Raw genomic sequence first — 113,926 nt, forward strand, 5'->3', positions numbered from 1 at the left:
TCAGTTGCACTCGCGTCACACAACAGGATCTACCGGACGAGGCGCGACCACGAGAGTGAAACCCGCAAATTGATCACAACCGAATACGTGCCCTAGCCGCGCGGGCGAGGTCCGGCCGGGAACAGCGGCCGGGGATGTCGGTGGCGGGCCATAGACTCGAAGGGCCATGACTAGTCTCTTCGATGACCTCCCGCTCCCCGGCTTCGAGCGTCCTGCCGTCGGGTCGAGCCGCCGCCCCGAGGCGGCGCAGCCGCTGCCCGCGCCGCAGTGGTCCGAGGAGGCCCCGCCGGCGGACGAGCCCTACGACGACGGGCCGTACGACGCGGCGGGGTACGACCCCGGGTACGGCGCGGAGGAGGAGATCCCGGACGGCCTGTTCGCCACCGACCACGCTGCCGAGAGCGCGCGCGACGCCTGGTACCGCAACGGTGCGGCCCGCCCCGCGATCGACCCGGCGCAGCTGCTGGAGGGCATGAACGACCCGCAGCGCGAGGCCGTGCTGCACGCCGGGTCGCCGCTGCTGCTGGTGGCCGGCGCGGGCTCCGGCAAGACCCGGGTGCTGACCCACCGGATCGCGTACCTGCTGGGCGCGCGCGGCGTGCAGCCGGGCGAGATCCTGGCGATCACCTTCACCAACAAGGCCGCCGGCGAGATGCGCGAGCGGGTCGAGGCGCTGGTCGGCCCGCGGGCCCGGGCGATGTGGGTGTCGACCTTCCACAGCGCCTGCGTGCGCATCCTGCGCCGGGAGGCCAAGCAGCTCGGGATGAGCTCCAGCTTCTCGATCTACGACTCGGCGGACTCGCAGCGCCTGATGGCCCTGGTCTGCCGCGACCTCGACCTGGACCCGAAGCAGTTCCCGCCGAAGTCGTTCACCTCGAAGGTCAGCAACCTCAAGAACGAGCTGATCGACGAGGAGACCTACGCCGACCAGGCCGCCAACCCGATGGAGAAGAAGCTCGCCGAGGCGTACTTCCTCTACCAGCGGCGGCTGCGCGAGGCCAACGCCCTCGACTTCGACGACATCATCATGACCACCGTCCACCTGCTGCAGGCCTTCCCGGACGTGGCGGAGCACTACCGGCGCCGGTTCCGGCACATCCTGGTCGACGAGTACCAGGACACCAACCACGCCCAGTACACGCTGGTGCGCGAGCTGTCCGGCGGCTCGGCCGGGCACGCGCCGCGGATGACCGCCGACGGCGACTACGTCAACCCGGCGGACGCCCGGCTGGCCGGGATCGAGCCCGCCGAGCTGTGCGTGGTCGGCGACGCCGACCAGTCGATCTACGCCTTCCGCGGTGCCACGATCCGCAACATCCTCCAGTTCGAGGAGGACTACCCGAACGCGACCACGATCCTGCTGGAGCAGAACTACCGCTCCACCCAGACCATCCTGTCGGCCGCCAACGCGGTGATCGAGCGCAACACCAACCGCCGCAAGAAGAACCTGTGGACGGCCGGCGACCAGGGCGAGCAGGTGGTCGGCTACGTCGCTGACGACGAGCACGCCGAGGCGCAGTTCGTCGCCGAGGAGATCGACCGGCTCACCGACGCCGGCCACGCCCGCCCCGGCGACGTGGCGATCTTCTACCGCACCAACGCGCAGTCCCGGGTGTTCGAGGAGGTGTTCATCCGGGTCGGCCTGCCGTACAAGGTGGTCGGCGGCGTGCGCTTCTACGAGCGCAAGGAGGTCAAGGACGTCCTGGCCTACCTGCGGGTGCTCTCCAACCCCGAGGACACCGTCCCGCTGCGCCGCATCCTCAACGTGCCCAAGCGCGGCATCGGCGAGCGCGCCGAGGCGATGATCGACGCGCTGGCCGCCCGCGAGCGGATCTCCTTCGCCGCCGCGCTGCGCCGGGTCGACGAGGCGTACGGGATGGCGGCGCGCTCCACCAACGCGGTGAAGAAGTTCAACGAGCTGCTGGCCGGGCTGCGCCAGGTCGTCGAGTCCGGGGCCGGCCCCGCCGCGGTGCTGGAGGCGGTGCTGGAGGAGACCGGATACCTCGCCGAGCTGCAGTCCTCCACCGACCCGCAGGACGAGACCCGGGTGGAGAACCTCCAGGAGCTGGCCTCGGTGGCGCTGGAGTACGAGAAGGACCCGGGGGAGCGCCCGGAGGGCGACGAGGGCCCGCCGGTCGGCTCGCTCGCCGACTTCCTGGAGCGGGTCGCGCTGGTCGCCGACTCGGATCAGATCCCGGACGGGGAGGAGGACGGGCAGGGCGTCATCACGATGATGACCCTGCACACCGCGAAGGGCCTGGAGTTCCCGGTGGTGTTCCTGACCGGCATGGAGGACGGGATCTTCCCGCACATGCGGGCCCTCAACCAGGTCAAGGAGCTGGAGGAGGAGCGCCGCCTCGCCTACGTCGGCCTGACCCGGGCCCGGCAGCGGCTCTACCTGACCAGGTCGGTGCTGCGCAGCGCCTGGGGCCAGCCCTCGTACAACCCGGCCTCGCGCTTCCTGGAGGAGATCCCGGAGAAGCTGATCGACTGGAAGCGCACCGGCGCGGCCGCCGTGCCGCCCTCGCGCTACGGGTCCTCCTCGGGCTCGGGCGCGTCGCGCGGCTCCGGGGCGGCCGCGGCGGCCTCGCCGAAGGCGGGCTGGGGCCGGTCGGCGCGCACCGTGACGGACCGGGAGGTGGTCGCGCTGGCGGTCGGCGACCGGGTCAGCCACGACAGCTTCGGCCTCGGCACGGTGGTCGCCACCCAGGGCGTCGGCGACAAGGCGCGGGCCACCGTCGACTTCGGGTCGGCGGGCCGCAAGGAGCTGCTGCTGCGCTACGCGCCGGTGGAGAAGCTGTAGGAGTCCGCCACCGGACGGGGGAGGGGAGCTGTGATATTCCCCTCCTCCCGGCCGGTGGAAACGGACGGCGGCGCGGACTGGCGCTACCCTCCCCTCAGATCTGTTAGAAGTGGTTAACACCTCGCCCGTGCGAACAAGTCGGCCGGGTGGTGGACGACGTGGTCCAGGAGGCAGTGATGGTGGTGTCGGGGCCGATCCGAGTGGTGGTCGCCAAGCCCGGGCTGGACGGGCACGACCGGGGGGCGAAGGTCATCGCGCGGGCGCTGCGCGACGCCGGCATGGAGGTCATCTACACCGGCCTGCACCAGACCCCCGAGCAGATCGTCGACACGGCGATCCAGGAGGACGCCGACGGCATCGGCCTGTCCATCCTGTCCGGCGCGCACATGACGCTGTGCGCCAAGGTGATCGAGCTGCTCAAGGAGCGCGACGCCGCCGACATCAAGGTGTTCTGCGGCGGGATCATCCCGGAGGCCGACATCACCGAGCTGAAGGCGCTCGGCGTCGCCGACATCTTCACCCCCGGCACCCCCACCCAGGACGTGGTGTCCTGGGTGACCGCGAACCTGCGCCCCGCGAGCTGAACCCGTGCCAGGCCGGCTGAACCCGGCACCTCAGGGCGCCAGTTCGGCCAGCATCGCCTGCCGGAACCGCAGCGTCCCGGCGAGCCGGGCGAAGGTGTCGGCCCAGGCGGTGTCCGGCGAGGTGTCGGCCACCAGCGCCTCCACCGCCGGGGCGGTCTCCGGGGCGAGGGCGCGCTCGGTCATGCCGAGGACGCCGCTGTGGCTCCACGGGTAGGAGCCCAGCTCCGCGGCCCGCTTCAGGGCCGCGACCACCGCCGTCGACAGCGGCGGCGTCCACGGCGTCGCGCAGGCGCCGAGCAGTTGGAAGGCGTCGCCGAGGCCGTGGGTCTGCACGAACGCGGCCGTCCAGGCGGCCCGTTCGGCCGGCGGCAGGACGGCCAGCAGCTTCGCCGGGGCGCCCGGGGCGCGGGCGTCGCGGCCCGGCCGGGGCGGGGCGCCGAGCAGCGCGCGGGCCCAGCGGGCGTCCTGCTGGCGGACGGCCGCCCGGGCCCACGCCTCGCGCAGGTCCTCGGCCCACTCGGCGCCGCCGCCGTCCGCGCCGTCCACCGTGGGCAGCGCGAGCAACTGCTCCGGCGTCAGCCCGGTGTCGGCCGTCCACAGCGCCAGCGGGGCCGCGGCCAGCACCTCGCCCAGCCACCAGGCCCGTTCGCCGCGCCCGGTCGGGGACTTCACCGGGATGCCGTCGCGCTGCATGGCGGCGTCGCAGGCCGTCGGCGGGACGACGTACAGCCGATCCCCCTCCGGGCGGACCGCCGCCCGGGCCCGCTCCGCCATCCGGCCGGCCAGCGCCGAGCCGGGCAGCGTGGAGAGCAGTTCGGCGGCGGTGGCGCGGACGTTCTTGGAGCGGTCGCCGAGCGCGGCCTCCAGGAACTCCTCGTCGTCGGCCGACAGACCGTCCTGGAGCGAGTCCAGGTACAGCACCCGGTCCTCGGCCCGCTCGGTCGTCCAGGTCGAGGCGAGCAGCGCCAGCGCGGCCGCCGGATCGGTCCGCCGGAGCCTGGTCAGGTGCGTCACCCGTTCCGCGAACAGCCCTTCCTGCCACAGGAGTTCGCTCGGCTGGCCGGCGGTGTCCTGATCGGCGGCGGTCCGGGTCAGGAACTTCCAGTCCGGGTTGTGCGGGGCCAGCCAGCGCCCCAGCGGGCCGGCCAGCGCCACCGCGTCGGCCCGCAGTTCGGACCGGGCCCGGGCGGTGTCCAGCAGCGCCGGGACCAGCGCGGGCGGCAGCCGGTAGCCGTGCGCGCGGGCCGCGGCCAGCCACTGCGGCAGCAGCTCGGCCAGGTTGGCGGTGCTGCCGGCCCCGCCGCGGGTGCCGAGCAGCACCGCCAACCGGCGGGTGGCCGGTTCGGGCAGGGCGGGCCGCGGGTCGTCCCCGGCGGGCTCCGGCGGCTGCACGGGCGGCTCGGGCAGCGCGCCCGCCCGACGGCGGACCGCCGCGACCGCCGCCAGGTCGAGCAGCGCGGCCGCCGGGTCGGTGCGGTCCACCGCCCCCGACAGCGGGCCGTCCGGCTCCGGGAGCGGGCGGCGGTCGGTGCCGAGCAGGGCCGCGCCCTGCAGGTCGGCCCAGTGGTCGGCGGGCGCGGTCATGCCCGGTCTCCGTTCGGACGGGGGGCGGCGCTCCGGTGGCGGCGGCCCCAGCCGCTCGCGGTCGCGGCGCGGCGGGCGGCGTGGTGCAGGGCGATGCGCCGGACGGCGGCGCGGTGCCGGGTGCGGGCGAGGATCATGGCTACCTCCGTGGGACGGGTCGGCACGGACGCCGGGGAGCGCCGGGGCCCGGTCGGGCTGTGCGGGCTGTGCGCCCGAGCACTGGTGACGGAACGTCACGAGAGGGCGCGGGCGGTCGAAGGGCGAGGGCCGTGCGGGCAGGGGACGGCAAGGCTGATGACGGATCGTCACAGCCGGACACGGACAGTATTGGTGACGGTACGTCACCGGGCAAGGGGTCAGCCGAGGGTGACCGGGCGGTGCTCGGCGTCCCAGGCGGTGACGGGCGTGAAACCGGTGTGGCCGCACTCGCCGAACAGCGTCACCGGGTGCCCGGCGGAGACCGCGGCCAGCCGCCACAGCGCCTGGTCGGGCAGCGCGCCCCGGCGCACCGCGAGGGTGCCGCGGCCGTCGGTGAGCCGCCAGCCGTCCGGCGTGCGGACCGGCACCACCTCGGACAGCACCACCGGCCGGCCCTCCAGCCACGGGTCCGCGGCCAGCGCGGCCCCGTACTCGGCCAGCGCCTCGGCCGGGGACACCCCCGCCGGCGGCCCCGCCGGGCCCGGCTCCGGGTCGCCGTGCCGGGCCCCGAGGACGGCCCGCAGCGGGTGCGCGCCCGGGTGGAAGGCGAGTTCGGCCTCCAGCACCCGGCCGGTCGGCAGTGCCAGGTCCGGCGCCTGGCCGGGCCGCCCGAAGGCGAGCAGCAGCGCCGTCCGGCCGGTCTTCGCGCCGCGCAGCCAGACCCGGCGGGTGGTCAGCCGGTCGTCGGCGGTGTCCCGGCTGCCGAGCACCTGCCAGCGGTCCCGGACGGTCGGCCCGGCCAGCAGCTCCGCGGTGTCGGTGGTGAACCCGACCCGGGCCCGGACCGTCGCCGCGAGCGCCTCCGGCAGCTCCGCCACCCGACCGTAGGCACCGGCCAGCAGGTGCAGCATCGCGTACTCCTCCAGCAGTTCGTCCTGCGGGGCCAGGGCCAGCGTCCGGACCTTCGCCGCCAGGCCCGGGGCCTGGGCATCCACCATCCGGGCCGCGACCTCCTCCCAGGCGCCGGCCGGCAGCGGGTCCGCGAGGCCGCGGCGGACCCCGTCGGCGAGCCGCAGCCGCAGGTCCAGCGCGCCGGCCGCGACCCGGGCGGCGCGCTTCTCGGCCCGCTTCCGGGCCGCCTCCGGGTCCGCGTCGGCGGCCTTGGCACGCTGCTTGGCGGCCCGCTCGGCCGCCGCCTCGCCGCGGCCGTCCACCCACTCCGCGACCCAGTCCGGCCGCGCGGCGCCGTCCGGCACCGCGGCCGGGCCCGCGGCCCACAGCAGGAGCAGCCCCAGCGCGTGCTTGCACGGGAACTTCCGGCTCGGGCAACTGCACTTGTACGCCGGGGTGCCGAGCTCCACGGCCGTCCGGTACGGGGTGCTGCCGCTGCCCTTGCAGAGCCCCCACAGCGCCCCCTGCCCGGTGCCGGTCGACGACCACGGGCCGGGCCCCGAGAGCTTGCCCGCGGCCTTCAGCGAGGCCGGGTCGGGCGCCAGCGAAAGGACGTGTTCGGTGCTCCAGCGTTCCTCCATGCCCACGAAGTTAGGAGGGCCCACTGACAGCCGGGGACCGGTCGGCGCTCCGCCCCGGGCACGGAGGGCCGGTGGGCCCGGGCCCTACTCGGCCAGTGCGTCGAACACCATGGTCCACCAGCTGTCCGGGGCCGCGAAGGCGTACGGGTCGCGGGCGGCGAGGTACTCGCGCAGCTTCGCGGTGTACTCGGCGGCCTGCTGCTCGGTGGCGTTGGCGACGTGCTTGAGCCGGAGCGCGTACCGGTAGAGGAACTCGACGAAGGCCTCCAGGTCCCGGTTCACGATCTCGGCGGTGGGTTCCTCGCCCAGGCCGAGCAGGATGACGTACCCGTTGTCGAGGTCCAGGCAGTAGCGCAGCTGCTCGGCGTCGGTGGGGCCGCCCAGGGCGAGCACGGTGACGCCGTCGTCCTCGGCCGCGATCGGCACCAGGGTGTACGCGAGCGGGTCGCCCTTCACCTCGACGGTGAACAGCACGTCGACGAAGACCGGGACGCCGACCTCCGTGAGCAGCCGCGCCTCCTGCTCGGGGATGCCGCTGGCGAGGGCCGTCTCCTTCGGCATCCGCACGATGCCGGCGGGGCTGAACAGTTCGGCGAGTTCGGCGTAAGTGGCCACGTCAGGTCTCCAGTGTCGTCACGATGTGGATGGCCGGTCGTCCTCAGGCCGGGACCCGGCCGGCGGCCTGCAGCAGGCGCCACCAGTCGTCCCACGCGAGGACGTCCTCGTCCCCGTCCCCGGCCGGGAGCCGGACCAGCTCCGGGAAGCGCGGTCCCGCCACCCACTCGGAGACGAACCCGTCGAGGGAGTCGGCGGTCCGCTCCAGGGTGCACCCCTGGTACCAGAGGCCGGAGTCGGCGCGGGCCACCCAGATGCTGCCGTCCCTCCGGTCGTACAGCAGCGGGGCCTCGTTGACGGAGCCGATGTTCAGGTAGTCCCCGGCGTTCGGGATCCCGGCGGCGTCGGCCAGCGCGTCGAGGTCCTGGAAGTACCCGATCTCGTCGGCGGGGTGGAGGGAGGCCCGCACGCCGAAGCAGGGCCCGTCCGTCAGCGCCAGCAGCCGGCGCAGGTCCGCGGGCAGGTCGTCCGGGAGCTGCTCGGCCGGGACGCCCGGGCGGAGCATGACCGCGGCGAGGTCGGCGTTCTCCCGCCGGACCCGGACCAGGGTCGGGACGAGCTGTTCCATGGTCTCCCCGCTCGGCACGGTTACCACCATTTCCATTTCATCTTGATCTTGATCGGGGTTCCGACCGGGACCTTGTGCGTCGCCAGGTCGTGGTTGATCTGCTGCGAGCCGATGTCCCAGTTGGTCCACTTGTGCAGCATCCGCAGATTCTTCCACGAGTCCTCTCCGCCGAGTTGGAGCTCGTGGAGGTGGTCCGCCTCCATGCCCTGGACCCGCTGCATGATCCGGTCGTAGTCCGGCGAGTCCTTGTGCTGCTCGTGCAGGATCTTGATCAGGGCGCTCTTGTACTGCCTGGTCAGCTCGCCCTCGCGGTTCACCTTCGGCGCGTTGAAGAGCTTGCCCTGCTTGCCGAGCCGCCGCAGGGCCATCGCCTTCTGCAGGAACTCCAGCCGGGGCATGCCGTGCTTCCACTCCAGGGTGATGGTGTGCGGCTTCAGCGCGGTGTTGGGCCCGTGGTGCTCCGGCCCCTGGGCCTTGCGGACGCCGGCGGCCTTCGAATCCAGCTGGACGATCTTCTTGAGGGCCTCCGCCAAGCTCTTCTCGTGTTCCTGGTGGTTCTTGGAGTTCTGCTCCAGGCCCTTGGACATGTTCTTCAGGTGGTCGTGCAACTCGCCCTCCGCCTTGCGGATGACGTCCAGGATCCTGGTCGAGCCGTTGGCGACCGCCGAGGCGAGCGGGTCCTTCCCGTGGTGCTGGAGCAGCCGCTTGTGGGCCTGCCCGCTGTGCGGGCCAGCCGCGCCGTGCAGGTGCTCGGCGTGCTCCATCAGGCGCTTGGCCATCCGGTCGGTCTCGGCGAAGTCGTGGCGGATGTCGGTCACTTCGAGGTCCCCCCACCGGTCAGCGCGGATCCGATCTGCGACTGCTCCGCGCCGTCCGCGCCGGAGCGGCCCACCTCGCCCCAGTCGACGCCCTGCTTCATGCCGAGGGCGTTCTCGCCGAGTTGGAGCACCAGGTCGCCGGCCATGTTGGACAGTGCGTTGACGACCGGCTCCTCGGCGATCGAGAGCAGCTGCTGGACGATCTGCTGCTCGGCCTCCTTCAACAGCCGCCGGACGATCATCCGGGTCGCCTGGGTCGCGCCCAGGGCCCCGGCCTCCGAGAGGCCGAAGGTGAACGGTGCGGCGGCCTGGGCCGCGATCACCTCGACCGCCAGGGCGACGAGTTGGGCGACCGCGGCGATCTTGGCGCCCTCGATCACCAGGGCGGCGCCGTCCAGCGCGGTGGCGAGCAGCCGGCCGGCCTCGCCGAGGCCGTGCAGGTGCCGGCCGGCGACGGAGCTCCAGTGCTTGTTGAAGGCGTCGGTGGCCGGGCCGACGTTCTCCGAGATCATGCGCTGGACGGCGGCGATGGTGTCGGTCCGCCCGTTGTCCACCTCCTCGGCGAACGCGCGCATGCTGTCGGCGATCTCGCGGAACTCGTCCTCGTCCACGTTCGGCCAGTTGACGCCGATGAGATCGAGGACCCAGGCGACCTCGTCCGGCAGAACGACTCCCATGTCACGCACCCCCGAGCACACGTCAGATCAGCTGACGATATGGCCGCTGTTCTCCCGGGACAAGGCAATGGCCCCGGACTGTCGGTGGCGGGGTGCAGAGTGGAACCCGCACGGCCCGGACGGGAGCGGGTTCCCGCAGGTCGAGGCCGTGCCGTTCCCGCTTGTGCGCGCTTTCCGCGCAGTGCTTTGACGACCCGTCACGAACGGAGCAGCCGATGACCACCGAGACGCCCAGCGAGGTCCTGCGGCAGCACGCCGAGGACGCCTTCGCCGAGGAGCTGGCCGCCCTCGCCGCGCACGACGACCGCACCCGGCCGGAGCGGTGGCGGCTCTCGCCGTGGGCCGTCGCCACCTACCTGCTCGGCGGCGAACTCCCCGACGGCACGGTGATCACGCCGAAGTACATCGGCCCGCGCCGGGTGATCGAGGTCGCCGTCACCACGCTCGCCACCGACCGGGCGCTGCTGCTGCTCGGCGTGCCCGGCACCGCCAAGACCTGGGTCTCCGAACACCTCGCGGCGGCGATCTCCGGCGACTCCACCCTGCTCGTCCAGGGCACCGCCGGCACCCCCGAGGAGGCCGTCCGCTACGGCTGGAACTACGCCCAACTCCTCGCCCACGGGCCGAGCGAGGACGCGCTGGTGCCCTCCCCGCTGATGCGCGCCATGCGGGACGGGCGGATCGCCCGGGTCGAGGAGCTGACCCGCATCCCGGCCGACGTGCAGGACAGCCTGATCACCATCCTGTCCGAGAAGACGCTCCCCGTACCGGAGTTGGGCTCCGAGGTGCAGGCGGTGCGCGGCTTCAACATGATCGCCACCGCCAACGACCGCGACCGCGGCGTCAACGAGCTGTCCTCCGCGCTGCGCCGCCGCTTCAACACCGTGGTGCTGCCGCTGCCCGCCACCCTGGAGGAGGAGGTCGAGATCGTCACCCGCCGGGTCGGCCAGCTCGGCCGCTCCCTCGACCTGCCGGAACTCCCGGGCGGCGCCGAGGAGATCCGCCGGGTGGTCACCGTCTTCCGCGAGCTGCGGGCCGGCCTGACGGCCGACGGCCGGACGAAGGTGAAGACCCCCAGCGGCACGCTCTCCACCGCCGAGGCGATCTCGGTGGTCACCAACGGCCTCGCGCTGGCCGCCCACTTCGGCGACGGCGTGCTGCGCGCGGGCGACGTCGCGGACGGCATCGTCGGCGCCGTGGTCCGCGACCCGGTCGCCGACCGCCAGGTGTGGCGCGAGTACGTGGAGGGCGTGGTCCGGGACCGCGACGGCTGGAAGGACTTCTACCGGGCCGCCCGGGAGGTCTCGGCGTGACGGACCAGCTGACGCTGCTCGGGGTCCGCCACCACGGCCCCGGCTCGGCCCGCTCGGTGGGGGCCGCGCTGGCCGCGCTCCGGCCGGACGCGGTGCTGATCGAAGGCCCGCCCGAGGCCGACGAGTTGGCGGCACTGGCCGCCGAGAAGGACATGGTCCCGCCGGTCGCGCTGCTGGCGCACGTGGTGGACGACCCGGCCCGGGCCGCGTTCTGGCCGCTCGCCGAGTTCTCCCCCGAGTGGGTCGCGCTGCGGTACGCGCTGGACGCCGGCGTGCCGGTCCGGTTCATCGACCTGCCGGCCGGGCAGAGCCTCGCGCTCGGGCCGCGCGGCGAACTGCCCGACGGCGCGGTGGACGAGGACGCGGGGGAGGGGGAGGACGCGGCGGAGCCGGGAGCGCCGGGGGGCGTTTCCGTCGACCCGATCGCCGAACTCGCCACCGCCGCGGGGCACGCCGACCCGGAGGCCTGGTGGGAGGACGTGGTCGAGCACCGCGGCCCCGACACCGACCCGCTCGCCCCGTTCGCGGCCCTCGCCGAGGCGATGGCGGCACTGCGCGAGCACCACCCGGCCGAGCGGCGCGACGAGGTCCGGGAGGCCGCGATGCGCCAGCAGATCCGGGCCGCCCGGCGGGCCGGGCACCGGCGGATCGCCGTGGTCTGCGGTGCCTGGCACGTCCCCGCGCTGGCCGCGATGCCCACCGTCGCGCACGACCGGGCGCTGCTCGCCGACCTGCCCAGGAAGCTCCGGACCGAACTGACCTGGGTGCCCTGGACGCACCGCCGGCTCTCCCAGCACACCGGCTACGGCGCGGGCATCGACTCGCCCGGCTGGTACCACCACCTGTTCACCGCCGACGGGCAGCCCGTGGTCCGCTGGATGACCAGGGTCGCCGAACTGCTCCGCGCCGAGGACCACCCGGTCTCCTCCGCGCACGTCATCGAGGCGGTCCGGCTCGCCGAGAGCCTCGCCGCGGTGCGCGGCCGCCCGCTGCCCGGCCTCACCGAGACGCTGGACGCGGTCCGGGCCGTGATGTGCGACGGCTCCGAGGTCGCGCTCGCCCTGGTCCGCGAGCGCCTGGTGGTCGGCGACGCGCTCGGCGAAGTCCCCGACGGCGCGCCCGCGGTGCCGCTGCGGCGCGACCTGACGCGCCTCCAGCGCACCCTGCGGCTCAAGCCGGAGGCCGAGCCCCGCGACCTCGTCCTCGACCTGCGCAAGGACCTCGACGCCGAACGCTCCCGGCTGCTGCACCGGCTCCGCCTGCTCGGCCTGCACTGGGGCCGCCCCGCCCGGGACGGCGTGAACTCCACCGGCACCTTCCGGGAGACCTGGCAGCTGGTCTGGGAGCCCGAGTTCGCCGTCCGGCTGGTCGAGGCCGGGCAGTGGGGCACCACCGTGCTCGGCGCCGCCACCGGCAAGGCCGTCGGCGACGCCGAGCGGGCCGAGCTCACCGCACTCACCGAGCTCGCCGAACACTGCCTGCTCGCCGGGCTGCCCGACGCGCTGCCCGAGGTGATGCGGCGGCTCGCCGACCGCGCCGCGCTCGACACCGACGCCGGGCACCTCGCCACCGCGCTGCCCGCGCTGGTCCGCACGCTGCGCTACGGCGACGTCCGGGCCACCGACACCGGCGCGCTCACCGCCGTCGCGCACGGCCTCGCCGAACGCCTCTGCGTCGCGCTGCCCGCCGCCAGCACCGGCCTGGACGCGGAGGGCGCGAGCGCCCGCCGCGACCAGCTCGACGCCGTCCACCAGGCGGTGGCCCTGCTCACCGACCCCGGCATCACCGAACGCTGGGCCGGCACGCTCGGCGCGCTCGCCGCGCGCGAACCGCACGGCGGCCCCGCGACGGGCGTCCCCGGGCTGCTCCGGGGCCGGGCGGTGCGCCTGCTGCTCGACGACGGGCGGCTCGACGCGGCGGAGGCCGGGCGGCGGCTCGGGCTGGTGCTCTCCACCGCCTCCGAACCCGCCGACGCGGGCGGCTGGGTCGAGGGCTTCCTCTCCGGCGGCGGGGCGCTCCTGCTGCACGACCCGGCCCTGCTGGCCCTGCTCGACTCCTGGCTGACGGGCGTCCCCGCAGACGTCTTCACCGACCTGCTGCCGGTCCTGCGCCGCACCTTCTCCTCCCTGGAGACGGGCGTCCGCCACACCATCGGCTCCCGGGTCGCCGCCGGCACCCTCGGCACTCCCGTGCCGGTGGCCCCCGACACCCCGTTGGACGAGGCCCGCGCCGACGCGACCACCTCGGTGCTGGCCCTCCTGCTCGGCCTCGCCCCGGCGACCTGACCGGCCCGCAGGATTCGCCTGCGGCGCTGCCCCGATCTTTCCCTTCCACCCCTTCCGCTTCGCGCAGTTCCCCGCGCCCCTGACGGGGCACGGGGGTGAGGAGACCAAGATGACTGTCCGTCAGGACGATGAGCGGATGCGGCGCTGGCGGCTGGTGCTCGGCGCGGACGGGGACGGGACGGGGGTGCGGCTCTCGGGGCGGGACGCGGCGATGGACGGGGCACTGGGGGCGCTGTACCGGGAGGACGGGAAGCGGTCGGCGGGGCTCGGGGGGTCGGCGCCGAAGGTGGCGCGCTGGCTGGGGGACATCCGGGAGTACTTCCCGACCAGCGTGGTGCAGCTGATGCAGCAGGACGCGATCTCCCGGCTGGGCCTGGACCGGCTGCTGCTGGAGCCGGAGATGCTGGAGGCGGTCGAGCCGGACGTGCACCTGGTGGGGACGCTGCTGTCGTTGAAGCACGCGCTGCCGGAGACCACCCGGGAGAGCGCCCGCGCGGTGGTCGGCAAGGTGGTGGCGGAGCTGGAGCGCCGGCTCGCGGACAGGACCAGGTCGACGGTCGGCGGGGCGCTGGACCGCAGCGCGCGGGTGAACCGGCCCCGGCACCGGGACATCGACTGGGACCGCACCATCCGGGCCAACCTGTCGAGGTACCTGCCGGAGTACCGGACCGTCGTGCCGGAGCGGCTGGTCGGCTACGCCCGGGCGCAGCGGGCGGTGAAGAAGGACGTGATCCTCTGCATCGACCAGTCCGGGTCGATGGCGGCGTCGGTGGTGCACTCGGCGGTGTTCGGCGCGGTGCTGGCCTCGATGCCGAGCCTGGACACCCGGCTGGTGGTGTTCGACACCTCGGTGGTCGACCTGACGGAGCAGCTGACCGACCCGGTGGACGTGCTGTTCGCCACCCAGCTCGGCGGCGGCACCGACATCAACCGGGCCCTGGCGTACTGCCAGTCGAAGATCAGCCGGCCGTCCGAGACGATCGTGGTGCTGATCAGCGACCTGTACGAGGGCGGCATCCGGGACGAGATGCTGAAGCGGGTCGCGGCGATGAAGGCCGCGGGGGTGCAGTTCATCGCGCTGCTGGCGCTCTCCGACGAGGGCGCGCCCTCCTACGACCACGCGCACGCGCAGGCGCTGGCCGCACTGGACGCCCCGGCGTTCGCCTGCACTCCGGACGCGTTCCCGGAGATCATGGCGGCGGCGATCGAGAAGCGCCCGTTGCCCGTCCCCGACCCGCGCTGAGCCGACCCCACCACCCACCCTTCCGGGTGAATCCGTGGTGCGCCCCGCGGAGTGCGCCCGGGGGCTCGGGCGGCTCTGCGGCACGCCGTTACTGGTTCGTTGTGACGGTTCTCACCAAGGCGGACCGGGCCCCGGGCGAAACGTGCCCGTCGTACGGGGATAACCTGCCATGCGGACGTGACGCGCGTGTTGATCGACGATGCGCCCGGCTCGCTGCGTGGGCCGCAAGGCTTGTACATCTGCGTACCCGCTCAGCACCGACGACCCGCAGCGAAGATCCTGCCGTGGCACGCTCGTAGAGACACATTCCGCGACCACGAACAAGGACAAACACGTGGACCTGTTCGAGTACCAGGCGAGGGACCTCTTCGCCAAGCACGGCGTACCCGTGCTTGACGGCGATGTCATCGAGACCGCCGCAGACGCTGCCGCCATCGCGGAGCGCTTCGGCGGCCGTGCCGTCGTCAAGGCTCAGGTGAAGGTGGGCGGCCGAGGCAAGGCCGGTGGCGTGAAGCTCGCGTCCGACCCGCAGGACGCCGTGGCCAAGGCCGAGGCGATCCTCGGCATGGACATCAAGGGCCACACCGTCCACAAGGTCATGCTGGCGCAGACCGCGGACATCCAGGAGGAGTACTACGTCTCCTTCCTGCTGGACCGCACCAACCGCACCTTCCTGGCGATGGCCAGCGTCGAGGGCGGCGTGGAGATCGAGGTCGTCGCCGAGGAGAACCCCGACGCGCTCGCCAAGATCCCGGTGGACGCGAACGAGGGCGTGACCGCGGAGAAGGCCGCCGAGATCGTCGCCGCCGCGAAGTTCCCGGCCGAGATCGCCGACCAGGTCGCCGACGTCCTGCAGAAGCTCTGGGTCGTCTTCGTCAAGGAGGACGCCCTCCTGGTCGAGGTCAACCCGCTGATCAAGTCCGGCGACGGCAAGATCATCGCGCTCGACGGCAAGGTCTCCCTGGACGAGAACGCCGAGTTCCGCCAGCCGGAGCACGAGGCGCTCGAGGACAAGGCCGCCGCCAACCCGCTCGAGGCGGCGGCGAAGGCCAAGGGCCTGAACTACGTCAAGCTCGACGGCCAGGTCGGCATCATCGGCAACGGCGCGGGCCTCGTCATGAGCACCCTGGACGTCGTCGCGTACGCCGGTGAGAACCACGGCGGCGTGAAGCCGGCCAACTTCCTCGACATCGGCGGCGGCGCGTCCGCCGAGGTGATGGCGAACGGCCTGGAGATCATCCTGGGCGACGCCGACGTCAAGTCGGTCTTCGTCAACGTCTTCGGCGGCATCACCGCCTGCGACGCGGTCGCCAACGGCATCGTGCAGGCCCTCGCGCTCCTGGAGAGCAAGGGCGAGGCCGTCACCAAGCCGCTGGTCGTCCGCCTGGACGGCAACAACGCGGAGCTCGGTCGCCAGATCCTGACCGACGCCAACCACCCGCTGGTCGAGCAGGTGGACACCATGGACGGCGCCGCTGACCGCGCCGCCGAGCTGGCCAACAAGTAAGGAAGGGACTCAACACCATGGCTATCTTCCTTACCAAGGACAGCAAGGTCATCGTTCAGGGCATGACCGGCTCCGAGGGCATGAAGCACACCCGCCGCATGCTCGCCTCCGGCACGCAGATCGTCGGCGGCGTGAACCCGCGCAAGGCCGGCACCACCGTCGACGTGGACGGCACCGAGGTCCCGGTGTTCGGCACCGTGGTCGAGGCGATCGAGAAGACCGGTGCCGACGTCACCGTCATCTTCGTGCCGCCGGCGTTCACCAAGTCCGCCGTGATCGAGGCCATCGACGCCGAGATCGGCCTCGCCGTGGTCATCACCGAGGGCGTGCCGGTGCACGACACCGCCGCGTTCTGGGCCCACGCCGGCGCCAAGGGCAACAAGACCCGCATCATCGGCCCGAACTGCCCCGGCCTGATCAGCCCCGGACAGTCCAACGCGGGCATCATCCCGGCCAACATCACCGGCTCGGGCAAGATCGGTCTGGTGTCGAAGTCCGGCACCCTGACCTACCAGCTCATGTACGAGCTGCGCGACCTCGGCTTCTCCTCCGCCGTGGGCATCGGTGGCGACCCCGTCATCGGCACCACCCACATCGACGCCCTCAAGGCGTTCCAGGAGGACCCGGAGACCGAGCTGATCGTGATGATCGGCGAGATCGGCGGCGACGCCGAGGAGCGGGCCGCGGCCTACATCGCCGAGCACGTCACCAAGCCGGTCGTCGGCTACGTCGCGGGCTTCACCGCGCCCGAGGGCAAGACCATGGGCCACGCCGGCGCCATCGTCTCCGGCTCCTCCGGCACCGCCCAGGCGAAGAAGGAGGCCCTGGAGGCCGCCGGCGTCAAGGTCGGCAAGACGCCGTCCGAGACCGCCCGCCTGGCCCGCGAGCTGTTCGCCGCCGCCAAGTAAGCGCCGGCGAGCGGCCGCACGGCCACCGCGCCACGCACGGAGCGCCGCCCACCGGTTCCCACCGGTGGGCGGCGCTCCGTCGTTCCCGGGCCTGGCCGCGCTGCCGGGCCGTCCGGGCCGGCCGGTTCAGGTGCCGGGCCGGAGGAACGGCTCCGCGGGCTCGGCCGGTTCGGCCAGCGGCGGCAGCGGGCGGTGGTCCGGCGGCGGGACGGCGGCCGGCCCGAAGGCCGACGGGACGGACGGGCGGTGCGCCGCGAACGGGCTGCCCGCCGTCAGCGCGTCCGAACTGCCCGCCGGGGCGGCCGGGGACGGCGACAGCTCGGCCGGGACCTGCCCCGGCGGGCCGATCAGCCGGGCCGGGACCCCCGGCACCGGGCCGCACCACGGCGTCCGCAGCCCCGGCGCGGCCCGGGGCGCCGCCGGGCCCGCGCTGCCCGTCCCCGGCCCCGTGCAGGCCGAGGCCACCGGCAGCTCCGGGCGCACCAGCTCGGCCGGGCCGACCCCGAGCAGGGTGGTCACCATCGCCGCCCCCACCAGCCCCGTCAGCGCCGCCGCCGCGCCCGTCACCAGGCCGGTGTGCAGTCGGCTGTCCGCGACCAGCAGCGCCGGGGCGGGCAGCCGCGGGCCCGGGCAGCCGTGCACCGCCGCGGTGTGCAGCAGCCCCGCCAGCCGCTCCGCGAACCCCGGCTCCGCCGGGTCGTCCCCGACCAGCGCCGGCACCTCCCGGGCCAGCGCCGCCCGGGCCGACCGGACCCGGCCCTCGGCCGCCGCCGTGCTCGACTCCACCTCCACCGCGACCCGCTCCACCGGCAGCCCCAGCGCGTCGTGCAGCACCAGCGCCCGCCGCTGCGGCCGGGACAGCCGCAGCAGGGCCTTCAGCAGCGCCCGGTCGCGGTGCGTCAGCCGCTGCGGCGGCTCGGGCGGCTCCGGGACGGCCGCGCCGACCGCGATCCGCCGCCGCGGCCACCGCACCGGGTGCGCCCGGCGCGGCCCGCCCCGGTGCCACGGCGACAGCGCCCGCTCGAACGCCGCCGCCCGCACCCACCCCTCCGGGTCGCCGCCCGCCGAGACCGCCGCCCAGCGGCGGCCCGCCGCGCCCAGCGCCAGGTGCGCGCAGTGCACGGCGCGGTGGCGGTGCCCGGTCAGCAGGAAGGTCTGCTGGACCAGGCGGGTGTGGACGAGGGCGGTGAACGCCGCGAACTCCGCGGGCGCGGTCTCGGGTTCGGTGTCGGGTTCGGTGTCGGGTTCGGTGTCGGGGGCGGATTCGGGGGCGGATTCGGTGGTGGGGGCGGGGGTTGACGGTGCGTCGGTTTCTTCGGTCTCTTCGGTCTCGGCGGGCGCAGCGCTCTCGGCGGTCTCGGCCGGCGTCGCGGTCGCGGCGAGGGCGGTGGCCTCCTCGGGGGTGCGGACGCCCAGCTTGCGGACCGCCCGGTTGAGGTCGGCGCGGGCGGTGCCGGGGGTGAGGCCGAGCCGGCGGGCGGCGGTGCGGAGGTCGTCCCCGGCGGCGAGGCGGGCCAACACCCGGGCCTCGCGGGGGGTCAGGACGCGCAGCAGGCGGGCGGCGTCCTCGCGGGCCCGGAGGGACGGGCCGGTGGTGGGTTCGGGCTCCGCGGTCGAGGGTGAGGTCAACGGACTCCTCCGTCGCAGGTCGGTCGCGGAAATAGGCACATGTACTGATAATCCGGGACACGGCGAAGGTGCGCCCGTTGACACCGCAGAACGGGTGGCCTTGGCAGCATGAGGGACATGACGCAGCTGATGGGCCGTCCGATCCTGGGCCTGCCGGGCGAATTGGACAGCCGCTCCACCCTCGCCGACCTGCTCACCGGGGTCCGCACCGCGCTGCTCACCCTGTCCGTGGTCGCCGTCCCGGTGTTCGGCCTCTGGGTGCTGGCCCCGTACGGCGACGACACCGCGCAGGGCGCCGCCCGGACGGTCTTCGGGATCTGGCTGCTCGGCCACGGCGCCCCGCTCGCCCGACCCCCCGCCGGCGCGCCCGTCACCGTCACCCCGCTGCTGCTCACCGTCGTCACCGTCGCCCTGCTGGACCGGGCCGGCCGCCGGGCCGCCCGGCGCGCCCGGGGGCGCGGGGCGGCCCGCTGGCGCTCCCCGCTGGCCCTGTACGCCGGCTACCTGCTGGTCGCCGCCGCGGCCGTCGCCCAGTGCGCCGACCCGGAGGCCGCGCTGCGGGCCCGCCCCGCCGCCGACCTCACCGCCGTCGCGCTGCTCGCCGCCGCCGCGCTCGGCCACGGCCTGTGGACCGGACTCGGCCGGCCCGTCCACCTCCCCGGCCCCGGCCTGCCGTCCGCGCTCCGGCCGGAGGGCGCCGCGCAGGCCCTCGGACGGGCCCTCGGCGGCTGGCTGCTCGCCCTCACCGCGGGCGGCGGCGCCGTCTGCGCCGTCGCCGTCCTGCTCGGCACCGCCGGACAGGGCGCGCAGCACCTCGGCGGCGGCACCGCGGACTGGCTCGGCCTGCTGCTCGCCTGCCTGTTCCTCGTCCCCAACGCCGTGCTCTGGTCCGCCGGGTACGCGCTCGGCCCCGGGTTCGCCGTCGGCACCGGCACCCACGCCGGGCCGCTCGGCACCCGGCTCGGCGCCGTCCCGGACTTCCCGCTGCTCGGCCTGCTCCCCGCCGACCGCGGCCCCGACTGGCACCTGCTCGCCTGCGCGGGGCCCGCCGCGGCGGCCGTTCTCGCGGGGGTGCTGCTCGGCCGCGCCGCCACCCGCTGGGCGCTCGGCCCCACCGCGGCCGTCGCCACCGCCCTCGCCCTCGCCGCCGCCCCGCTCGGGCTGCTGGCGGGCTGGGCCTGCGGCGGCGCGCTCGGCCCCGGCCGGATGTCCCGACTCGGCCCCGTCCCCTGGCAGTTCGGCCTCGCCCAGACCGCCTGGCTGCTCGCCCTCGCCCTCCCCGCCGCCCTCCTGCACCGCTGGTGGCTCCGCCGCCACCGCGCCACCACCGGGCCGGGTGCCCCGGTCCGCCTCCGCCTCGCCGCCTACGCCCTGGTCCGCCGTCTCGCTCCCTGACGGAGCGTCGATCCGCCGCGCGGGCGGGAGCGGTGGCGCCGCCGCCTACGCAGCCCCGGCGCGGGAGTGGGCGGAGCGGGCCTGACGGACCGTCACTGGTCGGCGCCCTCGGTCATGGTGACCAGCCAGGCCGGGGCCCGCTCGTCCACGGCGCAGCTCTGCGCGCCCTCCTTGGTGAGCGAGCCGGCCACGCAGTCCAGGTAGTCGTGGTACGCGAACTGCAGCGCGAAGACCGAGAGCGACATCACCAGGGCCAGGCCGCCGGTGATCAGCGCGCTGAGCGCGGCCGGGACCTGCGGGCGGACCGGGCGCGGGGCGAACGGGTCGGCGACCGGCTCGGCGGGGGTGCGCAGCACCGTGACGGCGTACCAGACGGCGAGCAGGCCGAGCGGGAAGCCGATCCACGGGAAGGTCGCCAGCACGGCCAGCAGCGAGGCGAAACCGCACAGCAGGGCGTTGCGGGCGGTGCGGTGCAGCGGGTCGGACGGGTCCAGCTTCGGCCCGGCGGGCTGCTCGGGCTGCGGCCGACCCCAGGGCGTGCGCTCGCCCTCGGGGCGCTCGCCGTCCGGCCCGTCGGTGGGCGGCTGCGGGACGCGGGGACGCCAGGGCTGGTCGGGCGCGCCGGGCGGAGGGGGCGCGAAGGGGTTGCGCTCGCCGCTGTCCTCGCCGCTGCTCATGGTGTCGACCGTTTCTGTTGTCGGGTGCCCGCCCGCGGTGGGGGACCGGGCGGTCGCTCAATGATCCCCCAGCCGGTTCCCGGCTGTCCGGCACCCCACCAGGTTGGTGCTCCGGGCGCCGGGAGATCCCCGTCTCAGCTACGCGCGTAGCGTTGCCGGGCGGTGACAGGCGCCCTCCCACCAGCCGTTATCGTGGTGACGGTCGGCGGCTTCCGGACCGGGCCGGGGCGACCGCAGCGCCGCGACCGCCCGGTGGTCCACCACCGCTCCCGACCTGCCGCCGCCCGTAGTGGCCCCACCGACGGTGGACGTACCAGCGGGCGGCACCCGACGTACGGAGAATCGCGCCGTGGCCGCCGCTGACGCCCAAGTCTTCCCGCCCCGCACCCCCGGCCCGGCCCGGCTGGTGGTCCTGGTCTCCGGGTCCGGCACCAACCTGCAGGCGCTGATCGACGCCGCCGCCGACCCCGCCTGGGGCGCCGAGATCGTCGCCGTCGGCGCCGACCGCGAGGGCATCGCGGGCATCGACCGCGCCGAGCGGGCCGGCCTCCCGGTCTTCGTCGAGAAGGTCAAGGACCACCCCGACCGGGCCGCCTGGGACGCCGCGCTGACCGCCGCCGTGGCCGCGCACGAACCCGACCTGGTGGTCACCGCCGGGTTCATGAAGATCCTCGGCCCGGCCTTCGTCGCCGCCTTCGCCGGACGCACCGTCAACACCCACCCCGCGCTGCTGCCCGCCTTCCCCGGGGCGCACGGCGTCCCCGACGCGCTGGCGTACGGGGTCAAGGTCACCGGCTGCACCGTGCACCTGGTGGACGCCGGGGTCGACACCGGGCCGATCATCGCCCAGGGCGTGGTGGCCGTCGAGGACGCCGACCACGCGGACGGCGGCGAGGCGCTGCACGAGCGCATCAAGACTGTCGAGCGCAAGCTGCTCGTCGAGGTCGTGGGCCGGCTGGCCCGCGAAGGACACCGCATCGAGGACCGAAAGGTATGGATTCCGGCATGAGCGCCGCTTCCTCCGCCAGCAAGCCCGTCTCCGAGAACGTGCGCCCGATCCGGCGCGCGCTGATCAGCGTCTACGACAAGACCGGGCTGGAGGAGCTGGCCCAGGGGCTGCACGCCGCCGGGGTCGCCATCGTCTCCACCGGCTCCACCGCCGGCCGGATCGCCGCCGCCGGCGTCCCGGTCACCGAGGTCTCCGAACTGACCGGCTTCCCCGAGTGCCTGGACGGCCGGGTCAAGACCCTGCACCCGCGCGTGCACGCCGGCGTCCTCGCCGACCTGCGCCTGGAGTCGCACCGCGCGCAGCTCGCCGAACTCGGCGTCGAGCCCTTCGACCTGGTCGTGGTGAACCTCTACCCGTTCACCGCCACCGTCGCCTCCGGCGCCACCCCCGACGAGTGCGTCGAGCAGATCGACATCGGCGGCCCGTCCATGGTCCGCGCCGCCGCGAAGAACCACCCCTCGGTGGCCGTCGTGGTCGACCCGGCCCGCTACGCGGACGTCCTGACGGCCGTGCAGGGCGGCGGCTTCGACCTGCTGACCCGCAAGCGCCTCGCCGCCGCCGCGTTCGCGCACACCGCCGCGTACGACGTCGCGGTCGCGAGCTGGTTCGAGGAGTCGGGCTACACCGAGTCCGAGGCCGCGTTCCCGACCTTCCTCGGCGCCACCTGGGAGCTGGGCGACGTGCTGCGCTACGGCGAGAACCCGCACCAGCAGGCCGCCCTCTACACGGACGGCACTGGCGGCCTGGCGGGCGCGCGGCAGCTCCAGGGCAAGGAGATGTCCTACAACAACTACGTGGACACCGACGCGGCCCGCCGCGCCGCCTACGACCACGCCGAGCCCGCCGTCGCCATCATCAAGCACGCCAACCCGTGCGGCATCGGCACCGGCGCGGACGTCGCCGAGGCGCACCGCAAGGCGCACGCCTGCGACCCGGTCTCCGCGTACGGCGGCGTGATCGCGGTCAACCGCCCGGTGACCGTCGAGCTGGCCGAGCAGATCGCCCCGATCTTCACCGAGGTCGTCGTCGCCCCCGGCTACGAGGACGGCGCCGTCGAGGTGCTGGCGAAGAAGAAGAACCTCCGGGTGCTGGTCGCCCCCGACGCCCCCGCCGACAAGCTGGAGTCCCGCCGGATCTCCGGCGGCCTGCTGCTCCAGCAGGTCGACCGGGTCGACGCGGCCGGCGACGACCCGTCGACCTGGACGCTGGCCACCGGCGCGGCGCTGTCCGCCGAGGAGCTGGCCGAACTCGCCTTCGCCTGGCGGGCCTGCCGGGCCGTCAAGTCCAACGCGATCCTGCTCGCCAAGGACGGCGCCTCGGTCGGCGTCGGCATGGGCCAGGTCAACCGGGTCGACTCCTGCAAGCTCGCCGTCGAGCGGGCCGGCGAGCGCGCGGTCGGCTCCTACGCCGCCTCCGACGCGTTCTTCCCGTTCGCCGACGGCCTGGAGATCCTGCTCGCCGCGGGCGTCAAGGCCGTGGTGCAGCCCGGCGGTTCGATCCGCGACGAGGAGGTCGTGGCCGCCGCCGAGAAGGCCGGCGTGACCATGTACCTCACCGGCGCCCGGCACTTCTTCCACTGATCCCGCACGCCGAGGGCCCCGCACTCCACGGAGTGCGGGGCCCTCGGGCGTCGGGTGCGCGAGTGCTACTTCTTGATCACCACGGTGCCGGCGGCACGGTCGTGCCAGCCCTGCAGCTTGCCCGAGTTGTCGAAGAACGGCGACAGGTAGACCAGCAGCATGCCGATGCCGCAGAGGAAGTAGCCCACCTGCGGGATGATGAAGCGGATGAAACCGCCACCCACGCCGGGGACCTGGCCGTCGGACTCCTTGACGACCCGCAGGCCGAGCGCCATCTTGCCGAAGGTCGCGCCCTTCACACCCACCATCAGCCATTCGTACAGCAGGTTGAAGGCGGCCAGGACCGCGATCAGCGTGAAGAAGCCCGCGACGATGCCGCCGGCCGCCTGCGACTGCTGGTTCACGCAGTCCGTGTAGGCGGAGCTGGGGTAGGTGTAGCTGTTGCAGTCGTCGATGTTCTTCGACAGGCCGACCGCGCCGGCCAGGCCCGCGAACATCGCGATGCCGATGATCACGCCGACGATCAGGCCGTCCAGCAGGCGCGCCAGGAAGCGCTGGCCCATCGTGGCGACCTGGACGGTGCCCAGGTAGCCGATGTTGATGTAGCCGTTGTTGGCCTGGATGGTGCCCGCGGCCTGCGGGTAGCCGTAGCCCTGCGGCGGTACCTGCTGCTGCGGGTAGCCGTAGTCCGGCTGCTGCGGGGCCTGCTGCGGGTAGCCGTACCCGGGCTGCTGCGGCGGCTGCTGCGGGTAGCCGTAACCCGGCTGCTGCTGCTGGCCGTACGGGTTGTTCGGGTCGGGCGGGTAGCTCATCGGTGCCTCCGGGCAGGAAGGAGCGTGGACGGGACAGGAATCTCCTGGGAGCGGACGGGCAGTGAATTCGCCGACCGCGTGGGAGAGTAGCGGACAGGTCCGACGTGGAGGGGATCAAGAAACCGGGCCCGGACCGCGGCGCGGCCCGGACGAGGGGCTCAGGACGAGTAGTTGCTGACGGCGAGCACGATGATCGCGATGCTGATCAGGACCGCCAGGGTGTTCAGCACGATCCCGCCGATCGCGGTGTTCCGGCCGACCCCGGTCGTCGCCGAGCGGTTCAGGCCCGCGATGCCGAAGCCCAGGCCGACCAGGCCGAGCAGCCCCAGGTAGAAGCAGGAGACCAGCACCGTGATGAAGCCGATCACCACCGAGGTCGTCGCCGCGTTGTTGCTCGGCGGCGCGGCAGGGTACATCGGCGGCATCGGCGGCTGCGGGTAGCCGTACCCGGGCTGCGGCGGCTGCTGCTGCGGGTAGCCGTAGCCCGGCTGCTGCGGCGGATAGGGCTGCTGGCCGTAACCGCCGTGCGGGTCCGGCTGGTACGGATTGCTCACTGTCGTCTTCCCCCGGTGTCGTCCTCCGCGGCCCTGCGGCCTGTCACCAGGCCGGGACGGCAGGAATTGCTCGGATCATCGTGGTCCGAACCACCGCGCGCTGTCCAGCCACCTGCGGCGCGGCAGCCCGACCGTGGCGCAACCGCAACGCTCCGGGCACCGGGCGGGCACACGGCGCGACCGGGACCGGAGGCACGGCCGCCGTCCCGCATCCGGGAGAATGGGGGGCATGACTGCCCAGATTCTCGACGGCAAGGCCACCGCTGCCGCGATCAAGTCCGAACTCGCCGTCCGCGTGGCGGCCCTCAAGGAGCGGGGCGTCCTGCCCGGCCTCGGCACCGTCCTGGTCGGCGACGACCCGGGCAGCCGCTGGTACGTCAACGGCAAGCACCGCGACTGCGCGGAGATCGGCATCGCCTCGCTCCAGCGCGAACTGCCCGCGACCGCCACCCAGGAGGACGTCGAGAACGTCGTCCGGGACCTCAACGCCGACCCGGCCTGCACCGGCTACATCGTCCAACTCCCGCTCCCCAAGGGCCTCGACACCAACCGGGTGCTCGAACTCATGGACCCGGACAAGGACGCCGACGGCCTGCACCCGACCTCGCTCGGCCGCCTCGTCCTCGGCATCGACGGACCGCTGCCCTGCACCCCGCTCGGCATCGTCGAACTGCTCCGCCGCCACGACGTGGCCATCGACGGCGCCGAGGTCGTCGTGGTCGGCCGCGGCATCACCGTCGGCCGCTCGATCGGCCTGCTGCTCACCCGCCGCAGCGAGAACGCCACCGTGACGCTCTGCCACACCGGCACCCGCGACCTGGCCGCGCACCTGCGCAAGGCCGACATCGTGGTCGCCGCGGCCGGCGTCCCGCACCTGGTCAAGCCCGAGGACGTCAAGCCCGGCGCGGCCGTCCTCGACGTCGGCGTCTCCCGCAGCGAGGGCAGGATCGTCGGCGACGTGCACCCCGGCGTCGCCGAGGTGGCCGGCTGGATCTCCCCGAACCCCGGCGGCGTCGGCCCGATGACCCGCGCGATGCTGCTCAACAACATCGTCGAGGCGGCCGAGCGCCGCGCCGGCCGCTGAGACCGGTGCCCGGCATCCAGCGGCGCGGCCCGCGCCGACCCCCCGCCACCACCGAGGGCACCCTGCCCCCGGAGGGCTCCGCGGCCGCGCTCGGCCGCGGCCACGCCCTGCCGCTGCGGCAGTGGCCGATAACGCTGGTGCTCGCCGTCGCGCTCACCGGGCTGCTGATCACCTGGGCGGGCGACTTCCGGCTCGGCCTGCTCACCGTCGGCGCCGCGCCGCTGCTCGGCGCGCTGCTCCGGCTCGGCCTGCCGGACGTCGGCATGCTCGCCGTCCGCAGCCGGTTCACCGACGTCACGCTGATGCTCCTGTTCGGCGGCGTGATCGTGGTGTTCACCCTGGTCGCCCAGCCCGATCCGTGGCTGCGGGTTCCGCTGCTGGAGAACATCGGGCGCCTGATCGGGCACCCGGTGCACTGACCGCCCCGCGGGCGGGTGGGCGCGGCGCCCACCTGCTCGCGCGGGGCGTGCGCGCCTTGCGATAGCCTGACCCGGGTCTCTCGATATCGAGAGATCATCCTCGGCTCCAGCGCGCCGGTGTGCCTGGGGCACCTGGCGATCTGCAGGAGAAGGCTGAAATGACTCGCACCCCCGTCAACGTCACCGTCACCGGAGCCGCCGGCCAGATCGGCTACGCGCTGCTCTTCCGCATCGCCTCCGGTCACCTGCTGGGTGCCGACGTCCCGGTCAACCTGCGGCTGCTGGAGATCCCGCAGGGCCTCAAGGCCGCCGAGGGCGTCGCCATGGAGCTCGACGACTGCGCGTTCCCGCTGCTGCGCGACATCACCATCACCGACCAGGCGAACGTGGCCTTCGACGGCGCCAACGTGGCCCTGCTGGTCGGCGCCCGTCCGCGCACCGCGGGCATGGAGCGCGGCGACCTGCTCTCCGCCAACGGCGGCATCTTCGGCCCGCAGGGCAAGGCCATCAACGACAACGCCGCGGACGACATCAAGGTCCTGGTGGTCGGCAACCCCGCCAACACCAACGCCCTGATCGCCCAGCGCAACGCCCCCGACGTGCCGGCCGAGCGCTTCACCGCGATGACCCGCCTCGACCACAACCGCGCCGTCGCCCAGCTGGCGAAGAAGGCCGGCGTCACCGTCGAGGACGTCAAGAAGGTCACCATCTGGGGCAACCACTCCGCCACCCAGTACCCGGACCTGTTCCACGCCGAGATCTCCGGCAAGGCCGCCTTCGACGCCGTCGGCGCCGACCAGGAGTGGGTGGAGAACTTCTTCATCCCGAAGGTCGCCAAGCGCGGCGCCGAGATCATCGAGGTCCGCGGCGCCTCCTCGGCCGCCTCGGCCGCGAACGCCGCCATCGACCACGTGTACACCTGGGTCAACGGCACCCCGGCCGGCGACTGGACCTCGATGGGCATCGTCTCGGACGGCTCCTACGGCGTCCCGGCCGGCCTGATCTCCTCCTTCCCGGTCACCACCTCGAACGGCACCTTCGAGATCGTCCAGGGCCTGGAGCTCTCCGAGTTCGACCGCAAGCGGATCGACGCCTCGGTCGGCGAGCTCGCCGAGGAGCGCGACGCCGTCCAGGAGCTCGGCCTCATCTGAGCGCCGCGGCAGTGACGTGCTGAACGGCCAGGTGCCCGCGGGGCGCCCGGCCGTTCCGCGCCCGCCGGGCGCCCTACACTCGGGCCGTGAGCGAAACCCTGCAGGACGCGGCGCTCGTCCTGGTGTTCATCATGCTGGGCGGCCTGTTCAACGTCGCCGAGATCGCGCTGATCTCGCTGCGCGAGGGCCAGATCCGCGCCCTGGAGGCCGCCGGCACCCGGCGGGCCTCGCGGGCCGCGCACCTGGCCGCCGACCCGAACCGGTTCCTGGCCGCCGTCCAGGTCGGGGTGACCTGCATGGGCTTCCTGTCGGCCGCGTTCGGCGCCGACACGCTGGCCGGCAAGCTGGCGCCGGTCTTCGTCCGGGCCGGCCTCTCCGAGGGCGTCGCGGACGCCGTCGCGCTGGTCTCGTTGACCCTGGTGATCTCCTACGCCTCCCTGGTGCTGGGCGAGTTGACGCCCAAGCGGATCGGCCTGCAGCGGGCCGAGTCGATCGCGCTGCTGGCCGCCCCCGTGGTGGACGTGATGTCGGTGGCGCTGCGGCCGGTGATCTGGCTGCTCGGCCACTCCACGAACCTGATGGTCCGGCTGCTCGGCGGCGACCCGTCCGCCGGGCGCGGCGTGATGAGCTCCGAGGAACTCCGCGGCCTGGTCGCCGCCAACACCGAACTCGGCTCCGACGAACGCGAGTTGATCAACGAGGTGTTCGCGGCCGGGGAGCGCCAGCTGCGCGAGGTGATGGTGCCGCGCACCGAGGTGACCTTCCTGGACGGCGACCGGCTGGTCGGCGAGGTCCGGGCCGAGACCGACTCCGCGCCGCACTCCCGCTACCCGGTGGTCGAGGGCTCCTACGACGCCGTCACCGGCTTCGTGCACGTCCGCGACCTGTACGGGGCGCGGGCCGAGCAGTCACCCCGGGTCCGCGACCTGGCCCGCCCGGTGAAGCTGCTGCCCGCCACCAAGCGGGTGCTGGAGGCGATGAGCGAGATGCGCCGCGAGGGCCACCACCTGGCGATCGTGGTCGACGAGTACGGCGGCACCGCCGGCATCGTCACCCTGGAGGACCTGGTCGAGGAGGTGATCGGCGAGATCCGCGACGAGTACGACGCCCAGGACACCACCGCCACCCGCCGGCTGGCCGGCGGCGGCATCGAGCTCGACGGCCTGCTCAACCTCGGCGACTTCGCCGAGGAGACCGGCTTCGCGCTGCCCGAGGGCCCCTACGAGACGGTGGCCGGCTACGTGGTGCGGGAGCTCGGCCGGCTGCCCCGGCAGGGCGACCAGGTGGTCACCGGCACCGGCGCGAAGCTCACCGTGGCCCGGCTCGACGGGCGGCGGATCGAGCGGGTCCGGGTGAGCGCCGTCACACTCGACGACCCGGTCGGCCCGGAGGTTTCCTGAGCGGCCCGGGAAGCTGGAAGAATGGCCCGCATGGTCAACGCAGCGGTCACCGGTCCGGTGAAGGACCGTCCCCGGGTGCTCTCCGGCATCCAGCCCACCTCAGGCTCCTTCCACCTGGGCAACTACCTCGGCGCGGTGCGTCAGTGGGTCGACCTGCAGGAGGCCAACGACGCCTTCTACATGGTGGTCGACCTGCACGCGATCACCGTCGAGCAGGACCCGGAGACCCTGCGGAACAACACCCGGATCTCCGCCGCCCAGCTCCTCGGCGCCGGCCTCGACCCGGAGCGCTGCACCCTGTTCGTGCAGTCCCAGGTGCCCGAGCACGCCCAGCTCGCCTGGGTGATGAACTGCCTCACCGGCTTCGGCGAGGCCGCCCGGATGACCCAGTTCAAGGACAAGTCCGCCAAGCAGGGCACCGACCGCACCACCGTCGGCCTGTTCACCTACCCGGTGCTGATGGTCGCCGACGTGCTGCTCTACCAGGCCGACGCCGTCCCGGTCGGCGAGGACCAGCGCCAGCACCTGGAGCTCACCCGCGACCTCGCGGACCGCTTCAACACCCGCTACGGGCAGACCTTCACGGTGCCCAAGCCGTACATCCTCAAGGAGACGGCGAAGATCCAGGACCTGCAGGACCCGGCCGCCAAGATGAGCAAGTCCGCGGCCAGCGACAAGGGCCTGGTCAACCTGCTCGACCCGGCCAAGGTCAGCGCCAAGAAGTTCAAGAGCGCCGTCACCGACACCGACACCGTGGTGACCTACGACGAGGCGAACAAGCCCGGCGTCTCCAACCTGCTGCGCATCCACTCCGCGCTCAGCGGGATGACGGTCGACCAGCTGGTCGCGCACTTCGAGGGCAAGATGTACGGCGCCCTGAAGACCGAGCTGGCCGACCTGTACACCGAGTGGGTCACCCCGTTCCAGGCCCGCACCCAGCAGTACCTGGACGACCCGGCCGAACTCGACCGGGTGCTCGCGCTGGGCGCCGAGAAGGCCCGCTCGGTGGCCTCCGAGACGCTCGCCCAGGTCTACGACCGCATCGGCTTCCTGGCGCCCAAGCGCTGATGCCGACGGCTGCCGCCCGTGCCGGTGACGGTCCCGACGGGACCGTCACCATCGGCGTGTCCATACACGTCCCCGAACCGTACGGCAGCCGGGTGCAGGACGCCCGGGCCGGGCACGGCGACCCGCAGGCCCGCTCGATACCCACCCACGTCACCCTGCTGCCGCCGACCGAGGCCGACCCCGCGCTGCTGCCCGCCGTCCGGCAGCACCTGCGCGCCGTGGCCGCGGTGCAGCGCCCGTTCCGGATGCTGCTCCAGGGCAGCGGCACCTTCCGCCCGGTCTCCCCGGTGGTCTACATCCGGGTCGAGGAGGGCGCCCAGGAGTGCCGGGTGCTGGAGGCCGAGGTCCGCTCCGGCCCGCTCGCCCGCGAACTCGCCTTCCCCTACCACCCGCACGTCACCGTCGCGCACGGCCTCTCCGACCGGGCCCTGGACGCGGCCTACGAGAAGACCCGCGGCTTCCGCGCGGTCTTCGACGTCGCCGAGTTCGTGCTCTCCCGGTTCGGCGCCGACGGGGTGTGGCGGCCCTGGGAGTCCTTCCGCTTCGGCTCGGGCTGACCGGGTTCTCACAGCTCGCCTGCCAGTTTCCTGGGAATTGTTCGCCTCCACTTCTTTCCGTGCGCCCCCATTGTTAAGGTCACCGTAAAATCGGCGTGGTGGGAGTGTAATGATGGTCAGGCGGGCGGTCCCCAAGCCGGTACGAGGGCTCGCCGGGCGCGCGCTGCGGGCCTGCGGCCTGCTGCCCGCCCCGCCGGCACCCACCCCCGCACCGGTCGACCCGCGCCGCCGCCGTGAGGACGAACTCGCCGCCGCCGACCCGTCGCTGACCCGCCACGACGGCCGGCTGGCCACGGTCCGCGACGACCTGCTGGACGCGCAGGCCCGGCTCGCCAACCTGGCCGAGACCGCCGCCGCGCTGGACGCCACCGCCGTCCCCTACCTGCTGGTGCCCGACCGCGGCGTCCGCCACCGGCTCGGCGTGCCGCCCGGCCGGCGGGCGGCTGCGCTGGCCGCCATCGCCACCGCCTTCCGCGGCGCCCCCGTCTACGCGGCGCTGCTCGGCCACGACCGGGTGCACGCCACCGTGCTCGCCGAGGAGGCGCCCGCCGCCACCGCCGCCCACGAGGCGCCCCCGCCGCCCCCGGCCGGGGAGCCGGAGGACGCCGAACCGGCCGAACTCCCCGAGCGGGTCAAGGGCGTCCGGCTGTACCGGCCGGTGGTGACCGCCGGCCGCACCCTGCACTACGGCCAGGAGCACGGCTGCGACCTGGAGTTCTGGGACGCCGCGGAGTCCTCCGCCGGGGCGGTGGCCGCGATCGCCGAGACCCCGTTCGGCTGGTGGCTGCCCTCGCTGGAGGCGGCCGGCACGGTCCGGCTCGGCGACCGCGACTACCCCGTCGCCGAGCCCTTCCTGCACGTGCTGCCGGAGGACGTCCGGTTCCCCGTCGACGCCGTGCTGACCTGGGTCGACGACACCGACCCCCGGTGGCGCGAGCGCCGCGCCGCAGCCCGGGCCCGGCTGCTCGGCACCGGCCGGGACGACGACGGCGGCGGCCACGACGACGGCAGCCACGACGACAGCGACCACCGCTACCGCAGCCACGACGAACTGCGGTACTGCCTGCGCTCGATCGCCATGTACGCCCCCTGGATACGGCACGTCCACCTGGTCACCGACGACCAGCTACCGTCTTGGCTGGACACCGCCGTGCCCGGCCTGACCGTGGTCGCGCACCGCGACCTGCTGCCGGCCGGCCCGGTCTTCAACTCGCACGCCATCGAGACCGGACTGCACCGCGTCCCCGGCCTGGCCGAGCACTTCCTGTACTTCAACGACGACACCTTCCTGGGCCGCCCGGTCCGACCCGAGGACTTCTTCCTCGGCAACGGCCACCCCAGGGTGTACCGCGACACCCGCCGGATCCCGCCGGCCGCGCCGACCCTCCGGCCGGACGTGTACACCGCCGTCCAGCAGGGCACCCGCCGGCTGCTGGAGCGCGACCACGGCCGCTCCTTCGCCCGGGTGCTCGCGCACGTCCCGCACCCGCTGCGGCGCAGCCTGCTGGAGCGGGCCGAACGGCACTGGCCGCAGGAGTGGGAGGCCACCGGCCGCTCGGCGTTCCGGGCCGCCACCGACATCGCCCCGGTCACCCTGGCGCTCTACCACGCCCAGCTCCGCGGCGACGCCGTCGACGGCGCGCTGCGCCACGACTACCTGGCGCTGGACCGGGCCGCGGACCGCGACCGGCTGCCCGGCCTGCTGGCCGCCCGCGACCTGGACGCGTTCTGCCTGGCCGACGGGGACACCGACGCCGACCAGGGCCCGGCGGTCGCCGGGTTCCTCGCCGCGTACTTCCCGGTGCCCGGCCCGTTCGAGCTGCCGGAGCCGTCAGCGCCCGCCGCCGCCGAGGGCGAGCATCCGGTCGACCACCCGGGCGGCGGCGCCGCCGTCGTCGAGCGGGCAGAACCGCTCCCGGAAGCGCCGGCGGGCCTCCCGGTGCCGCGCCGGGTCGAGGGTGCGCAGGGCGGCCACCAGCCGCTCCGGGTCGTCCACCAGCGGGCCCGGCGCGAACCGCTCGAAGTCGAAGGTGAAGCCGCGCAGCGTGTCCCGGTAGTGGGCCAGGTCGTAGGTGAAGAACAGCATCGGCCGGCCGGTCACCGCGAAGTCGAACATCACCGAGGAGTAGTCGGTGACCAGCACGTCGGCGACCAGCAGCAGATCCTGCACGTCCGGGTGGTCGGCGACGTCCCGGACGAAGCCGTCGTCCGGCAGCGCCCCGCCGACGTGCACGTGCGGGCGCAACAGCAGCACGTGGTCGCGGCCCAGCGCGGCCCGGGCGGCGGCCAGGTCGAGGCGCAGGTCCAGGGCGTGCCGGCCGCCGGGCCCGGGCCGGTCGTCGCGCCAGGTCGGGGCGTACAGCACCACCCGGCGGCCCTCGGGCAGGCGCAGCCGGCGGCGGATCGCGGCCGCCTCGGCGGGGTCGGGGCGGGCCAGCCGGTCGGTGCGCGGGCTGCCGGCCTCCAGGACCTCGCCGCGGTAGCCGAAGGAGGCGCGCAGCTCGGGGGTGGCGAACGGGCCGGGGGAGACCAGCAGGCTCCACTGCCGGACCTCGCGGTCCAGCCGCTCCAGGTAGCCGTCGGCGGCGGCCCAGCCGGGCGGCATCCGGTGGCCGATCCGCTTCAGCGGGGTGCCGTGCCACAGCTGCACCACCTGCTGGCCGTCGCGGCGGCGCAGGAAGTCCGGGAAGTGCGTGTTGCCGACCAGGTAGCGGCAGGTGGCCAGGGCCTCGTACCACTCGGGGCTCCACTGCCGGACGGCGCGGGCGCCCTCCGGGGCCTGTCCCTGCCCGTCCTCGATCACCCACAGGTGCTCCAACTCGACTCCCCGGCGGACGAGTTCGGCGTGCACGGCGCGCGGGTGGCAGGCGTGGCCGCGGCCGCCGAACACGTCGTACAGCACCGCCTCGCGCAGCGGGCGGCGGCGGGCGGCCGGGTAGGTCTCGGTGCGCAGGCGGTGCTGGCGGTACGCGCTGCGCTCGGTGGCGGACAGCACCGGGAGGCTGTCCACGATCAGGGTGTCGTGCCAGCGGCGCTGCAGCAGGAAGGACTTGCCGAGGGCGGCGGCCCGGGCCGGCAGCGCGGGCAGGGCGGCCGGGTGCAGCCGCACCGGGTGGCCGGCGGTGCCCGGGCCGGACCCGGCGGGGCGCAGCAGGACCTCCCAGACGCCCTTGGCGAGCGGGCGGGGGGTGCCGTCGGAGCCGGGCGGGGCGAGCGGCAGCCGGGCGGTGAACCGGCCGTCGGGGGCGGGGCGGGCGGGGGCGCGGCGCTCGCGGCCGTCGCCGGTGTGCCGGAGCACCAGTTCCAGCGGGCCGTCGCCGGCCGGGAACTCCCCGGCCAGCTCGAAGCCGCCGGGGGCGGGGGCGATCAGGTCGACCAGCGGTTCGGCCGGCTGGACGCAGAACTGCAGGGAGTGGTCGGCGAGTTGCTTGGCGTACAGGACCGACGAGCCGTCCGGCAGCGGGAGTTGGCGCGGCCCTTCGGGGGAGTGCCGCAGCACCAGCGGGGCCGGGCCGCCGGGCAGCGCCAGCTCGGGCTCCCAGTGGCCGGGGGAGGGGATCGGGACGGTACCGACCAGGGCGGTGAACTCGCTCCCGTGCCAGTGCGCCTGACTCTGGATCAGCTCTCCGGTGGCGCGGTGCCGCAGCACCAGTGGGCCGCCGCCCGGGCCCACGGCGGCGCCGCGCAGCTCGAAGCCGTCGGGGCGGGTCCGGCAGGAGTCGACCAGGGCCCGCGGCCGGCGCAGGGTCAGGACCAGGGTGCCGTTGCGGGCGGTGGGCACCAGCTGGGTGGTCGGGCCGGTCCAGCGGGCCGGGGGGTATTCGCCGGCCCCGCACCAGTGCGGGACGAGCGGGGTGCGGGCGCGGCGCAGGCCGGAGCTGACGGCGGCCCAGACCTCCCAGGCCGGTTCGGGCCCGGCGCCGGGGCGGGCGCGCAGCAGGGCGGGGTCGAGCCGGGCGGTGAAGCCGGTCCAGTCGAGGCCGTGCCGGCTCTGCGCGCTGTCGTCGGTGGCCTCGGGCAGGTGGTGCGGGGTGGTGCGGAGCCGGACGGTGCGGCGGCCGCCGTCGAGCGGCCGCAGTTCCAGGACGACCCGGGTCTGCCCGGGCCGTTCGCCGGGCCGGTCGGCGAGCCGGCCCTCGCCGAGCAGGACGAGCACGCCACCGTCCCAGACCGCGTCGCGCAGGGCTGCCACGGCGGCCTCGGCACGGGTCGGGCGGGCGGTGGTGGCGGGGTGCCGTACCTGGGAGGACATTCCCGCTATCCCAGTACAAGGGTCGGCAAAAAGTCAATTCCCTCCCTTTTCCTACAAAGGGAGGGAATTGATATCTGCTTATATTATTTTACTTGGAGGACTTCCCGGCAGATTCTGCGGAATCCCCGGAATCCTCGGAGTCCCCGCCCGCCGCCAGCAGCGCGTCCGCCACCCGCACCGTGGCCCCGCCGTCGTCCAGGTCGGCGTACGCCTCGCGGAACGCCGCGTACCGGTCGGCGTACTCGGCGGCCACCCCCGGCAGGTCGCCCAGCGCCTCGATCAGCTCGGCCGAGGTGCGCAGCACCGGACCCGGGACCTTGGTCTCGTAGTCCAGCGCGAAACCGCGCAGGTTGTCCCGGTAGTGCTCCAGGTCGTAGGCGAAGAACAGCACCGGGCGGCCGGTGTTCAGGAAGTCCAGCGCCGCGGCCGAGTAGTCCGTCACCAGGGCGTCCGCGGTCAGCAGCAGCTCCGCCATGTCCGGGTAGGTCGAGACGTCCCACACGTAGCCGTCGCCGGTGCCCGGGACCTGCCCGGAGACCAGTTCGTGCGCCCGGACCAGCAGCACCTGGTCGTCGCCGAGCGCCGCCCGGGCCGCCGCCAGGTCCAGCTGCAGGTTGAACTGGTAGCCGCCCTCGGGCAGCCGCCGGTCCTCGCGGAAGGTCGGCGCGTACAGCACCACCCGCTTGCCCTCCGGCAGGCCCAGCTGCTCGCGGACCCGCTCGGCGGTCTTCTCCCGGTCGGCGGCGAACAGCACGTCGTTGTGCGGGTGGCCGCTCTCCAGCACCGTCCCCTCGTAGCCGAAGGCCCGGCGCAGCATCGGCACCGCCCAGCGCGAGCCGGCCACCAGCAGGCTCCACTGCGGGACCTCCTGCGCCAGGTGCTCCAGGTAGTCGGAGTCGGTGAACCAGACCTTCTCGAAGTCCTTGCCGATCCGCTTCAGCGGGGTGCCCTGCCAGGTCTGCAGGACCACCTGGCCGGGGCGGCGGCGGAACCAGGTCGGCAGGTGGGTGGAGGCCACCACGTACTTCGAGGTCGCCAGCGCCCGGTACCACTCCGGCGAGCGGTGCCGCACGCCCTCGGTGCTCTGCGGCAGCTCGGTCTGCAGGTCGACCGAGGTCCACAGGTGCCGCAGCGGCAGGCCCCGGCGCACCAGCTCCTCGTGCACCGCCCGCGGCGAGTCCGCGTACTGGCCGCCCTGCGAGGACCACGGGTCCTCGCGCACGGTGTGGTACAGCACCGCGTCGACCAGCGGCTCGGCCTGCAGCGCGGGGAACGAGTGCCGCAGCTTGCGCTGCAGGTAGCCGCTGCGCTCGCCGGAGTCCAGCGGGTCGTGCGACTCCAGCGACAGGGTGTCGAACAGGCGGCGCTCCAGCGCCACCCGCTTGCCCCGGGCCTCGACCTCCAGCGGCAGCGCGTCGAACGCCGACGGCGCCACCACCGCCGTCGGCCGGACGCTGCCGGCCGGCGCGCCCACCGGGCGGAACAGCACCCGCCAGGTGCCCTTGTGCAGCGGCACCCGGCCCGCGAAGGAGGCGGTCGGCACGGCGGGCAGCGCGGCCCGGAACCGGCCGTCGGCGACCTCCGCCGGGTAGACGTGCTCCTCGTGCCGCTTCAGGTGCCGGACCACCAGCTCGTAGCGGTGCGTGCCGGGCAGCGGGAAGGAGCCGCTGAGCACGAAGCCCTCGCCGTCCTTGGCCCGCGAGACCTGCTCGACCACCGGCTGCAGGACCTGGTCGGCCAGCTGCAGGTGCCCGCCCGGGGAGGGCTGGGCGCGCAGCATCCGGGTGCCCCCGTCGAGCGGCAGCTGCAGCTCCACCGGGGCGGCCCGGTCGTCCAGCACCAGCGGCAGCACGCTGCCGTCGGCGAGCTTCAGTTCGAGGTCCCAGCGGTCCCGGGAGCGCTCCTCGGAGGCCGGGTCGAGCGCGGCCCAGGCCACCCGGACCGCGGTCAGTTCGGCGACCGGGACCCGCGCCGCGAACGGCAGGTCGCGGCCGGCCGGGGTGCCGAGCTCCAGCTCGGCGAACAGCTCCCGCTCCGACTCGGCGTGCCGCAGCCGCAGCTCCGCGCCCGCCAGGTCGACCCCGGAGCGGACCAGGCCGCGCAGCTCGACGGTGCCGTCCGCCGCGGCCGCCGACACGGCCCGCGCCCGCACCCGCTCCACCCGCAGCAGCAGGTGGTTGTCGCGCGACCACGGGACGATCCGGACGTCCTCCTCGACCCAGTGCGCCGGCGGGTGCTCGGAGCGGTCGTGCCAGCCGACCGACACCCGGCCCTTGGAGACGCCGCCCTTGCCGACGCCCGCCACCAGCACCCGCCAGGAGCCCTCCTTCCAGGCGCCGCGGTGCTTGAGCCGCTGCGGGTCGATCACCGCGGAGAAGCCCGCCCAGTCGCACGAGTACAGGTCGTGCGGGGAGGAGGCGGTGGCCTCCGGGCTGTACTGGGCCCGGGTCTGCACCGCGATCACCCGGCGGCCCCTGGCCTCGCGCAGGATCAGCACCTTCATCATGTCGTGCTTGTGCTCGACGCCCAGGTGTTCGGGGAAGGCGTGCCCGGTGAGCTGCAGCCGGCCGTCCGCCCAGCGGGCCTCGTACAGCCGCGAGCGCATCACCAGCGCGTTCTTCAGGCGCAGCACGTCCGCCGGGACGCTCTTGCGGCCGCCGCGCAGGAACGGGTAGTCGGCGTACGGGCGGAGCAGGCCGCGGGCCGGGGCGGCGCCGTTGCTGTCCTGCTCGAAGCGCAGCTGCTCGACCAGCTCGTCCAGCCGGCCCTGCAGGGTCAGGTGGTACTTCAGCCGCAGCGGCGCCCGCAGCTTGCGGACCTGCTCGGGGCCGATCGCCCGGAGCAGCCGGCCGGCCGACTCCAGGTAGGCCGCGTTGTACTCCGGGTCGTCCTCCAGTACCGAGCCGAAGAACATCGGGATCTCTTCGAGCAGGTTGTTCTCGTCGTAGGTGCGCAGGTACTTGCGGAACTTGGGGTCGGCCTGCTGCGACAGCCAGTCCCGGACCAGCTCCATCGACTTCACCCGGTCGACGACGCCCTTGGGGTTGGTCTTCATCTGGGTGATCGACATCTCGCCGACCTCCCGCTCGCGCCAGTGGTAGATCGGCTCGGCGAGCACGTCCACCCGGCGGGCCAGGAAGTGGTGCGGCACGCTGACCGGCGCGTCCTCGTACAGGATGCCCTCGGGGTACAGCACGCCCGCCTCGTCGAAGAACGAGCGGCGGTAGACCTTGTTCCAGGCCGTCCGGTCGGTGATCAGTGCCGGGATCTCGGTGATGTGGGTGCGCAGCCGGGTCGCGGCGAACGGCTTGCGGTGGCCGCCGGACTGGTAGTGGCCGACGGCGCGGAAGCGCAGCACGTTGCCGGTGCAGAAGTCCGAGCCGGTCTCCTCCAGCGTGCTGATCATCAGCTGGTACGCCGAGGGCGGCATGGTGTCGTCGCTGTCCACGAACGCCAGGAACTCGGAGCCCTCGGAGATGTGCCGGTAGCCGGTGTTGCGGGCCGCCCCCAGGCCCTTGTTCACCTGCTGGACCAGCCGGAACCGGGAGTCCTCGGCCGCGTAGGCGGCGGCGATCGCGGCGCTGGAGTCCTTCGAGCCGTCGTCGACCATGACGCACTCGAAGTCGGTGAAGGTCTGGGCGGCGATCGAGTCCAGACACTCTTCCAGATAGCGCTCGACGTTGTAGATCGGGACGACGACGGACAGACGGGGGGCCATCGGGAGCGCGAGCCTTTCCTCCGGGAGCGCGGCCGGCTGGGTCCGTACAAGTTGCCAGAATCCGGACCTCACCGGCCGCGATCCTACCTCTCCGGGCCCGCTGTCCCGTGCCGCGCCGGACCGCGGCGGGCGGGGGCGCGGGCGCCGCCGCGCGGCCCGATCGGCCACGTCGGTCCCCCTTGCTCCGACCCGAACGGGGTATACAGCGAGGCGTGGACTTCCTCACCAAGCTGCCCGTGATCGGCCCGGTCGCCGCCCGCGTGCTGCGCAGCCGCCCCTACGCCGTGTACCTCCTGTTCACCGACGTCGACGGGAACCGGCTGGCCGGGGCGGCCACCTTCTTCGGGTTCCTGGCGCTGTTCCCGCTGCTCACGGTGGCCCTGGCGATCGCGCTGGCCACCCTCACCGACTCCCGGGTCCGCCAGCTCCAGGACAAGATCTCCGACCAGCTGCCCGGCCTGTCCGACTCGCTCGACCTGAGTGCGATGGCCGCCAACGCCGCCGCCGTCGGACTGGTCTCCGGCGCGCTGCTGCTGATCTCCGGCCTCGGCTGGGTGGACACCCTGCGCGGCGCCGTCCGCACCGTGTGGCGGCTGCCCGACGAGGGCGGCAACCCGGTGCTGGTCAAGGCCTGGGACTGCCTGGTGCTGGCCGGCCTCGGCGCGGTCTGCCTGGCCTCGCTGGCCGCCTCCGCGCTCGCCACCACCCTCGCGCACCGGCTCGCCGACGGCCTCGGCCTCGGCGGCGGGGCCGGCCGCTGGCTGCTGTCCGGCCTCGGCTTCCTGATCGCGGTCTGCGCCGACCTGCTGCTCTTCGCCTACCTGCTCGGCCCGTTCCCGCGGATCTCCGGCCAGCACCGGCGGGCCCTGCTGGAGGGCGCGCTGATCGGCGCGGTCGGCTTCGAACTGCTGAAGCTGCTGCTCTCCTCGTACCTCGGCTCGGTGGCCGGCCGCAGCCTGTACGGGGCGTTCGGCGTCCCCGTGGCGCTGCTGCTGTGGATGAACTTCGTCACCCGGCTGCTGCTGTACTGCGCCGCCTGGACGGCCCTCGCCGACCCGGAGCAGGCCCGGCTGCGCGCCGTCCGACAGGCCCGGGCCGCCCTCGAAGCCGCAGGAGAAACACCGGGCTCACCCACTGTCCGCGAACCGGACAACTGACTATGATCCCGGTCACACCAGCTCGGCCCGTCCCCGGCCGACCGCACCGCCGGACCGCACCCCCGCACCCCGGCCCGCTCCCTGGAGACCGTGTGTCCGTCACCGACATCAGCGCCGACCCCGCCGCTGCCCCGGCCACGCCCGACGACGTACCCGGCTGGTTCTTCCGGGCCGACCAGGAGGCGTTCACCCACCTGCTGAGCAGCCAGAACGCTGCCGGGATCGACGGCGACCTGCTGGAACTGGGCACCTACCTCGGCCGCTCGGCGATCCTGCTCGGGTCCTACCTGCGCCCCGGCCAGACCTTCACCGTCTGCGACCTGTTCGACCTCGACGCCCCGGACGACAGCAACTCCGCCGAGATGAGCATGTCCTACCGGGAGACCCTGACCCGGCGCGCCTTCGAACGGAACTACCTGGCCTTCCACCCCGAACTCCCGGTGGTGGTCCAGGCACCCACCTCGGTGCTCGCCGACGGCCGGATCCCGGCCGGCAGCTGCCGCTTCGTCCACGTCGACGCCTCGCACCTGTACGAGCACGTGATCGGCGACATCAAGGTCGCCCGCGACGCGCTGGCCCCCGGCGGCGTGGTCGCCCTGGACGACTACCGGGCCCCGCACACCCCCGGGGTGGCCGCCGCCGTCTGGGAGGCCGTGTTCACCCTCGGCCTGCGCCCGGTGCTGCTCACCCCCGAGAAGTTCTACGGCACCTGGGGCGACCCCGAGGCGGTCCGCAAGCAGCTGCTGGCCCGCGACTGGCGGGCCGAGGGCTTCCGGCTCGACGACGAGACCATCGCCGGACAGCCCTGCCACCGCCTCGCCTGGGACGACGCCGAGGGCGGCCGCGGTGCGGTCCGCCCGCCGCGCTCGCTGCCCCGCCGGATCGCCATCGCGGTGCTCCCGCCGATCGCCACCCGGGGCGTGCGCAGCGCCCTGCGCGCCGCCCGGGCCCGCCGGGCGGCCTGACCGCCGCCGCCCGCCGGGCCCGACGGACCGTCAGGCCCGGTGGCGGGAACGGGCCCTCGGCCCGCCCTCCCGCCGGCGCAGCGTCCGCAGCCGCAGCAGCCCGGCCGCCGCCACCGCCGCGCACAGCCCGACCGCCGACCAGGTCGCCGCGCCGCCCGGCCCGCCCGCCGCCGCGTGCGCGGCCCCGCCGTCGCGCGCGCCGCCCTGCGGGGCGGCCGGGGTGTCGCCCACCGGCCTCGCGGCCGGCGGGGAGGCGCCCGCGCCCTCCTCGGCCAGCGTTCCGACCGGGGTGACCTTCCCCGCCGCGGCGAAGCCCCAGTCGAGCAGCGCCGCCGCCTCGTCGTACACCTTCGGGCTGTTCGCCGGGTGCATCACCGTCACCAGCAGGGTCCGGCCGCCGCGCTCCGCGGCGCCGGTGTAGGTCGCGCCCGCGTTGGTGGTGTAGCCGTTCTTCACCCCGATCAGGCCCGGGTACTTGCCCAGCAGCCGGTCGGTGTTGGCGATGCCGAAGCTCCCGCGCTGCCCGGTCTTCTGGTCCACCGCGCCCGGGAACTGCGCGGTGCGGGTCGCGCAGTAGCCGCGGAACTCCGGATTGCGCAGGCCGGCCCGGGCGAACAGCGTCAGGTCGTACGCCGAGGACAGCTGCCCGTCCATGTCGTAGCCGTCCGGGCTGACCACGTGGGTGTCCCGGGCCTGCAACTGCTCGGCGCGGGCCTGCATGTCGGCGACGGTCTTCGCCACCCCGCCGTTCATGTGCGCGAGCACGTGCACGGCGTCGTTGCCGGAGGACAGGAACACCCCGCGCCACAGGTCCTCGACCTTGTAGTCCAGGTCCTCCTTGATGCCGACCAGGCTGCTGCCCGTGCCCATGCCCTGCAGCTCCGCGGGCGCCACCTTGTGCACCTCGGCGGCCGGGAAGCGGGGCAGCACGGTGTCCGCGAACAGCATCTTCAGGGTGGACGCCGGCGGCAGCTGCGCGTGCGCGTTGAACGAGGCCAGCACCTCGCCGCTGCCCGCGTCCGCCACCACCCAGGACTTCCCGGTCAGGTCGGCCGGCAGCGGCGGCGCCCCGGCGCCGGGCGCCACCTGCACCCCCGCCGCGGCCAGCCGCTCCCCGCCGACCACCGCGGGCGGCGGCGGCGCGTCGTCCCCCGGCGCGGCCGCCGCCGATCGGGCCGGGGCCAGCAGCAGCACGACGGCGGACGAACCCACGACGATCCGGCGGATTATCTGCATTCCGGGAAAGTAACCCACCCGATCGTGGCACCCTCCCTGCCCCCCGCCCGAAACCACGAACGAGTACCGCACACTGCTCCGATCGGCGGGCCCCGCATACTGGACGGGCATTCCGTCTGCCGCGAAGGACCCGCCATGAAGCTCAGCCGCCCGGTCTCCTGGTTCCTCACCGCCTTCGGCCTCTGGTCGATCGTCATCTGGACCACCTTCGCCAAGAACCTCTGGAAGGACTCCGGCGGCCAGGCCTTCGTCAACGGCGACCACGGGCAGCCCACCGCCTTCTTCTGGGTCCACCTGCTGCTCGCCGTCACCTCCCTGCTCCTCGGCCTCGCCGTCGGCGCCGTCGGCGTCCGCGGCCTGCGCGCCCTGCGCGGCCCCGCCGCCGCGGAACGGCCCGCCGAGTAACCCGCCGCACCGGCCGTCGGCGCCCTGCAGTACCTTTCGCTTCGCCCGCGCACCGTCCCAGGCGCGCGGGCCGGGCCGCCGAACCCGGCGGCCCGGGCGACACCCTGTGGGGGAACCCTTGTCCCGAACCGTTTCGCCGCGCCTGCTGGCCGCCTGCGCGGGCACCGCCCTCGCCGCCGGCCTGCTCGCCGCCCCCGCGGCCCAGGCCGCCCCGGGCCCCGGCGTCACCGCCCCGGCCGTCCTGCCGGGCAGCTACCTGAACGCCACCGCCACCGACGGCTGCACCGCCACCGGCACGCCCGGCTGGGTCTCCGTCAGCTTCCCGGGCCCGATCCTGTTCGCGCACACCACCGCGCCCGCCGCCCGCTTCAAGGTGTGGGACGCGACCGGCGCGAAGGTCGTCGACACCACCGCCGAGGCGCAGTACGGCGGTGTGCAGACCTCCATCGCCGACCTGCCGACCGGCACCGGCTACACCTGGCGGGTCTGGCCGGAGTACCGGCCCGGCTCCGGCAAGCCCACCGAGACCTGCCGCTTCGGCGTCGACACCACCCCGCCGACCGTCACCGGAGTCCATTCGGACGACTTCCCCGAAAGCGGCGGCGGCAAGTACGCGGGCCAGCCCGGGGTGTTCACCTTCTCCGCCACCGACACCGGCTCCGGGGTGGCTTGCTTCCGCTACGCGCTGGACGGCGACCCGGGCGTCGGCGGCTGCACCCCCGGCCCGGGCGTCGTCGCGGCCGACGCCGACGGCACCGCGAGCGTCACCCTCAAGCCCGGCAGCTGGGGCCACCACCACCTGGACGTCCGGGCCCTCGACCAGGCGGGCAACACCATGCCGTCCTCCTACGACTTCTCCGCCCGGTCGAACCCCAACCCGCCCAAGGCCCTGGGGGACGTCGACAACGACGGCGTCCCGGACATCCTGCTGCCCGACTCGCAGGGCAACCTGCTGGTGATCAGCGGCGACTCCGCCGGCACCGCGCCCAGCACCGTCGTCCCCGCGGCGCTGTCGCCGCTCGGCGGGACCTGGACCGGCACTCAGGTGGTCCACAAGGGCTGGGGCACGGCGAGCGCCCCGGCCGACTCGATCTTCGTCCGCGACACGGCCGCCGGCAGCAACAGCCTCCTCTACCTGTACCGCAACCAGGGCTCCTTCCCGGTCACCGTCCAGTCGCCGGGCGTGGTGCGGCACGCGAGCTCCTGCACCGACCTCGCCAACCTGGCGGTCGTCTGCCCGCCGGACCACGCCACCAGCTTCCAGGACGTCCAGCAACTGGTCGCATTCGGCTCGATCGACCCGGCCCAGCCCTACGGCCTCAACCTGCTGGACGTCGAGCAGGGCGACCTGTGGCTGCAGCGCGACCCGTCCCGGTTCGGCAAGTCCACCCGCCTCACCACCACCGGCCTGTGGAACGGCTACGACCTGATCGCCCCCGGCCCCGACGCGCAGGGCAACCTCGCGCTCTGGTCCCGCGAGCAGGCCACCGGCACGCTGCGCGCCCACGCCGTCCCGAAGCTCGCCGACGGCGGCTACGACTTCTCCGGCCTCGCCGACCCGGCGAACGGCACCGTCCTCGGCAGCTTCCCGGTCGCCGCCTACCCGACCCTGGGCAGCTCCGGCGACCTGGACGGCGACGGGCAGAACGACCTGTACGCCGTCACCCCGGACCGCCACCTGCTGACCTACCGGGGCACCGCGGCGCCCAAGGACCGCGGCCCGCTCGCCTGACCCCCCGTCAGGGCCCCGTTCCGGCCAGCCCCGGGACGGGGCCCAGGGCCTGCCCTTGGCGTGTCCGGGACGGACGGGTGCGCGGAACCCCTTCAAGTGGCCGAATCCGGCTGCTAGCCTGCCCGGCACGCGGCCGTGCGGGTGCCGGTCGGCGAGGGCCGGGGCAGGGGACGGGGAGACTCGGGATGAGCACTGGCACCACCACCCTCGGCGAGGCCCGTCCGGAGTGGGCGCAGCGTCAGGAGCGGGAGCGGCGGCACCGGCGCGCCAAGTCCCGGTTGCGGTTGCCGTTCGCGGTGGCCGCGGCCTGCCAGGCGGTGCTGCTGCTGTGGTGGGCCGCCGCGTACCCGGCGTTCACCGCCGCGCCGCCGGACGGGTCCGCGCCGCTGTACGCGGCGGCGCTCCGGGCCGTCCACGCCGGGCCGCTGACGCTGGGTCAGACCGTCGCGGTGGCGTTCGGCCTCGGCTACCTGGTGGCGGCGCTGGCCCGGTTCGGGGTGCGCGGCCGGCACAGCGCCCCGGTCGCGCTGGCGCTGGCCGCGCTGCCGCCCACCGGCAGCCTGGTGGTCTCGCTCGGCCCGGCGGTCCCGTGCGCCGCCGCCGCGCTGCTGCTGACCGGGGCGGGGTTGCGGCTGCTGGCCCGGCACGGCGAGGGGACGGCCCGGCGCGGCGGCCCGGCCCAACGGCTGGACCTGGCCGCGCTGTTCGCGGCCGTCCTGCTGCTCGCCCTGACCGGTACCCGGGGCGCCGGCACCGGCCTGGTCGCCACCCTGGTGCTGGTCGCGGCGCTGCCCCGGGTCCGGGCCCGGCTGGCGCTGCTGGCGGCGCTCGCCCTGGCGGTCCCGATCGCGCTCGCCCTGCTCGGCCACCCGGCGGACCGCGGCGGCAGCCTGCACACCCTGCGGGCCGCCGACCTGGCGCTGGCCCGGCACACCGACCCGGCCGCCCCCGCCGACCCGGCGCTGACCGCGCTGGCCCCGCCCGAGGTGTGGGCCGCGGCCGGCGCGGACTGCTCGGCCACCGCCGCCCTCACCGACCGCTGGAACGCCACCGCCGCCCGCCGCGGGGCGGACCAACTGGCCGCCGCCTGGCGGAAGTTGCTCCGCGACCACCCGGACCGGGTGCTGGACGCCCGGCTCTGCCGGGGCCGGCTCGCCTGGAGCGCGTGGGCGGGCGGCTCCGGCCCGCACGCCGCCACCCTGGTCCCGGACACCGCCGGCTCCTCGCGCGGCCTGTGGCGGCCGCTGCACGCCGCCGCGGACTGGAGCCGCACCCTGCTGCGCGCCCCGCAGCTGGACTGGCTGCTGTGGCGCGGCGCGCTCTGGGCCTACGCGGGCCTGGCCGCCGCCCTGCTGTACGCCTGGCGGCACCGGCTGCCCGCGCTGGTCCCGGTGGCGGGCGCCGCCGTGCTGGCCACCCAGCTGGCGCTCACCGCCTCCGCCGCCGACCAGGACTACCGCAGCATGGGCGCCGCGCTGCTCGTCGGCCCGCTGCTGGCCACCCTCGCCACCGTCCGCACCCGCCGCGCCGCCTGACGGAACACCGGACGGGAACGCCGGACGGAACGCCGGAGGGCCCGCCCGGAGCGAACTCCGGGCGGGCCCTCCGAAAACGGTCGAGGACTAGAAGCGACGCGTGACGAGCGCGCGCTTCACCTCCTGGATCGCCTTGGTGACCTCGATGCCGCGCGGGCAGGCCTCCGAGCAGTTGAAGGTGGTGCGGCAGCGCCACACGCCCTCGCGGTCGTTCAGGATCTCCAGGCGCTGCTCGCCGCCCTCGTCGCGCGAGTCGAAGATGAAGCGGTGCGCGTTGACGATCGCCGCCGGGCCGAAGTACTGGCCGTCGTTCCAGAACACCGGGCACGAGGAGGTGCACGCGGCGCACAGGATGCACTTGGTGGTGTCGTCGAACCGCTCGCGGTCCTCCTGCGACTGCAGGCGCTCGCGGGTCGGCTCGTTCCCCTTGGTGATGAGGAACGGCATGACGTCCTTGTACGCCTGGAAGAACGGGTCCATGTCCACGATCAGGTCCTTGAGGACCGCGAGGCCCTTGATGGCCTCGACCGTGATCGGCTTCTCCGGGTTGACGTCCTTGATCAGGGTCTTGCACGCCAGCCGGTTGCGGCCGTTGATCCGCATGGCGTCCGAACCGCAGATGCCGTGCGCGCAGGAGCGGCGGTACGTGAGCGTGCCGTCCTGCTCCCACTTGATCTTGTTGAGCGCGTCCAGGACGCGCTCCTTCGGGTCCATCAGCAGCTGGTAGTCCACCCACACCGGCTCCGGGTGCTCCTCCGGGTTGAACCGGCGGATCCGGAAGGTGACGTTGATCAGCTGAACGCTGCCCGACTCTGCCGCGTCCAGCGCGGCCGAGTGCGTCTCGACGGTCGGAGTGGACATCAGTACTTACGCTCCATCGGCTGGTAGCGGGTCTGCACGACCGGCTTGTAGTCGAGGCGGATCGAGGTGGAACCGTCCTCGGCCACCTCGCGGTACGCCATGGTGTGCTGCATGAACTTCACGTCGTCGCGGGTCGGGAAGTCCTCGCGGTAGTGACCGCCGCGCGACTCCTCGCGGGCCAGCGCCGAGACCACCAGCACCTCGGCCAGGTCGAGCAGGTTGCCCAGCTCGACGGCCTCCAGCAGGTCGGTGTTGTAGCGCGAGCCCTTGTCCTGGATCGAGACGTTCTTGAAGCGCTCCTTGAGCGCCGCGACGTCCTCGACCGCCTGCTGCAGGGTCTTGCCGGTGCGGTAGACGGACACGTTGGTGTCCATCGACTCCTGCAGCTCCTGGCGGATCTTGGCGACCGACTCGGTGCCGGTGGACTCCCGCAGGCCCTCCACCAGCGCCTCGACCAGCGCGCCCGGGTTCTCCGGCAGCGGGACGTAGTCGTGCTTCTCGGCGTACTCGGCGGCGGCGATGCCCGCGCGGCGGCCGAACACGTTGATGTCCAGCAGCGAGTTGGTGCCGAGGCGGTTGGCGCCGTGCACCGACACGCACGCGACCTCGCCCGCGGCGTACAGGCCGGGGACGATGTCGGTGTTGTTCCGCAGCACCTCGCCCTCGACGTTGGTCGGGATGCCGCCCATCGCGTAGTGCGCGGTGGGCTGGATCGGGATCGGGTCCGTGTAGGGCTCGATGCCGAGGTAGGTGCGGGCGAACTCGGTGATGTCCGGGAGCTTGGCGTCCAGCTGCTCCGGCGGCAGGTGGGTCAGGTCCAGGTAGACGTGGTCGCCGTCGGGGCCGCAGCCGCGGCCGGCCCGGATCTCCGAGTAGATCGCGCGGGAGCAGACGTCGCGGGACGCCAGGTCCTTCATCACGGGGGCGTAGCGCTCCATGAAGCGCTCGCCGTCCTTGTTGCGCAGGATGCCGCCCTCGCCGCGGGCGCCCTCGGTGAGCAGGATGCCCATCCGCCAGATGCCCGTCGGGTGGAACTGGAAGAACTCCATGTCCTCCAGCGGCAGGCCCCGGCGCAGCGCCACGGCCTGGCCGTCACCGGTCAGGGTGTGCGCGTTCGAGGTGACCTTGAACATCTTGCCGGTGCCGCCGGAGGCGAACACCACGGCCTTGGCCTGGAAGACGTGGATCTCGCCGGTGGCCAGCTCGTAGGCCACCACACCGGCGGTCCGGCCCTCGTTGATCAGCAGGTCGAGGACGTAGAACTCGTTGAAGAACTCGACGCCGTGCTTGACGCAGTTCTGGAACAGCGTCTGCAGGATCATGTGGCCGGTGCGGTCCGCGGCGTAGCAGGACCGGCGGACCGGGGCCTCGCCGTGGTTGCGGGAGTGGCCGCCGAAGCGGCGCTGGTCGATCCGGCCCTGGTCGGTGCGGGAGAAGGGGAGACCCATCTTCTCCAGGTCGAGGACCGCGTCGATGGCCTCCTTGCACATGATCTCGGCGGCGTCCTGGTCGACCAGGTAGTCACCGCCCTTGACCGTGTCGAAGGTGTGCCACTCCCAGTTGTCCTCCTCGACGTTGGCGAGGGCGGCGCACATGCCGCCCTGCGCCGCGCCGGTGTGGGACCGGGTCGGGTAGAGCTTGGTCAGGACCGCGGTGCGGCTGCGCTGCGTCGACTCGATCGCCGCGCGCATGCCCGCGCCGCCGGCGCCGACGATGACGGTGTCGTACTGGTGAATCTGCATGGGGGTCAGTCGCCTCTGGTGGCTCGTCAGATGTTCGGGTCGAAGGTGAAGATCACCAGGGTGCCGAGGACGACCGTGAAGACGGTCGCGACACCGAGGAGACCCTTGAGCCACAGACGAGTGGCGTCCTTCTCCGCGTAGTCGTTGATGACGGTGCGCATGCCGTTCGAGCCGTGCAGCATCGCCAGCCACAGCATCAGCAGGTCCCAGAACTGCCAGAACGGGGACGCCCAGCGGCCCGCCACGAAGGCGAAGCTGACCTTGGAGACGCCGCCGTCCAGCATCAGGTTGATCAGCAGGTGGCCGAGGACCAGCACCACCAGCACGACGCCGGACAGGCGCATGAACAGCCAGGCCAGCATCTCGAAGTTGGTCCGGGTGCGGCGCGGGGTCTTCCTGGTGCGCGCGCGGGCCGGCTCCACCACGAAGGCGTCGGCCGGGTTGCCGGTGCCGAGGCCCTTGCCGGTGTGCGCGTGGGCGGAGGGCACCACCAGGTCGTTGGTGTCAGTGGACACGCGGATCAGCCCCCGAACCAGGTGCGAAGGGTGTGCTGCAGGACGGGGTAGAACGCGCCGCCCATCAGGACGACCCAGATGCCGACGACGGTCCACAGCATCTGCTTCTGGTACTTCGGGCCCTTGGCCCAGAAGTCCACCGCGACGACCCGCAGGCCGTTCAGGGCGTGGAACAGGATGGCGGCCACCAGGCCGTACTCCATCAGGTTCACCAGCGGCGTCTTGTAGGTGGCGATCACCGAGTCGTAGGCCTCGGGGGACACCCGCACCAGGGCGGTGTCGAGGACATGGGCGAACAGGAAGAAGAAGATCAGGACGCCGGTGACTCGGTGAGCCACCCAGCTCCACATGCCTTCCCGGCCGCGGTACAGCGTTCCAGCCGGCACGGAAAACCCTCCGGAAGCGATTGGGGGCTCGGCCGGCTTCGGTGTCGGTCAGCCCGGCCGGATACGGTCCACCGGCCGCCAGCATCCTATCGACGCGCCGTCGGCAACCGCCGCCGGGGGCCCCTGGTGTGATCAATCAGGCACGCACGGCCTAATCCGGACGGGAACTGTGACGCTCCGTCACCGAATTATTACGCTACGGTGCGGTCCCCGCCGCGAACGACGCGGAACGACGCCAACCCATGCGAACGAGGAGAGACCGCCGTGCGACCCCTGCCCGCCCTCGCCGCCCTCGCCCTGGCCGCGGGCTGCGCCGCCACCGGCTGCGCCGCCCCCGCGCCCGGCAGCTCCGCCGACCTCGCCGCCACCGCGGTCGGGCCGGTCGCGGCCGGCCCCGCCGACCTGCTCGGCGACGGGTACGACGCCGTCGGGGTGCGCGCGCTGGCCGTCACCGACGGGGAACTCGCCACCGGCTGGCGGGTCGCCTTCGTGCCGCCCGGGCAGAACGACATCTCCAGCCCCCCGCAGACCGCCGACGACCCGGCCTGCCAGCCCGTGCTGGACGCCCTCACCCCGTCCAGGGGCGACGCCGGGCCGCTCGCCGAGGCCGACCTGGACCTCGCCCGCGAGGGCGACGCCCAGGCCTCCCTCTCCACCGCGATCCTGGCCTTCCGGCCCGGGCGCGCCGCGGCCGTGCACGCCGGGCTGGAGCGCGCGCTCGACCGCTGCCGGGACTTCACCTCCAGCACCGGGCGGCACCGGCTGGCCCGGCTCGACACGCCCACCCCCGAAGGAGCGGACGCCGCCACCGCGTTCACCCTCACGAATGAAACCGGCGGGGCCGTCCTCGCCCAACGGGCCCTGCTGGCCCGGACCGGGGACGTGCTCACCGTCTTCACCACCCTCGACCCCGCGGGCCGCCCGGCCCCCGAGCCGGACCGGGCGGTGGTCCAGGCCCAGCTCGCCAAGGTCGGCCGGTCCGCGGGGCGCGGGACGGTCAGTTCTTCACCGCGACCAGGTGTTCGAGCCGGCTGAGCGCTATCCGCCGCAGCTCCTCCGCGGAGATCAGCCGCTCCTCGTCGGGGTCGTTCGCCAGCCGGGTGCGGATCGAGGTGAGCACCGCGTCCAGCATCTCCTCCGGGTCGACCCCTTCGAGGCAGACCACGAAGACGTGCCCGAAGCGGGCCTCGTAGGCGGCGTGCGCCGCCCGCAGCGCGGTGTGCGCGGCCTGGCTGCCGGGGGCGCGCATGCCGAGCAGCGGCTGCGGCATCCAGCTCTCGTCGGCCAGCGCCTCCGCGAGGTCCGCGGGGCGCAGGTCGTAGCTCGCCTCGCTGGCGGCGGCGAGCAGGGACTCGATGTCGGGGTAGGGGCGGTGCGCGGTCAGGCGGAGGGCCCAGCGGTGGCTGCCGCAGCAGGCGAGCAGGGCCTCCTCCACGGCGCCGGAGTCGGCTTCGTTGAAGCGGTGCAGTCCCAGCAGGGAAGGTTCCGTCCGCGCGTCCAGGCGCTGCGGCGGGATGTCGCTGGTCAGCGCATCCTCCTCGTGAGGGCGGAAGGCGGAGTGCTCGGAAGACCGGGGAAGGGGAGGCGGAGTCGGGGATCAGGGGGGATCGGCGGTGCCGCCGCCCGGGCCGACGCGGCCGACGGGGCGGCGCCTCCACGGTAGTTGAGGGGTCATCAATTGGGGAGGCGGCGGGCCGATTTCACTCGATCGAGCTATCAAGTTGTGACCCGCCGCCCCTCCTGTTCACGCCGGGCCGCTCAACCGGCCCGGTGCACCTTGTGGTTGGCGGCCTGCGCGCGCGGCCGGACCACCAGCAGGTCGATGTTCACGTGCGACGGCCGGGTCACCGCCCAGGAGACGGTGTCGGCGACGTCCTCCGAGGTCAGCGGCTCGGCGACGCCCGCGTAGACCGCGTCCGCCTTCGCCCGGTCGCCGCGGAACCGGGTCAGCGCGAAGCCCTCGGAGCGCACCATGCCGGGCGCGATCTCGATCACCCGGATCGGCTCGCCCACGAGTTCGAGGCGCAGGGTCTGCGCCACCGAGTGGACGGCGTGCTTCGCCGCCACGTACCCGCCGCCGCCCTCGTACGCGGCCAGCGCCGCCGTCGAGGACATGATCAGCACGGTGCCGTCGCCGCTCGCCCGGAGCGCCGGCAGCAGCGCCTGGGTGAGGTGCAGCACGCCGATCACGTTGATCTCGTACATGGTGCGCCAGTCCGCCGGGTCGCCCGCCTCGACGCTCTCCGCGCCCAGCGCGCCGCCCGCGTTGTTCACCAGCACGTCGACCCGGCCGACCTCGGCCGCGAAGGCGTCCACGGCGGCCCGGTCGGTGACGTCCAGGGTGTACGCCCGGGCCGCTCCGCCGATCTCCTTCGCCAGCTCCTCGATCCGCTCGGTGCGGCGCGCGGTCAGCACCACCGCGAAACCGTCGGCCGCCAGCCGTCGGGCGGTCGCTGCCCCGATGCCGCTGCTGGCGCCGGTGACGACGGCGACCTTCTGCTCGGTCATGTCCCACTCCTCGTGTGTCCGGTCGGTGGACCGATCATCCCAAGGAGCGGCGGCCGGATGTTGTGAGCAAGCTCCCAGCCGTGGCATCTGTCTGCTGCCGACGGGGCACGACTACATTGCGTATCCAACCGGGCGTTAATCAGCGCTAACCCCCCTCACACCCCTCGCGGAGGACACCCATGGCAGCCGAGCCCCGCCGCACCGAGTCGGGCCTGCCGATCGCGCCGGTGTACGGCCCCGAGGCCCTGGCCGGCTTCGACGCCGCCGACCGGCTCGGCGCCCCCGGCCAGTACCCGTTCACCCGCGGCGTCTACCCGACCATGTACACCGGCAAGCCGTGGACGATGCGCCAGTACGCCGGCTTCGGCACCGCCGCCGAGTCCAACGCCCGCTACAAGCAGCTGATCGCCAACGGCACCATGGGCCTGTCCGTCGCCTTCGACCTGCCCACCCAGATGGGCTACGACTCGGACGCGGCGATCGCCTCCGGCGAGGTCGGCAAGGTCGGCGTGGCGATCGACAGCGTCGAGGACATGAGCGTGCTGTTCGGTGGGATCCCGCTCGGCGAGGTCTCCACCTCGATGACCATCAACGCGCCCGGCTCGCTGCTGCTGCTGCTCTACCAGCTGGTCGGCGAGGCCCAGGGCGTGCCGTCGAACAAGCTCACCGGCACCATCCAGAACGACGTGCTCAAGGAGTACATCGCCCGCGGCACGTACATCTTCCCGCCGAAGCCCTCGCTGCGGCTGATCGCCGACATCTTCCAGTACTGCCGGGCCGAGATCCCCAAGTGGAACACCATCTCGATCTCCGGCTACCACATGGCCGAGGCCGGGGCGAACCCCGCGCAGGAGATCGCCTTCACCCTCGCCAACGGCATCGAGTACGTCCGCACCGCGGTCGCCGCCGGCATGGACGTCGACGACTTCGCGCCCCGGCTCTCCTTCTTCTTCGTCTCCCGCACCACGCTGCTGGAGGAGGTCGCCAAGTTCCGTGCCGCGCGCCGGATCTGGGCCCGGGTCATGAAGGAGGAGTTCGGCGCGAAGAACCCCAAGTCGCAGATGCTCCGCTTCCACACCCAGACCGCCGGCGTCCAGCTCACCGCCCAACAGCCCGAGGTCAACCTGGTCCGGGTCTCGGTGCAGGCGCTCGCCGCCGTCCTCGGCGGCACCCAGTCGCTGCACACCAACTCCTTCGACGAGGCGATCGCCCTCCCCACCGAGAAGTCCGCCCGGCTCGCGCTGCGCACCCAGCAGGTGCTCGCCTTCGAGACCGACGTCACCGCCACCGTCGACCCGTTCGCGGGCTCCTACGTGGTCGAGGCGATGACGGACGAGCTGGAGGCCGCCGCGCTGGAGCTGATGGCCAAGGTCGAGGACATGGGCGGCGCCGTCGCCGCGATCGAGCAGGGCTACCAGAAGGGCGAGATCGAGCGCACCGCGTACCGCATCCAGCAGGAGCAGGACTCCGGCGCGCGGACCGTGGTCGGCGTCAACCGCTTCCAGCTCGACGCCGAGGAGCCCTACGAGCCGCTGCGGGTCGACCCGGCGATCGAGGCCCAGCAGGCCGAGCGGCTGGCCCGGCTGCGCGCCGACCGGGACTCCGCCGCCGTCGACCGCGCCCTCTCCCAGCTCCGCAAGGCCGCCGAGGGCAGCGACAACGTCCTCTACCCGATGAAGGAGGCGCTCGCCGCCCGCACCACCGTCGGCGAGGTCTGCGACGCCCTGCGGGGCGTGTGGGGCACCTACACGCCGGTCGACCGCTTCTGAAGCGCTCCCGCGCCGGGTCCGGGCCGGTGCTCGATCCGTGCCCGTGCCGCGACCTTGCCGTGGGACGCCTTCCGCTTCGCGCAGTTCCCCGCGCCCCTGACGGGGCGCGGGGTTTCTGTCGTTCTGCTTGCTTCGCAGCTCCCCGCCAGGGGCGCGGGCCGCAGGCCGGGACATGGCCGAGGGGCCGTCGGATCGGTCTCCGACGGCCCCTCGGTGGTGTTGCTGGGGTTACTTCTTGAGGGCGAAGGACTTGAAGAAGTTCTTGCCCGGGGAGCCGAGGCCGGTGGCGGTGTCGTAGCCCTTCGAGGCGGACAGGCCGTAGTCGGCGCCGATCTGGTAGAGGCGGACCTTCAGGGTGTTGTTGACGATGCCGAGGTCGACGACGTTGCCGCGCTTGCTGTGGTTGGCCTTGTCGTCGACGTCATTGAAGGCCTTGCTGCCGGCCCGGTCGTAGAGGGCCGGGTTGGCGAAGCCGAGGGCGCGGCCGCCGCGGGACTGGATGGCGTTGGCGAACATCGCCGCGGTCTCCGGGGCGGAGACCGAGGTGCCGCCGTAGCCGCCCTCGCTGTAGGCGCCGTTGTCGGTGTAGCCGACCAGGGTGGCGGCGACCAGGTCACCGCTCATCGCGATGTCGGGGGTGGCGCGCAGCGGGGTGGCGGAGTGGGTGCCGTCGGCCGCGGTCTTCGAGATGCTGTCCGGCACGACGCCCTGCTGGTACCACGGCTGGGCGAAGTCCTTGGAGACGCCGCCGCCACCGCCGAAGTAGAAGTTGCCCGGGAACGGGGTCCAGGACTTCTGGTCGGCGGAGAGCACCGAGCGCTTGTCGCCCATGGAGACCTCGCTGCCGTAGCGGCCGGCCTTGTTGTCGAGCTGGAGGGCGGTGCCGCCGACCGAGGTGACCCACGGGGAGGCGGACGGCCAGTCGGCCTGCGCCTGGTTGGTGTCGGCCTGGCAGTTGACGCCGGTGGCGGCCGCGCCCGGGGAGCTGTCGCCGCAGTCGCCCGAGGAGAAGGTGAAGCCGATGCCGGTCAGGGCGCCGAGCTGGAATATCTGGTTGTCGGCGGCGACCACGGCGGGGTCGATGTCCCCGCTCTTGCCGTGCATGATCTCGCCCCAGGAGTTGGAGACCACGTCGGCGAGGTGGTTGTCGACGACCTTGGCCATCGCGTCGTACAGGTCCTCGTCGTAGCAGGAGTTGCCGCCGACGTAGACGACCTGGGCGTCCGGCGCCAGGCCGTGCACCATCTCGACGTCCAGCGCCTCCTCGCCCGCCCAGCCGGCGGGGCCGCCGCACTCGTCCTGGTGGGTCCACTTGTCCGGGGTGACGTACTCGGTGTACTGGCCCGGGGCGAACGGCTGGTCGCCGTGCAGCGCGGAGAAGTGGTTGGCGTCCTGCTCCATGCTGGAGAGGCCGTAGGCGTCGATGATGGCGACCCGGGCGCCCTTGCCGGAGACCTTGGCGTCGGTGACGCCGTACGCCTTGCGGAGCTGGCTGGGGACGTACGAGCAGGGGGCGAACGGCTCGTTCTTCTCGTAGCCCTCGGGGGCGCCCTTGGCGATCTTGGAGCCGTAGCCGTCCTCGGAGCAGGTCGGCACGGTCGGCAGGGTGGCCGGGGCCTTCTTGTCCGGGGTGGCGAGCCGGGCGGCGGCGTTGGCGCGCTGCTCGGCCTCGCGGACCGAGGTCGCGGTGGAGGCGTTGGTGTGGATCGCGTCGGCCAGGCCGGAGACCGCGAGGACCGCGCCGGAGACCGAGGCGGGCAGCTGGGCGTCCTTCACCGGGGCGCGGTGGGTGCCGTCCTGGGTGCGGTAGTTGCGGAAGTCGGTGCCGAAGGCCTTGGCCATCGCCGCGGTCGAGCCGGACACCTGCACGTAGTGCGCGGTGGTGGCGGTGACGCCGAGGCCGGCGCCGGACACCCAGTCGGTGACGGCCTTGACCTGCTCGGGGGTGGCGCCGAACTTCTCCTGGGCCTGGGCCGAGGTGAGGAACTGGCCGTAGGCGGCGGAGTTCGGGTCGGAGACGGCCTTGGCGAGGGCGGCCAGGCCGCTCGCGTCGCGTCCGGCCAGGTAGATCCGGGCGGAGGCGGGGGCGGCGGAGTCCACCGCGCCCGCGTCGGCCTGCGGGGTGGCCCACTCGGGGTGGGTGCCGGGGAGCGTGCGGGCGCCCTCACCGGTGGGCGCGGCGGCCGAGGCCGGCACGGCCATGCCCAGGGTGGTGAGGATCAGTGCGGCGGCGACGGTGGCCGGCGCGATGCTCTTGGCGAGCTTGTTGCGCGCGATGGGCACGTCGGTCCCCCCTTCTCGTTTCGATGGAGCGTCGGCAGCCCCTCGTGAGGGCGCGACGAGCGCGCCGCGGGCGGAATGACCCCCCACCGCGGCACCGGAGTTGACTGTGCGGAAGCTGTCTATTCGGACTGGTGTGCGCAGCTCAAGAGCGGACCCGAAAGTTTTGCCCCGCCGTGACCCGATCAGGAGGAAACGTTTGGGCCGCCCGCCGCGCGGACCCCGGCCGGAGCGCCCGCCGTGTCCGGCCGCCGGTGCAGGTCGTTGCACAGGGCGGGCGAGCGATCGGAAGGGCAGGCAGAACCAAGTGACATACCCACCCCCGCGGCCGCTATGCGTCCATCCGGTGACCAGTTCGCCGGAACCCGGGCCAAAACCCCACCACCGGCCTACCCTTGTCAAGGTGAACGATCTCCAGCCGGCCGCCGCCGCCTCCGTCACCGCTGCCCGCCCCACCGCCGACCTGCGCGCCCGAGTGGCGGCCCACCAGGCCGAGTTGATCGAGCTGCGCCGTGACCTGCACCGGCACCCGGAGCTCGGCCGCCAGGAGTTCCGCACCACCCGGCTGCTCTGCGAGCGGCTGACCGCGGCCGGCCTGGAGCCCCGGGTGCTGCCGGGCGGCACCGGCCTGCTGGTGGACCTCGTCCCGCCGGGCACCGCGCCCGGCACCCCGCTGCTGGCCTTCCGCGCCGACATCGACGCGCTGCCGATCGACGACACCAAGCAGGACGTCCCCTACCGCTCCTCGCTGCCCGGCCGGGCGCACGCCTGCGGGCACGACGTGCACACCGCGGTGGTGCTGGGCGCCGGACTGGTGCTGGCCGAGGCGCTGGCCGCCGGGGAGTTGACCCGGCCGGTGCGGCTGATCTTCCAGCCCGCCGAGGAGATGATGCCCGGCGGCGCGCTGGACGTGATCGCGGCCGGCGGCATGGCGGGCGTCGGCCGGATCTTCGCGGTGCACTGCGACCCGAAGGTGCCGGTCGGCCGGATCGGCCTGAAGACCGGCGCGATCACCTCGGCCTGCGACAAGGTCCGGGTCGCGCTGGACGGCCCGGGCGGGCACACCGCCCGCCCGCACCTGACCACCGACCTGATCACCGCGATCGCCAAGCTGGCGGCCGAGCTGCCGGCCGCGCTCTCCCGCCGGATGGACCCGCGCTGGGGCGTCTCGCTGGTCTGGGGCCGGATCGCGGGCGGCTCGGCGCCGAACGTGATCCCGCTGCACGCCGAGCTGGAGGGCACCGTCCGCTGCCTGGAGCTGCCCGGCTGGCGGGACGCGCCGGAGGTGCTGGAGGAGCTGGTCGCGCACCTGGCCGAGACGCACCGGGCCAAGTGGACGCTGGACTACCACCGCGGCGTGCCGCCGGTGGTCAACGAGGCTTCCTCGATCGAGCAGTTGGACGCGGCGATGCACGCCCGGTTCGCGGCCGGGGACGGCCCGGTGGTCGAGCCGACCGAGCAGAGCCTGGGCGGCGAGGACTTCTCCTGGTACCTGGAGCACGCCCCGGGCGCGCTGGCCCGGCTCGGCGTCCGCGGCCCGCACGAGAAGGGCGTCCGGGACCTGCACCAGGGCGACTTCGACGCCGACGAGCGGGCGATCGGGATCGGCGTGGAGCTGTTCGCCGCGCTGGCGCTGGAGCACGCCCGGCTCTGACTTTCGAACGCGTTGTCGGGTTTCCGCGCCCCGGGCGGGTGTTTCGTGGTCGAATCCTGCGGACCGAACACCCAGGGGGAGGAACCCGCAGTATGCACACCACGACCAGACGCGGACTGCTGTTCGCCGCCGGCGCGACCGCCGCCGCCGGCCTCGCCGGGGCCCCGGAGGCCGCCGCGGCCGACGCCACGGCCGTGCCGCCCGTCGACTGGGAGAACGTCAAGGCCCACGGCGCCGCCGGCGACGGCAGCACCGACGACTGGACGGCCATCAGCGCCGCGATCGCGGCCTGTCGGCCCGGCGGAGTGGTGTACTTCCCGGCCGGGCAGTACGTGGTCACCGGTACCGTCGAGGTGCCCGCCCACGTCACGCTGGCCGGCACCGACGGCATCCGCTGGTTCAGCTACCTGAAGGACGCGTCCGGGGCCACCGTGCCCCCGCCGGTCTCGCTCAAGCCCAAGTGGGGCTCCTTCACCGGCACCGCGCTGGTCCGGCTGACCGGCCACGGCGCCCGCCTGCGCGACCTGGTGCTCGCCTCCGGCCGGGCCACCGACACCGCCGGCAACCCGGTGGACGGCCTGGTCGCGAACGGTTCGATCAAGGGCGTCCGGCTGCAGAACGTCGGCATCCACAACTTCCAGGGCTACGGGGTGCGCACCGGCTCCACCGCCGACGGCTTCCCCGGGGGCTGGGAGGTCTCGCACCTGATCGTCGAGTCCAACAAGGCCGGCGGCTGGTACTCCGGCAACGCCGCCGGCGCCGCCTTCTCCTTCGCCGACTCGATGTTCGACAACTGCGAGGCCGCCCTCAACGGCGGCGACGGCTGGTACTTCGGCGGCCTCGGCGCCACCGGCTTCACCGGGGTCCGGGCCACCTGGAACGGGGGCAACGGCTTCCACCTGACCGCCAAGTGCGGGCAGGTCGGCTTCACCGAGTGCCAGACCGACCGCAACACCCGCAACGGCTGGCTGCTGGAGTGCCAGCAGGTCGCGCCCGCGTACGCGCCCGCCCCGCACGTGGTCCTGCTGACGGGCTGCCAGGCCAGCCGGGACGGCCGGGGCGACAACGCCAACCCGGGCGGCTGGGCGGGCTTCCGGGTCACCGCCCCGGCCGGTGGCGACCCCGCCGTGCCGGTCGCGCTGACCGGCTGCGCCACCCACGTCTCCGGCGACGACACGGCCGGCGGCCTGCTCTCGCCGGACTACGGGGTGCGGGTGGACAGCGCGCTGCGGGTGCTGCTCACCGGCTGCGTGCTCACCGGCACACTGGCCAGCCTGCGGGACGACGCGGGCGCCGTGCTCGACACCGGCGGCACCATGCACAACCTGACCACCCGGGCCGGTGTCTCCTACGACGTCCCGCCACCCGCGCTCACCCCGGTCGGCAACGCGCCCCAGCCCGCCGACTCGGGCTTCCGCACCTGGTCCTTCGATCCGGCCTCCGGTTCCACCCAGAACACCCGGCTGACCCCGGGCAACGTCTACCTGGTGCGGGTGGAGACGCACCAGCCGGTGACCGTCTCGGCGGTGACGGTGCTGCTGGCGTCGGCCGGCGCCGGGTTCACCACCGGCAACCTGGCGGGCGTCTACGACCGCACCGGCCGGCTGCTGGCCCGCACCGCGGACCAGGCCGCCACCTGGTCGGACGGGGCCGGCTCGCTGCGCAGCATGCCGCTGACCGCGCCGGTCACCCTGCGCCCCGGCTTCCACTGGGTGGCGCTGCTGGCCAACGCCGCCACCCCGCCGGCCTTCGTCCGCGGCTCGACCTTCGACAACCCCGGCGCGTTCCTCAACGCCGCGCTGGCCCCGGCCGCCTACCGGGTCGCCAACCTGGCCGGCAGCGCCACCGCGCTGCCGGGCTCCTTCGACCCGGCGGCCAACCGCAACACCGTGACGCAGATGTTCTGGGTCGGCCTGACCTGACCCCCGGACGGTGCGGCCGCCGCGTCGGACGGGTTCGGCGCGGCTGCTTCTCGGGCTGCCGCGGGAGGCGTACCGTGGTGGCCCGATACCAGCCGGTAGTGACAGTCGGGTTACGCTCCTGCGGTACTGCGTCCGGATTTGCCCGGACGTGCGACCACATTTTGATAACAACCCGAATGGCTCCGCAGGCCGTAACACAACCGTGTTCTACGCGCGTTACGGTGGCGCTCGACCACGCCAACCGGGTGTGTGAGAAGGAGAAACTCCCTTGCGCCGTTCACTCAAGCTCGCCGCGGTCGTGCTCTCGGGTTCCCTGGGCATTGCCTCGCTCGCCGCCTGCGGCGCAAAGAGCACCGACAACAACAACTCCGGCTCCGCCAGCGCCGGCGCGGGCGGTTCCGCGATCAAGGTCGGCATGGCCTACGACATCGGCGGCCGCGGCGACCAGTCCTTCAACGACTCCGCCGCGCGTGGTCTGGACCAGGCCAAGACCGAGCTGGGCGCGACCGTCTTCGAGGCCGAGGCCAAGACGGGCGAGTCGGAGGGCGACAAGGAGCAGCGCCTCAAGAGCCTGGTGACCAGCGGCTACAACCCGGTCATCGCGGTCGGCTTCGTCTACCAGGACGCGGTCAACAAGGTCGCCAAGGACAACCCGAACGTCAAGTTCGCGATCATCGACTCCAACTCGCCCGACCAGCCGAGCAACGTCACCTCGCTGACCTTCTCCGAGGAGCAGGGCTCCTACCTGGCGGGCGTGGCCGCGGCCAGCAAGAGCAAGACCAACCACATCGGCTTCATCGGCGGCGTGCAGTCCGAGCTGATCAAGAAGTTCGAGGCCGGCTACGTCGCGGGCGCCAAGTCCGTGAAGTCGGACATCGCGGTCGAGGTCACCTACCTGACCACCCCGCCGGACTTCACCGGCTTCGCCGACCCGGGCAAGGGCAAGCAGGCCGCGCAGGGCCAGCTCGACAAGGGCGCGGACGTCATCTACTCCGCCGCCGGCTCCTCCGGCACCGGCGCCATCGAGGCCGTCTCGGCCGCGGGCAAGTGGGCCATCGGCGTCGACTCCGACCAGGCCAAGCAGCCGGCCCTGGACAGGTACAAGGACCACATCCTCACCTCGATGGTGAAGAACGTGAACACCGCCGTGTTCACCTTCGTCCAGTCCGCCAAGAGCGGCAGCGTCCAGGGCGGCGTGCAGAACTTCGACCTGAAGCAGGGCGGCGTCTCGCTGGCCACCACCGGCGGCTTCATCGACGACCTGAAGACCAAGCTCGACGCGGCCACCCAGCAGATCACCTCGGGCGCCACCAAGGTCCCGACCGCCCCGCAGGGCTGATCCACCCCGCCGCGCCGTCCCTGACCCGGGCGGCGCGGCGGTCTGAACCACATCTCACGGAAGGGGCTCGGACGGATGCGCCCACGGCGCGCATCCCCCGGGCCCCTGTCCGTTCCGCACCGCGACCCCGGTGTCCGGCTCCCCGAGCTTCCCCTGAGCCTCCAGCGCGACGAAGCGCCCGACGACCAGCAGGAGATCGCCATCACCCCCTCCGACTCCGTCCCCCCGGGCGGCACCCCCAGCGCGGGGACGGCGACACCGGCCGTCGCACTGCGCGGCATCACCAAGCGCTTCCCCGGCGTGGTGGCCAACCACGACATCGACATCACCGTCCGCCGGGGCACCGTGCACGCGCTGATGGGTGAGAACGGCGCCGGCAAGTCCACCCTGATGAAGATCCTCTACGGGATGCAGAAGCCGGACGAGGGCACCATCGCCGTCGACGGCGAGCTGGTGGAGTTCTCCACCCCCGCGGACGCCATCGCCCGCGGCATCGGCATGGTCCACCAGCACTTCATGCTGGCCGACAACTTCACCGTCTGGGAGAACATCGTCCTCGGCGGCGAGAAGCTGTACGGCATCGGCGCCGCCGCCAAGGCGAAGATCCGCGAGCTCTCCGACCAGTACGGCCTGGGCATCAAGCCGGACGCGCTGGTCGAGGACCTCGGCGTGGCCGACCGGCAGCGGGTCGAGATCCTCAAGGTGCTGTACCGCGGCGCCCGCATCCTGATCCTGGACGAGCCCACCGCCGTGCTGGTGCCGCAGGAGGTCGACGCGCTGTTCGACAACCTGCGCGAGCTCAAGGCCGAGGGCGTCACCGTCATCTTCATCTCGCACAAGCTGCACGAGGTGCTCTCGGTCGCCGACGCGATCAGCGTGATCCGCCGCGGCACCACCGTCGGCGACGCCGACCCGGCGACCGTGACGGCCCGTCAGCTCGCCGAGCTGATGGTCGGCGCCGAACTGCCCTCCCCGGAGAGCCGCGAGTCCACCGTCACCGACACCGAGATGCTCCGGGTCGAGGGCCTGCGGATCGCCAAGCCGGACGCCGAGGGCGTCGAGCGGGTGGTCCTGGACGACGTGTCGCTGCGCATCCGCAAGGGCGAGATCCTCGGCATCGCCGGCGTCGAGGGCAACGGCCAGGCCGAACTGGTCGAGGCCGTCATGGGCATGCTGCCGCTGGACGCCGGCACCGTCGTGCTGGACGGCGCCGACCTGACCGGCGCCCTGACCCGGGCCCGCCGGGAGGCCGGCATCGGCTACATTCCCGAGGACCGGCACCGGCACGGCCTGCTGCTGGAGGCCCCGCTCTGGGAGAACCGGATCCTCGGCCACGTCACCGAGCGGCCCAACTCCAAGGGCGTGCTGCTCGACCCGGCCGGCGCCCGCGCCGACACCCTGCGGATCGTCGAGGAGTACGACGTCCGCACCCCCGGCATCGAGGTCACCGCGGCCTCGCTGTCCGGCGGCAACCAGCAGAAGCTGATCATCGGCCGCGAGATGAGCCACGCGCCGAAGCTGCTGATCGCCTCCCACCCGACCCGCGGCGTGGACGTCGGCGCGCAGGCGCAGATCTGGGAGCAGATCCGCTCCGCCCAGCGCGAAGGCCTGGCGGTGCTGCTGATCTCCGCCGACCTGGACGAGCTGATCGGCCTGTCCGACACCATCCGGGTCATCTACCGCGGCCGCCTGGTCGCCGACGCCGACCCGGCCACCGTCACCGCCGAGGACCTCGGCACCGCGATGACCGGCGCCGCCCGCGGCCACCTGGAGTCCGCCCCGGAGGCCGTCGCCGAGGCGCAGGCGATCGCCACCGAGGGCACCGACGCCGCGCCGGCCGACACCGCGCCGGCCACCGACACCCCGTCCACCGACACCGCCGCCGACGACGACGCGCAGGCGGGGGAGTAGCCACATGACCAGTCCCAACGCCCCGGCCGCGCCCGCGGCCAAGCGCTCGCTGCGCGAGCGCGTCGACCTGGAGAAGGTCGGCCTCGCGCTGGCCGCGCCCGTGCTCGCGGTGCTGCTGTCGGCGGTCATCGCCGGCACCCTGCTGGCGGTCTCCGGCCGCGACCCGTTCGACGCCTTCTCCATCATGTGGAAGTACGGCACCGCCTCGGACGGCCAGGTCGCCACCCTGAACAAGGCCACCGTGTACTACCTGGCCGCGGCCGCCGCCGCGTTCGGGTTCCGGATGAACCTGTTCAACATCGGCATCGAGGGCCAGTACAAGCTGGCCATGATGTTCGCCGCGTACGTCGGCGGCCAGGTCGACCTGCCGGCCTTCCTGCAGATCCCGCTGCTGCTGCTGGTCGCCATGTGCGTCGGCGGCCTGTGGGCCTCGATCGCCGGTGTGCTGAAGGTCTACCGCGGCGTCAGCGAGGTCATCTCGACCATCATGCTGAACGCCATCGCCACCGCCGTGATCGGCGTGCTGCTGGTGCCCGGCATCTTCGCGCCGGAGACCAAGGGCGTCTCCAACTCGATCCAGACCGCCAAGATCTCCGAGTCCAGCCACTTCTTCGCGTTCGAGACCCAGGGCGGCACCCTGTGGGGCTTCCTCGTGATCGCGGTGCTGGTCGGCGTGGTCTTCCAGTTCACCCTGAACCGGACCCGGTTCGGCTTCGACCTGCGCGCCACCGGCCGCTCGGAGACCGCCGCCAAGGCGTCCGGCGTCAACGTCAAGCGCATGGTGATCACCTCGATCGTGGTCTCCGGCGCGCTGGCCGGCCTGGTCGGCCTGCCCGAACTGATGCAGAACACCCCGTACTTCGGGCAGAACGTGCAGACCGGCCTCGGCTTCATCGGCATCTCGGTGGCGCTGCTCGGCCGCAACACCCCGATCGGCATCGCGTTCTCCGCGCTGCTGTTCGCCTTCCTGGACGCCTCCGGCGCCCAACTGCCCACCCAGGGCGACTACCCGTCCGAGATCATCCCGGTGATCCAGGGCACCATCGTCATCTGCGTCGTCGTGGCCTACGAGCTGGTGCGCCGCTACGGCCTCAAGCGCCAGCAGCAGAAGGTCGGCGCCGAGCTCGCCGCCCAGGCCGCCGCGGCCGCCAAGAAGGAGGTGGCGGCATGAGCACCGCAGTCGCCGGAAAGCCCAAGTCGCCGGCCGCGCCGGCGAAGAAGACCAAGCTCACCTGGCCGGTGGTGCTGCTGCTGATCGCGCTCGCCCTGGTGGTCTTCGCCGCGGTCGGCGCGGCCACCGGCAACCACGGCCTGACCTCCTCCGGGCAGATCGGCGCCGCGCTGTCCTCCGCCGTGCCGATCGCGATGGCCGGCCTCGGCGGCCTGTGGTCCGAGCGCGCGGGCGTGGTCAACATCGGCCTCGAAGGCATGATGGTGGCCGGCACCTTCTGCGGCGCCTGGGGCGGTTTCCTGGTCAACCCCTGGGTCGGCCTGCTGGCCGGCATGGTGGGCGGCGCGCTCGGCGGCCTGCTGCACGCGCTGGTCACCGTCACCTTCGGCGTCGACCACATCGTCTCCGGCGTCGGCATCAACCTGCTGATCCCGGGCATCTGCGCCTACGTCAACCGGATCTACTACAAGGACTACGTGGTCGACGGCGCCGGCGCCAACCAGTCGCCGCCCGCCGACTCGCTGCCGACCTTCACCTTCCCCGGCCTGTCCAGCTGGCTCGGCGACCTCGAGAAGCACCACTGGTTCCTGGTCTCCGACCTGGCCGGCATCGTCCGCGGCCTGGTCACCGACCTGTCGGTGGTCACCCTGATCGCCGCCGCGCTGCTGGTCGCCAGCTACTTCCTGCTCTGGCGCACCGTGTTCGGCCTGCGGCTGCGCTCCTGCGGCGAGAACCCGACCGCCGCCGAGTCGCTGGGCGTCAACGTCTACAAGTACAAGTACCTCGCGGTGATCGCCTCCGGCGCCTTCGCCGGTCTCGGCGGCGCCTACCTGTCGCTGGTCGCCGCGCACTTCTACCGGGACGGCCAGACCCAGGGCCGCGGCTTCATCGGCCTGGCCGCGATGATCTTCGGCAACTGGATGCCGGGCGGCCTGGCCGCCGGCGCGGGCCTGTTCGGCTTCACCGACAGCCTCCAGCTGCGCGACGCCGACTCGGTGCACGTGCTGCTGCTGGTGGTGGCGATCGCGATGGCGCTGCTCACGCTCTGGCAGCTCTACCGCCGCCAGTGGGTGGCCGCCGCGATCGCCGCGGTGGTGGCCGGCGGCGTCGCCGCCTGGTACGCCTGCACCGACGAGGTGCAGCGCCCGCTGATCGTCGCCACCCCGTACGCCATCACCCTGGTGGTGCTGGCGCTCGCCGCGCAGCGGCTGCGGCCGCCGAAGGCGGACGGCGAGATCTACCGCAAGGGGCAGGGCAAGTGACGGCCGCGGCCGAGGCGTTCGACTGGGAGACGCTGCGCGCGGCGGCCCGGGACGCGATGCGCCACGCGTACGCGCCCTACAGCAAGTACCCGGTCGGGGCCGCGGCCCTGGTCGAGGACGGCCGCACCGTGGTCGGCTGCAACGTGGAGAACGCCTCGTACGGGCTCGGGCTGTGCGCCGAGTGCGGCCTGGTCTCCGCGCTGCACGCCTCCGGCGGCGGCCGGCTGGTGGCCTTCACCTGCGTGGACGGCGGCGGCGAGCTGCTGATGCCGTGCGGGCGCTGCCGCCAGCTGCTGTACGAGCACGGCGGCCCCGAGCTGCTGGTCGACCTGCCCTCCGGGGTGGCACCGATGAGCGAGGTGCTGCCGGACGCGTTCGGGCCGGACAAGCTCTGAGCTCCGGACAAGCTCTGAGCTGCTGCGAGTTGTAGCCCTTGCGGTTGTTACGCGCGTAGAGTGTCGTGGGAGGACATCCCGCGGCACTCTACGCATTTCACCCCCTCTGGAGCACGTGTATGGACGCCATCTCCGTCATCCGGGCCAAGCGCGACCGGGGCGAGCTGACCGACCCCCAGATCGACTGGGTCATCGACGCCTACACCCGGGGCGAGGTGGCGGACGAGCAGATGTCCGCCCTCGCCATGGCCATCCTGCTGAACGGCATGACGGCCCGTGAGATCAGCCGCTGGACCGACGCGATGATCCGCTCCGGCGAGCGGATGGACTTCTCCTCGCTCGGCGTCCCCACCGCCGACAAGCACTCCACCGGCGGCGTCGGCGACAAGATCACCCTCCCGCTGGCCCCGCTGGTCGCCGCCTGCGGCGCCGCCGTCCCGCAGCTCTCCGGCCGCGGCCTCGGCCACACCGGCGGCACCCTCGACAAGCTGGAGTCCATCCCCGGCTGGCGCGCCCTGCTCTCCAACGAGGAGATGCTCGACGTGCTGCGCTCCACCGGCGCGGTGATCTGCGCGGCCGGCGACGGCCTGGCCCCCGCCGACAAGAAGCTGTACGCGCTGCGCGACGTCACCGGCACCGTCGAGGCGATCCCGCTGATCGCCTCCTCGATCATGTCCAAGAAGATCGCCGAGGGCACCGGCGCGCTCGTCCTGGACGTCAAGGTCGGCTCCGGCGCGTTCATGAAGAACCTCGACGACGCCCGCGAACTCGCCCGCACCATGGTCGGGTTGGGCCGCTCGGCCGGCGTCGCCACGGTCGCCCTGCTCACCGACATGTCCACCCCGCTCGGCCTCACCGCGGGCAACGCGCTCGAAGTCCGCGAATCCGTCGAGGTCCTGGCCGGCGGCGGCCCCGCCGACGTCGTCGAACTCACCCTCGCGCTGGCTCGCGAGATGCTCGCCGCCGCGGGCGTGCACGGCAAGGACCCGGCGGACGCGCTCCGCGACGGCTCCGCGATGGACCACTGGCGCCGCATGATCGCCGCCCAGGGCGGCGACCCCGACGCGCCCCTCCCGGTCGCCCGCGAGCAGCACGTCGTCACCGCCCCCGCGAGCGGTGTCCTCACCGCCCTGGACGCCTACGCCGTCGGCGTCGCCGCCTGGCGCCTCGGCGCCGGCCGCGCCCGCAAGGAGGACCCGGTCCAGGCCGGCGCCGGCATCGAGCTCCACGCCAAGCCCGGCGACCCCGTCACCGCCGGCCAGCCCCTGCTCACCCTGCACACTGACACCCCGGACCGCTTCCCGTACGCCCTGGAAGCCCTCGACGGCGCCACCGCGATCGCCCCCGCCGGCACCGCCTTCACCCCGGCCCCGATCGTCCTCGACCGGATCGCCTGACGCACTGTCGGCGTCCTGCGCGCGTCAGGAGTACGTGCGCAGGACGCTCGTGTCGAGCGTCCAGGGGCCGACGGTGATCACGTCGCCGAAGGCGAAGTCGGTGCGGCGGGTGTAGCCGGGTTCGTCGTGAACGATTCCGGTGCCCTTGCGAGGGTCGACCAGCAGGTAGAGCGGGATGCCCATGGCCGCGTAGTCGGCGACCTTGGCGTGATAGTCGGTCTCGGAGTTGGACTTCGAAACGATCTCGACGACCAGCAGGATCTCGTGAGGCAGGAACGCCGGAGCCTCGTCGTCCAGCGCCGCCTCCGGGAAGACCATGAGGTCGGGGTTGCGGAGGCGTCCGTGGGACGGGTCGACCAAGTCGGCGCCACCGTGGGCGATGTAGCCGGGGTGGGTCTGCGGAAGCTGCCCGTTGAGCTGCTGAGCAATGCGGATCACCGCGAGTTCGTGCCGCTTCACCGGGGACATCATCATCACGATGGTGTCGTCCGCGATCTCGATCTTCCCTATCCCCGGAGTCTGCGGCAGCTGGTCGGCGATCTCGCGGAGCTGGGCGAACACGGCAGGGTCGATGCTCATGCCTGAAGTGTAGTGACGGTCCGCGCGCGGTGGGTGGCGTAGAGGGTGACGGCGGTGGCGCAGGTGGTGGCGGTGAGGGCGACGGTGGCGGTGCCGGGCCAGCCGGTGGCGTGGTAGGCGTCGGCGCCGAGGGTGCCGCCGAGGCTGTTGCCGAGGTAGTAGGCGATCAGGTAGAGGGCGGAGGCCTGGGCGCGGCCGGTGGTGGCGGTGCGGCCGACGGCGGAGGAGGCGGTGGCGTGGCCGGCGAAGAAGCCGGCGGTGATCAGGACCAGGCCGAGGAGGGCGCAGGGCAGCGAGTCGGGGAGGGAGAGCAGCAGGCCGGCGGCGGTGGTGCCGATCGCCAGGTAGAGGGTGCCGCGGCGGCCCCAGCGGGCGGTCAGCCGGCCGGCCGAGGCGGAGGACGCGGTGCCGACCAGGTAGACCACGAAGACCGAGGCGGCGACCGATTCCGGAAGCTGGAAGGGCGCCGAGACCAGCCGGTACCCGACGGTGTTGTAGACCGCGCCGAAGACCGCCATGAACAGCAGGCCGAGCGCGTACAGCCGTAGCAGCAGCGGGTTGCGCAGGTGCCCGGCGACGGTCGCGGCCAGCGCCCGGGCGTCCACCGGGGCGCGCCGAAAGTGCCGGGCCCGGGGGATCAGCAGCCGGAAGGCCAGCGCGGCGAGCAGTGCGAGGACGGCCGAGACGGCGAGCCCGCCGCGCCAGCCCCAGGCGGCCGCGGCCCAGCCGGAGACCAGCCGGCCGCCCATCCCGCCGATCGAGTTCCCGGCCACGTACAGGCCCATCGCGGAGGCCAGCGCCGTCGGGTGCACCTCCTCGGCCAGGTAGGCCATCGCGGTCGCGGGCAGCCCGGCCAGCGCCGCGCCCTGGAGCACCCGGAGCACGACCAGGGTGGTGAGGTCGGGGGCGAACGGCAGGGCCAGCGCGAGCAGGGCGGCGGCCAGCGTGGAGGCCGTCATCACGGCGGTGCGCCCGTAGCGGTCGGACAGGGCGCTGGCGGGCAGCAGCGCGAGGGCGAGTCCGAGGGTGGCGGCGGAGGCCGTCCAGCTGGCCCGGCCCGGGGTCAGCCCGAGGTCGGCGGAGAGGATCGGCAGCAGGCCCTGGGTGGAGTACAGCAGGACGAAGGTGGCGACGCCGGCCGCGAACAGCGCCAGGTTGGCGCGGCGGAACGCGCGGCTGCCGGGGCGCAGGCGCAGGTCGGCGGGAGGACTGGCGGGGGTGGGCGCGGTCGCGGGCGCCTCGGTACTGGCGGGCTGCATGGCGACGACGCTACGACCGCGCCCGCTGATGCGTCCAATACATGAATCGGCCATTATTCATGCTGTGACGTATGAGAGCAGCTCCGCGCCGGTGCGCCCCGCCGAGCTCGGTCCGGACGCCGAGGTGACGCTGCTGGTACCGCAGTTGGCCCAGTTCGTGGCGGTGGCCCGGCTGGAGCACGTGACCCGGGCCGCGCAGCTGCTCGGCGTGCCGCAGCCCACGCTGTCGCGCGCCGTCGCCCGGCTGGAGGACGAGCTGGGGGTGCGGCTGCTGGCCCGGCAGGGGCGCACCGTCCGGCTGACCCGGGCCGGGCGCATCCTGCTGGACGCCGCCGAACGCGCCCTCGCCGAGGTCGAGCGCGGCGTCGAGGCGGCCCGGGCGGAGGCCGACCCGGCGGCCGGCCGGGTCGCGTTCGGGTTCCTGCACACCATGGGCGCGGACGCGGTGCCCGCCCTGCTGCGCGGCTTCCGGGCCGGGCACCCGCAGGTGCGCTTCCAGCTCGTCCAGGACCACGTGGCCGCGATGCTGGAGCGGCTGCGGGCCGGGGAGCTGGACCTCTGCCTGGTCTCGCCGCTGCCCGACGCGCCCGACCTGACGGCCCGCCCGCTGGACGAGCAGCGGCTGTTCCTGACCGTCCCGCCCGACCACCGGCTGGCCGGGCGCCGCCGGGTCCGGCTCGCCGAGGTGGCCGAGGAGCCCTGGGTGACGGTCGAACGGGGGTACGGGCTGCGCCACATCGTCGAGGGCTTCTGCACCGAGGCCGGGTTCACCCCGCGGATCGCCTTCGAGGGCGAGGACGTCGAGACCCTGCGCGGCCTGGTCGCGGCCGGCCTCGGCGTCTCCCTGCTCCCGCCCGCCCTGGTACCCCGCCCCGGCGCGGTCGAACTGGAGGTCACCGCCCCGCGCACCCGCCGCGCCATCGGCCTCGCCTGGCCCGCCCACCGCCCCCTGCCGCCCCCGGCCGCGGCCTTCCGCGACTTCGTCCTCTCCCGCCGCGGCAGCATCCTGGCCCACGACTGACGGCCCGTCGGAAACCGGTCCGCCCGGGGCGACCCGCGGTCCGTGCGCATAGGGTGACCGGCGGGGAGGGGGTCGGGTCAGTGGGATTCACCGGTAGCGGGTTCGAGGTCGCGCCCACCGCGCAGGCGCTGGACCGCCACGGCGAGTTGGCCGCGGAGGCGGACCGGACGGGGGCGGTCCTGGTGCGCGGGACCAGGTCGGGCGAGCCGGTGGCGAGCACCGCCGGGCCCGGCCGCCGGATCGAGACGATGGCCTTCGGGACCGGGGCGGCCACCGGCGTGCTGGCACTGGGGAGTTCCGGTGGCGGCCTGCACCTGTGGCGGTTCGACCGTGGTGACGCGGACGACGCCCGGGTGGACCTCGGAGCCGAGCACCCGAACACGGTCACCGCGTCGGCCTGGAGCCCGGACGGCACCCGCCTGCTCTCCGGGGACGACGAAGGCGGGGTCCACCGGTGGGAGGTCCCGGCACCGGGGCGGTGGCGCGCCGGCGAGGTCGAGGCCGATGCCCCGGCCGCCCGTCCGGTGCAGTGCCTCGCCTGGCACCCGGACGGGCGGAGCTTCGCCGTCGGACACCAGTACGGGCGGCTGCAACTCCGGGACGTCGGCAGCGGCGCCCTGCTGCGGACGTTCCGGGAGCACGGCCGGTGGTCCGGCGCGCTGGCCTTCGACCCGGCCGGGGCGTGGCTGGTCGAGGGCGGGCGGGACGCCGACCTGATCTGGTACCCCGATCGGGTGGAGCCGCTCGTGCTGCCCGGCGGCCACCGCACGCATGCGGTGGCGGTCGCCCCGGACGGGACGACGGTCGCGGTCGGCGGCCAGGGCCGCAAGGTCCGGCTGTGGGACTCCCGGACCGGAGCGCCCGGAGCCGGACTCGGCAGCCTGGGCGGCTGGATCGAGGCGGTGGCGTTCTCCGCCGACGGCCGCGAGGTCGTGGCCGTCGACGCGGACCGCACGATCGCCCGCTGGGACGTGCGGACCGGAGAGCTGCTCACCGCCCTCGGCCCGGCCGGGCGCGAGTCCTACCGGCCGGAGCCGGGGAGGCCGGTGCGGGAGTGGGAGCGGATCGCGGCCGCGTACGACTGGAGCCGGCTGCCGTGCACCTGCAAGCAGGGCGCGCGCCACGTGCCGGGCGACTTCGCCCGGATGCTGGCCGCCCGGACCGAGGCCGAGGTGGACGCGACCCGGCTGCTCGACCACCCGGTGCGAGGGGGCCTGGCCTCCGAAGCCGCCCTCCCGGTCGCCCGGATGGCGCTGGCGGCCTTCCGGGCGGGCGGTCTCCCGGCGGCGGCCCTGCGCGGGGTGACGGCGCTGATGGGTTACTGCGCGGACAGCGACTCCAACGGGGAGGCGTACGACAACGGTCGGCCCGACCTCGGGGCGGAGTGCCGCGAGGCGCTGCTCGAAGGGGTGCCGCTGTACTACGGGACCCTCGCCACCACCCTCGACAACGAGGTGTCGAGTTTCATGATCGACCTGCTGCGGGACCTGGGGGAGGACGGGGAACGGGTCATGGCCGTCTTCGAGGCCGGACCGCAGTAGGCATCCCGCGCGTGGGTTGTTCACCTCGGGTTCGTCCGGACGGGGCGGCGTGGCGGTAGGCGATCTACGCGCGTAGGCGCTATGCTCCGGCAATGGAGAAGCAGATCACTCTCGCGGGCACCACGGCCCCGCGCATCCCCACGCCGGAGCAGATCGCCCGCGCCCCCAAGGTCCTGCTGCACGACCACCTGGACGGCGGGCTGCGGCCGGAGACCGTGGTCGAACTGGCCGCCGACTGCGGCTACGAAGGGCTGCCGACCACCGACCCGAAGGAGCTCGGGGTCTGGTTCCGGGAGGCCGCCGACTCCGGCTCGCTGGAGCGGTACCTGGAGACCTTCGCGCACACCTGCGCCGTGATGCAGACCCGGGACGCGCTGGTCCGGGTGGCCGCGGACTGCGCCGAGGACCTGGCGGCGGACGGCGTGGTGTACGCCGAGGTGCGCTACGCCCCCGAGCAGCACCTGGAGGCCGGGCTGACCCTGGACGAGGTGGTCGAGGCCGTCAACGAGGGCTTCCGGCTGGGCGAGGCGAACGCCCGGGCGCGCGGCCACCGGATCCGGGTCGGCACGCTGCTGACCGCGATGCGGCACGCCGCCCGCTCGCAGGAGATCGCCGAGCTGGCGAACCGTCACCGCGACCGCGGCGTGGTCGGGTTCGACATCGCGGGCGCCGAGGCCGGCTACCCCCCCACCCGCCACCAGGCCGCCTTCGACTACCTCAAGGGCGAGAACAACCACTTCACCATCCACGCCGGCGAGGCCTTCGGCCTGCCGTCGATCTGGGAGGCGCTGCAGTGCTGCGGCGCCGACCGGCTCGGCCACGGCGTGCGGATCGTGGACGACATCACGGTCGGCGAGGACGGCCGGGTCGAGCTGGGCCGGCTGGCCGCGTACGTGCGCGACAAGCGCGTCCCGCTGGAGATGTGCCCGACCTCCAACCTGCAGACCGGCGCCGCCGCCTCGTACGCCGAGCACCCGATCGGCCTGCTCAGCGGCCTGAAGTTCCGGGTCACCGTCAACACCGACAACCGGCTGATGAGCGGCACCAGCATGAGTCGCGAGTTCGAGCACCTGGTGGGGGCGTTCGGCTACACGCTGGCCGACCTGGAGTGGTTCACCGTGAACGCGATGAAGTCGGCGTTCCTGCCGTTCGACGAGCGGCTGGCGATGATCAACGACGTGATCAAGCCCGGCTACGCCGAGCTCAAGGCGGAGTGGCTGTTCGGCCCGCGCGGCTGACGGACCGTCGGACGATCGACGCGGGGAGATGGTCGGACTTATCACTCTCCGGAGTGGTCGGGCTTTGAACCGGGCGTGGCCTTCTCACTACGGTGGGCCGGTCACTGCTGACTCGGTGTGACGGCAGGCTTCCTGTGGTTCTCGGGCGTCCGCCGCCGCACCGGCCCGACCAGGACTGAGGACGACACATGAAGCAGGCCACTCTGAAGGCCGCCGGCACCGCGGTGCTCGGCATCGCGGTCGCCGCCGTCGCGACGGGCTCCGCCTCGGCCGCGCCGGTCACCCCCGGCGGCCTCGGACTGCCGACCGGCGCGCTCACCAACCCCGCCGTGACCGGCGCCGCCACCGGTGCCGTGAGCAAGCTGCCCGGCGGCGACCAGCTCGGCACCGTGACCGGCACCCTGAGCCCGACCGCGCCCGCCCCGGCCGCCGCCCCCGCCGCCGAGCAGGCCCCGCAGGCGATCGAGCAGACCGGCCCGGGCGGCCCGGAGCAGGCCGCCCCCGCCGCCGCCCCGGTGCAGGAGGCCGCGCCCGCCGCCGCCAACCGGATCGGCAGCCTGGACTCCGTCCCCGGCGGCCAGGGCCTGGCCAAGACCCCGGTCGGCAGCGTGATCGGGACGCTGGGCGGCCTGTCCCCGGCCAACGGCGGCGGCGCCCCGGGCCTGCCGGGCCTGCCGGGCCTGGGCGGCTGACGCCGCGTCACCGACGTCGACGGAGGGGCCGTCCCGCACGATGCGGGACGGCCCCTCCGTCGTGCGCGCGGGGGGTCACGGCTCCTGGGGGAGCAGCAGCCAGAGCGCCAGGTAGATCAGGAACTGCGGGCCGGGCAGCAGGCAGGAGGCCAGGAAGACGATCCGGACCGTCCACGGGGTGTAGCCGAAGCGCTTGGCGATGCCCGCGCAGACACCGGCGATGACGCGGCTGTGACGGGGGCGGGCGAGGGTGCTCATCTTCTTCTCCCTGCTGGGCGGTCGGTCCGGCCGGTGCGGTCCGTTCGGTTCGTTCTCCATCCTCCGGCCGCGACCGGTGCCTCCGCGTCCGCCGCGATGCCGATCCGGACCCCGATCCGCTCCTCGTCCGGAGGGAGCCCGGACTCGGGGTCCGCTCGGGGTGCACCCCGAGGACGGCGGTGCGGGGCGCCCACCTGGGGCGATCCGGATAAAGGCCAGGTAAAGAGGATGGAGGTGGCGCACAGGTCCTCCCAGCGGACTGTCAGACTCGCGCGTCCGACAGTCATATGGAATTGGGAACAGCTCTGATGCGCACCAACCGCCTGCTCACCGTCACCGTGTTGTCCGCCCTCGCGGTGACGGGCCTGGCCGCCTGTGGGGCCAAGGTGGACGGCGGCAAGGGCTCCGCCGCCGCCCCGGCCACCGCCTCCGCCGCCGCGACGGGGGCCGCCGCGGGCGGCGGGCTGGCGGCGCTCGGCTCGGCCGAGATCGTGAAGAAGGCGCAGGAGGCCGGGGCCGCGCTCACCGCCGTCAAGATGACCTTCAAGATCAAGGACACCGACGGCGAGGTCAGCGGCGACATCGCGGTCGACGGCAGCGGCAACTGCGCGGGCTCGGTGGCCATCGCCGGCCAGGGCAGCACCGAGGTGCTCCGCAGCGGTGGCACGGTCTGGATGAAGCCGGACGCCGCGCTGCTGAAGACGACCGCCCCGCAGGCGGGCGGCGCGCTGCTCGGCAAGTGGCTGACCGTGGCCAAGGGCAGCGCCGGCGGGGTCGCCGAGTTCACCACCTTCTGCGACCTGGGTCTGAAGACCCAGCAGAGCATCGGCAAGGACGACAGTGGCGTGAGCGACCCGGGCACCAAGGGCCCGGCGAAGAAGGTCGACGGCGTCGACGCCGTCACCGTGGTGTTCAAGGACTCGGACGGCACCCGGGCCGAGGCGGCCGTCGCCGCGCAGGGCACGCCCTACCTGATCTCGCTGGACCTCGGCGCCGACGGCTTCATGAAGTTCACCGACTTCGACAAGCCGGTGCGGGTGACCCCGCCGGCCGCCTCCCAGGTCGTCGACGGCAGCAAGTACTTCGGCTGACGGACCGTCGGCAACGGCTCCGGCACGGACTCGGGTTCCGGAGCCGTTGCGGACTCGGGTTCCGGGGCCGGTGCGGGCCCGCCCGCCCGGTGCCGGTCCAGGGCGCGCAGCGGGGGGACCAGCAGCAGGTGGGCGAGGGCCGCGCCGAGGGTCCCGAGCAGGATGTCGTCGACGTCCAGGACGTGCCCGGGGGCCCAGCCCTCCAGGAATTCGAGGGCGGTGGCGAGCAGCGCGGCCGCGCCGGTGGTGCGCAGGAAGGAGAGCAGCCGCCCGCGGGCCGGGGTGCCGAAGGCGAGCGGCAGCAGCACGCCGACCGGCGCGAGCGGCAGGAGCCCGGCGGCCAGCGGGCCGAGCACGTGCAGGCCGCCGAGGGACAGCACCCGGTGCACCGAGGCCAGCGGCGTCAGGTTGGACGGGGCGGTCCAGGGCGCGGGCACCGGCCGCAGGCTCAGCCAGCAGAGCACCAGCAGCTGGACGGCCAGCAGCACCCGGGCCGCCGTCCGCAGCCGGTACGGGGCCGCCGGGTCGACGGGCCGTCCGGCCGCCTCCCCGGTCGCCTGGTCGCTTCGCGCGGTCGTGTGCACACCGCGGGAGACGCCCCCGCGCCGGGGCCGGTTCCGGTCGGACGGGTGACCTGGATCGCTTCCCGCACCCGGGACGCGCACACCGGCCCCGGGCCGGTTCAGGGGCAGCGGCTGGGCGTGGGGGCGCCGAACACCGGCGGGCCGGTCTCCGTCACCAGCGGCGAGGGCACCGCGCTCGCGGCGGCCGGCGGGCGCGCGGCGGCGGAGGTCGGGCCGGGGGCGGGCCGGGTGCCCGAGCCGGTGGGCGAGGGCACGGCGGCGGCCGCGGGGGCCAGCGGGACCGGCGGCGGCTCGGCCGGGCAGGCGGTCCGGCTGGCGGGCGCGCCCGCGTCCACCGGCACGTCGGTGGCCCGGATGCCGCAGCCGGTCAGCAGGGCGGCGGCCAGCAGGGCGCCGAGCGCCGCGGGCAGGGCGCGGGGGCGGGTCATCGGGCGTCCTCCGGGCCGGGCGCGGGCGGCTGGGTGAGCGGCAGGGTCAGGGTGAAGACCGCGCCGACGCCGTCCGGGTTGTTCGCGGCGGTGATGTCGCCGCCGTGGATGCGGGCGTTGGCCTCCGCGATCGACAGGCCCAAGCCGCTGCCCTCGGAGCGGGCCCGGCCCTTGTCGGCCTTGTAGAAGCGGTCGAAGACGTGCGGCAGCACGTCCTCGGGGATGCCGGGGCCGCCGTCCGAGACCGAGACCACCACGGTGTGCGCCGCGTCGTCCTGGCGGACCCTCACCTTGACCGGGGAGCCGCCGTGCTTGAGCGCGTTGCCGATCAGGTTGGCGAACACCACGTCCAGCCGGCGCGGGTCGACGACGGCCAGGATGCCGCGCGGGGCGTCGAGTTCGACCGCGTCGTACCAGGCCCGGCCGTCGATGCAGGACATGATCAGGTCGGCCATGTCGACCTCGTCGGCGACCAGCTTGGCGGTGCCCGCGTCGAAGCGGGTCACCTCCATCAGGTTCTCCACCAGGTCGGAGAGCCGGCGGGTCTCGGAGACCACGATCCGCACGGCGGGCTCGATCATCGGGTCCAGGGCGTCGGCCTCGTCCTCCAGGATGTCCGTCACGGCGGTCATCGCGGTCAGCGGGGTGCGCAGCTCGTGCGACATGTCGGCGACGAACCGGCGGGACTGCGCCTCGCGCGCGCTCAGCTCGGCCACCTGCTCCGACAGCGACTCCGCGGTGCGGTTGAACGTCCGTGCCAGGTCGGCGAGTTCGTCGTTGCCCTCGACGTCGAGCCGGGTGTCGAGCTTGCCCTCGCCGAGCCGCCGGGCGGCGTCCCCGAGCCGGCGCACCGGCCGCAGCACGGTCGCCGAGGCGCCCTGGGCGAGCAGCGCGGAGCCGATCAGCGCGAGCAGCGTGGCGACCGCCAGCGACCAGCCGAGGGTGTTCAGGTCGGCCCGCTCGTTCTGCAGCGACTTGAACATGTAGACGGTCGGCCCGTTCGGGACCACCTTCGTCCCGCCGATCACGTACGGCCCGGCCAGGTTCGCCCGCTGCCAGTACAGGTGGTACTCGTACGGGTTGCCCGGGCCGATCTCGCGCTGCTTGTTCACGGCGGTCACCAGCGCCGCCGGGACCTGCTTCGCGGTGAACGTCAGCGGGTTGGAGGAGGCGGTGCAGCCGGGCAGCGCGTCGTCGACCACCACCACGTCGTACGCCAGCCCCGAGCTCGCCACCTGCCCGGCCAGCGTCGACAGGTCCGGGCAGGCCGGGTGCAGCGGCAGGGTCGAGACGTTCCGGGTGACCGACACCCGGAAGTCGTTCAGCGCGGTGTTCTGGGCGCGCCGGAGCACCGCGTCGCGGTTCAGCCAGTAGGCGATGCCGGACGCGCACACCGCGGTGATCAGCGCCACCGCGGCGAACACCGCGATCAGCCGGACCCGCAGCGAGCTGAGCCGCCGCCAGGAGGCCGAGCGGGCCCAGCGGGAGGCGGGCTGGTACTCCGTCAAGAAGGACTCACCGAACCGTCGGGGATCAAGGAGGAACGGGGGAGGGCGGGCTCAGGCCGGCGGGTCGAGCCGGTAGCCGACCCCGCGCACGGTGCGGATCAGCGTCGGCGCGGACGGCACGTCCTCGACCTTCGCCCGCAGCCGCTGCACGCAGGCGTCCACCAGCCGGGAGTCGCCCAGGTAGTCGTGCTCCCACACCAGCCGCAGCAGCTGCTGGCGGGACAGCGCCTGCCCGGGACGGCGGCTCAGCTCCAGCAGCAGCCGCAGCTCGGTCGGCGTCAGCTGGAGGTCCTGGCCGTCCTTGGTGACGGTCATCGCCGAACGGTCGATCACCACGCCGCCGTACGCCGCCGAGTCCGAGCTCTCCCGCTCGCCGCGGCGCAGCACCGCGCGGATCCGGGCGTCCAGCACCCGCGGCTGCACCGGCTTGACCACGTAGTCGTCGGCGCCGGACTCCAGGCCGACCACCACGTCGATGTCGTCGGAGCGCGCGGTCAGCAGGATGATCGGCAGCTGGTCGGTGCGCCGGATGCGTCGGCACACCTCGAAGCCGTCGATGCCCGGCAGCATCACGTCGAGCACGATCAGGTCCGGGCGCTGTTCCTTGAACAGGCGCAGACCGTCCTCGCCGGACGCCGCGGCGGCGATCCGGTGACCCTGGCGGGTGAGGGCGAGTTCGAGGCCGGTGCGGATGGCGTCGTCGTCCTCGATCAGAAGCAGGAAAGGCACGGGGGTCATTGTGTCCCACCCGGGCCCGGGAAGCACCCACCCGGGTGACCCCCGCGCACCCGGGAACCGGATGGGCCCGCTCCGGCGTCGGCATCGACGGAGCGGACGCACGTCCGCTCCCGGTCGCCCTTGTGACAGCCCTGTGACAGTCGACGGACACCGCCATGACGCGCGGACGGCAGGATTTTTCTCGTCGCCGCAGGAGGACCCGGTCCGGTACCGGCCGCCGCGGCGGGCAGAGAACCGCTCGTACCGACCATGGGGGTGCCCGATGACCGCAACGCTGAAGACCCGAAACACCGGGCCGCGCGCCGCCGTCCTGGGCACCACCCGGACGCGGCACGAGGAGGAGAACGCCGGCAACGTGCTCGTACGGGGGTGCGCGCACAACGCCGGGACCCGCCGCCCGGTCGTGGGGACCAGGGGCGGCGGGGACACCACCCACGGCCGGTCGGCCGGTAACAAGGCTGCCGGGGTGGCCGAGGGGCGGATGCTGCGGGTCGCTCCGCAGACCTTCCGCGGGGAACGGGCCGACCAGGGAGGCGCGCAGGGGGAGCACCCGGCCGCCGCGGCGGACGAGGCGCGCGACATCGCCGAGTTCACCGCGTACGTGCGCGAGCGCCGCGCCTCCCTGTACGCCACCGCCTACCACCTGACCGGCGACCGCTACGAGGCCGAGGACCTGCTGCAGTCCGCGCTGTTCTCGACCTACCGGGCCTGGGGGCGGATCACCGACAAGGCCGCGGTCGGCGGCTACCTCCGCCGCACCATGACCAACCTGCACATCTCGGCCTGGCGCCGCCGCAAGGTCAACGAGTACCCGACCGAGGAGCTCCCCGAGCACGCCGGCGACACCGACGCGATGGGCGGCACCGAGCTGCGCGCCGTGCTCTGGCAGGCGCTCGCCAAGCTCCCCGAGAACCAGCGCACCATGCTGGTGCTCCGCTACTACGAGGGCCGGACCGACCCGGAGATCGCCGACATCCTCGGCATCAGCGTCGGCACCGTGAAGAGCTCCATCTGGCGCGCGCTGCGCCGGATGCGCGAGGACGAGCAGCTCAACCGCTCCGGCGACACCGTGCACGCCTTCGGCGAGCTGGTCGCCTGACGCAGTGTCAGGACTCCCGTCGGGGGGACGGGTGGTGGGGGACAGGGCACGGGACACGGCGGCCGACTCGGGGGAGCGGCCACCGGGGGGCGTCCGGTGCTCCGAACGGCAGGCGGGCCCCGGTGCGGGGGGAAACGGCACCGGGGCCCGCCTCCGTCGTGCCGCCGTCGTGGGGGGCACCCCCGTCGTGCCGCCCGCGGCGGTGGCGGCCCGGCCGTGACAATGACCCGATGAGCGACGATCCGGCGGCCGACGGCCTCCGCCCCGAGTCCCCGCAGGCCCGCGCCGACCGGCGGCTGATCGAGATGCTGCAGGAGCTGCGGGTGCTGCAGACCGGCGTGCAGATCGTCTTCGCCTTCCTGCTCGGCGTCGCCTTCACCCCGCGCTTCACCGCACTCGACGACTTCGCCCAGGACCTGTACGTCGCGGTGCTGCTGCTCGCGGTGCTCGCCGCCGCCGTGCTGGCCACCCCCGTCGCCCTGCACCGGGCGCTGTTCCACCACCCCGACCGGGCCCGGATCGTGAAGGTCTCCGCCCGGATCGCCCAGGTCGGCCTGGTGCTGCTCGCCGCGGCGCTCACCGGCGCGGTGCTGCTGGTGCTCACCGTGGTGCTGGGCGCCGCCGTCGCCGGGCCGATCACCGCCGCCGTGGCGCTGGTCTTCACCGGCCTGTGGTTCGTGCTGCCGTGGACGGTCCGCCGTCGGCTGCCCGATGCCCCCGGGTGAGCCCGGTGACGGGCGGTCAGTGCGCGTCGGCGGTGTGCAGCACGTCCTGGGCGCGGTTCGGGCCGCGCAGCACCAGGGTCTCCACCACGTCCGCGCAGCGGTCCAGCAGGGCGGGCAGCGCCTCCTGCTCGGCGGTGGCGGTGCGGGTGGTCAGGCCGTGCCAGGCCGCCCCGTGCCGCTCGGCCAGCCGCTCCGCGACCAGGAAGCCCGCGTTGTGCCGGGTCCCCGTGTACCGGCGGGTCGGATTGCCCAGCCCCGCCACCAGCCGGCGCTCGACCGTCCCCCGCACCCCTCAGACCAGTTCGGCGGGCAGCTGCCGGGCCACCGCGGAGATCCGCCGGCCCGCCTCCAGCCCCGAGCAGGCGTACGAGCCCAGCTCGACCTGCCGGGCGACGATGCCGCGCTCCGCCCGCATCAGCCGTAGGCCCCGGCGCACCAGGTACGGCACCGACTTGCGGCCCTCCCGGACGTCCCGCCGGAACCGGCGCCAGGCCGTGGTGGCGGGCTTGTTGCGCAGGCACAGCGCGTCCCCGAGCAGGCCCTCGGCGGCGCAGCGGCGCACCAGTTCGGCGGCGAAGATGCCCTCCGCGACGAAGGCCGCGGCCCCCGCCAGGTCGAGCAGGTGGCTGCCGCTGCGGCCGTTCGCCGGGATCGAGTACACCGGCACCTCGGCCCGGCCCTCGAACACCAGCGTCCGGATCGCCGCCAGCGCCTGTTCCGCGTGCCAGGACTCCGGCGAGTCCCAGTCCGTCCCGCCCCCGTCCGGGAGCTCCGGGAGCGACGGGTCGTCACCGTCCTTGTAGAAGTCGTCGAGCTGCAGCACCGGCAGCCCGCTGCGCTCGGCCAGCGAGGACTTTCCCGACCCCGAGGGGCCCGACAACAGGATGACCCGGGATATCGGGCGGCGGTTCAGCGGCGTGTCACTCACGGGAAACCAGTCTGCGGCATGGGACGGGCAGGTGGTAACCCGCCGAACGGCCCGATCACGGTGCGTGCGGGCATGAGGACGGGCCCGCACCAGGGGGGAGAAGTGCGGGCCCGTCGCGGCCGTCCGGCCCCCGGGGGGGATAGGGGCACGGTGGACGGCCGGTCTGTGTGGAGTTGGCGGCCGGCCGGGGGCTAGATGCCCATCGGGTGCCAGACCGTCTTCGTCTCCAGGAAGGAGAGCAGCCGCCCGGTGCCGGGCGCGGCCGTCCAGTCCTCGGCGGACGGGTCGGCGGCCGGTCGGACCACTCGCTTCAATGTATCCGCCGCCGCGGCCTCCAGGGCCGCCGCCGCGCCGGGGCCGTCCGGGTCGATCGCCCCCGCCAGGTCCAGCGCGTTGACGTCCTGGTGCGAGGCCAGCGTCGGCGCGAGGTCCGCCGTCCGGCCGGAGAGCAGGTTGACCACGCCGCCCGGCACGTCCGAGGTGGCCAGCACCTCGCCCAGCGACAGCGCCGGCAGCGGGGCCTGCTCGGCCGCCGCGACCACCACGGTGTTGCCGGTGGCGATCGCCGGGGCGACCACCGAGACCAGGCCGAGCAGCGAGAAGCCCGTCCCGGCCCGGGGCGCGAGGACGCCCACCACGCCGGTCGGCTCCGGCGTCGACAGGTTGAAGAACGGCCCCGCCACCGGGTTCGCGCCGCCCGCGACCTGCGCGACCTTGTCGGTCCAGCCCGCGTACCAGACCCAGCGGTCGATCGCCGCGTCCACCAGCGCCGCCGCCTTCCGGGCGCCCACGCCCTCGGCGGCGGCCACCTCGGCGGTGAACTGCTCGCGGCGGCCCTGCAGCATCTCCGCCACCCGGTACAGCACCTGGCCCCGGTTGTACGCGGTGGTGCCCGACCAGCCCTTCACGGCCGCGCGGGCCGCCAGCACGGCGTCCCGGGCGTCCTTGCGGGTGCCCAGCGGGGCGTTGGCCAGCCACTGGCCCTTGGAGTCGGTCACCTCGTACACCCGCCCGCTCTCCGAGCGCGGGAACTTCCCGCCGACGTACAGCTTGTAGGTCTTGAAGACGTCAATGCGCGTTGTGGTCTCAGACATCGAGGTACGCCTCCAGGCCGTGGCGGCCGCCCTCGCGGCCGTAACCGGACTCCTTGTACCCGCCGAACGGCGAGGTCGGGTCGAACTTGTTGAAGGTGTTCGCCCACACCACGCCCGCCCGGAGCCGGTTCGCCATCCACAGGATGCGCGAGCCCTTCTCCGTCCAGATGCCTGCGGACAGGCCGTACGGGGTGTTGTTGGCCTTCTCCACCGCCTCGGCCGGGGTGCGGAAGGTCAGCACCGACAGCACCGGCCCGAAGATCTCCTCGCGGGCGATCCGGTGCGCCTGCGAGACGCCGGTGAACAGCGTCGGACGGAACCAGTAGCCCGCGCCCGGCAGTTCGCACTCCGGCGCCCAGCGCTCGGCGCCCTCCTGCTCGCCCGCCGCGGCCAGCTCGGTGATCCGGGCCAGCTGCGCGGCCGAGTTGATCGCGCCGATGTCGGTGTTCTTGTCCAGCGGGTCGCCGACCCGCAGGGTGCCCATCCGGCGCTTGAGCGCGTCCAGCAGCTCGTCCTGCACCGACTCCTGCACCAGCAGGCGGCTGCCCGCGCAGCACACGTGGCCCTGGTTGAAGAAGATGCCGTTGACGATGCCCTCGACGGCCTGGTCCAGCGGCGCGTCGTCGAACACGATGTTCGCCGCCTTGCCGCCCAGCTCCAGGCTCAACTTGGTGCGAGTGCCCGCCAGTTGACGGGCGATCGAACGGCCGACCGGGGTCGAGCCGGTGAACGCGACCTTGTTGACGTCCGGGTGCGCGGTCAGCGCGGCGCCGGTGCGGCCGTCGCCGGTGACGATGTTCACCACGCCCTTCGGCAGGCCCGCCTGGCGGCAGATCTCGGCGAACCGCAGAGCGGTCAACGGCGTGGTCTCGGCGGGCTTCAGCACCACCGTGTTGCCGGTGGCCAGCGCCGGGGCGATCTTCCAGGCCAGCATCAGCAGCGGGAAGTTCCACGGGATGACCTGCGCGGCCACGCCGAGCGGCTTCGGGTTCGGGCCGTAGCCCGCGAAGTCCAGCTTGTCGGCCCAGCCCGCGTAGTAGAAGAAGTGCGCGGCGACCAGCGGCAGGTCGACGTCGCGGGTCTCGCGGATCGGCTTGCCGTTGTCGATCGACTCCAGCACCGCCAGCTCGCGGCTGCGCTCCTGGACGATCCGGGCGATCCGGAACAGGTACTTGGCGCGCTCGGAACCCGGCAGCGCCGACCAGTCGGCGAACGCCTTCCGGGCCGCCCGCACCGCGCGGTCCACGTCCTCGTCGGTGCCCTGGGCGAACTCCGCGAGCACCTGCTCGGTGGCCGGGTTGACGGTCTTCAGCGCCTCCGAGCCGGAGGAGTCGACGAACTCGCCGCCGATGAAGTGGCCGTAGCTGGTGGCCAGTTCACCTGCGGCGGCCGGGGACTCCGGGGCCGGGGCGTACGCGAACAGGCCGGAGCGCTTCACGGGCTGCTCGGCGGGGGCCGCGGGGGCCGACGCGGCCGCCGGGGTCGCGGCCGGGGTCTTCTTGTTGGTCTTCGCCATCGTCCTCAGTCCACCGTCACGTAGTCGGGACCGGAGTACCGGCCGGTGCTCAGCTTCTGACGCTGCATCAGCAGGTCGTTCAGCAGGCTGGACGCGCCGAAGCGGAACCAGTGCGGGCTCAGCCAGTCGTCGCCCAGCGTCTCGTTCACCATCACCAGGTACTTCATCGCGTCCTTGGTGGCCCGGATGCCGCCGGCCGGCTTCACGCCCACCTGGACGCCGGTCGCCGCGCGGAAGTCCCGCACCGCCTCCAGCATCAGCAGCGTCACCGGGGGAGTCGCGTTCACCGCGACCTTGCCGGTGGACGTCTTGATGAAGTCCGCGCCCGCGATCATCGCCAGCCAGGACGCCCGGCGGACGTTGTCGTACGTCTGCAGCTCGCCCGTCTCGAAGATCACCTTCAGGTGGGCGGACGTCCCGTCCGGGCGGCGGCACGCCTCCTTGACGACCCGGATCTCCTCGAAGACCTCCAGGTACCGGCCGGAGAGGAACGCCCCCCGGTCGATCACCATGTCGATCTCGTCGGCGCCCGCGGCGACCGCCTCCGCGGTGTCCGCCAGCTTCACCGGCATCCCGGCCCGGCCGGACGGGAACGCGGTGGCCACCGAGGCGACCTGGATGCCGCTGGAACCCAGCGCCTCCTTCGCGGTCGCGACCATGTCCGGGTAGACGCAGATCGCCGCGACCTGCGGCGCCGTCCGGTCGGAGGGGTCCGGGCTCAGGCCCTTCGCGCAGAGCGAGCGGACCTTGCCGACCGTGTCCGCGCCCTCCAGCGTGGTCAGGTCGATCATCGAGATGGCGAGATCGATGGCGAAGGCCTTCGCGGTGGTCTTGATCGACCGCGTACCGAGAGTCGCTGCGCGCGACTCCAGACCGACCTGATCGACCCCGGGCAGGCCGTGCAGGAAACGGCGCAAGGTGGCCTCGGACGCCGCGACGTCCGAGAGGCCGCCGCCCGCAGCGCCGGGGGCATTGGCTGCAAGAGTGGACATAGTCACCAGACCAGCATATCTACGCGCGTAGGAAGCCGGTAGGGCGGGGCGGTTTCGAGTCCTGACCAAAATGTGCCCACCCGCCGGAAGCACCCGCACTTGCCCGGCCCGGACGGCAGGGCGGGCCGGGTGACGTCAGCCGCTGTGGGCCGTGGGGCGGAGCGCGGCGGTGAAAGCGGGGGCCAGCGCCCGGATGCGCGCCTCCGGGACGTCTGCGGCCAGGGCCTGCACGGCCATTTCCACCCCGCGGGCACCGGGGCGTCCGAAGAGTTCGGCGACCAGCTCCAGGCCCTCCGTGGCGACCGCCCCGACGCGTTCGCTCGCACGCAGGCGTGCCGCATCGGCAGCGGCCCGGGTCGGTGCGGCGCTCATGAACAGGCGCAACACGTCCGCCGCATCCTTGTCGGTCAGCCTGTCCGGGCGGCGGATCTCGTCCGCGAGCCGATCGCTGATCTTGAACGCCTTGGCGACCAGCAGGGCGACAATGCCGGCGACGTGCACGGTCACTTCCCGCCGGTCACCGTCCTCCAGGGAGCTGATCGTAAGTGGGGACCGGTCCTCCACCGCGACTTCGAGGCCGCGGATCCACCGTGCGCTCATCGTGCCGTGCGGGGGGAGCTTCGCGCTGCGTCGACCGCGCTGCACCAGGGTTTCGGGTACGAGCAGGTCGAGTTCCACCAGTACGGTCCGTTCTCCCACCTGCTCGGAGCGCCCCCACAGGCCGGGCTGGTCGTCCTGGAGCAGCTCGAACCCGCCGGCGCGCAGCGCCTCGTCGAGCAGCGGCCGGTCGGGCAGGCGCGCGGGGTCCAGGGTCAGGTCGCCGTCGGAGGTGTGTGCTGCCGACCGGATCGCGGCGTCGGGCGTGCGCAGGTGGACGGCCTGGGCGCCGACGACGGTGATGGCCTCACGGTGGTCCCGCAGGGCTTCGAGTCCGTCCAGCAGCACTCGCCGAGCGACCACGGTCAACTGCTCGGGGTCGACGCCGTTCGGGACTTTCGACATTCTTCACTCCATGCGCGATGACAGAAGGTGGCGAACCGGATGCTAATGGTGACGGCCGCGGTGGGGTGCGGACAGTTCTGGAAGCCTCCACTCCTGTTCGTCGTCGATCATCCGCGCCAGGACGGCTTCGCCTTCGGCGGGCATTCGCCCCGGGCCTGACAGGCAGTCCAGTACGAGCTGGCTCGGTGCGACCTGTTCCACCCCGTCGATGACCAGGGTGCGGTCGAAGACCACGTCGTCGTGCGCGCGCAGCAGCAAGGTGTCGGCGCCCTGGTCGGTGGGGAGCAGCCCCAACTCCTCCCCGATCTCGTAGGGGCCCCGGACGGAGTGGGGGACGTAGAGCATCACCTGGCCGCCGACGGCCAGTGGCGCGATCTTCCGTGCCGCGTACGAGCCGGTGAGCACGATCCGCTCGCCGCGCTGCTGGAGCGCGCGCACCGATTCCAGCAGCGGCCCGGGACCGTTCGGAGCGATCATGCCGACGAACGGGTTGTGCCGCAGGACGGACAACTGCGCCGCCCGCTCGCGCAGCAGGCCCGGCCAGTCGACCTTCACCACCGTGTGGCCTTCGCGCCGGATCAGGAGGAGGTCCTCCAGGGTGTTCAGCAGTTTGGACATGTACCCCTTGCTGATCCCCGTGGCCGCGGTCAGCTCGGAGGCCGTGTACGGGGGTGCGACGTCCGCGAGGAACCGCACCAGCTGCCCCGCGCGGGGTCCTGCGAGCTTCGGCCGGCGCGTCGGTGCGGCGCGGACGGCGGGAGTGGCGCGGAGGGCCCGCTGCGGGGTGTCGGCCAGGATCACCACGGCGGGTCGGGAGACGCGCAGGCACACGTTTCCGTGCAGGTCCATGTAGCCGATGCCGTGTTGGCGGAGCTCCTGCTTGGTGCGCTCGGTGAGCGATTCGGTGATCACGAACGGCTGGGTGTGGTGCTGCAGCCGCCGGACCAGTGCGGCCTTCGGGGCGAGCTGCTCCCGAACGGCGAGGGGGGTGAGCGAGGGCTTGGCGTCGACCAGCAACTGGGCTGTGGTGTTGTCCGCCTCCGCCGTGATCTGGACGATCGCGTCGGCGCCGGTGTCTCCCTGGCCCGCCGCTTCGGGCAGCGTGCTGACCCGCCAGTCCGGGCCCAGGAGTCCGCGCAGTACTTCGAGGCCGCTCTCCAGGAGCGCCCTGCCCGAGGGGGCGGGTGTCTTCATACTGGAAGGATTGCACGATAAGGGAAAGGTTTCCCATGAGATATGGTTTCCTGCAGTTGGAAACCGATGAAAGTGATCGGAGCCACCCTGTTTCAGTGGGTTTCCTGCTGCGGGAAACCCACCGGTGCGGTTCTTCGAGGACCGACAGGGTCCGGTTTCGCGTGGCGTGTCACCGTCCCAGCACAATGGCGGGATGAGTGGCGGAGCGAAGGTGCGGGGGCGGCGGCCCGGGGGTGGGGACACGCGGGGGGTGGTGCTGGGGGCGGCGCGGGCGGAGTTCGCGGCGCGGGGGTACCAGAAGGCGAGCATGCGGGCGATCGCCCGGGCGGCGGGGGTGGACGCGGCGTTGCTGCACCACTACTTCGGGACCAAGGACCGGCTGTTCATGGCCTCGCTGGAGTTCCCGTTCGATCCGCGGGCCGTGGTGGAGACCGTGTTCGGGGGGGACCGGGAGACGGTCGGCGAGCGGGTGGCGGGGTTCGTGGTGGGGCTGTGGGAGCAGCCGGCGGTGCGGGAGCGGTTGCTGGCGCTGGTGCGGACGGCGGCGGCGAGCGAGGAGGTCGCGGGGCTGATGCGCGACTTCATGGTGGCCGAGCTGGTGGGGCGGGTCGCGGCGGGGCTGGAGGTGCCGGACCCGGAGCTGCGGGTGGAGCTGGTGATGTCGCAGGTGGTCGGGCTGGCGATGGCCCGCTACGTGATCGGGGTGGAGCCGCTCGCCTCGGCACCCCCGGAGGTGCTGGTCCCGTTGCTGGGACGCACCGTCCAGGGGTACCTGGCGGGGTGACGGGCCGTCAGGCGGCGCCGCCGCCGAAGCGCTCGCTCCAGGTGGCGAGGTCCTCGTCGGTGATCTTGGCGAAGAGCACCGGCGGGACGGTGAACGGGGTGCCGGCCGGGACGAGGTCCAGGGCGCGGGCCTCGTCGGCGGTGACCCAGGTGCGGGTGTCGTCGGCGAGGGTGAAGGACTCCCGGATCGCCTTGGCCGCCGTCGGGATGAACGGCTCGGAGACCACCGAGTAGAGGTGGATCAGGTTGATCGCGGTGCGCAGGGTGCGGGCCGCGGCCTCCGGGTCGGTCTTGATCTGCGTCCAGGGCGCGGTGACGTCCAGGTAGGAGTTGCCCGCCGACCACAGGGCGCGCAGCGCCTGCGCGGCCTTGCGGAAGTTGAGCGCGTCCAGCTGGGCCTCGTACTCGGCGAGCAGTTCGGCGATCTGCGCGCCGAGCGCCGTCTCGTGCTCGCCGTTCTCGGCGCCGGCCGGGACCTCGTCGCCGAAGCGCTTGCGGCTGAAGGAGAGCACCCGGTTGACGAAGTTGCCGAGGGTGTCGGCGAGGTCCTTGTTGACGGTGGCCGCGAACAGGTCCCAGGTGAAGCTGGAGTCGTCGGACTCGGGGGCGTTCGCCATCAGGTAGTAGCGCCAGTAGTCGGCGGGCAGCAGTTCGAGCGCGGTGTCGGTGAAGATGCCGAGCTTCTGGCTGGTGGAGAACTTGCCGCCGTAGTACGTCAGCCAGTTGAAGGCCTTGACGTAGTCGACCTTCTTCCAGGGCTGCCGGGAGCCGAGCAGCGTGGCGGGGAACATCACCGTGTGGAACGGGACGTTGTCCTTGGCCATGAACTCGGTGTAGCGGACGGTGTCGTCGGCCTCGTACCACCAGGAGCGCCAGTCGTTGCCGGTGGCGTCGGCCCACTCCTTGGTGGCGCCGATGTACTCGATCGGGGCGTCGAACCAGACGTAGAACACCTTGCCCTCGGCGGCCAGTTCGGGCCAGGTGTCGGCCGGGACGGGGACGCCCCATTCGAGGTCGCGGGTGATCGCGCGGTCCTGCAGGCCCTCGGTGAGCCACTTGCGGGCGATCGAGGAGGCCAGCACGGGCCAGGAGTCGCCGTTGGCGGCGATCCAGCCCTCGACCTCGTCGGTCAGCTTCGACTGGAGCAGGAACAGGTGCTTGGTCTCCCGGACCTCCAGCTCCGAGCTGCCGCTGATCGCGGAGCGCGGCTCCAGCAGGTCGGTCGGGTCCAGCACCCGGGTGCAGTTCTCGCACTGGTCGCCGCGGGCCTTGTCGTAGCCGCAGTGCGGGCAGGTGCCGACGATGTAGCGGTCCGGCAGGAAGCGGCCGTCGGCGATCGAGTAGACCTGGCGGATCGCCCGCTCCTCGATGAAGCCGTTGGCGTGCAGCTCGCGGGCGATCTCCTGGGTGATCTCGCGGTTCTGCGGCGAGGAGGAGCGGCCGAAGTGGTCGAAGGACAGCCGGAAACCGTCGTAGATCGCCTTCTGCTGGTCGTGCGCGCGGGCGCAGAACTCGGCGACCGGCAGCCCGGCCTCCTGGGCGGCCAGCTCGGCGGGGGTGCCGTGCTCGTCGGTGGCGCAGATGTACAGCACCTCGTGGCCGCGCTGGCGCAGGTACCGGGCGTAGACGTCCGCCGGGAGCATCGACCCGACCATGTTGCCCAGGTGCTTGATCCCGTTGATGTAGGGAAGCGCGCTGGTGATCAACTGCCGAGTCATCCTGGGGAACTCCGATGCTCTCCGGCGGGTGCCCGGGGGCGCCCGCGGGCGGATTGTCGAGAGGCCGGTCGCGGCGCGTCGAGGCTGCCGTCCGGCCGCCGCAATCGTACCGAACCGGGGTGCCGCGGCCGTACCGCTCATCCCCGGGCTGTCAAGCCCACCGGCCGGGCCCGTCGACCGGGCGGGCGTCGGACGGTGCCCGGCCGACGGGCGTCGGACGCTGTACGGCCGACGGGTGTCAGACGGTGTAGGGCCAGACGGCGAGCAGGTGCGCGCCGTACCAGCAGCCGAACAGGGCGGCGGCGGCCAGCACCGCGATCCGGGTGGAGGTCCGGGCCCGGGCCAGGGCGAGGGCGATCGGCACCAGCACGACCAGCGCCGGGGCCAGCAGACGGGGCTTGGAGTGGTAGTAGTTGCTCTGACAGAGCGTCAGGACGACCACCAGCGCCCCGTAGACCAGCAGCGGCGGCCAGGTGGTGCGCCGGACGGCCAGCCCGAGGGCGAGCAGGTGGGCCAGGACCAGCAGGGCCACGCTGACCGGGACCCAGCCGTCGCCGCGCTCCAGGGCGCCGGTGAGGAACGTCCACAGCGAGGCGCCCCAGTCCCAGCGGGTGCCCCAGCCGGCCCCCTGGACGGTGAACCAGGCGTCGGCGGTGCCGAGCCGGGCGCCCACCCAGCACAGGTAGAGCGGGGTGCCGGTGCAGGCGAGCGCGGTGGCCAGCAGCGGCGGGGCGGACCAGCGGCGCTCGCGGCGCAGCTCCAGCAGGGCGGCGACGGCCAGCGCGGCGACCACCGCGACGCCCGCCGGCCGGGTCAGCCCGGCCAGGAAGGCGCACGGCCCGGCCCAGCTCCAGGCCCGGCGGTGCGCGGCCAGCAGGGTGCCGGCCGCCAGCGCGAGGAACAGCGACTCGCTGTAGCCCATGAAGAAGACCAGCGACATCGGCTGCGCGGCGGCCAGCAGCACCAGGACGGCGGTGGCGGCGGTCCGCGCGTACAGCTCCTCGACCAACCGGTGCACCAGCACCAGCGCGGCCAGGGTGGCGAGGTGGGCGGTGAGGATCGCGGCCGGGGCCGGGTCGAGGCCGGTCAGGGCGTGCACCAGGCGGACCAGCATCGGGTAGAGCGGGAAGAACGCCAGGTTGTTGCCGGTGAGCGCGCCGGAGGCGTCGTGGCTGAAGGCCGCCGGGTAGCCGTCGGCGGCGATCTCCAGGAAGTGCTTGCCGTCCCAGGCGGTCAGCCGGTCGGTGAGTGGCGTCCCGGGCCGGGCCAGCGCGTCCAGCAGCCACAGGTGCAGGGCCAGCGCGCCCGCGTACACGCCGAGCGCGGGCCCGACGGCGCGCCAGGCCCGGAGCGGGAGCGGTGCCCGGCCCCCGGACCCCGTGGCGGCGGTCCGGGCGGTCCGGCCGGACCGCCCGGAGCGGGTGGGGTGCGGCAGGGCAGCCGGCGTGGTGGGCGGCATCGGGGCTCCTGGTCGGTGGGGGCCGTGGTTCCGGTCCCGGTGGTGGTCCGGTCGGGCGGCAGGTCGCAGAACAGTGTCGCCCGGGGCGCGGCGGCCGACGGGCTGCTTGCCGTTTCCGGCCACCGGTCGCCGGGTCGCCGGGTCTGCGGTGATCACGAGCGGCGGGCCCGCCCCGGTTGGCACGGTGTGACGCAGCTCATCCGGCGGGCGGTCCGGAGGGTTGACGGGGCGGAGCCGCCGCGCAAAACTCATCACATGATGAATTCCATGGCGGGGCCGGACACCGGCCCCGCGATCCGGATCGCCGGACTGGTCGTCGAACGCGGCGGCCGCCCCGTCCTCCCCGGCCTCGACCTCGACGTCCCGCGCGGCAGCGTCACCGGCCTGCTCGGCCCCAGCGGCTGCGGCAAGACCACCCTGCTGCGCAGCGTCGTCGGCGTGCAGCGGACCACCGCCGGCACCGTCACCGTCCTCGGCCGCCCGGCCGGCAGCGCCGCGCTGCGCGACCGGGTCGGCTACGTCACCCAGGCCCCGTCCGTGTACGGCGACCTGACGGTCGGGGAGAACCTCGACCACTTCGCCGCCGTCCTCGGCGCCCCCGCCGGCGACCCGGCCCGGGTCACCGCCCTGGTCGGCCTGGACGAGCACCGGCGCACCCCCGTCGCCCGGCTCTCCGGCGGCCAGCGCGCCCGGGTCTCGCTCGCCGCCGCCCTGCTCGGCCGGCCCGAGCTGCTGGTCCTCGACGAACCCACCGTCGGCCTCGACCCGGTGCTGCGCCAGGAGCTCTGGCAGCTGTTCCGGCGACTCGCCGAGGAGGGCGCCACCCTGCTGATCTCCAGCCACGTGATGGACGAGGCCACCCGCTGCGACCGCCTGCTGCTGATGCGCGACGGCCGCCTGCTCGCCCACGACACCCCCGCCGCGCTGCTCGCCGCCACCGGCGCCGCCGACATCGAGGCCGCCTTCCTCGACCTGGTCCGCAGCGTCCCCGCCCCGCACCCGGGAGGGACCGCGTGATCTCCGCCCGCCGCACCCTCGCCACCGCCCGCCGGGTGCTGGCCCAGCTCCGCCACGACCCGCGCACCGTGGCGATGCTGCTGCTGGTGCCCTGCGTCCTGCTGCTCCTGCTCCGGTACGTGTACGACGGGCAGCCCGCCGCCTTCGACCGGATCGGCCCCGAACTGCTCGGCGTCTTCCCGCTGCTGGTGATGTTCCTGGTCACCTCGGTCGCCATGCTCCGGGAGCGCACCAGCGGCACCCTGGAGCGGCTGCTCACCATGCCGCTCGGCCGGCTCGACCTGCTGCTCGGCTACGCCCTCGCCTTCGGCGCCGTCACCCTGCTCCAGGCCGCGCTGGCCTCCGCGCTCACCCTCGGCGCGCTCGGCCTGCACGTCGCCGGGCCCACCTGGGCGCTGTTCGCCGTCGCGGTCGCCGACGGGCTGCTCGGCATGGCGCTCGGGCTGCTGGTCTCCGCCTTCGCCGCCACCGAGTTCCAGGCCGTCCAGTTCCTGCCCGCCGTGCTGCTGCCCCAACTGCTGCTCTGCGGGCTGTTCGTGCCGCGCGCCGACATGGCCGGACCGCTGCGGCTGCTCTCCGACGTGCTGCCGCTCTCCTACGCCGTCGACGCGATGGCCCGCCTCACCACCGAGTCCGGGATCGGCGGCGCCGTGCTCGCCGACCTCGCCGTGGTGGCCGGCTGCGGACTGCTCGCGCTCGCCCTCGGCGCGGCCACCCTGCGCCGCCGCACCGCCTGACCGCGGGACGGCCGCTCGGGACGGCCGCTCGGGACGGCCGCGCGAGCCGACCGCGCGGGCCGACCGCGCAGGTCACGGGGCGGTCATTCGTGACCGTCCCGTGCCCGGGTCGCCATTGGGACCGGCGCCCGGCTGGGGCAGAATCGACGGCATGACCGAATCCGACCGGACACCCGACCAGGGGTCCGCCGCCGACGGGCCGCAGTACGCCGACCGCGTCTACCGCTCCGTCCCCGGCCTCATCGCGGGCGTCATGCTGCTCGGAATCGCCGGCTGGCTGATCGTCGACGCGGTGCTGAACGGCACCGGCGCCACCCCGTGGGTGGCCCTCTGCGCCGCGCCCGTCTTCGCCCTCCCCGTCGCCGCGTACACCCTGCGGCCCGCCGTGAAGGCGAACGACCGGCGGCTGCTGGTCCGCAACCCGCTGCGCACGATCGTCGCCCCCTGGGCGGCGGTCGAGGGCCTCAAGGCCGGGTACTCGGTCGAACTCTTCGCCGGCGGGCGCAAGTTCCAGGTCTGGGCGGTGCCGGTCTCGATCCGCCAGCGCAAGCGCGCCCACCGGCGGGCCACCCGCGCCGTGGCCGAGGGCGACCCGCGCACCGGGGCGGGCCGCAGCCGCGGCCACCGCGAGCACGGCCTCGACCCCTCGCGCGCCTGGTCCGACGCCGTGGTGGCCTCGCTCCAGGAGCAGGCCGAGCGCAACGCCCACCAGCCCGGTGCGGCCGGCGAGGTCCGGGTCGCCTGGTGCTGGTGGGTGATCGCCCCGACCCTGGTCGGCCTGGTCGCCCTGGTCGGTGTGATCCTGGCGAACTGACGATCGGTCAGAGCACGGCCGCGTACTTGCCCTCGGCGTGCCCGGCGGCCAGCAGGTCGTGCGCGGCCGGGACGGCGGCCAGGCCGGGCACGGTGGTGACCGGGGCGGCCAGCGCGCCGGTGGCGAGCAGGTCGAGGGCGCGGCGGACCGCGTCGGCGACCTTCGCCGGGGCGGCGGCCAGCAGTCCGGCGTGGCTGAACCCGGTGAGCGTCGCGTTGGCGCCCAGCAGCCGCCCGAACGGCGGCAGTCCGGCGGGCGCCCCGCCGCCCGGGTTGCCGTAGAGGACGATCCGGCCGCCTGCCGCCAGGTGGTCCAGGTCCAGGTCGAGCGCGGTGGTGCCGAGCGGGTCGAGGACCAGGTCGAAGCCCCGGCCGCCGGTGGCCTCGCGCAGCCGGTCCGGGAGCTCGGCGTCCCGGGCGAAGACCGCCGCGTAGCCGGCCTCCCGGGCCGCCGCGGCCTTCGCCGCCCGGCCGACGGTGCCGACCGCGAGGCCGCCGCCGAGCAGCGGCAGCAGCCGGGCGACCGCGCCGCCGATGCCGCCGCCCGCCGAGTGCACCAGCACGCGGTCGCCGGGGGTGAACCGCCCCGCGTCGGTGAGCAGCAGCAGTGCGGTGGCCAGCCCGAGCGGGGCGGTGGCGGCGACCTCCAGCGGGACGCCCGCGGGCACCGGGACGGTCAGCGCGGCGTCGGCGAGCGCGATCTCGGCGAGCCCGCCGCCGTGGGTGGCGGCGACCACCCGGTCACCGGGAGCGAGACCGGTGACGCCCGGGCCGGTGGCGAGCACCGTCCCGGCGATCTCCTTGCCGGGCCGGTGCGGCCAGCTCGGGGCGTAGGCGGCGTCGCCGCGCCTGGCCATCACGTCGACGAAGTTGAGACCGGCCACGGCGACCCGGACGGCCACCTGCCCCGGGCCGGGCTCCGGGGCGGGCAGGTCGAGGACGTGGCTGTGCTCGGCCCCGCCGGGCTCGGTCATGACGAGTGCGCGCATGGTGGTTCCCCTGGACGGTCGGTGCTGCTACGTTGTTCGATATTCTATGTTCGACGAACATCGAAGTCGCTACCATGATTCCCCAAGCCCGCCGGGAGTTCCAGGAGGAATCGGCCGTGTCCCGCACCAGCCGCCGCCGCGAGGGCCCCGCGTACCCGGACGTCGCCGAGATCGACCTGCTGGACGTGCTGCACGCGCTCTCCGACCCGACCCGGATGACCATCGTCGACACCCTCGACGGCACCCCCGAACGCGCCTGCGGCACCTTCCCGGTGGACGTCGCGCCGTCCACCCTCAGCCACCACTTCAAGGTGCTGCGCGAGTCCGGCCTGATCCGCCAGCGGGAGGACGGCAACCGCCGGCTGACCACGCTGCGCGCCGCCGACCTCGAAGAACGCTTCCCCGGCCTACTGGCCACCGTCCTCGCCGCGTACCGCGCCACGGCATGAGCACCGGGGTATGAACCCCGGGGCACGACGAAGGGGCCGTCCCGCAGGACGGCCCCTCGTACGGTCGGGTCACTCGCCGGTCAGGACAGGCCCGCCGCGGCGGCCAGGTCCTGCTTGATCACGTCCAGCAGGTCGCGGGCCTGCGCGCGGGCGGCGGGCAGGCCGGACGCGGCGGCGACCGGGAGGACGACCTCCAGGTAGCACTTGAGCTTGGGCTCGGTGCCGGACGGGCGGACCACCACCCGGGCGGAGCCGACGGCCGGACCGGCCAGGACGTAGCGCAGGCCGTCGGTGGGCGGCAGTTCGGGGCTGCCGGCCGTCAGGTCGTCGGCCCGGACCACGCCCAGCCCGGCCAGCTCGACCGGGGGCTTCTCGCGCAGCGCGGCCATCGCGTCGGCGATCACCGCGAGGTCCTCGACCCGGACCGAGAGCTGCCCGGTGGCGTGCAGGCCGTGCGCCAGCGCCAGCTCGTCCAGCAGGTCGGTCAGGGTGCGGCCGTCCCGCTTGAGCCCGGCGGCCAGCTCGGCGATCTGCAGGGCCGCGGTGACGCCGTCCTTGTCGCGGACGCCGTCCGGGTCGACGCAGTAGCCGAGCGCCTCCTCGTAGCCGTAGCGGATGCCCTCGGTGCGGGAGATCCACTTGAAGCCGGTCAGCGTCTCGGCGTAGCCGAGCCCGGCCGCGGCGGCGATCTTCCCGAGCAGGGTGGAGGAGACGATGGTGGTGGCGAAGACGCCGCTCGCGCCCTTGGCGGCCAGCGCCGCGCCGAGCAGCGCGCCGACCTCGTCGCCGCTGAGCATCCGCCAGTCGCCCTCGGCGGTGGGCACGGCGACGGCGCAGCGGTCGGCGTCCGGGTCGTTGGCGATCACCAGGTCCGGGCGGGCGGTGCGGGCCGCCGCGAAGGCGAGGTCCATCGCGCCGGGCTCCTCCGGGTTGGGGAACGCGACGGTGGGGAAGTCCGGGTCCGGCTCGGCCTGCTCGGCGACCACGGCGGGCGCCGGGAACCCGGCCCGTTCGAAGGCCGCCAGCAGCACGTCCCGGCCGACGCCGTGCAGCGGGGTGTAGACGGTGCTGAGCGCGCGCGGCCCGCCGGCGTCCAGCACGGACACCGCCCGGTCCAGGTAGGCGTCGAGCACCTCCTCGCCGAGCACCTCCCAGCCGCCCTCGGCGCGCGGCACGTCGGCCAGCGCGCCCAGCGCGTCGATCTCGGCGGCGATGTCGGCGTCCGCGGGCGGCACGATCTGCGAGCCGTCGCCCAGGTACACCTTGTAGCCGTTGTCCTGCGGCGGGTTGTGACTGGCCGTCACCACCACGCCCGCGGCCGCGCCCAGGTGCCGGATGGCGAACGCCAGCACCGGCGTCGGCAGCGCGCGCGGCAGCAGCGCGGCGCGCAGCCCGGCGCCGACCACCACGGCGGCGGTGTCCACGGCGAAGTCGTACGACTTGTGCCGGGCGTCGTAGCCGATCACCACCAGGTCGCCCAGCTCCGGGTGCTTCCGCAGGTACCCGGCCAGGCCGGCGGCGGCCCGCAGCACCACGGCGCGGTTCATCCGCATCGGGCCCGCGCCCAGCTCGCCGCGCAGGCCGGCGGTGCCGAACTGGAGCCGTCCGGCGAACCGCTCGGCCAGCCGGGACCAGGCGATCCGCTCCTCCGCCTCGGCCCCGGGGCCTTCGGCGGCGGCCAGCAGCGCGGTCAGCTCCGCCCGGGTCTGCGGGTCGGGGTCCTCGGCCAGCCAGGCCCGGGCCCGGTCGAGGAGGTCGGTGGTGGATTCCTTCGGCATGCGGCCCGCTCCCTGGGGTGAGGACGAGAGGTGTGAGGACGAGAGGTGGCGAGAGGCGACGCGCGGTGCGCGGCAGGGGCGCGGGGCGTCCCGCTCGCGCGGGCCTCCCGCGCCCCTGATTCTCCGTCAGCGGTGCGCCGCGGCGGGGGAGTCCGGCCCCCGCCGGGGTGTCAGATCCGCTCCAGGACCTTCGCCAGCAGGGCGCCCATCCGCTCGGCGGACGCCTTGCCGGCCTCCAGCACCTCGGCGTGGTTGAGCGGCTCGCCGGTGATGCCCGCGGCCAGGTTGGTGACCAGCGAGATGCCCAGCACCTCGGCGCCGGCCTCGCGGGCGGCGATCGCCTCCAGGGTGGTCGACATGCCGACCAGCTCGCCGCCGATCACCCGGGCCATGTTGACCTCGGCCGGGGTCTCGTAGTGCGGGCCGCGGAACTGCACGTAGACCGCCTCGTCCAGGGAGGGGTCGACCTCGCGGCAGAGCGTGCGCAGCCGCTTGGAGTACAGGTCGGTGAGGTCGACGAAGTTGGCGCCGACGATCGGGGAGTCCGCGGTCAGGTTGATGTGGTCGCTGATCAGCACCGGCTGGCCGGGCACCCAGCCCTCGCGCAGGCCGCCGCAGCCGTTGGTGAGCACGATCGTCCCGCAGCCGGCCGCGGCGGCGGTGCGCACGCCGTGCACCACGGTGGCCACGCCGTGGCCCTCGTAGTAGTGGTTGCGGCCGAGGAAGACCAGGGCGCGGCGCTCGCCGGGAATCCGCACCGAGCGGATCGTGCCGGCGTGGCCGGCCACCGCGGGGGCGGGGAAGCCGGGCAGGTCGGTGACCGGGAACTCGGCCAGGGTCTCGCCGAGCGCGTCGGCGGCGGGCACCCAGCCGGAGCCCATCACCAGGGCGACGTCGTGGCGCTCGGCACCGGTGAGGTCGCGCAGCCGGGCGGCGGCGGCCCGGGCGGCGGCGTAGGGGTCGGCGGAGACGGCCGTCTGAGGAGATGCGTTCACGCCGTCGAGGATAGGTCACAGATGCCTACGCGCGTAGACAACGCGCCCGGGCCATGCCGGATCGTTACCCCGATTGGCCGAAACCACAGCCCGGAGCCGCCGCCCGGCCCGGCCGTTCGGCGGAACGCACGGGGGCGCTCAGCAGGGGCGGCGGCGCAGGTCCAGCACGTAGTCGTCGGGCGCGCCCGCGCTCTCCGCGGCGTCCGCGACCAGGCCCAGGTAGCGGGCGGCGGGCAGACCGCCCTCGTAGTCGTTCAGCACGTACGTCCAGACCGCGACCTCGCCGTCCAGGGTCTGCGCCCGCAGCTTCACCTTGCGGTAGATGCCGAGCTGCACGCCCTCCCAGCGGTCCAGGCCCTCCTCGTCCATCGGCGCCACGTCGTAGAGCGAGACGAAGACCTGCTCCTTCTCGTCCTCGACCACGGTGGCCAGCGAGCCCTCCCAGCCCAGGTGCTCCCCGCCGAAGGTCAGCCGCCAGCCGGGCAGCCAGCCGGTGCCGCGCAGCGGGGAGTGCGGGGCGCGCCGGGACATCTGCCGGGCGTCGAGGTTGGTGGCGTAGGCGGCGTAGAGCGACATGGCCGCCAGCCTACGGGAGCCGCCCGGCGGCCGAGGGCGCCCGCCCGCCCGCCGGACGGGGCGCGGAAGCGACGGGTCGGGTGGCGCGGGGTGAACAACGGCGGCCCCGGCGCGGAATCGGTTCCGGCGTGCGGGACAATGGGGCACGTGACTCGGATCGTGATCATCGGTGGCGGACCTGGCGGATACGAGGCGGCCCTCGTGGCCGCCCAGCTCGGCGCGGAGGTGACCGTCGTCGACCGCGACGGCCTGGGCGGATCGGCGGTGCTGACGGACTGCGTGCCGTCCAAGACGCTGATCGCCACCGCCGAGGTGATGACCACCTTCGACAGCTCCTACGAGGAGCTCGGCATCATCGTCGCCGACGACACCCCGCCGCTGGAGCAGGCGGCCCGGGTGGTCGGCGTCGACCTCGGCAAGGTGAACCGACGGGTGAAGCGGCTGGCGATCGCCCAGTCGCACGACATCACCCAGGCGGTCACCCGGGCCGGCGTCACGGTGCTGCGCGGCCGCGGCCGGCTGGGCTCGGGCGGGCAGGCCATCGACGGCTCCCGCGAGGTGCTGGTCGACCTCGCCGACGGCGGCACCGAGTCGCTGCGCGCCGACGCGGTGCTGCTGGCCACCGGCGTCCGTCCGCGCGAGCTGCCGGACGCCAAGCCGGACGGCGAGCGGATCCTGGCCTGGACGCAGGTCTACGACCTGGAGGAGCTGCCGCGCGAGCTGATCGTGGTCGGCTCCGGCGTCACCGGCGCCGAGTTCGCCGGCGCCTACCAGGCGCTCGGCTCGAACGTCACGCTGGTCTCCTCCCGCGACCGGGTGCTGCCGGGCGAGGACCCGGACGCCGCCGAGGTGCTGGAGGACGTGTTCCGCCGCCGCGGCATGAACGTGATGAGCCGCAGCCGGGCGGAGAGCGCCAAGCGGGTCGGCGACCGGGTCGAGGTCGCGCTGGCCGACGGCAAGGTGATCACCGGCACGCACTGCCTGATGGCGGTCGGCTCGCTCCCCAACACCGAGGAGCTGGGCCTGGAGGAGGCCGGCGTCGCGGTCAACGACTGGGGCCAGATCAAGGTGGACCGGGTCTCCCGCACCTCCGCCCCCGGCGTGTACGCGGCCGGCGACTGCACCGGCGTCTTCATGCTGGCCTCGGTGGCCGCCATGCAGGGCCGGATCGCCATGTACCACGCGCTCGGCGACGCGGTGCAGCCGCTGAACCTGAAGACCGTGGCGTCCAACGTGTTCACCGACCCGGAGATCGCCACCGTCGGCTACACCCACGCCGACGTCTCCTGCGGGAAGATGGACGCCGTCGAGGTCAAGCTCCCGCTGCGCGGCAACCCGCGGGCCAAGATGCAGGGCATCCGGGACGGCTTCGTGAAGCTGTTCGCCCGCCCCGGCACCGGCATCGTGGTCGGCGGCGTGGTGGTCGCCCCGCGGGCCTCCGAGCTGATCCACTCGATCTCGCTGGCCGTGGACAACAATCTGACGGTCGAACAGGTGGCCGGCGCGTTCACGGTCTACCCGTCGCTCTCCGGCTCCACCGCGGAGGCGGCCCGCCAGCTGCACATCCGCAAGCGGGAGAACGCCGCTTCCTGACCGTCCGCGCCCGCTTCCGGCCCGGCTCCTGCCCGGTTCCCCCCGCCGCCGTCCGGTCCTCCGCGCGGCGGCGCGCCGGTTCCCGGGCGGGAGCCGGGCGTGCGCCGCCGGCGTCACCCGGGTGGCGGAGCGCGCATTGTAGGGTCATGCGCCGTTCCGACGTGAGCAAATCCCGTTACCAGGTGCAAACGCCTGAAAGCAGACGGTCACTCGGGTTACCGTCGGTTCTGTGTTTGCAGCAGAACGTCGCCAGTTGATCCTTGAGATGGTGCGCGCCAACGGAGCCGTGTCGCTCCGAGAACTGGCCCGCGTCGTCCAGACCTCCGAAGTCACCGTCCGCCGGGACGTCCGGGCGCTGGAGGCCGAGGGGCTGCTCGACCGCCGCCACGGCGGCGCGGTGCTCCCCGGCGGCTTCAGCCGGGAGCCCGGCTATCCGCAGAAGACCCACCTCGCCGCCGTCGAGAAGAGCGCCATCGCCGACCTCGCCGCCAGTCTGGTCGAGGAGGGCGACGCCATCGTGGTCGGCGCCGGCACCACCACCCAGGAGCTGGCCCGCCGGCTGGCCCGGGTGCCGGGGCTGACGGTGGTCACCAACTCGCTGCTGGTCGCCCAGGCGCTGGCGCACGCCAACCGGGTCGAGGTGGTGATGACCGGCGGCACCCTGCGCGGCTCCAACTACGCCCTGGTGGGCAGCGGGGCCGAGCAGTCGCTGGCCGGGCTGCGGGTCACCAAGGCCTTCCTGTCCGGCAGCGGACTGACCGCCGAACGCGGCCTGTCCACCGCCAACATGCTCTCGGCCTCGGTCGACCGGGCGCTGGTGCAGGCCGCCAACGAGGTGATCGTGCTGGCCGACCACACCAAGCTCGGCGCGGACAGCATGTTCCAGACCGTCGCCACCGAGGCGATCACCCGGCTGGTCACCGACGAGCACGCCGCCGCCGAGGACCCGACCGCCCGGGAGCTGGACGCGCTCGCCGACTGCGGGGTGCGGATCGAGGTCGCCCGGCTGGGCCTGGCCGTCGACTCCGGCCCGGCGCACCAGCCGCCCGGCCCGCGCCGCCCGGCCCCGCCGCCCGGCCTGGCCGCCCCCGGCGCCCCGCTGCCCGGGCCGCGCCGCCCCGCCCCGCATCCCGGGCTGCCGCCCGCCGCCCGGCTGGCCGAGCGCATCCGCTGACCGCGGCACCCCCCGTCCCGCCCGCCCGGGGCGCCGCGGTGACCGGTTCCGGCAGCCCCGGCACCGGGCTCTGGCCGCCCCGGCAGCCCCGCTTGTAGCGTCTGGCCCCATGGACGCAGCGAGCGAAACACCCGACGGCAGAACCGAATTGACGGTGCGTGGGGCCCGTGGCGGACGCGGCCCCGCGACCTGGGGCCAGCGCGCCATCCACTCCGCCCTGGTCGCGCTCGGCCCCGAGGCCCACCGCTACAACGTCCGGCTGGCCGCCCCCGTCGAACCCGGCCTGCCGCTGGACCAGGTGCGGCGCGCCTTCACCGACCTGCTGCACCTGCACGAGGCGCTGCGCACCCGGCTGCTGGTCGAGGACGGCGAACTGGTCCAGGTGCTCGACCCGGACGGCGCGCTCCCGGTCGGGCTGCTGCACCGCGACACGCCCGAGCAGGCCGCCGAGGCCGCCGCCGAACTGCTCGCCGCCTACGCCGCCGTCCCGTTCGACCCCGCCGACGGCTGGCCGGTCCGGCTCGGCCTGGTGCTGGTCGACGGCCTGGTCCGGCAGGCCGTCCTGGTGCTCTCGCACACCGCCGCGGACGGCTGGGGGATGCGCCGGCTGGTCCGCGACCTGGTGCTGCTGGCCACCGGCACCACCCTCGAACAGCTGCGCGCCGCCCGGGGGTTCGCCCAGCCGCTGGACGAGGCCGCCGAGCAGTGCTCGCCGCGCGGCCGCCGCCGGGACGCCGCCGCCCGCCGGCACTGGCGGGACAAGCTCCGCACCGGCCCGCGCACCCTGCTGCCGCCCCCGCCCGCCGACGCCGACCCCGAACGGCGGTTCCCGCTCGCGGTGCTCCGCTCCCCGGAGCTGGTCGCCGCGCTCCCCGCGGCCGCCGCCCGGCTGCGCACCAGCGACGCCACCGTGCTGCTGGCCGCCGCCGCCACCCGGCTCGGGCTGCTGGCCGGGCGGCGCGAGCTCCTGTTCCAGGTGGTGGTCGGCAACCGGTTCACCGAGCAGGCCGCCGAGGCCGTCACCACGCTCGCCCAGGAGGGCCTGTTCCACCTCCCGGAACTCGCCGGGGAGTTCGCCGAGACGGTCCGCCGCTGCCAGGGCCCGGCGCTCAGCGCCTACCGCCACTCCGGTTACGACAAGCCGCAGTTGGCGGCCGAGCTGGCCGAACTGCGGTCGAGCGGTGTCGAGTTGGCCGACCACTCGGTGTTCTGGAACGACACCCGGGACCCGCTGGCCGCCGCGATGCCCGACGGCTCCGCCGAACCGCCCGCCGTGCGGCGCGAGTTGACCTTCCCCGACACCTTCCCGCTGCGCCCCGGGGTGAGCGTTGCGGTCGACGTGGTGGCGGTGCCCGGCGCGATCGAGCTGCTGATGGTCGCCGACAGCGCCCTGCTGGACCGCGAGCGGATGGCCCAGTTCCTGTGCGGGGTCGAGGAGTTGGTGCTCGAAGCGGCCCGCTGAACGCCGAAGGGGCGGGCCGGGTCCACGGACCCGGCCCGCCCCTTCGGACCGGACTCAGACGTCCTTGATCTCGCAGAGCGCGGCGCCGCTGGAGACCGAGGCGCCGACCTCGGCCTTGAGGCCGGTGACGGTGCCGGCCTTGTGGGCGTTGAGGGGCTGCTCCATCTTCATCGCCTCCAGGACGACGATCAGCTCGCCCTCGGCGACGACCTGGCCCTCCTCGACGGCGACCTTGACGATGGTGCCCTGCATCGGCGAGGCCAGCGTGTCGCCGGACGCGGCGGCGGAGGCCTTCTTGGCGCCGACCCGGCGCTTGGCCTTGCCCGCGCCGGCGGCGGCCGGGGCCGAGGCGACGCCCAGCGAGGAGGGCAGCGAGACCTCGATCCGCTTGCCGCCGACCTCGACCACCACGGTCTCCCGGCCCTCGGGCTCGTCGCCGTCGCCGCCCGCGCCGGTGAAGGCGGGGATGGTGTTGTTGAACTCGGTCTCGATCCACCGGGTGAAGACCTGGAACGGCGCGTCCGAGCCGTGCACCTCGGGGGCGAAGGCGGGGTCGGTGACGACGGCCTGGTGGAAGGGGATGGCGGTGGCCATGCCCTCGACCTTGAACTCCTCCAGGGCGCGGTGGGCGCGCTGGAGGGCCTGCTTGCGGTCGGTGCCGGTGACGATGAGCTTGGCGAGCAGGGAGTCCCAGGCGGGGCCGATCACGGAGCCGGACTCGACGCCCGCGTCCAGCCGCACGCCGGGTCCCGAGGGCGGGGCGAAGAGGGTGACGGTGCCGGGGGCGGGCAGGAAGTTGCGGCCCGGGTCCTCGCCGTTGATCCGGAACTCGATGGAGTGGCCGCGGACCTCGGGGTCGTCGTAGCCCAGCGGCTCGCCGTCGGCGATGCGGAACATCTCGCGGACCAGGTCGAGGCCGGTGACCTCCTCGGAGACGGGGTGCTCGACCTGCAGGCGGGTGTTGACCTCCAGGAAGGAGATCAGGCCGTCCTGGGAGACCAGGAACTCGCAGGTCCCGGCGCCGACGTAGCCGGCCTCGCGCAGGATCGCCTTCGAGGCCCGGTACAGCTCGGCGTTCTGCTCGGGCGTGAGGAACGGCGCGGGGGCCTCCTCGACGAGCTTCTGGTGGCGGCGCTGCAGCGAGCAGTCGCGGGTGGAGACGACCACGACGTTGCCGTGGGTGTCGGCCAGGCACTGGGTCTCCACGTGGCGGGGCTTGTCGAGGTACTGCTCGACGAAGCACTCCCCGCGCCCGAACGCCGCCACCGCCTCGCGGACCGCCGAGTCGTACAGCTCGGGGATCTCCTCCAGGGTGCGGGCGACCTTCAGGCCGCGCCCGCCGCCGCCGTAGGCGGCCTTGATCGCCACCGGCAGGCCGTGCTCGGCGGCGAACGCCACCACCTCCTGCGCCCCGGTGACCGGCTCGGGCGTGCCCGCCACCAGCGGCGCGCCGGCCCGCTGGGCCACGTGCCGGGCGGTGACCTTGTCGCCCAGGTCCCGGATCGCCTGCGGCGGCGGGCCGATCCAGGTCAGACCCGCGTCCAGGACGGCCTGCGCGAAGTCGGCGTTCTCCGACAGGAAGCCGTAGCCCGGGTGGACGGCGTCCGCCCCCGAGTCCGCCGCGGCCTTCAGCACCTTCGCGATGTCGAGGTAACTCGTCGCGGGGGTGTCGCCGCCCAGCGCGTACGCCTCGTCGGCCGCCCGCACATGCAACGCGTCCCGGTCCGGCTCCGCGTACACCGCAACACTGCCGATCCCCGCGTCCCGACACGCCCGGGCAACACGAACAGCGATCTCCCCGCGATTGGCGATGAGCACCTTGCGCACAGTGGCTCCCTTCTCGAACCCCGTCGAGTCTATGGATTGGAGGGCGCTACCGGCGAGTAGTCCCTGGTGGTGAGCGTGCTCACACGCTCGGTGTCCGGACTCCCGTACGGGTGGCCGCCGTTGACGGCGCGCCGCAGGCCGGGAGGCCGGACCGATCTTCCCCCGGCCCGCTGGGGCGGCCGTGGAGAGCGGGTGGCCTTCGCCACACGGAGGCTGGGCTCAGGCCGCCACCGGTTCCGGACGGGCCGTCGCCGCGGCCGTCAGGTCGGCCTCGAACTCGACCACGTCCGGCCCGTACGCGTCGGTGTTCACCACCCGCAGCACCACCGCGAAGGCGCCGTCCGAGCCGTGCCGGCGGGCCAGCGCCCGGTGGTGGGCGGCCAGGTAGCGCACCGCCGCGTGGTTGGAGACCGAGGTCTGGCCGGCGATCAGGAACACCGGCCGGCTGCCGGGCCTGAGGTGCAGCCGGGCCAGCAGCACGTACGAACTCCCGCCGGACTCCCCGTCCGGGTGCCCGAACTCGCGCTCCCCGACCCGCAGGGACGGCGCCGGGCCGGCCGACCCGGCGGGCGGCGGGACGAACGACACCCCGGGCAGCCAGGACGCCAGGTGGGCCGCGGTGCGCAGGTTGCTGGCCGGGCCGCCCACGCAGAACTCGGTCTTGTCGCCCAGGCCCTGGCGGACCTGGTCGTGCCCGGTCAGGGTGGCCCGGGCGCCGCAGCCCCGGACCAGGGCGGCCAGCTCCATCAGGGCGTACACGTCGTTGCGCGAGACGCTCTTGGAGCTCGGCGACGCCGGGTGCTGGTTGACCACCAGCAGTGCCTCGCCGTCGCCCGGCAGGCCGAAGAAGGCGCGCTCCCGCTCCAGTCGGCGGCGCCGGCGGAGCGTCTGGGCCAGCCAGCCCAGGCCGGCGCTGATCGCCGAAGCGATCAGTCCCAGCACGACGTTGAGCACACCATCGGTCATCTTCCGCTCCCCGTCGCCCCTTTCCGGTCCGGCTGCGCCAGCCTAACGGCGGCCCGCCCGGACCGGGGGTGGAACAGGGCAACAGATGTGCGGGCCCGGTTCTGTCCGTTTCCGCACCCGCGATCCGGAATCCGTGCCACCGGTCCGTCCGGGACCGCCCGGATCCGTCCGGGTCCGTTCGTGGCCATAACGCAATGGTTCAGACCATTGACCATGATCGGGGCGGTCCCTAGCGTCACAGCCGTCATCGGCACCACTCCGCACGATTCACGGGGGAAACGTGAAACGTTCAGCGCTGCCGGTCGCGCTCGCCGCGGCCGTCCTGCTCCTCACTGCCTGCACCTCCGGCTCCGGCGGCACCGCCGCGAAGACCACCGCCGCGGCCGCCCCGACCCCGAAGACCTACGGCTGCCTCACCAAGGACCAGGCCGCCAAGGGCTCCTTCACCCTCGACGCCGGCACCACCGGCGGCACCGACCTGGACGCCTACTACCGGGACTCCGACGCGGGGAACGCCAAGGTCGGCGTGGTCTTCTCGCACCAGCTGCAGGGCTCGCTCTGCGAATGGGCCCCGGTCCTCGACGACTTCACCAGGGCCGGCTACGCGGTGCTCGCCTTCACCTCCGAGGGCGACGTCACCGAAGGCATCAAGGCCGCCGCCACCTATTACCAGGGCAAGGGCGTCGGCGCGCTCGCCCTGGTCGGCGCCTCCAAGGGCGCGGCCGCCTCGCTGGTCGCCGCCCGGCTCGACAACCCGCTGCCGGTGAAGGCCGTGGTCTCGCTCTCCTCGCCCGAGGCGTACGGCCAGTACAACCCGGCGGTCGCGGTCCGGACGGTGAAGACCCCCTGCTACTTCGCCGCCGAGGAGTTCGACCCCCCGTTCAACGCCGCCGCCAAGGCGCTGTACGAGGCCTCGGCCGCCGAGGACAAGCAGCTGAAGATCTACCCCGGCGGCAACCACGGCGCCCCGCTGCTCAAGGACGGCGCGCTGCCCGACGTGCTGGCCTACCTGGCGAAGCACGCCCCCGCGGCGGGCTGACGGGCCGTCAGGCCCACAGGTCGGTGATGCGCACGTCCAGCTCGGCGAGCAGCGTGCGCAGCAGCGGCAGCGACAGCCCGATCACGTTGCCGGGGTCGCCGTCGATCCCCGTCACGAACGGTGCCGAACGGCCGTCCAGGGTGAACGCCCCGGCCACGTGCAGCGGTTCGCCGGAGGCGACGTAGGCGGCGACCTCGGCGTCGTCCGGCGTGCCGAACCGGACGGTGGTGGACGCGGTGGCGCTCGCCCGCCGCCCGGTCGCGGTGTCGATCACGCAGTGGCCGGTCCGCAGCACGCCCTCCCGGCCGCGCATCGCCTGCCAGCGGGCCACCGCCTCCGCCGCGTCGGCCGGCTTGCCCAGCGCGCGGCCGTCCAGCTCCAGCACCGAGTCGCAGCCGATCACCAGCGGCGGCTCGCCCGGCTCGGCGGCCAGCTCCCCGGCCACCTTCGCGGCCTTCGCCACGGCCAGCACCAGCGCCAGCTCGCCCGGCGTCGGCGCGGACAGCGCGTCCTCGTCCACCCCGCTCACCCGCACCAGCGGGTCCAGGCCCGCCTGCCGCAGCAGGCCCAGCCGGGCGGGGGAGGCGGACGCGAGAACCAGCGGGCGGCGAGCGGTCATGCCCCCAGCCTAGCCGCCCCCGTCCCGCCGCTACCCCAGTACCAGGACCACCCCCAGCAGGGCCGTCAGCGCGAGGAGCAGTGCCGTCCGGCGCAGCCTGCGCTGCACCGCACGGGCCTCGGGCGAGGGTTCGTCGCGGGGGTCCGACCAGAGCATCCCCCCACCCTGCAACGGCGGGGCCGGACGGCGCTTGAGTATCCGTACTCAAGCGCGGTGCGCCGGAGTTGGTTCGGGTGCCCGCTTGACGCGGAGCCGTCGAATCCCTGCAATGGAGCAACCAACTTGTCGGGTTCATGATCGACGGCGTGCGGGCCGCGACCACCCTCGAACCCGACCGACCGGCACACCCAGGTCAGGGCACGCACAGCACCGAACCACCCCACTGGTCCCGGCTGAGGAGAAGCCCACCCATGTCGTCGTCGATCGTCACCACCGCGAGAACCACCACCGCCGCGGTCCGCCCCCACCTCGTCGCGCTCCACCGCGCCGTCGTCGGCCTGCTCTTCGCCTGCCACGGCGCCGCCTCCCTGTTCGGCGTCCTCGGCGGCGCGTACGGCGGCGGCACCCTCAAGGCCGGCACCTGGCCCGGCTGGTACGCGGCCGTCATCCAACTCGTCTGCGGCGGCCTCGTCCTGCTCGGCCTCGGCACCCGCGGAGCCGCGCTGCTCGCCTCCGGCTCGATGGCCTACGCCTACTTCACCGTCCACCAGGAGAACGCGCTCTTCCCCCTCCAGAACGGCGGCGAAGCCTCCGTCCTCTTCTGCTGGGCCTTCCTCCTGATCGCCGTCCTGGGCCCGGGCAGCTTCGCCCTGGACGGCGTCCTCTTCGGCAGATCGCAGAGCTCTTAGGCAGACGAGGTATTCAGGGGCCCGGGGAACGGCGGGGCCGAGGGGCGATGCGCCGGAACCCATCGGGGCGCTACGGGGCGTCGGCCGAGGACCTCCGGCCCGAAACGGGGTGGCGCTTCGCGGCCCGTCGGTCACCCGCCCCTCGGCACCGCCGTTCCCCGGGCCCCTGGAGCTTCGCTCCCGCGAAGCCCCGCGGGCCCGGGAGACGCGGTCGCTACCGGGGCCAGAGGCTGGTGCGCCACGCGTGCGGGCCCGGGGGCGGGACGGGGCGCGGGGTGCGGGTGGTCCAGGCGGTGGCCGGGCCGCGGGCGGGGCCGGTCGCGGCCCGGGTCGCGGCCCGGGAATGGACCACCGCCAGGACGGTGGCCAGCTCCTCGGGGGTCGGCTGCCCGTGCAGCACCTGAATGGGCGTCATGGTGCGGAGCTCCCTTCGGGGGTCAGAGCGGGATGTTGCCGTGCTTCTTCGGCGGCAGCGCCTCCCGCTTGCCGCGCAGCGCCCGCAGGCCGCGGACGATGTGCCGACGGGTCTCGCTGGGCGCGATGACGGCGTCGACGTAGCCGCGCTCGGCGGCGAGGTACGGGTTGAGCAGGGTGTCCTCGTAGGAGGCGAGGAGCTCGGCGCGCCGCTCCTCGCCGCGCCCCTCCGCCTCGGCGGCGGCGAGCTCGCGGCGGTGCAGGATGTTGACCGCGCCCTGCGCGCCCATCACGGCGATCTGCGCGGTCGGCCAGGCCAGGTTGAGGTCGGCGCCGAGGTGCTTGGAGCCCATCACGTCGTACGCGCCGCCGAACGCCTTGCGGGTGATCACGGTGATCAGCGGCACGGTGGCCTCGGCGTAGGCGAAGATCAGCTTGGCGCCGCGCCGGATGATGCCGTCCCACTCCTGGCCGGTGCCGGGCAGGAAGCCGGGGACGTCGACGAAGGTCAGCACCGGGATGTTGAAGGCGTCGCAGGTGCGGACGAAGCGGGCGGCCTTCTCGCTGGCGGCGATGTCCAGGCAGCCGGCCAGGTCCATCGGCTGGTTGCCGACCACGCCGACCGGGTGGCCCTCGACCCGGCCGAAGCCGATCACGATGTTGCCCGCGTACAGCGGCTGGACCTCCAGGAAGTCGCCGTCGTCCAGCACGTGCTCGATCACCCGGCGGATGTCGTACGGCTGGTTCGCCGAGTCCGGGACGATCGAGTCGAGTTCGAGGTCCTCGGCGGTGATCGTCAGGTCGGCCTGCTCGGGGTAGGCCGGCGGGTCGGAGAGGTTGTTGGAGGGCAGGTACGAGAGCAGGCTCTTGACGTACTCGACGGCCTCCTTCTCGTCGGCGGCCAGGTAGTGCGCGTTGCCGGACTTGGTGTTGTGGGTGCGGGCGCCGCCCAGCTCCTCCATGTCGACGGTCTCGCCGGTGACGGTCTTGATCACGTCGGGGCCGGTGATGAACATGTGCGAGGTCTTGTCGGCCATCACCACGAAGTCGGTGACGGCGGGGGAGTAGACCGCGCCGCCCGCGCACGGGCCCATGATCAGCGAGATCTGCGGGATCACGCCGGAGGCGTGCACGTTGCGGCGGAAGATCTCGCCGTACAGGCCGAGCGAGACCACGCCCTCCTGGATCCGCGCGCCGCCGGAGTCGTTGATGCCGATCATCGGGCAGCCGGTCTTCAGCGCGAAGTCCATCACCTTGACGATCTTCTCGCCGAACACCTCGCCGAGCGAGCCGCCGAACACCGTGAAGTCCTGGGCGAACACCGCGACCTGGCGGCCGTCCACGGTGCCGTAGCCGGTGATCACGCCGTCGCCGTACGGGCGGTTCTTCTCCTGGCCGAAGTTGGTGGAGCGGTGCCGGGCGAACTCGTCGAACTCCACGAAGGAGTCCTCGTCGAGCAGTTCGAGGATCCGCTCACGGGCCGTCAGCTTGCCCTTGGCGTGCTGCTTCTCGACCGCCGCGGCCGAGCCGGAGTGCACCGCCTCGTCGATCCGCCGGCGCAGGTCGGCGAGCTTCCCGGCAGTGGTGTGCGCGTCCTGCGGTGCCTCGGTCATTCCGGTGGCTCTCCCTGCGTCCTCTGCCGCCGGCCCGGGACGTGAGGGTTGCTGGGCAGGGCGGCGCTGCGGTCTACCGTTGAGTAGCGTAGCCAGCGCGGAGCGCTCCGCGGCTATGGCCATCGACACATCGTGCCACTGCCCGTTCTGCGGGACGATGAAGCGGCCTGCGGGTACGCTCCGGCGTTCCGCGCGCCGTTCTAGGCTGGCCCGGTGACGACACCCGACAGCCCCCGTCCCCGCCGCTCCGGCCTGCGCGGCTTCGGCCACGACGGCCCCTCCCCGTGGACCGACCTGGACCGGCCGCCGCTGGACGAACGGGCGCTGCGGCTCGACCTGCTGCGCCCCGGGTCGCTCTGGACCTCACTCGATGTGGTGAGCGGGACCGGCTCCACCAACTCCGACCTGGCCGCCCGGGCGAAGGACGGCGCGCCCGAGGGCGCGGTGCTGGTCGCCGAGTCGCAGAGCTCCGGCCGGGGCCGGCTGGACCGCCGGTGGTCCGCGCCGCCGCGCTCCGGGCTGTTCCTGTCGGTGCTGCTGCGCCCGCAGGGCGTGCCGGTGGAGCGCTACGGCTGGCTGCCGATCCTGGTCGGCACCGCGGTCTCCGCCACCCTCGACCGGATCGCCGGGGTGCGCACCGGCCTGAAGTGGCCCAACGACCTGCAGGCCGAGATCGACGGCCGGGAGCGCAAGCTCGGCGGCATCCTCACCGAGCTCTCCGGCGGCGCCGTGGTGGCCGGCCTCGGCCTGAACGTCTCGCTCCGGGAGGACGAACTCCCCGTCCCCACCGCGGCCTCGCTGCTGCTGGCCGGCGCCGAGGTCACCGACCGGGCCACCCTGCTGCGGGCGCTGCTGCGCGAGTTCGCCGAACTGTACGGCGAGTGGACGGCCGCCGCGGGCGACCCGCACGCCAGCGGCCTGCTGCCCGCGTACACCGCCCGCTGCACCACCCTGAACCGGCCGGTGAAGGTCCAACTCCCGGGCGACCGCGAGCTGCTGGGGCAGGCCGTGGCGGTGGACGGCGACGGCCGGCTGGTGGTGCGCACCCCCGACGGCGCCCGGCACCCCGTCGCGGCCGGCGACGTGGTGCACGTCCGCCCGCAGGACTGACGGCCGGCCCCCGCGGTCTCAACGGGCGGGACCGGCGGACCGGCTGCCGGGTGGATGCCCCGGATTACGCGATTCCGTGCGAACATTCCACCTGGCAGCGGTGTGAGGCTCGCCACTACCCTCGCGGTGGTCGCGCGCCGCAGACCTCCAGGACGGCAGAAGACGAGTGCGGCGACCGCACGGGGACGGACCGGTGACAGACAACGGCGGCGCCACGACGGGCTCCGGGCACGGCGCGACGGACGACGGGAGCACCGTCTCGGCCGACCTGGAGCGGCTCATCCTCGACGCCCCGCGCAAGTACACCCCCTACCAGGCGGCGCGCGCCGCCGAGGTCCCGATGGAGCTCGCCACCCGGTTCTGGCGCGCCATGGGCTTCCCCGACATCGGCCAGTCCCGGGCCCTCACCGACAACGACGTGATCGCGCTGCGCCGGCTGGCCGGCCTGATCGAGTCCGGGCTGCTCAGCGAGCCGATGGCGATCCAGGTCGCCCGCTCCACCGGCCAGACCACCTCGCGGCTGGCCGGCTGGCAGATGGACACCTTCCTCGACAATCTGACCCAGCCCGTCGAGCCCGGCATGACCCGCTCCGACGTCGCCTACCCGCTGGTCGAACTGCTGCTGCCCGAACTGGAGCAGTTCCTGGTGTACGTGTGGCGCCGCCAACTCGCCGCCGTCACCGGCCGGGTGGTCGCCGCCGCCGAGGACCACGAGGTCACCTCCGGCCGGCTCGCCGTCGCCTTCGCCGACCTGGTCGGCTTCACCCGGCTCTCCCGTCGGCTGGAGGAGGAGGAACTCGGCTCGCTGGTCGAGGGCTTCGAGAACACCTGCTCCGACCTGATCGCCGGTCAGGGCGGACGGGTCGTCAAGACCCTCGGCGACGAGATCCTGTTCGTCTCCGAGGACCCGGCCACCGTCGCCGAGATCGCCCTCTCGCTGGTCGAGACGCTCGCCAAGGAGGACAACATGCCCGCCCTCCGGGTCGGCATGGCTTTCGGCACCGTCACCTCGCGGATGGGCGACGTCTTCGGCACCACCGTCAACCTGGCCTCCCGGCTCACCTCGATCGCCCCCAAGGACGCCGTCCTGGTCGACGGCGAACTCGCCGCGGCCCTCGAACAGCTCGGCACCGCGGGCCTCCCCGAGACCGCGCCCGACCCGGCCCACCGCTTCCACCTCCAGCCGATGTGGCGCCGCCCGGTCCGCGGCCTCGGCCTGGTCGAGCCCTGGCTGCTCACCCGCACCCCCACCACCGCCCCGTAATCCCCAGCACCGCCCCGTAGCCTCCCAGCACCGCCCGTAACACCGCGCTTCGGCCGAAAACCGGGTGGATCGGCCTAGGCTGGGTGAAAGGCCACGGGCAGGAGGACGGCGAGCGGTGAGTGAGGCGACCATGACCGAGCAGGCCGCGTTCGAGGCGGCGGCGCCGGACCTGCGCCTGCAGGCGGTGGTGGAGCTCGCCCAGGCCATGGCCGGGGCGATGACCCCGCTGGAGGCGGTGGGCGCCGCCGCGGCCCGGGCCACCCGCGCCCTCGGGGCGACGATGGCGGCCGTCTCGGTCTGGGACCGCGAGTCCGGCCGACTGCGGGTGCTGGTCAACCACGGCGAGCTGTCCCCCGGCGAGGAGGAGCTGCCCGAGGACGAGTCCTACCCCGTCGCGGACTTCCCCGAGATCCTCAGCTACCTGGAGGAGCACTGGACCACCGGCCGGCTGCCCCGCGCCTGGGTCCAGACCGCCGAGGACCCAGGCCCGCACACCGGCCACCAGCACCCCGGCGCCGGCGCGTTCTGCCGCCAGCGGGCGGCCGGCCTGCGCCGCCGCGGCCGGGGCTGCTGCCTGGTCGCCCCGATCGTGCTGCACGGCCAGGCCTGGGGCGAGCTGTACCTCGCCCGCGGCATCGGCATGCCGGTCTTCGACGCCGCCGACGCCGACTACGCCACCCTGCTCGCCGCCCAGATCTCGGCCGGCCTGGCCCAGACCGAACGCGTCGCCGACCTGCGCCGCCTCGCCTTCACCGACGCCCTGACCGGCCTCGCCAACCGCCGCTCCGTCGACGCCCGCCTCGACGCCGCGCTCAAGTCCCACACCCGGGACGGCGCCGTGGTCTCCCTGGTGGTCTGCGACGTCAACGGCCTCAAACGGGTCAACGACCAGCTCGGCCACGAGATGGGCGACCGGCTGCTCGAACGCTTCGCCCACCAGCTCTCGCTGTCCGCCGCCAAGCTCCCCGGCAGCCTGGCCGCCCGGCTCGGCGGCGACGAGTTCTGCCTGCTCGCCGAGGGCCAGTCCGCCGACGAGGTGGTCGCCGTCGCCGAGGAACTCTGCGCCCGCGCGCTGGAACTGACGGACGGTGAGGGCGTCGCCTGCGGCGTCGCCTCCACCGGCGACCCGATCGGCCCCGTCACCACCCCCGACCGGCTGCTCCGGCTCGCCGACGCCGCCCAGTACCGGGCCAAGGCCTCCCGCGCCGCCCACCCCGTGGTGGCCGGCCGCAGCCACGGCCCAGGCTGGGCGCCCGACCCGACCGTGCTGCTCGCGGACACCGCCGACACCGGCGACCCGCAGCGCCGCCGGCCGGCCGGCGGCCGCTCCAACGGGGACCGGCGGCGGATCCGCGGCGCCGCGCACAGCGCCGACCCCGGGCAGCTCCTCGCCGCCGTCCTCGCCGCCCTCGACCAGGGCGGCCTCCAGGGCTCCGCCACCCACCCCGCCGACACCCTCGGGCGGCTCGCCGTCGTCGCCGAGAGCGCCTCCCGGCTGCTCGACGCCGTCGGCTGGTGGATCTCCTACGTCCCGCCCGGCTCGCACCTGATGCGCACCAGCCGGCACGCCGTCTACCGGATGACCGGCGGCCCCGCGAGCGCCCGCGCGCAGACCCAGCGGGCCCAGATCGAGGCCCCCGACGCGGTCTTCGACCTCCGCCACTACCCCCTCACCGGGCGCGCCGTCACCGGCGGCTCCTTCGCCCTCCGGGTCGGCACACCCGGCAACGACGCCGCCGAGGAAGCCGTCATGGTCGTCTCCGGCTACCGCGCCATGGTCGCCGCCGGCGGAGCCAACGCCGCCGGCGGCTGGCTCCTCGAACTCTTCGCCGACGAATCCACCCTCCCCCTCGGCCAGATCGCCCCGGCCCTCCGCACCCTCGTCGCCGTGGCCCTCTCCGGCCCCTGCTCGCCGCCGCCGGCCTAGGCACAACTTTTCGGCAGACGCAGGGGAACACATCAGGGGCCCGGGGAACGGCGGAGCCGAGGGGCGATGCGCTGGGACACAGTGGGGCGCAACGGGGCTTTCGCCAAAGACCTTCGACCCGAAACGGGGTGGCGCCCAGCGGCCCGTCGGTCACCAGCCCCTCGGCGCCGCCGTTCCCCGGGCCCCTGGAGCTTCGCTCCCAGCGGGCCCAGGACGGAGCGTCAGGAGATCCGGTCCGGGCGGGTGTAGACGTTCGCGGTGCGGTCGCGGAGGAAGCCGATCAAGGTGAGGCCCAGTTCTTCGGCGAGGTCGACGGCGAGGGAGGAGGGGGCGGAGACGGCGGCGAGCAGGGGGAGGCCGGCCAGGGCGGCTTTCTGGGTGAGTTCGAAGGAGGCCCGGCCGGAGACCAGGAGGAGGTGGCCGGTGAGCGGGAGGAGGCCTTCGCGGAGGGCCCAGCCGACCACCTTGTCGACCGCGTTGTGCCGGCCGACGTCCTCGCGGACGCACAGCAGCGTCCCGTCCGCGGCGAACAGCCCGGCCGCGTGCAGGCCGCCGGTGCTGTCGAACGCCCGTTGCGCGGCGCGCAGCCGCTCGGGGAGTTCGTACAGCGTCCCGGCCGGGACGGTGAGCGGGTCGGTGGAGACGTCCCAGCGGGAGCGGGTGCGGACGGCGTCGACGGTGTCGCGGCCGCAGAGGCCGCACGCGCTGGTGGTGAGCAGGTTGCGGTGGGCGGAGAGCGCGGGCCGGGCGCCGCGGACGGTGGCGTCGACCACGTTGTAGGTGTTGGCGCCGTCCGCGTCGGTGCCCGCGCAGTAGCGGAGGGCGGCCAGCTCCTCGGTGGCGCCGACCAGCCCCTCGCCGACCAGGAACCCGGCGACCAGGTCGAAGTCGTGGCCGGGGGTGCGCATGGTGACGGTCAGCGCCTCGCCGCCGATCCGGATCTCCAGCGGCTCCTCGGCGGCGAGGCTGTCGGGCCGCGCCGTCCGTTCGTCCCCGCGCAGCCGCACCACTCGTCGTCGTTCCGTCGCCCGTGCCATGGGTGTCGCACCTCCGTGGGCCAGTCAACCACCGGCGGCCGGTCCGGAACGGTTGCCACCCTTGCTTGTCACATCTCCATTCACCTGATCTGATTGTGCATATGGATATGCACAGTGTCGTCGTCCAGGTCGGCAAGGCCGACGTCAGCGCCGAGGACGTCCTCGCCGTCGCCCGCGGCGGGGCCCGGGTGGAGATCGGGCCGGACGCGC

General features: G+C 74.0%; 99 protein-coding genes and 2 pseudogenes (1 of these 101 cut by a window edge). 52 read left to right on the forward strand and 49 right to left on the reverse strand.

Annotated elements, in window-relative coordinates; genetic code table 11:
• Positions 1-166 precede the first annotated feature (166 nt).
• A complete protein-coding gene (gene pcrA, locus ACIOHG_RS27695; protein ID WP_400954435.1) occupies positions 167-2,803 on the forward strand; it encodes a DNA helicase PcrA in 2,637 nt (878 codons plus the stop codon).
• A gap of 176 nt (positions 2,804-2,979) precedes the next feature.
• The gene (locus ACIOHG_RS27700) at positions 2,980-3,387 is read left to right on the forward strand and encodes a cobalamin B12-binding domain-containing protein (protein WP_400954582.1); all 408 of its coding nucleotides are present in this window, start codon (positions 2,980-2,982) and stop codon (positions 3,385-3,387) included.
• Positions 3,388-3,417: 30 nt separating this feature from the next.
• On the opposite strand, the gene ACIOHG_RS27705 is transcribed toward ACIOHG_RS27700, so the two are convergent.
• The 7 genes from ACIOHG_RS27705 to ACIOHG_RS27735 all read right to left on the reverse strand — a co-directional run bounded on the left by ACIOHG_RS27705 (position 3,418) and on the right by ACIOHG_RS27735 (position 9,319).
• Positions 3,418-4,971 (reverse strand): DUF5691 domain-containing protein, encoded by a 1,554-nt coding sequence (locus ACIOHG_RS27705; protein WP_400954436.1) that lies wholly within the window; start codon positions 4,969-4,971, stop codon positions 3,418-3,420.
• Positions 4,968-5,108 carry a hypothetical protein gene (locus tag ACIOHG_RS27710; protein WP_400954438.1) on the reverse strand — a complete coding sequence of 47 codons (141 nt, stop codon included), beginning with the start codon at positions 5,106-5,108 and terminating at the stop codon, positions 4,968-4,970. Before ACIOHG_RS27710 ends, ACIOHG_RS27705 begins: the two co-directional genes overlap by 4 nt.
• A gap of 219 nt (positions 5,109-5,327) precedes the next feature.
• Positions 5,328-6,641, reverse strand: coding sequence for an SWIM zinc finger family protein (locus tag ACIOHG_RS27715; RefSeq protein WP_400954440.1), 1,314 nt, complete (start codon positions 6,639-6,641; stop codon positions 5,328-5,330).
• 84 nt (positions 6,642-6,725) lie between these two features.
• Positions 6,726-7,256: an SUKH-4 family immunity protein gene (locus ACIOHG_RS27720; RefSeq protein WP_400954442.1), complete on the reverse strand. Its 531-nt coding sequence runs from the start codon at positions 7,254-7,256 to the stop codon at positions 6,726-6,728.
• A 43-nt stretch (positions 7,257-7,299) separates the two neighbouring features.
• Positions 7,300-7,854 carry a hypothetical protein gene (locus ACIOHG_RS27725; RefSeq protein WP_400954444.1) on the reverse strand — a complete coding sequence of 185 codons (555 nt, stop codon included), beginning with the start codon at positions 7,852-7,854 and terminating at the stop codon, positions 7,300-7,302.
• A complete protein-coding gene (locus ACIOHG_RS27730; RefSeq protein ID WP_400954445.1) occupies positions 7,845-8,642 on the reverse strand; it encodes a hypothetical protein in 798 nt (265 codons plus the stop codon). Before ACIOHG_RS27730 ends, ACIOHG_RS27725 begins: the two co-directional genes overlap by 10 nt.
• Entirely contained in the window at positions 8,639-9,319 is a 681-nt protein-coding gene (locus ACIOHG_RS27735) for a hypothetical protein (RefSeq protein ID WP_400954447.1), read from the reverse strand. Before ACIOHG_RS27735 ends, ACIOHG_RS27730 begins: the two co-directional genes overlap by 4 nt.
• 215 nt (positions 9,320-9,534) lie before the next feature.
• On the opposite strand from ACIOHG_RS27735, the gene ACIOHG_RS27740 reads away from it, so the two are divergent.
• The 5 genes from ACIOHG_RS27740 (at position 9,535) to sucD (ending at position 16,575) form a co-directional block, all read left to right on the forward strand.
• Entirely contained in the window at positions 9,535-10,632 is a 1,098-nt protein-coding gene (locus tag ACIOHG_RS27740; RefSeq protein ID WP_400954449.1) for an AAA family ATPase, read from the forward strand.
• On the forward strand, positions 10,590-12,917 hold the full coding sequence (locus ACIOHG_RS27745) for a DUF5682 family protein (RefSeq protein ID WP_400954583.1): 2,328 nt from the start codon (positions 10,590-10,592) through the stop codon (positions 12,915-12,917). Before ACIOHG_RS27740 ends, ACIOHG_RS27745 begins: the two co-directional genes overlap by 43 nt.
• A gap of 109 nt (positions 12,918-13,026) precedes the next feature.
• A complete protein-coding gene (locus ACIOHG_RS27750) occupies positions 13,027-14,160 on the forward strand; it encodes a VWA domain-containing protein (protein WP_400954450.1) in 1,134 nt (377 codons plus the stop codon).
• A gap of 334 nt (positions 14,161-14,494) precedes the next feature.
• Positions 14,495-15,667: an ADP-forming succinate--CoA ligase subunit beta gene (sucC, locus tag ACIOHG_RS27755; RefSeq protein WP_400954452.1), complete on the forward strand. Its 1,173-nt coding sequence runs from the start codon at positions 14,495-14,497 to the stop codon at positions 15,665-15,667.
• Positions 15,668-15,684: 17 nt separating this feature from the next.
• Positions 15,685-16,575 (forward strand): succinate--CoA ligase subunit alpha, encoded by an 891-nt coding sequence (gene sucD, locus ACIOHG_RS27760; protein ID WP_363597064.1) that lies wholly within the window; start codon positions 15,685-15,687, stop codon positions 16,573-16,575.
• 126 nt (positions 16,576-16,701) lie between these two features.
• On the opposite strand, the gene ACIOHG_RS27765 is transcribed toward sucD, so the two are convergent.
• Positions 16,702-18,204 (reverse strand): LuxR C-terminal-related transcriptional regulator, encoded by a 1,503-nt coding sequence (locus tag ACIOHG_RS27765; protein ID WP_400954454.1) that lies wholly within the window; start codon positions 18,202-18,204, stop codon positions 16,702-16,704.
• Positions 18,205-18,321: 117 nt separating this feature from the next.
• On the opposite strand from ACIOHG_RS27765, the gene ACIOHG_RS27770 reads away from it, so the two are divergent.
• The gene (locus ACIOHG_RS27770) at positions 18,322-19,599 is read left to right on the forward strand and encodes a DUF6350 family protein (protein WP_400954456.1); all 1,278 of its coding nucleotides are present in this window, start codon (positions 18,322-18,324) and stop codon (positions 19,597-19,599) included.
• Positions 19,600-19,691: 92 nt separating this feature from the next.
• Here ACIOHG_RS27770 and ACIOHG_RS27775 read toward each other — a convergent pair whose 3' ends face one another.
• Positions 19,692-20,276: a hypothetical protein gene (locus ACIOHG_RS27775; protein WP_400954458.1), complete on the reverse strand. Its 585-nt coding sequence runs from the start codon at positions 20,274-20,276 to the stop codon at positions 19,692-19,694.
• Positions 20,277-20,625: 349 nt separating this feature from the next.
• Between ACIOHG_RS27775 and purN the strand changes: the two genes are divergently transcribed.
• Together purN and purH are read left to right on the forward strand one after the other, a co-directional pair.
• Positions 20,626-21,285: a phosphoribosylglycinamide formyltransferase gene (purN, locus tag ACIOHG_RS27780; RefSeq protein WP_400954460.1), complete on the forward strand. Its 660-nt coding sequence runs from the start codon at positions 20,626-20,628 to the stop codon at positions 21,283-21,285.
• The gene (gene purH, locus ACIOHG_RS27785) at positions 21,282-22,865 is read left to right on the forward strand and encodes a bifunctional phosphoribosylaminoimidazolecarboxamide formyltransferase/IMP cyclohydrolase (protein WP_400954462.1); all 1,584 of its coding nucleotides are present in this window, start codon (positions 21,282-21,284) and stop codon (positions 22,863-22,865) included. The genes purN and purH overlap by 4 nt, the downstream gene beginning before the upstream one ends.
• A gap of 65 nt (positions 22,866-22,930) precedes the next feature.
• Here purH and ACIOHG_RS27790 read toward each other — a convergent pair whose 3' ends face one another.
• Complete coding sequence (locus ACIOHG_RS27790; RefSeq protein WP_400954464.1) at positions 22,931-23,677, reverse strand: RDD family protein; 747 nt, start codon at positions 23,675-23,677, stop codon at positions 22,931-22,933.
• Between the two features lie 158 nt (positions 23,678-23,835).
• Entirely contained in the window at positions 23,836-24,231 is a 396-nt protein-coding gene (locus tag ACIOHG_RS27795) for a hypothetical protein (RefSeq protein ID WP_400954465.1), read from the reverse strand.
• 229 nt (positions 24,232-24,460) lie between these two features.
• On the opposite strand from ACIOHG_RS27795, the gene ACIOHG_RS27800 reads away from it, so the two are divergent.
• From ACIOHG_RS27800 to ACIOHG_RS27825, 6 genes are all read left to right on the forward strand, one after another.
• Positions 24,461-25,315 (forward strand): bifunctional methylenetetrahydrofolate dehydrogenase/methenyltetrahydrofolate cyclohydrolase, encoded by an 855-nt coding sequence (locus tag ACIOHG_RS27800; RefSeq protein WP_400954466.1) that lies wholly within the window; start codon positions 24,461-24,463, stop codon positions 25,313-25,315.
• Positions 25,316-25,320: 5 nt separating this feature from the next.
• A complete protein-coding gene (locus tag ACIOHG_RS27805; protein WP_400954467.1) occupies positions 25,321-25,734 on the forward strand; it encodes a DUF3017 domain-containing protein in 414 nt (137 codons plus the stop codon).
• 158 nt (positions 25,735-25,892) lie between these two features.
• Complete coding sequence (locus ACIOHG_RS27810) at positions 25,893-26,885, forward strand: malate dehydrogenase (RefSeq protein WP_400954469.1); 993 nt, start codon at positions 25,893-25,895, stop codon at positions 26,883-26,885.
• 86 nt (positions 26,886-26,971) lie between these two features.
• Entirely contained in the window at positions 26,972-28,285 is a 1,314-nt protein-coding gene (locus tag ACIOHG_RS27815) for a hemolysin family protein (protein WP_400954470.1), read from the forward strand.
• A gap of 75 nt (positions 28,286-28,360) precedes the next feature.
• Positions 28,361-29,353: a tryptophan--tRNA ligase gene (gene trpS, locus ACIOHG_RS27820; RefSeq protein ID WP_400954584.1), complete on the forward strand. Its 993-nt coding sequence runs from the start codon at positions 28,361-28,363 to the stop codon at positions 29,351-29,353.
• Between the two features lie 56 nt (positions 29,354-29,409).
• Positions 29,410-29,910 (forward strand): 2'-5' RNA ligase family protein, encoded by a 501-nt coding sequence (locus ACIOHG_RS27825; protein WP_400954472.1) that lies wholly within the window; start codon positions 29,410-29,412, stop codon positions 29,908-29,910.
• A 79-nt stretch (positions 29,911-29,989) separates the two neighbouring features.
• On the opposite strand, the gene ACIOHG_RS27830 is transcribed toward ACIOHG_RS27825, so the two are convergent.
• The gene (locus ACIOHG_RS27830; protein ID WP_400954473.1) at positions 29,990-30,925 is read right to left on the reverse strand and encodes a hypothetical protein; all 936 of its coding nucleotides are present in this window, start codon (positions 30,923-30,925) and stop codon (positions 29,990-29,992) included.
• Between ACIOHG_RS27830 and ACIOHG_RS27835 the strand changes: the two are divergent.
• A pseudogene (locus ACIOHG_RS27835) lies at positions 30,806-31,732 on the forward strand (stealth conserved region 3 domain-containing protein); the annotation flags it as partial. The gene ACIOHG_RS27830 and the pseudogene ACIOHG_RS27835 overlap by 120 nt on opposite strands.
• Positions 31,733-31,741: 9 nt before the next feature.
• Here ACIOHG_RS27835 and ACIOHG_RS27840 read toward each other — a convergent pair.
• Positions 31,742-34,162, reverse strand: coding sequence for a CDP-glycerol glycerophosphotransferase family protein (locus ACIOHG_RS27840; protein ID WP_400954474.1), 2,421 nt, complete (start codon positions 34,160-34,162; stop codon positions 31,742-31,744).
• An 88-nt stretch (positions 34,163-34,250) separates the two neighbouring features.
• Positions 34,251-37,880: a CDP-glycerol glycerophosphotransferase family protein gene (locus ACIOHG_RS27845; protein ID WP_400954475.1), complete on the reverse strand. Its 3,630-nt coding sequence runs from the start codon at positions 37,878-37,880 to the stop codon at positions 34,251-34,253.
• A gap of 212 nt (positions 37,881-38,092) precedes the next feature.
• On the opposite strand from ACIOHG_RS27845, the gene ACIOHG_RS27850 reads away from it, so the two are divergent.
• Together ACIOHG_RS27850 and ACIOHG_RS27855 are read left to right on the forward strand one after the other, a co-directional pair.
• Positions 38,093-39,037, forward strand: coding sequence for a YihY/virulence factor BrkB family protein (locus ACIOHG_RS27850; protein ID WP_400954476.1), 945 nt, complete (start codon positions 38,093-38,095; stop codon positions 39,035-39,037).
• Between the two features lie 92 nt (positions 39,038-39,129).
• On the forward strand, positions 39,130-40,002 hold the full coding sequence (locus tag ACIOHG_RS27855; protein ID WP_400954477.1) for a class I SAM-dependent methyltransferase: 873 nt from the start codon (positions 39,130-39,132) through the stop codon (positions 40,000-40,002).
• A 30-nt stretch (positions 40,003-40,032) separates the two neighbouring features.
• On the opposite strand, the gene ACIOHG_RS27860 is transcribed toward ACIOHG_RS27855, so the two are convergent.
• Entirely contained in the window at positions 40,033-41,238 is a 1,206-nt protein-coding gene (locus tag ACIOHG_RS27860; protein ID WP_400954479.1) for a D-alanyl-D-alanine carboxypeptidase family protein, read from the reverse strand.
• A 135-nt stretch (positions 41,239-41,373) separates the two neighbouring features.
• Here ACIOHG_RS27860 and ACIOHG_RS27865 point away from each other — a divergent pair, with 135 nt between their 5' ends.
• From ACIOHG_RS27865 to ACIOHG_RS27875, 3 genes are all read left to right on the forward strand, one after another.
• On the forward strand, positions 41,374-41,643 hold the full coding sequence (locus ACIOHG_RS27865; protein WP_400954481.1) for an SCO4848 family membrane protein: 270 nt from the start codon (positions 41,374-41,376) through the stop codon (positions 41,641-41,643).
• Between the two features lie 118 nt (positions 41,644-41,761).
• Positions 41,762-43,375, forward strand: coding sequence for a hypothetical protein (locus tag ACIOHG_RS27870; protein ID WP_400954482.1), 1,614 nt, complete (start codon positions 41,762-41,764; stop codon positions 43,373-43,375).
• A 185-nt stretch (positions 43,376-43,560) separates the two neighbouring features.
• Positions 43,561-44,910, forward strand: coding sequence for a hypothetical protein (locus ACIOHG_RS27875; RefSeq protein ID WP_400954483.1), 1,350 nt, complete (start codon positions 43,561-43,563; stop codon positions 44,908-44,910).
• Positions 44,911-44,997: 87 nt separating this feature from the next.
• Here the strand turns inward: ACIOHG_RS27875 and ACIOHG_RS27880 are convergent, their stop codons facing one another.
• The 4 genes from ACIOHG_RS27880 to sdhC are packed head-to-tail and all read right to left on the reverse strand — an operon-like array spanning position 44,998 to position 48,414.
• Positions 44,998-45,771, reverse strand: a complete 774-nt coding sequence (locus ACIOHG_RS27880) for a succinate dehydrogenase iron-sulfur subunit (RefSeq protein WP_400954484.1) — start codon at positions 45,769-45,771, stop codon at positions 44,998-45,000.
• Positions 45,771-47,513, reverse strand: a complete 1,743-nt coding sequence (gene sdhA / locus ACIOHG_RS27885; protein WP_400954485.1) for a succinate dehydrogenase flavoprotein subunit — start codon at positions 47,511-47,513, stop codon at positions 45,771-45,773. The genes ACIOHG_RS27880 and sdhA overlap by 1 nt, the downstream gene beginning before the upstream one ends.
• A gap of 26 nt (positions 47,514-47,539) precedes the next feature.
• Positions 47,540-48,028, reverse strand: a complete 489-nt coding sequence (sdhD, locus tag ACIOHG_RS27890) for a succinate dehydrogenase, hydrophobic membrane anchor protein (RefSeq protein ID WP_400954486.1) — start codon at positions 48,026-48,028, stop codon at positions 47,540-47,542.
• Between the two features lie 5 nt (positions 48,029-48,033).
• Positions 48,034-48,414, reverse strand: coding sequence for a succinate dehydrogenase, cytochrome b556 subunit (sdhC, locus tag ACIOHG_RS27895; protein WP_400954487.1), 381 nt, complete (start codon positions 48,412-48,414; stop codon positions 48,034-48,036).
• A 264-nt stretch (positions 48,415-48,678) separates the two neighbouring features.
• On the opposite strand from sdhC, the gene ACIOHG_RS27900 reads away from it, so the two are divergent.
• Complete coding sequence (locus ACIOHG_RS27900; protein ID WP_400954489.1) at positions 48,679-49,449, forward strand: hypothetical protein; 771 nt, start codon at positions 48,679-48,681, stop codon at positions 49,447-49,449.
• On the opposite strand, the gene ACIOHG_RS27905 is transcribed toward ACIOHG_RS27900, so the two are convergent.
• Positions 49,412-49,942 carry a 2-oxo-4-hydroxy-4-carboxy-5-ureidoimidazoline decarboxylase gene (locus tag ACIOHG_RS27905; RefSeq protein WP_400954585.1) on the reverse strand — a complete coding sequence of 177 codons (531 nt, stop codon included), beginning with the start codon at positions 49,940-49,942 and terminating at the stop codon, positions 49,412-49,414. The genes ACIOHG_RS27900 and ACIOHG_RS27905 overlap by 38 nt on opposite strands.
• Before the next feature lie 230 nt (positions 49,943-50,172).
• Positions 50,173-50,922, reverse strand: coding sequence for an SDR family oxidoreductase (locus ACIOHG_RS27910; protein WP_400954490.1), 750 nt, complete (start codon positions 50,920-50,922; stop codon positions 50,173-50,175).
• A gap of 179 nt (positions 50,923-51,101) precedes the next feature.
• On the opposite strand from ACIOHG_RS27910, the gene ACIOHG_RS27915 reads away from it, so the two are divergent.
• A complete protein-coding gene (locus ACIOHG_RS27915; RefSeq protein ID WP_400954492.1) occupies positions 51,102-52,691 on the forward strand; it encodes a methylmalonyl-CoA mutase in 1,590 nt (529 codons plus the stop codon).
• Between the two features lie 228 nt (positions 52,692-52,919).
• Here ACIOHG_RS27915 and ACIOHG_RS27920 read toward each other — a convergent pair whose 3' ends face one another.
• Positions 52,920-54,974: a protease pro-enzyme activation domain-containing protein gene (locus ACIOHG_RS27920; protein ID WP_400954493.1), complete on the reverse strand. Its 2,055-nt coding sequence runs from the start codon at positions 54,972-54,974 to the stop codon at positions 52,920-52,922.
• Positions 54,975-55,434: 460 nt separating this feature from the next.
• Between ACIOHG_RS27920 and ACIOHG_RS27925 the strand changes: the two genes are divergently transcribed.
• The 8 genes from ACIOHG_RS27925 (at position 55,435) to ACIOHG_RS27960 (ending at position 66,022) form a co-directional block, all read left to right on the forward strand.
• The gene (locus ACIOHG_RS27925) at positions 55,435-56,625 is read left to right on the forward strand and encodes an amidohydrolase (protein ID WP_400954587.1); all 1,191 of its coding nucleotides are present in this window, start codon (positions 55,435-55,437) and stop codon (positions 56,623-56,625) included.
• Positions 56,626-56,717: 92 nt separating this feature from the next.
• Complete coding sequence (locus ACIOHG_RS27930) at positions 56,718-58,547, forward strand: glycosyl hydrolase family 28-related protein (protein WP_400954494.1); 1,830 nt, start codon at positions 56,718-56,720, stop codon at positions 58,545-58,547.
• Positions 58,548-58,815: 268 nt separating this feature from the next.
• Complete coding sequence (locus tag ACIOHG_RS27935; protein WP_400954496.1) at positions 58,816-59,886, forward strand: BMP family protein; 1,071 nt, start codon at positions 58,816-58,818, stop codon at positions 59,884-59,886.
• A 75-nt stretch (positions 59,887-59,961) separates the two neighbouring features.
• Positions 59,962-61,797 carry an ABC transporter ATP-binding protein gene (locus tag ACIOHG_RS27940; protein ID WP_400954497.1) on the forward strand — a complete coding sequence of 612 codons (1,836 nt, stop codon included), beginning with the start codon at positions 59,962-59,964 and terminating at the stop codon, positions 61,795-61,797.
• A 4-nt stretch (positions 61,798-61,801) separates the two neighbouring features.
• A complete protein-coding gene (locus ACIOHG_RS27945) occupies positions 61,802-62,968 on the forward strand; it encodes an ABC transporter permease (protein WP_400954498.1) in 1,167 nt (388 codons plus the stop codon).
• Positions 62,965-64,230, forward strand: coding sequence for an ABC transporter permease (locus tag ACIOHG_RS27950; RefSeq protein ID WP_400954499.1), 1,266 nt, complete (start codon positions 62,965-62,967; stop codon positions 64,228-64,230). The genes ACIOHG_RS27945 and ACIOHG_RS27950 overlap by 4 nt, the downstream gene beginning before the upstream one ends.
• The gene (locus ACIOHG_RS27955) at positions 64,227-64,625 is read left to right on the forward strand and encodes a cytidine deaminase (RefSeq protein WP_400954500.1); all 399 of its coding nucleotides are present in this window, start codon (positions 64,227-64,229) and stop codon (positions 64,623-64,625) included. The genes ACIOHG_RS27950 and ACIOHG_RS27955 overlap by 4 nt, the downstream gene beginning before the upstream one ends.
• 119 nt (positions 64,626-64,744) lie before the next feature.
• A complete protein-coding gene (locus ACIOHG_RS27960; protein WP_400954501.1) occupies positions 64,745-66,022 on the forward strand; it encodes a thymidine phosphorylase in 1,278 nt (425 codons plus the stop codon).
• Positions 66,023-66,046: 24 nt separating this feature from the next.
• Here ACIOHG_RS27960 and ACIOHG_RS27965 read toward each other — a convergent pair whose 3' ends face one another.
• Both ACIOHG_RS27965 and ACIOHG_RS27970 read right to left on the reverse strand, forming a co-directional pair.
• On the reverse strand, positions 66,047-66,601 hold the full coding sequence (locus tag ACIOHG_RS27965) for a Uma2 family endonuclease (RefSeq protein ID WP_400954502.1): 555 nt from the start codon (positions 66,599-66,601) through the stop codon (positions 66,047-66,049).
• On the reverse strand, positions 66,598-67,860 hold the full coding sequence (locus tag ACIOHG_RS27970; protein ID WP_400954503.1) for an MFS transporter: 1,263 nt from the start codon (positions 67,858-67,860) through the stop codon (positions 66,598-66,600). Before ACIOHG_RS27970 ends, ACIOHG_RS27965 begins: the two co-directional genes overlap by 4 nt.
• 130 nt (positions 67,861-67,990) lie before the next feature.
• Here ACIOHG_RS27970 and ACIOHG_RS27975 point away from each other — a divergent pair, with 130 nt between their 5' ends.
• From ACIOHG_RS27975 to ACIOHG_RS27990, 4 genes are all read left to right on the forward strand, one after another.
• Positions 67,991-68,881 carry a LysR family transcriptional regulator gene (locus ACIOHG_RS27975; RefSeq protein ID WP_400954589.1) on the forward strand — a complete coding sequence of 297 codons (891 nt, stop codon included), beginning with the start codon at positions 67,991-67,993 and terminating at the stop codon, positions 68,879-68,881.
• A gap of 80 nt (positions 68,882-68,961) precedes the next feature.
• Entirely contained in the window at positions 68,962-70,422 is a 1,461-nt protein-coding gene (locus tag ACIOHG_RS27980; protein WP_400954504.1) for a WD40 repeat domain-containing protein, read from the forward strand.
• Positions 70,423-70,514: 92 nt separating this feature from the next.
• Positions 70,515-71,660 carry an adenosine deaminase gene (locus ACIOHG_RS27985; RefSeq protein ID WP_400954505.1) on the forward strand — a complete coding sequence of 382 codons (1,146 nt, stop codon included), beginning with the start codon at positions 70,515-70,517 and terminating at the stop codon, positions 71,658-71,660.
• A 188-nt stretch (positions 71,661-71,848) separates the two neighbouring features.
• Positions 71,849-72,352 carry a hypothetical protein gene (locus ACIOHG_RS27990; RefSeq protein ID WP_400954506.1) on the forward strand — a complete coding sequence of 168 codons (504 nt, stop codon included), beginning with the start codon at positions 71,849-71,851 and terminating at the stop codon, positions 72,350-72,352.
• Positions 72,353-72,427: 75 nt separating this feature from the next.
• Here ACIOHG_RS27990 and ACIOHG_RS27995 read toward each other — a convergent pair whose 3' ends face one another.
• The 5 genes from ACIOHG_RS27995 to ACIOHG_RS28015 all read right to left on the reverse strand — a co-directional run bounded on the left by ACIOHG_RS27995 (position 72,428) and on the right by ACIOHG_RS28015 (position 76,950).
• On the reverse strand, positions 72,428-72,610 hold the full coding sequence (locus ACIOHG_RS27995; protein ID WP_400954508.1) for a PspC domain-containing protein: 183 nt from the start codon (positions 72,608-72,610) through the stop codon (positions 72,428-72,430).
• A 967-nt stretch (positions 72,611-73,577) separates the two neighbouring features.
• Positions 73,578-74,285 carry a VanZ family protein gene (locus tag ACIOHG_RS28000; protein WP_400954509.1) on the reverse strand — a complete coding sequence of 236 codons (708 nt, stop codon included), beginning with the start codon at positions 74,283-74,285 and terminating at the stop codon, positions 73,578-73,580.
• A 98-nt stretch (positions 74,286-74,383) separates the two neighbouring features.
• Positions 74,384-74,713, reverse strand: coding sequence for a hypothetical protein (locus ACIOHG_RS28005; protein ID WP_400954510.1), 330 nt, complete (start codon positions 74,711-74,713; stop codon positions 74,384-74,386).
• Entirely contained in the window at positions 74,710-76,221 is a 1,512-nt protein-coding gene (locus ACIOHG_RS28010; RefSeq protein ID WP_400954512.1) for an ATP-binding protein, read from the reverse strand. Before ACIOHG_RS28010 ends, ACIOHG_RS28005 begins: the two co-directional genes overlap by 4 nt.
• A 51-nt stretch (positions 76,222-76,272) precedes the next feature.
• Positions 76,273-76,950: a response regulator gene (locus ACIOHG_RS28015; RefSeq protein ID WP_400713864.1), complete on the reverse strand. Its 678-nt coding sequence runs from the start codon at positions 76,948-76,950 to the stop codon at positions 76,273-76,275.
• Between the two features lie 271 nt (positions 76,951-77,221).
• Between ACIOHG_RS28015 and ACIOHG_RS28020 the strand changes: the two genes are divergently transcribed.
• Both ACIOHG_RS28020 and ACIOHG_RS28025 read left to right on the forward strand, forming a co-directional pair.
• Entirely contained in the window at positions 77,222-78,058 is an 837-nt protein-coding gene (locus ACIOHG_RS28020; protein WP_400954514.1) for a SigE family RNA polymerase sigma factor, read from the forward strand.
• Positions 78,059-78,288: 230 nt separating this feature from the next.
• Entirely contained in the window at positions 78,289-78,783 is a 495-nt protein-coding gene (locus tag ACIOHG_RS28025; protein ID WP_400954515.1) for a DUF6328 family protein, read from the forward strand.
• 16 nt (positions 78,784-78,799) lie between these two features.
• Here the strand turns inward: ACIOHG_RS28025 and ACIOHG_RS28030 are convergent, their stop codons facing one another.
• The 7 genes from ACIOHG_RS28030 to ACIOHG_RS28060 all read right to left on the reverse strand — a co-directional run bounded on the left by ACIOHG_RS28030 (position 78,800) and on the right by ACIOHG_RS28060 (position 85,509).
• Positions 78,800-79,072 carry a hypothetical protein gene (locus ACIOHG_RS28030; protein ID WP_400954517.1) on the reverse strand — a complete coding sequence of 91 codons (273 nt, stop codon included), beginning with the start codon at positions 79,070-79,072 and terminating at the stop codon, positions 78,800-78,802.
• Between the two features lie 3 nt (positions 79,073-79,075).
• Positions 79,076-79,711, reverse strand: coding sequence for an ATP-binding protein (locus ACIOHG_RS28035; protein ID WP_400954518.1), 636 nt, complete (start codon positions 79,709-79,711; stop codon positions 79,076-79,078).
• A 191-nt stretch (positions 79,712-79,902) separates the two neighbouring features.
• The gene (locus ACIOHG_RS28040) at positions 79,903-80,805 is read right to left on the reverse strand and encodes an aldehyde dehydrogenase family protein (RefSeq protein ID WP_400954520.1); all 903 of its coding nucleotides are present in this window, start codon (positions 80,803-80,805) and stop codon (positions 79,903-79,905) included.
• A complete protein-coding gene (locus ACIOHG_RS28045) occupies positions 80,798-82,321 on the reverse strand; it encodes an aldehyde dehydrogenase family protein (RefSeq protein WP_400954522.1) in 1,524 nt (507 codons plus the stop codon). The genes ACIOHG_RS28040 and ACIOHG_RS28045 overlap by 8 nt, the downstream gene beginning before the upstream one ends.
• Positions 82,322-82,326: 5 nt before the next feature.
• A complete protein-coding gene (gene deoC, locus ACIOHG_RS28050; protein WP_400954590.1) occupies positions 82,327-83,313 on the reverse strand; it encodes a deoxyribose-phosphate aldolase in 987 nt (328 codons plus the stop codon).
• A 135-nt stretch (positions 83,314-83,448) separates the two neighbouring features.
• Positions 83,449-84,315 carry a hypothetical protein gene (locus ACIOHG_RS28055; RefSeq protein WP_400954523.1) on the reverse strand — a complete coding sequence of 289 codons (867 nt, stop codon included), beginning with the start codon at positions 84,313-84,315 and terminating at the stop codon, positions 83,449-83,451.
• A gap of 42 nt (positions 84,316-84,357) precedes the next feature.
• Positions 84,358-85,509 (reverse strand): hypothetical protein, encoded by a 1,152-nt coding sequence (locus ACIOHG_RS28060; RefSeq protein ID WP_400954525.1) that lies wholly within the window; start codon positions 85,507-85,509, stop codon positions 84,358-84,360.
• Between the two features lie 193 nt (positions 85,510-85,702).
• Between ACIOHG_RS28060 and ACIOHG_RS28065 the strand changes: the two genes are divergently transcribed.
• Positions 85,703-86,293 (forward strand): TetR family transcriptional regulator, encoded by a 591-nt coding sequence (locus ACIOHG_RS28065; RefSeq protein ID WP_400954527.1) that lies wholly within the window; start codon positions 85,703-85,705, stop codon positions 86,291-86,293.
• A gap of 7 nt (positions 86,294-86,300) precedes the next feature.
• On the opposite strand, the gene metG is transcribed toward ACIOHG_RS28065, so the two are convergent.
• Together metG and ACIOHG_RS28075 are read right to left on the reverse strand one after the other, a co-directional pair.
• Positions 86,301-88,010, reverse strand: a complete 1,710-nt coding sequence (metG, locus tag ACIOHG_RS28070) for a methionine--tRNA ligase (RefSeq protein ID WP_400954528.1) — start codon at positions 88,008-88,010, stop codon at positions 86,301-86,303.
• Positions 88,011-88,248: 238 nt separating this feature from the next.
• Positions 88,249-89,469: a hypothetical protein gene (locus tag ACIOHG_RS28075; RefSeq protein ID WP_400954530.1), complete on the reverse strand. Its 1,221-nt coding sequence runs from the start codon at positions 89,467-89,469 to the stop codon at positions 88,249-88,251.
• Positions 89,470-89,724: 255 nt separating this feature from the next.
• On the opposite strand from ACIOHG_RS28075, the gene ACIOHG_RS28080 reads away from it, so the two are divergent.
• From ACIOHG_RS28080 to ACIOHG_RS28090, 3 genes are all read left to right on the forward strand, one after another.
• A complete protein-coding gene (locus ACIOHG_RS28080) occupies positions 89,725-90,486 on the forward strand; it encodes an ABC transporter ATP-binding protein (RefSeq protein WP_400954532.1) in 762 nt (253 codons plus the stop codon).
• Complete coding sequence (locus tag ACIOHG_RS28085; RefSeq protein WP_400954591.1) at positions 90,486-91,223, forward strand: ABC transporter permease; 738 nt, start codon at positions 90,486-90,488, stop codon at positions 91,221-91,223. Before ACIOHG_RS28080 ends, ACIOHG_RS28085 begins: the two co-directional genes overlap by 1 nt.
• A gap of 151 nt (positions 91,224-91,374) precedes the next feature.
• Positions 91,375-92,037: a PH domain-containing protein gene (locus tag ACIOHG_RS28090; protein WP_400954534.1), complete on the forward strand. Its 663-nt coding sequence runs from the start codon at positions 91,375-91,377 to the stop codon at positions 92,035-92,037.
• A gap of 7 nt (positions 92,038-92,044) precedes the next feature.
• Here the strand turns inward: ACIOHG_RS28090 and ACIOHG_RS28095 are convergent, their stop codons facing one another.
• Positions 92,045-93,025: a zinc-binding alcohol dehydrogenase family protein gene (locus tag ACIOHG_RS28095; RefSeq protein WP_400954536.1), complete on the reverse strand. Its 981-nt coding sequence runs from the start codon at positions 93,023-93,025 to the stop codon at positions 92,045-92,047.
• Positions 93,026-93,141: 116 nt separating this feature from the next.
• Here ACIOHG_RS28095 and ACIOHG_RS28100 point away from each other — a divergent pair, with 116 nt between their 5' ends.
• Positions 93,142-93,474, forward strand: coding sequence for an ArsR/SmtB family transcription factor (locus ACIOHG_RS28100; RefSeq protein ID WP_400954538.1), 333 nt, complete (start codon positions 93,142-93,144; stop codon positions 93,472-93,474).
• 80 nt (positions 93,475-93,554) lie between these two features.
• Here ACIOHG_RS28100 and ACIOHG_RS28105 read toward each other — a convergent pair whose 3' ends face one another.
• The 3 genes from ACIOHG_RS28105 to ACIOHG_RS28115 form a co-directional block, all read right to left on the reverse strand.
• Entirely contained in the window at positions 93,555-95,252 is a 1,698-nt protein-coding gene (locus ACIOHG_RS28105) for a phospho-sugar mutase (RefSeq protein ID WP_400954540.1), read from the reverse strand.
• 170 nt (positions 95,253-95,422) lie between these two features.
• Positions 95,423-96,247, reverse strand: coding sequence for a purine-nucleoside phosphorylase (locus tag ACIOHG_RS28110; RefSeq protein ID WP_400954541.1), 825 nt, complete (start codon positions 96,245-96,247; stop codon positions 95,423-95,425).
• A gap of 138 nt (positions 96,248-96,385) precedes the next feature.
• Positions 96,386-96,823: a gamma-glutamylcyclotransferase gene (locus tag ACIOHG_RS28115; RefSeq protein WP_400954542.1), complete on the reverse strand. Its 438-nt coding sequence runs from the start codon at positions 96,821-96,823 to the stop codon at positions 96,386-96,388.
• Positions 96,824-96,961: 138 nt separating this feature from the next.
• Here ACIOHG_RS28115 and ACIOHG_RS28120 point away from each other — a divergent pair, with 138 nt between their 5' ends.
• The 3 genes from ACIOHG_RS28120 to ACIOHG_RS28130 all read left to right on the forward strand — a co-directional run bounded on the left by ACIOHG_RS28120 (position 96,962) and on the right by ACIOHG_RS28130 (position 101,052).
• Positions 96,962-98,416: an NAD(P)H-quinone dehydrogenase gene (locus tag ACIOHG_RS28120; RefSeq protein ID WP_400954544.1), complete on the forward strand. Its 1,455-nt coding sequence runs from the start codon at positions 96,962-96,964 to the stop codon at positions 98,414-98,416.
• Between the two features lie 265 nt (positions 98,417-98,681).
• The gene (locus ACIOHG_RS28125) at positions 98,682-99,590 is read left to right on the forward strand and encodes a DeoR/GlpR family DNA-binding transcription regulator (RefSeq protein ID WP_400954592.1); all 909 of its coding nucleotides are present in this window, start codon (positions 98,682-98,684) and stop codon (positions 99,588-99,590) included.
• Positions 99,591-99,699: 109 nt separating this feature from the next.
• Positions 99,700-101,052 carry a condensation domain-containing protein gene (locus ACIOHG_RS28130; RefSeq protein WP_400954546.1) on the forward strand — a complete coding sequence of 451 codons (1,353 nt, stop codon included), beginning with the start codon at positions 99,700-99,702 and terminating at the stop codon, positions 101,050-101,052.
• 54 nt (positions 101,053-101,106) lie between these two features.
• On the opposite strand, the gene ACIOHG_RS28135 is transcribed toward ACIOHG_RS28130, so the two are convergent.
• Positions 101,107-102,879: an acetyl/propionyl/methylcrotonyl-CoA carboxylase subunit alpha gene (locus tag ACIOHG_RS28135; RefSeq protein ID WP_400954548.1), complete on the reverse strand. Its 1,773-nt coding sequence runs from the start codon at positions 102,877-102,879 to the stop codon at positions 101,107-101,109.
• A 219-nt stretch (positions 102,880-103,098) separates the two neighbouring features.
• Positions 103,099-103,845 carry a hypothetical protein gene (locus tag ACIOHG_RS28140; protein ID WP_400954550.1) on the reverse strand — a complete coding sequence of 249 codons (747 nt, stop codon included), beginning with the start codon at positions 103,843-103,845 and terminating at the stop codon, positions 103,099-103,101.
• A 280-nt stretch (positions 103,846-104,125) separates the two neighbouring features.
• On the opposite strand from ACIOHG_RS28140, the gene ACIOHG_RS28145 reads away from it, so the two are divergent.
• The gene (locus ACIOHG_RS28145; RefSeq protein ID WP_400954552.1) at positions 104,126-104,884 is read left to right on the forward strand and encodes an alpha/beta hydrolase family protein; all 759 of its coding nucleotides are present in this window, start codon (positions 104,126-104,128) and stop codon (positions 104,882-104,884) included.
• 7 nt (positions 104,885-104,891) lie between these two features.
• Here the strand turns inward: ACIOHG_RS28145 and ACIOHG_RS28150 are convergent, their stop codons facing one another.
• A complete protein-coding gene (locus ACIOHG_RS28150; protein WP_400954554.1) occupies positions 104,892-105,503 on the reverse strand; it encodes a nucleoside triphosphate pyrophosphatase in 612 nt (203 codons plus the stop codon).
• Between the two features lie 30 nt (positions 105,504-105,533).
• Positions 105,534-105,659 carry a morphogenic membrane protein MmpB gene (gene mmpB, locus ACIOHG_RS28155; protein WP_400954556.1) on the reverse strand — a complete coding sequence of 42 codons (126 nt, stop codon included), beginning with the start codon at positions 105,657-105,659 and terminating at the stop codon, positions 105,534-105,536.
• 254 nt (positions 105,660-105,913) lie between these two features.
• Here mmpB and ACIOHG_RS28160 point away from each other — a divergent pair, with 254 nt between their 5' ends.
• Positions 105,914-106,351 (forward strand): DoxX family protein, encoded by a 438-nt coding sequence (locus tag ACIOHG_RS28160; RefSeq protein ID WP_400954558.1) that lies wholly within the window; start codon positions 105,914-105,916, stop codon positions 106,349-106,351.
• 214 nt (positions 106,352-106,565) lie between these two features.
• Here ACIOHG_RS28160 and ACIOHG_RS28165 read toward each other — a convergent pair whose 3' ends face one another.
• Together ACIOHG_RS28165 and ACIOHG_RS28170 are read right to left on the reverse strand one after the other, a co-directional pair.
• A complete protein-coding gene (locus ACIOHG_RS28165) occupies positions 106,566-106,766 on the reverse strand; it encodes an acyl-CoA carboxylase subunit epsilon (protein ID WP_400954560.1) in 201 nt (66 codons plus the stop codon).
• 22 nt (positions 106,767-106,788) lie between these two features.
• Complete coding sequence (locus ACIOHG_RS28170; protein ID WP_400954562.1) at positions 106,789-108,378, reverse strand: acyl-CoA carboxylase subunit beta; 1,590 nt, start codon at positions 108,376-108,378, stop codon at positions 106,789-106,791.
• A gap of 213 nt (positions 108,379-108,591) precedes the next feature.
• On the opposite strand from ACIOHG_RS28170, the gene ACIOHG_RS28175 reads away from it, so the two are divergent.
• The 3 genes and pseudogenes from ACIOHG_RS28175 to ACIOHG_RS28185 all read left to right on the forward strand — a co-directional run.
• Positions 108,592-109,488: a biotin--[acetyl-CoA-carboxylase] ligase gene (locus ACIOHG_RS28175; RefSeq protein WP_400954564.1), complete on the forward strand. Its 897-nt coding sequence runs from the start codon at positions 108,592-108,594 to the stop codon at positions 109,486-109,488.
• A 193-nt stretch (positions 109,489-109,681) separates the two neighbouring features.
• A complete protein-coding gene (locus tag ACIOHG_RS28180) occupies positions 109,682-110,752 on the forward strand; it encodes an adenylate/guanylate cyclase domain-containing protein (protein WP_400954565.1) in 1,071 nt (356 codons plus the stop codon).
• 205 nt (positions 110,753-110,957) lie between these two features.
• Positions 110,958-112,082, forward strand: a pseudogene (locus ACIOHG_RS28185) (diguanylate cyclase domain-containing protein); the annotation flags it as partial.
• A gap of 818 nt (positions 112,083-112,900) precedes the next feature.
• Here ACIOHG_RS28185 and fdhD read toward each other — a convergent pair.
• A complete protein-coding gene (gene fdhD / locus ACIOHG_RS28190) occupies positions 112,901-113,716 on the reverse strand; it encodes a formate dehydrogenase accessory sulfurtransferase FdhD (RefSeq protein ID WP_400954567.1) in 816 nt (271 codons plus the stop codon).
• Positions 113,717-113,817: 101 nt separating this feature from the next.
• Here fdhD and hutH point away from each other — a divergent pair, with 101 nt between their 5' ends.
• Positions 113,818-113,926 carry the 5' end (the start) of a histidine ammonia-lyase gene (hutH, locus tag ACIOHG_RS28195; RefSeq protein ID WP_400954568.1) on the forward strand. 1,460 nt of this gene lie beyond the right edge of the window, so 109 of the gene's 1,569 nt are visible here — the first part of the coding sequence; the start codon lies at positions 113,818-113,820; the stop codon falls past the right edge of the window.

The organism is Kitasatospora sp. NPDC088134 (assembly GCF_044741705.1).
Classification (GTDB): domain Bacteria; phylum Actinomycetota; class Actinomycetes; order Streptomycetales; family Streptomycetaceae; genus Kitasatospora.

Coding starts and splice junctions, on each gene's coding strand:
- ACIOHG_RS27860 (WP_400954479.1), bottom strand. CDS start 41,238: ATGCAGATAATCCGCCGGATCGTCGTGGGTTCGTCCGCCGTCGTGCTG.
- ACIOHG_RS28130 (WP_400954546.1), top strand. CDS start 99,700: ATGGACGCAGCGAGCGAAACACCCGACGGCAGAACCGAATTGACGGTG.
- ACIOHG_RS28165 (WP_400954560.1), bottom strand. CDS start 106,766: ATGACGCCCATTCAGGTGCTGCACGGGCAGCCGACCCCCGAGGAGCTG.
- ACIOHG_RS27740 (WP_400954449.1), top strand. CDS start 9,535: ATGACCACCGAGACGCCCAGCGAGGTCCTGCGGCAGCACGCCGAGGAC.
- ACIOHG_RS27875 (WP_400954483.1), top strand. CDS start 43,561: ATGAGCACTGGCACCACCACCCTCGGCGAGGCCCGTCCGGAGTGGGCG.
- ACIOHG_RS27985 (WP_400954505.1), top strand. CDS start 70,515: ATGGAGAAGCAGATCACTCTCGCGGGCACCACGGCCCCGCGCATCCCC.
- ACIOHG_RS27790 (WP_400954464.1), bottom strand. CDS start 23,677: ATGAGCTACCCGCCCGACCCGAACAACCCGTACGGCCAGCAGCAGCAG.
- pcrA (WP_400954435.1), top strand. CDS start 167: ATGACTAGTCTCTTCGATGACCTCCCGCTCCCCGGCTTCGAGCGTCCT.
- ACIOHG_RS27910 (WP_400954490.1), bottom strand. CDS start 50,922: ATGACCGAGCAGAAGGTCGCCGTCGTCACCGGCGCCAGCAGCGGCATC.
- ACIOHG_RS27930 (WP_400954494.1), top strand. CDS start 56,718: ATGCACACCACGACCAGACGCGGACTGCTGTTCGCCGCCGGCGCGACC.
- ACIOHG_RS28055 (WP_400954523.1), bottom strand. CDS start 84,315: ATGTCGAAAGTCCCGAACGGCGTCGACCCCGAGCAGTTGACCGTGGTC.
- ACIOHG_RS28140 (WP_400954550.1), bottom strand. CDS start 103,845: ATGACCGATGGTGTGCTCAACGTCGTGCTGGGACTGATCGCTTCGGCG.
- ACIOHG_RS27845 (WP_400954475.1), bottom strand. CDS start 37,880: ATGGCCCCCCGTCTGTCCGTCGTCGTCCCGATCTACAACGTCGAGCGC.
- ACIOHG_RS28105 (WP_400954540.1), bottom strand. CDS start 95,252: ATGCCGAAGGAATCCACCACCGACCTCCTCGACCGGGCCCGGGCCTGG.
- ACIOHG_RS28045 (WP_400954522.1), bottom strand. CDS start 82,321: ATGGCGAAGACCAACAAGAAGACCCCGGCCGCGACCCCGGCGGCCGCG.
- ACIOHG_RS27725 (WP_400954444.1), bottom strand. CDS start 7,854: ATGGTGGTAACCGTGCCGAGCGGGGAGACCATGGAACAGCTCGTCCCG.
- ACIOHG_RS27990 (WP_400954506.1), top strand. CDS start 71,849: ATGAAGCAGGCCACTCTGAAGGCCGCCGGCACCGCGGTGCTCGGCATC.
- ACIOHG_RS27880 (WP_400954484.1), bottom strand. CDS start 45,771: ATGTCCACTCCGACCGTCGAGACGCACTCGGCCGCGCTGGACGCGGCA.
- ACIOHG_RS28170 (WP_400954562.1), bottom strand. CDS start 108,378: ATGACCGAGGCACCGCAGGACGCGCACACCACTGCCGGGAAGCTCGCC.
- ACIOHG_RS28120 (WP_400954544.1), top strand. CDS start 96,962: ATGGGGCACGTGACTCGGATCGTGATCATCGGTGGCGGACCTGGCGGA.
- ACIOHG_RS28160 (WP_400954558.1), top strand. CDS start 105,914: ATGTCGTCGTCGATCGTCACCACCGCGAGAACCACCACCGCCGCGGTC.
- ACIOHG_RS27700 (WP_400954582.1), top strand. CDS start 2,980: ATGGTGGTGTCGGGGCCGATCCGAGTGGTGGTCGCCAAGCCCGGGCTG.
- ACIOHG_RS27960 (WP_400954501.1), top strand. CDS start 64,745: ATGGACGCCATCTCCGTCATCCGGGCCAAGCGCGACCGGGGCGAGCTG.
- ACIOHG_RS27710 (WP_400954438.1), bottom strand. CDS start 5,108: ATGATCCTCGCCCGCACCCGGCACCGCGCCGCCGTCCGGCGCATCGCC.
- ACIOHG_RS27715 (WP_400954440.1), bottom strand. CDS start 6,641: ATGGAGGAACGCTGGAGCACCGAACACGTCCTTTCGCTGGCGCCCGAC.
- ACIOHG_RS27770 (WP_400954456.1), top strand. CDS start 18,322: ATGACGCAGCTGATGGGCCGTCCGATCCTGGGCCTGCCGGGCGAATTG.
- ACIOHG_RS27940 (WP_400954497.1), top strand. CDS start 59,962: ATGCGCCCACGGCGCGCATCCCCCGGGCCCCTGTCCGTTCCGCACCGC.
- ACIOHG_RS27995 (WP_400954508.1), bottom strand. CDS start 72,610: ATGAGCACCCTCGCCCGCCCCCGTCACAGCCGCGTCATCGCCGGTGTC.
- ACIOHG_RS28115 (WP_400954542.1), bottom strand. CDS start 96,823: ATGTCGCTCTACGCCGCCTACGCCACCAACCTCGACGCCCGGCAGATG.
- ACIOHG_RS28075 (WP_400954530.1), bottom strand. CDS start 89,469: ATGCCGCCCACCACGCCGGCTGCCCTGCCGCACCCCACCCGCTCCGGG.
- ACIOHG_RS27750 (WP_400954450.1), top strand. CDS start 13,027: ATGACTGTCCGTCAGGACGATGAGCGGATGCGGCGCTGGCGGCTGGTG.
- sucD (WP_363597064.1), top strand. CDS start 15,685: ATGGCTATCTTCCTTACCAAGGACAGCAAGGTCATCGTTCAGGGCATG.
- ACIOHG_RS27775 (WP_400954458.1), bottom strand. CDS start 20,276: ATGAGCAGCGGCGAGGACAGCGGCGAGCGCAACCCCTTCGCGCCCCCT.
- ACIOHG_RS27735 (WP_400954447.1), bottom strand. CDS start 9,319: ATGGGAGTCGTTCTGCCGGACGAGGTCGCCTGGGTCCTCGATCTCATC.
- deoC (WP_400954590.1), bottom strand. CDS start 83,313: ATGTCCACTCTTGCAGCCAATGCCCCCGGCGCTGCGGGCGGCGGCCTC.
- fdhD (WP_400954567.1), bottom strand. CDS start 113,716: ATGGCACGGGCGACGGAACGACGACGAGTGGTGCGGCTGCGCGGGGAC.
- ACIOHG_RS28150 (WP_400954554.1), bottom strand. CDS start 105,503: ATGACCGCTCGCCGCCCGCTGGTTCTCGCGTCCGCCTCCCCCGCCCGG.
- ACIOHG_RS27970 (WP_400954503.1), bottom strand. CDS start 67,860: ATGCAGCCCGCCAGTACCGAGGCGCCCGCGACCGCGCCCACCCCCGCC.
- ACIOHG_RS28125 (WP_400954592.1), top strand. CDS start 98,682: ATGGTGCGCGCCAACGGAGCCGTGTCGCTCCGAGAACTGGCCCGCGTC.
- ACIOHG_RS27865 (WP_400954481.1), top strand. CDS start 41,374: ATGAAGCTCAGCCGCCCGGTCTCCTGGTTCCTCACCGCCTTCGGCCTC.
- ACIOHG_RS27705 (WP_400954436.1), bottom strand. CDS start 4,971: ATGACCGCGCCCGCCGACCACTGGGCCGACCTGCAGGGCGCGGCCCTG.
- purH (WP_400954462.1), top strand. CDS start 21,282: ATGAGCGCCGCTTCCTCCGCCAGCAAGCCCGTCTCCGAGAACGTGCGC.
- ACIOHG_RS28090 (WP_400954534.1), top strand. CDS start 91,375: ATGACCGAATCCGACCGGACACCCGACCAGGGGTCCGCCGCCGACGGG.
- ACIOHG_RS27810 (WP_400954469.1), top strand. CDS start 25,893: ATGACTCGCACCCCCGTCAACGTCACCGTCACCGGAGCCGCCGGCCAG.
- ACIOHG_RS28020 (WP_400954514.1), top strand. CDS start 77,222: ATGACCGCAACGCTGAAGACCCGAAACACCGGGCCGCGCGCCGCCGTC.
- ACIOHG_RS28065 (WP_400954527.1), top strand. CDS start 85,703: ATGAGTGGCGGAGCGAAGGTGCGGGGGCGGCGGCCCGGGGGTGGGGAC.
- ACIOHG_RS28025 (WP_400954515.1), top strand. CDS start 78,289: ATGAGCGACGATCCGGCGGCCGACGGCCTCCGCCCCGAGTCCCCGCAG.
- ACIOHG_RS27800 (WP_400954466.1), top strand. CDS start 24,461: ATGACTGCCCAGATTCTCGACGGCAAGGCCACCGCTGCCGCGATCAAG.
- ACIOHG_RS28040 (WP_400954520.1), bottom strand. CDS start 80,805: ATGTCTGAGACCACAACGCGCATTGACGTCTTCAAGACCTACAAGCTG.
- ACIOHG_RS27915 (WP_400954492.1), top strand. CDS start 51,102: ATGGCAGCCGAGCCCCGCCGCACCGAGTCGGGCCTGCCGATCGCGCCG.
- sdhA (WP_400954485.1), bottom strand. CDS start 47,513: ATGCAGATTCACCAGTACGACACCGTCATCGTCGGCGCCGGCGGCGCG.
- ACIOHG_RS27840 (WP_400954474.1), bottom strand. CDS start 34,162: ATGTCCTCCCAGGTACGGCACCCCGCCACCACCGCCCGCCCGACCCGT.
- ACIOHG_RS27965 (WP_400954502.1), bottom strand. CDS start 66,601: ATGAGCATCGACCCTGCCGTGTTCGCCCAGCTCCGCGAGATCGCCGAC.
- mmpB (WP_400954556.1), bottom strand. CDS start 105,659: ATGCTCTGGTCGGACCCCCGCGACGAACCCTCGCCCGAGGCCCGTGCG.
- ACIOHG_RS27945 (WP_400954498.1), top strand. CDS start 61,802: ATGACCAGTCCCAACGCCCCGGCCGCGCCCGCGGCCAAGCGCTCGCTG.
- ACIOHG_RS28095 (WP_400954536.1), bottom strand. CDS start 93,025: ATGCGCGCACTCGTCATGACCGAGCCCGGCGGGGCCGAGCACAGCCAC.
- ACIOHG_RS28080 (WP_400954532.1), top strand. CDS start 89,725: ATGATGAATTCCATGGCGGGGCCGGACACCGGCCCCGCGATCCGGATC.
- ACIOHG_RS28060 (WP_400954525.1), bottom strand. CDS start 85,509: ATGAAGACACCCGCCCCCTCGGGCAGGGCGCTCCTGGAGAGCGGCCTC.
- ACIOHG_RS27950 (WP_400954499.1), top strand. CDS start 62,965: ATGAGCACCGCAGTCGCCGGAAAGCCCAAGTCGCCGGCCGCGCCGGCG.
- ACIOHG_RS28005 (WP_400954510.1), bottom strand. CDS start 74,713: ATGACCCGCCCCCGCGCCCTGCCCGCGGCGCTCGGCGCCCTGCTGGCC.
- metG (WP_400954528.1), bottom strand. CDS start 88,010: ATGACTCGGCAGTTGATCACCAGCGCGCTTCCCTACATCAACGGGATC.